The 115,343-nt window shown below is 42.8% G+C and carries 102 protein-coding genes, 1 tRNA gene and 2 pseudogenes (2 of these 105 cut by a window edge); 17 read left to right on the top strand and 88 right to left on the bottom strand.

Annotated elements, in window-relative coordinates; genetic code table 11:
* The 17 genes from C1G53_RS12060 to C1G53_RS11980 form a co-directional block, all read right to left on the bottom strand.
* A protein-coding gene (locus C1G53_RS12060; RefSeq protein WP_105118808.1) for a type I restriction endonuclease subunit R crosses the window boundary here: on the bottom strand, nucleotides 1–1,382 show its start. 1,924 nt of this gene lie to the left of the window's left edge; 1,382 of the gene's 3,306 nt are visible here — the first part of the coding sequence; the start codon lies at nucleotides 1,380–1,382; its stop codon lies off the left edge, out of view.
* A gap of 279 nt (nucleotides 1,383–1,661) precedes the next feature.
* Nucleotides 1,662–2,027: a glyoxalase gene (locus C1G53_RS12055; protein WP_105118807.1), complete on the bottom strand. Its 366-nt coding sequence runs from the start codon at nucleotides 2,025–2,027 to the stop codon at nucleotides 1,662–1,664.
* A 57-nt stretch (nucleotides 2,028–2,084) separates the two neighbouring features.
* The gene (locus C1G53_RS12050; RefSeq protein ID WP_161941429.1) at nucleotides 2,085–2,369 is read right to left on the bottom strand and encodes a LapA family protein; all 285 of its coding nucleotides are present in this window, start codon (nucleotides 2,367–2,369) and stop codon (nucleotides 2,085–2,087) included.
* A gap of 1,124 nt (nucleotides 2,370–3,493) precedes the next feature.
* Nucleotides 3,494–4,204: an ABC transporter ATP-binding protein gene (locus C1G53_RS12045; protein WP_002937288.1), complete on the bottom strand. Its 711-nt coding sequence runs from the start codon at nucleotides 4,202–4,204 to the stop codon at nucleotides 3,494–3,496.
* The gene (locus C1G53_RS12040; protein WP_105107888.1) at nucleotides 4,204–4,968 is read right to left on the bottom strand and encodes an ABC transporter ATP-binding protein; all 765 of its coding nucleotides are present in this window, start codon (nucleotides 4,966–4,968) and stop codon (nucleotides 4,204–4,206) included. Before C1G53_RS12040 ends, C1G53_RS12045 begins: the two co-directional genes overlap by 1 nt.
* On the bottom strand, nucleotides 4,968–5,915 hold the full coding sequence (locus C1G53_RS12035) for a branched-chain amino acid ABC transporter permease (RefSeq protein WP_105118805.1): 948 nt from the start codon (nucleotides 5,913–5,915) through the stop codon (nucleotides 4,968–4,970). Before C1G53_RS12035 ends, C1G53_RS12040 begins: the two co-directional genes overlap by 1 nt.
* 2 nt (nucleotides 5,916–5,917) lie before the next feature.
* Entirely contained in the window at nucleotides 5,918–6,805 is an 888-nt protein-coding gene (locus C1G53_RS12030) for a branched-chain amino acid ABC transporter permease (protein WP_105118804.1), read from the bottom strand.
* A 162-nt stretch (nucleotides 6,806–6,967) separates the two neighbouring features.
* Nucleotides 6,968–8,137, bottom strand: coding sequence for an ABC transporter substrate-binding protein (locus C1G53_RS12025; protein ID WP_105118803.1), 1,170 nt, complete (start codon nucleotides 8,135–8,137; stop codon nucleotides 6,968–6,970).
* A 151-nt stretch (nucleotides 8,138–8,288) separates the two neighbouring features.
* Nucleotides 8,289–8,555 (bottom strand): YlbG family protein, encoded by a 267-nt coding sequence (locus C1G53_RS12020; protein WP_105118802.1) that lies wholly within the window; start codon nucleotides 8,553–8,555, stop codon nucleotides 8,289–8,291.
* 109 nt (nucleotides 8,556–8,664) lie between these two features.
* On the bottom strand, nucleotides 8,665–9,255 hold the full coding sequence (locus C1G53_RS12015) for an ATP-dependent Clp protease proteolytic subunit (protein ID WP_105118801.1): 591 nt from the start codon (nucleotides 9,253–9,255) through the stop codon (nucleotides 8,665–8,667).
* Between the two features lie 126 nt (nucleotides 9,256–9,381).
* Nucleotides 9,382–10,011 (bottom strand): uracil phosphoribosyltransferase, encoded by a 630-nt coding sequence (gene upp, locus C1G53_RS12010; RefSeq protein WP_105107882.1) that lies wholly within the window; start codon nucleotides 10,009–10,011, stop codon nucleotides 9,382–9,384.
* Nucleotides 10,012–10,093: 82 nt separating this feature from the next.
* The gene (locus C1G53_RS12005; RefSeq protein WP_105118800.1) at nucleotides 10,094–11,710 is read right to left on the bottom strand and encodes a glycoside hydrolase family 13 protein; all 1,617 of its coding nucleotides are present in this window, start codon (nucleotides 11,708–11,710) and stop codon (nucleotides 10,094–10,096) included.
* Between the two features lie 71 nt (nucleotides 11,711–11,781).
* Complete coding sequence (gene gtfA / locus C1G53_RS12000; protein WP_105118799.1) at nucleotides 11,782–13,230, bottom strand: sucrose phosphorylase; 1,449 nt, start codon at nucleotides 13,228–13,230, stop codon at nucleotides 11,782–11,784.
* 69 nt (nucleotides 13,231–13,299) lie between these two features.
* The gene (locus tag C1G53_RS11995) at nucleotides 13,300–14,130 is read right to left on the bottom strand and encodes a carbohydrate ABC transporter permease (RefSeq protein WP_009910491.1); all 831 of its coding nucleotides are present in this window, start codon (nucleotides 14,128–14,130) and stop codon (nucleotides 13,300–13,302) included.
* Between the two features lie 10 nt (nucleotides 14,131–14,140).
* Nucleotides 14,141–15,013: a carbohydrate ABC transporter permease gene (locus tag C1G53_RS11990; RefSeq protein ID WP_161941432.1), complete on the bottom strand. Its 873-nt coding sequence runs from the start codon at nucleotides 15,011–15,013 to the stop codon at nucleotides 14,141–14,143.
* A 135-nt stretch (nucleotides 15,014–15,148) separates the two neighbouring features.
* Nucleotides 15,149–16,387: an extracellular solute-binding protein gene (locus C1G53_RS11985; RefSeq protein WP_105118797.1), complete on the bottom strand. Its 1,239-nt coding sequence runs from the start codon at nucleotides 16,385–16,387 to the stop codon at nucleotides 15,149–15,151.
* A gap of 12 nt (nucleotides 16,388–16,399) precedes the next feature.
* The gene (locus C1G53_RS11980) at nucleotides 16,400–18,568 is read right to left on the bottom strand and encodes an alpha-galactosidase (RefSeq protein WP_238139148.1); all 2,169 of its coding nucleotides are present in this window, start codon (nucleotides 18,566–18,568) and stop codon (nucleotides 16,400–16,402) included.
* A 117-nt stretch (nucleotides 18,569–18,685) separates the two neighbouring features.
* Between C1G53_RS11980 and C1G53_RS11975 the strand changes: the two genes are divergently transcribed.
* Nucleotides 18,686–19,534, top strand: a complete 849-nt coding sequence (locus tag C1G53_RS11975; RefSeq protein ID WP_105118795.1) for an AraC family transcriptional regulator — start codon at nucleotides 18,686–18,688, stop codon at nucleotides 19,532–19,534.
* Between the two features lie 58 nt (nucleotides 19,535–19,592).
* On the opposite strand, the gene C1G53_RS11970 is transcribed toward C1G53_RS11975, so the two are convergent.
* Nucleotides 19,593–20,753, bottom strand: coding sequence for a MalY/PatB family protein (locus C1G53_RS11970; protein WP_105118794.1), 1,161 nt, complete (start codon nucleotides 20,751–20,753; stop codon nucleotides 19,593–19,595).
* A gap of 3 nt (nucleotides 20,754–20,756) precedes the next feature.
* The gene (locus tag C1G53_RS11965; RefSeq protein ID WP_105118793.1) at nucleotides 20,757–21,848 is read right to left on the bottom strand and encodes a cystathionine gamma-synthase; all 1,092 of its coding nucleotides are present in this window, start codon (nucleotides 21,846–21,848) and stop codon (nucleotides 20,757–20,759) included.
* Between the two features lie 202 nt (nucleotides 21,849–22,050).
* On the opposite strand from C1G53_RS11965, the gene C1G53_RS11960 reads away from it, so the two are divergent.
* The 5 genes from C1G53_RS11960 (at nucleotide 22,051) to C1G53_RS11940 (ending at nucleotide 23,936) form a co-directional block, all read left to right on the top strand.
* The gene (locus tag C1G53_RS11960; protein ID WP_105118792.1) at nucleotides 22,051–22,317 is read left to right on the top strand and encodes a hypothetical protein; all 267 of its coding nucleotides are present in this window, start codon (nucleotides 22,051–22,053) and stop codon (nucleotides 22,315–22,317) included.
* Between the two features lie 12 nt (nucleotides 22,318–22,329).
* The gene (locus C1G53_RS11955) at nucleotides 22,330–22,584 is read left to right on the top strand and encodes a hypothetical protein (RefSeq protein ID WP_105118791.1); all 255 of its coding nucleotides are present in this window, start codon (nucleotides 22,330–22,332) and stop codon (nucleotides 22,582–22,584) included.
* A gap of 10 nt (nucleotides 22,585–22,594) precedes the next feature.
* Nucleotides 22,595–22,846, top strand: a complete 252-nt coding sequence (locus tag C1G53_RS11950; protein WP_105118790.1) for a hypothetical protein — start codon at nucleotides 22,595–22,597, stop codon at nucleotides 22,844–22,846.
* A 78-nt stretch (nucleotides 22,847–22,924) separates the two neighbouring features.
* A complete protein-coding gene (locus C1G53_RS11945) occupies nucleotides 22,925–23,674 on the top strand; it encodes a tRNA1(Val) (adenine(37)-N6)-methyltransferase (protein WP_105118789.1) in 750 nt (249 codons plus the stop codon).
* Entirely contained in the window at nucleotides 23,664–23,936 is a 273-nt protein-coding gene (locus C1G53_RS11940; RefSeq protein ID WP_105118788.1) for a GIY-YIG nuclease family protein, read from the top strand. The genes C1G53_RS11945 and C1G53_RS11940 overlap by 11 nt, the downstream gene beginning before the upstream one ends.
* A 14-nt stretch (nucleotides 23,937–23,950) precedes the next feature.
* Here the strand turns inward: C1G53_RS11940 and C1G53_RS11935 are convergent, their stop codons facing one another.
* From C1G53_RS11935 to yycF, 20 genes are all read right to left on the bottom strand, one after another.
* Nucleotides 23,951–24,562 carry an FMN-dependent NADH-azoreductase gene (locus C1G53_RS11935; protein WP_105118787.1) on the bottom strand — a complete coding sequence of 204 codons (612 nt, stop codon included), beginning with the start codon at nucleotides 24,560–24,562 and terminating at the stop codon, nucleotides 23,951–23,953.
* Nucleotides 24,563–24,684: 122 nt separating this feature from the next.
* Nucleotides 24,685–25,092, bottom strand: coding sequence for a GNAT family N-acetyltransferase (locus tag C1G53_RS11930; protein WP_105118786.1), 408 nt, complete (start codon nucleotides 25,090–25,092; stop codon nucleotides 24,685–24,687).
* Nucleotides 25,093–25,316: 224 nt separating this feature from the next.
* Complete coding sequence (locus C1G53_RS11925) at nucleotides 25,317–31,658, bottom strand: mucin-binding protein (protein ID WP_105118785.1); 6,342 nt, start codon at nucleotides 31,656–31,658, stop codon at nucleotides 25,317–25,319.
* A 339-nt stretch (nucleotides 31,659–31,997) separates the two neighbouring features.
* On the bottom strand, nucleotides 31,998–33,590 hold the full coding sequence (locus tag C1G53_RS11920) for a DEAD/DEAH box helicase (RefSeq protein ID WP_105118784.1): 1,593 nt from the start codon (nucleotides 33,588–33,590) through the stop codon (nucleotides 31,998–32,000).
* A gap of 901 nt (nucleotides 33,591–34,491) precedes the next feature.
* Nucleotides 34,492–35,196 carry a hypothetical protein gene (locus tag C1G53_RS11915; protein ID WP_105118783.1) on the bottom strand — a complete coding sequence of 235 codons (705 nt, stop codon included), beginning with the start codon at nucleotides 35,194–35,196 and terminating at the stop codon, nucleotides 34,492–34,494.
* A 13-nt stretch (nucleotides 35,197–35,209) separates the two neighbouring features.
* On the bottom strand, nucleotides 35,210–36,088 hold the full coding sequence (locus C1G53_RS11910) for an ATP-binding cassette domain-containing protein (RefSeq protein ID WP_105118782.1): 879 nt from the start codon (nucleotides 36,086–36,088) through the stop codon (nucleotides 35,210–35,212).
* Nucleotides 36,089–36,249: 161 nt separating this feature from the next.
* Nucleotides 36,250–36,828: a YitT family protein gene (locus C1G53_RS11905; protein WP_105114636.1), complete on the bottom strand. Its 579-nt coding sequence runs from the start codon at nucleotides 36,826–36,828 to the stop codon at nucleotides 36,250–36,252.
* Nucleotides 36,829–36,921: 93 nt separating this feature from the next.
* Entirely contained in the window at nucleotides 36,922–37,305 is a 384-nt protein-coding gene (locus tag C1G53_RS11900) for a PH domain-containing protein (RefSeq protein WP_105118781.1), read from the bottom strand.
* Between the two features lie 86 nt (nucleotides 37,306–37,391).
* Nucleotides 37,392–38,993: an ATP-binding cassette domain-containing protein gene (locus tag C1G53_RS11895; RefSeq protein ID WP_105118780.1), complete on the bottom strand. Its 1,602-nt coding sequence runs from the start codon at nucleotides 38,991–38,993 to the stop codon at nucleotides 37,392–37,394.
* A 566-nt stretch (nucleotides 38,994–39,559) separates the two neighbouring features.
* On the bottom strand, nucleotides 39,560–41,104 hold the full coding sequence (locus C1G53_RS11890; RefSeq protein WP_105107860.1) for a peptide chain release factor 3: 1,545 nt from the start codon (nucleotides 41,102–41,104) through the stop codon (nucleotides 39,560–39,562).
* A 144-nt stretch (nucleotides 41,105–41,248) separates the two neighbouring features.
* Nucleotides 41,249–41,935 (bottom strand): TIGR02206 family membrane protein, encoded by a 687-nt coding sequence (locus tag C1G53_RS11885; RefSeq protein ID WP_161941428.1) that lies wholly within the window; start codon nucleotides 41,933–41,935, stop codon nucleotides 41,249–41,251.
* Between the two features lie 250 nt (nucleotides 41,936–42,185).
* Nucleotides 42,186–43,547 carry a UDP-N-acetylmuramoyl-tripeptide--D-alanyl-D-alanine ligase gene (locus C1G53_RS11880; RefSeq protein ID WP_105118778.1) on the bottom strand — a complete coding sequence of 454 codons (1,362 nt, stop codon included), beginning with the start codon at nucleotides 43,545–43,547 and terminating at the stop codon, nucleotides 42,186–42,188.
* 292 nt (nucleotides 43,548–43,839) lie between these two features.
* Nucleotides 43,840–44,211 (bottom strand): OsmC family protein, encoded by a 372-nt coding sequence (locus C1G53_RS11875; protein WP_105118777.1) that lies wholly within the window; start codon nucleotides 44,209–44,211, stop codon nucleotides 43,840–43,842.
* Nucleotides 44,212–44,302: 91 nt separating this feature from the next.
* Nucleotides 44,303–45,349: a D-alanine--D-alanine ligase gene (locus C1G53_RS11870; RefSeq protein WP_105118776.1), complete on the bottom strand. Its 1,047-nt coding sequence runs from the start codon at nucleotides 45,347–45,349 to the stop codon at nucleotides 44,303–44,305.
* Nucleotides 45,350–45,429: 80 nt separating this feature from the next.
* Nucleotides 45,430–46,026, bottom strand: coding sequence for a recombination mediator RecR (gene recR / locus C1G53_RS11865; protein ID WP_105118775.1), 597 nt, complete (start codon nucleotides 46,024–46,026; stop codon nucleotides 45,430–45,432).
* Nucleotides 46,027–46,034: 8 nt separating this feature from the next.
* Nucleotides 46,035–48,080 carry a penicillin-binding protein PBP2B gene (gene pbp2b / locus C1G53_RS11860; protein ID WP_419579794.1) on the bottom strand — a complete coding sequence of 682 codons (2,046 nt, stop codon included), beginning with the start codon at nucleotides 48,078–48,080 and terminating at the stop codon, nucleotides 46,035–46,037.
* A gap of 113 nt (nucleotides 48,081–48,193) precedes the next feature.
* Entirely contained in the window at nucleotides 48,194–49,573 is a 1,380-nt protein-coding gene (gene vga(F) / locus C1G53_RS11855; protein WP_238139147.1) for an ABC-F type ribosomal protection protein Vga(F), read from the bottom strand.
* 252 nt (nucleotides 49,574–49,825) lie between these two features.
* Nucleotides 49,826–50,629: an MBL fold metallo-hydrolase gene (locus tag C1G53_RS11850; RefSeq protein ID WP_044753470.1), complete on the bottom strand. Its 804-nt coding sequence runs from the start codon at nucleotides 50,627–50,629 to the stop codon at nucleotides 49,826–49,828.
* A 6-nt stretch (nucleotides 50,630–50,635) separates the two neighbouring features.
* Nucleotides 50,636–51,985 (bottom strand): cell wall metabolism sensor histidine kinase VicK, encoded by a 1,350-nt coding sequence (gene vicK, locus C1G53_RS11845; RefSeq protein ID WP_105118773.1) that lies wholly within the window; start codon nucleotides 51,983–51,985, stop codon nucleotides 50,636–50,638.
* Entirely contained in the window at nucleotides 51,978–52,682 is a 705-nt protein-coding gene (gene yycF / locus C1G53_RS11840) for a response regulator YycF (RefSeq protein ID WP_105114647.1), read from the bottom strand. The genes vicK and yycF overlap by 8 nt, the downstream gene beginning before the upstream one ends.
* Nucleotides 52,683–52,872: 190 nt before the next feature.
* On the opposite strand from yycF, the gene C1G53_RS11835 reads away from it, so the two are divergent.
* Genes C1G53_RS11835 through C1G53_RS11820 form a run of 4 tightly spaced genes read left to right on the top strand, consistent with a single transcriptional unit; the run spans nucleotide 52,873 to nucleotide 55,875 of the window.
* Nucleotides 52,873–53,634 carry an amino acid ABC transporter ATP-binding protein gene (locus tag C1G53_RS11835; RefSeq protein ID WP_105114648.1) on the top strand — a complete coding sequence of 254 codons (762 nt, stop codon included), beginning with the start codon at nucleotides 52,873–52,875 and terminating at the stop codon, nucleotides 53,632–53,634.
* Nucleotides 53,635–53,644: 10 nt separating this feature from the next.
* Complete coding sequence (locus C1G53_RS11830) at nucleotides 53,645–54,490, top strand: transporter substrate-binding domain-containing protein (protein ID WP_105118772.1); 846 nt, start codon at nucleotides 53,645–53,647, stop codon at nucleotides 54,488–54,490.
* Between the two features lie 14 nt (nucleotides 54,491–54,504).
* On the top strand, nucleotides 54,505–55,203 hold the full coding sequence (locus C1G53_RS11825; protein ID WP_105118771.1) for an amino acid ABC transporter permease: 699 nt from the start codon (nucleotides 54,505–54,507) through the stop codon (nucleotides 55,201–55,203).
* 12 nt (nucleotides 55,204–55,215) lie between these two features.
* The gene (locus C1G53_RS11820) at nucleotides 55,216–55,875 is read left to right on the top strand and encodes an amino acid ABC transporter permease (protein WP_105118770.1); all 660 of its coding nucleotides are present in this window, start codon (nucleotides 55,216–55,218) and stop codon (nucleotides 55,873–55,875) included.
* Between the two features lie 106 nt (nucleotides 55,876–55,981).
* Here the strand turns inward: C1G53_RS11820 and C1G53_RS11815 are convergent, their stop codons facing one another.
* From C1G53_RS11815 to ccpA, 7 genes and pseudogenes are all read right to left on the bottom strand, one after another.
* Nucleotides 55,982–56,845 carry a hypothetical protein gene (locus C1G53_RS11815; protein ID WP_105118769.1) on the bottom strand — a complete coding sequence of 288 codons (864 nt, stop codon included), beginning with the start codon at nucleotides 56,843–56,845 and terminating at the stop codon, nucleotides 55,982–55,984.
* Nucleotides 56,846–56,911: 66 nt separating this feature from the next.
* Nucleotides 56,912–58,864, bottom strand: a complete 1,953-nt coding sequence (thrS, locus tag C1G53_RS11810) for a threonine--tRNA ligase (RefSeq protein WP_105118815.1) — start codon at nucleotides 58,862–58,864, stop codon at nucleotides 56,912–56,914.
* 154 nt (nucleotides 58,865–59,018) lie between these two features.
* Nucleotides 59,019–59,207 (bottom strand): annotated as a pseudogene (locus tag C1G53_RS11805) (MazG-like protein); the annotation flags it as partial.
* A gap of 453 nt (nucleotides 59,208–59,660) precedes the next feature.
* The gene (locus C1G53_RS11800) at nucleotides 59,661–60,008 is read right to left on the bottom strand and encodes a hypothetical protein (RefSeq protein ID WP_105118768.1); all 348 of its coding nucleotides are present in this window, start codon (nucleotides 60,006–60,008) and stop codon (nucleotides 59,661–59,663) included.
* Nucleotides 60,009–60,089: 81 nt separating this feature from the next.
* Nucleotides 60,090–61,403 (bottom strand): glycosyltransferase family 4 protein, encoded by a 1,314-nt coding sequence (locus C1G53_RS11795; RefSeq protein ID WP_105118767.1) that lies wholly within the window; start codon nucleotides 61,401–61,403, stop codon nucleotides 60,090–60,092.
* Nucleotides 61,404–62,402, bottom strand: a complete 999-nt coding sequence (locus tag C1G53_RS11790) for a glycosyltransferase family 4 protein (protein WP_105118766.1) — start codon at nucleotides 62,400–62,402, stop codon at nucleotides 61,404–61,406.
* A gap of 126 nt (nucleotides 62,403–62,528) precedes the next feature.
* Nucleotides 62,529–63,530 carry a catabolite control protein A gene (gene ccpA / locus C1G53_RS11785; RefSeq protein ID WP_161941431.1) on the bottom strand — a complete coding sequence of 334 codons (1,002 nt, stop codon included), beginning with the start codon at nucleotides 63,528–63,530 and terminating at the stop codon, nucleotides 62,529–62,531.
* Between the two features lie 209 nt (nucleotides 63,531–63,739).
* Between ccpA and C1G53_RS11780 the strand changes: the two genes are divergently transcribed.
* Nucleotides 63,740–64,825, top strand: coding sequence for a M24 family metallopeptidase (locus C1G53_RS11780; RefSeq protein WP_105118764.1), 1,086 nt, complete (start codon nucleotides 63,740–63,742; stop codon nucleotides 64,823–64,825).
* 435 nt (nucleotides 64,826–65,260) lie between these two features.
* Here C1G53_RS11780 and tgt read toward each other — a convergent pair whose 3' ends face one another.
* Nucleotides 65,261–66,403, bottom strand: coding sequence for a tRNA guanosine(34) transglycosylase Tgt (gene tgt / locus C1G53_RS11770; protein WP_105118762.1), 1,143 nt, complete (start codon nucleotides 66,401–66,403; stop codon nucleotides 65,261–65,263).
* Between the two features lie 166 nt (nucleotides 66,404–66,569).
* Between tgt and C1G53_RS11765 the strand changes: the two genes are divergently transcribed.
* Nucleotides 66,570–67,418 carry a DUF975 family protein gene (locus tag C1G53_RS11765; protein ID WP_105118761.1) on the top strand — a complete coding sequence of 283 codons (849 nt, stop codon included), beginning with the start codon at nucleotides 66,570–66,572 and terminating at the stop codon, nucleotides 67,416–67,418.
* Between the two features lie 474 nt (nucleotides 67,419–67,892).
* On the opposite strand, the gene C1G53_RS11760 is transcribed toward C1G53_RS11765, so the two are convergent.
* The 11 genes from C1G53_RS11760 to C1G53_RS11710 form a co-directional block, all read right to left on the bottom strand.
* Nucleotides 67,893–69,179: an FAD-binding oxidoreductase gene (locus C1G53_RS11760; RefSeq protein ID WP_105118760.1), complete on the bottom strand. Its 1,287-nt coding sequence runs from the start codon at nucleotides 69,177–69,179 to the stop codon at nucleotides 67,893–67,895.
* Nucleotides 69,172–69,930, bottom strand: a complete 759-nt coding sequence (locus C1G53_RS11755) for an FAD:protein FMN transferase (RefSeq protein WP_105118759.1) — start codon at nucleotides 69,928–69,930, stop codon at nucleotides 69,172–69,174. The genes C1G53_RS11760 and C1G53_RS11755 overlap by 8 nt, the downstream gene beginning before the upstream one ends.
* Nucleotides 69,927–70,412: an FMN-binding protein gene (locus C1G53_RS11750; RefSeq protein ID WP_105118758.1), complete on the bottom strand. Its 486-nt coding sequence runs from the start codon at nucleotides 70,410–70,412 to the stop codon at nucleotides 69,927–69,929. The genes C1G53_RS11755 and C1G53_RS11750 overlap by 4 nt, the downstream gene beginning before the upstream one ends.
* Nucleotides 70,413–70,586: 174 nt before the next feature.
* Nucleotides 70,587–71,399, bottom strand: a complete 813-nt coding sequence (locus C1G53_RS13025; protein ID WP_161941427.1) for a hypothetical protein — start codon at nucleotides 71,397–71,399, stop codon at nucleotides 70,587–70,589.
* Between the two features lie 21 nt (nucleotides 71,400–71,420).
* Nucleotides 71,421–71,855, bottom strand: coding sequence for a CoA-binding protein (locus tag C1G53_RS11740; RefSeq protein ID WP_105118756.1), 435 nt, complete (start codon nucleotides 71,853–71,855; stop codon nucleotides 71,421–71,423).
* 11 nt (nucleotides 71,856–71,866) lie between these two features.
* A complete protein-coding gene (locus tag C1G53_RS11735) occupies nucleotides 71,867–72,133 on the bottom strand; it encodes a hypothetical protein (RefSeq protein WP_105118755.1) in 267 nt (88 codons plus the stop codon).
* A 23-nt stretch (nucleotides 72,134–72,156) separates the two neighbouring features.
* The gene (locus C1G53_RS11730; RefSeq protein WP_105118754.1) at nucleotides 72,157–72,906 is read right to left on the bottom strand and encodes a glucose-6-phosphate isomerase; all 750 of its coding nucleotides are present in this window, start codon (nucleotides 72,904–72,906) and stop codon (nucleotides 72,157–72,159) included.
* An 11-nt stretch (nucleotides 72,907–72,917) separates the two neighbouring features.
* On the bottom strand, nucleotides 72,918–75,554 hold the full coding sequence (gene polA, locus C1G53_RS11725) for a DNA polymerase I (protein ID WP_105118753.1): 2,637 nt from the start codon (nucleotides 75,552–75,554) through the stop codon (nucleotides 72,918–72,920).
* A gap of 102 nt (nucleotides 75,555–75,656) precedes the next feature.
* Entirely contained in the window at nucleotides 75,657–79,022 is a 3,366-nt protein-coding gene (locus tag C1G53_RS11720) for an FtsX-like permease family protein (protein WP_105118752.1), read from the bottom strand.
* An 11-nt stretch (nucleotides 79,023–79,033) separates the two neighbouring features.
* The gene (locus C1G53_RS11715; protein WP_105118751.1) at nucleotides 79,034–79,735 is read right to left on the bottom strand and encodes an ABC transporter ATP-binding protein; all 702 of its coding nucleotides are present in this window, start codon (nucleotides 79,733–79,735) and stop codon (nucleotides 79,034–79,036) included.
* Nucleotides 79,736–79,825: 90 nt separating this feature from the next.
* Nucleotides 79,826–80,161, bottom strand: a complete 336-nt coding sequence (locus tag C1G53_RS11710) for a helicase BlpT (protein ID WP_105118750.1) — start codon at nucleotides 80,159–80,161, stop codon at nucleotides 79,826–79,828.
* Nucleotides 80,162–80,324: 163 nt separating this feature from the next.
* Between C1G53_RS11710 and C1G53_RS11705 the strand changes: the two genes are divergently transcribed.
* Genes C1G53_RS11705 through C1G53_RS11695 form a run of 3 tightly spaced genes read left to right on the top strand, consistent with a single transcriptional unit; the run spans nucleotide 80,325 to nucleotide 83,299 of the window.
* Nucleotides 80,325–81,542 (top strand): hypothetical protein, encoded by a 1,218-nt coding sequence (locus C1G53_RS11705; RefSeq protein WP_105118749.1) that lies wholly within the window; start codon nucleotides 80,325–80,327, stop codon nucleotides 81,540–81,542.
* A 2-nt stretch (nucleotides 81,543–81,544) separates the two neighbouring features.
* Nucleotides 81,545–82,405, top strand: a complete 861-nt coding sequence (locus tag C1G53_RS11700) for an ABC transporter ATP-binding protein (protein WP_105118748.1) — start codon at nucleotides 81,545–81,547, stop codon at nucleotides 82,403–82,405.
* A gap of 12 nt (nucleotides 82,406–82,417) precedes the next feature.
* Nucleotides 82,418–83,299, top strand: coding sequence for a hypothetical protein (locus tag C1G53_RS11695; RefSeq protein ID WP_105118747.1), 882 nt, complete (start codon nucleotides 82,418–82,420; stop codon nucleotides 83,297–83,299).
* A 67-nt stretch (nucleotides 83,300–83,366) separates the two neighbouring features.
* On the opposite strand, the gene tpx is transcribed toward C1G53_RS11695, so the two are convergent.
* The 3 genes from tpx to tehB form a co-directional block, all read right to left on the bottom strand.
* Complete coding sequence (gene tpx / locus C1G53_RS11690; RefSeq protein ID WP_044774237.1) at nucleotides 83,367–83,852, bottom strand: thiol peroxidase; 486 nt, start codon at nucleotides 83,850–83,852, stop codon at nucleotides 83,367–83,369.
* 74 nt (nucleotides 83,853–83,926) lie between these two features.
* Nucleotides 83,927–86,380: a heavy metal translocating P-type ATPase gene (locus C1G53_RS11685; RefSeq protein ID WP_105118746.1), complete on the bottom strand. Its 2,454-nt coding sequence runs from the start codon at nucleotides 86,378–86,380 to the stop codon at nucleotides 83,927–83,929.
* Nucleotides 86,381–86,474: 94 nt separating this feature from the next.
* The gene (gene tehB / locus C1G53_RS11680) at nucleotides 86,475–87,332 is read right to left on the bottom strand and encodes an SAM-dependent methyltransferase TehB (RefSeq protein WP_105118745.1); all 858 of its coding nucleotides are present in this window, start codon (nucleotides 87,330–87,332) and stop codon (nucleotides 86,475–86,477) included.
* A 152-nt stretch (nucleotides 87,333–87,484) separates the two neighbouring features.
* Between tehB and C1G53_RS11675 the strand changes: the two are divergent.
* A pseudogene (locus C1G53_RS11675) lies at nucleotides 87,485–88,528 on the top strand (zinc-binding dehydrogenase).
* 188 nt (nucleotides 88,529–88,716) lie between these two features.
* Here C1G53_RS11675 and C1G53_RS11670 read toward each other — a convergent pair.
* The 12 genes from C1G53_RS11670 to ybeY form a co-directional block, all read right to left on the bottom strand.
* On the bottom strand, nucleotides 88,717–89,691 hold the full coding sequence (locus C1G53_RS11670; protein WP_105118744.1) for a hypothetical protein: 975 nt from the start codon (nucleotides 89,689–89,691) through the stop codon (nucleotides 88,717–88,719).
* Between the two features lie 265 nt (nucleotides 89,692–89,956).
* Complete coding sequence (locus tag C1G53_RS11665; protein ID WP_105118743.1) at nucleotides 89,957–91,009, bottom strand: hypothetical protein; 1,053 nt, start codon at nucleotides 91,007–91,009, stop codon at nucleotides 89,957–89,959.
* A 520-nt stretch (nucleotides 91,010–91,529) separates the two neighbouring features.
* On the bottom strand, nucleotides 91,530–91,997 hold the full coding sequence (gene smpB / locus C1G53_RS11660) for an SsrA-binding protein SmpB (RefSeq protein WP_105118742.1): 468 nt from the start codon (nucleotides 91,995–91,997) through the stop codon (nucleotides 91,530–91,532).
* Nucleotides 91,998–91,999: 2 nt separating this feature from the next.
* Nucleotides 92,000–94,369 carry a ribonuclease R gene (gene rnr, locus C1G53_RS11655; RefSeq protein WP_105118741.1) on the bottom strand — a complete coding sequence of 790 codons (2,370 nt, stop codon included), beginning with the start codon at nucleotides 94,367–94,369 and terminating at the stop codon, nucleotides 92,000–92,002.
* 207 nt (nucleotides 94,370–94,576) lie between these two features.
* Nucleotides 94,577–94,810, bottom strand: coding sequence for a preprotein translocase subunit SecG (secG, locus tag C1G53_RS11650; RefSeq protein WP_029943597.1), 234 nt, complete (start codon nucleotides 94,808–94,810; stop codon nucleotides 94,577–94,579).
* A 45-nt stretch (nucleotides 94,811–94,855) separates the two neighbouring features.
* A complete protein-coding gene (rpmG, locus tag C1G53_RS11645) occupies nucleotides 94,856–95,005 on the bottom strand; it encodes a 50S ribosomal protein L33 (protein ID WP_012775228.1) in 150 nt (49 codons plus the stop codon).
* Nucleotides 95,002–96,210 carry a multidrug efflux MFS transporter gene (locus tag C1G53_RS11640; protein WP_105118740.1) on the bottom strand — a complete coding sequence of 403 codons (1,209 nt, stop codon included), beginning with the start codon at nucleotides 96,208–96,210 and terminating at the stop codon, nucleotides 95,002–95,004. Before C1G53_RS11640 ends, rpmG begins: the two co-directional genes overlap by 4 nt.
* 1 nt (nucleotide 96,211) lies before the next feature.
* Nucleotides 96,212–96,799: a dephospho-CoA kinase gene (gene coaE, locus C1G53_RS11635; protein WP_105118739.1), complete on the bottom strand. Its 588-nt coding sequence runs from the start codon at nucleotides 96,797–96,799 to the stop codon at nucleotides 96,212–96,214.
* On the bottom strand, nucleotides 96,792–97,619 hold the full coding sequence (gene mutM, locus C1G53_RS11630) for a DNA-formamidopyrimidine glycosylase (RefSeq protein ID WP_105118738.1): 828 nt from the start codon (nucleotides 97,617–97,619) through the stop codon (nucleotides 96,792–96,794). Before mutM ends, coaE begins: the two co-directional genes overlap by 8 nt.
* 287 nt (nucleotides 97,620–97,906) lie before the next feature.
* Nucleotides 97,907–98,806, bottom strand: a complete 900-nt coding sequence (era, locus tag C1G53_RS11625) for a GTPase Era (RefSeq protein WP_002935752.1) — start codon at nucleotides 98,804–98,806, stop codon at nucleotides 97,907–97,909.
* A gap of 16 nt (nucleotides 98,807–98,822) precedes the next feature.
* On the bottom strand, nucleotides 98,823–99,224 hold the full coding sequence (locus C1G53_RS11620; protein ID WP_105118737.1) for a diacylglycerol kinase family protein: 402 nt from the start codon (nucleotides 99,222–99,224) through the stop codon (nucleotides 98,823–98,825).
* A complete protein-coding gene (ybeY, locus tag C1G53_RS11615; protein ID WP_105118736.1) occupies nucleotides 99,205–99,702 on the bottom strand; it encodes an rRNA maturation RNase YbeY in 498 nt (165 codons plus the stop codon). Before ybeY ends, C1G53_RS11620 begins: the two co-directional genes overlap by 20 nt.
* A 99-nt stretch (nucleotides 99,703–99,801) precedes the next feature.
* Between ybeY and C1G53_RS11610 the strand changes: the two genes are divergently transcribed.
* Complete coding sequence (locus tag C1G53_RS11610) at nucleotides 99,802–100,614, top strand: MurR/RpiR family transcriptional regulator (RefSeq protein ID WP_105118735.1); 813 nt, start codon at nucleotides 99,802–99,804, stop codon at nucleotides 100,612–100,614.
* Between the two features lie 39 nt (nucleotides 100,615–100,653).
* Here C1G53_RS11610 and C1G53_RS11605 read toward each other — a convergent pair whose 3' ends face one another.
* From C1G53_RS11605 to C1G53_RS11535, 15 genes are all read right to left on the bottom strand, one after another.
* Complete coding sequence (locus C1G53_RS11605; protein ID WP_105118813.1) at nucleotides 100,654–101,622, bottom strand: alpha/beta fold hydrolase; 969 nt, start codon at nucleotides 101,620–101,622, stop codon at nucleotides 100,654–100,656.
* Between the two features lie 92 nt (nucleotides 101,623–101,714).
* Entirely contained in the window at nucleotides 101,715–102,605 is an 891-nt protein-coding gene (locus C1G53_RS11600; protein ID WP_105118734.1) for an ROK family protein, read from the bottom strand.
* Nucleotides 102,606–102,614: 9 nt separating this feature from the next.
* The gene (locus C1G53_RS11595) at nucleotides 102,615–103,535 is read right to left on the bottom strand and encodes a dihydrodipicolinate synthase family protein (RefSeq protein WP_099777131.1); all 921 of its coding nucleotides are present in this window, start codon (nucleotides 103,533–103,535) and stop codon (nucleotides 102,615–102,617) included.
* On the bottom strand, nucleotides 103,532–104,191 hold the full coding sequence (locus C1G53_RS11590) for a YesL family protein (protein WP_050584782.1): 660 nt from the start codon (nucleotides 104,189–104,191) through the stop codon (nucleotides 103,532–103,534). Before C1G53_RS11590 ends, C1G53_RS11595 begins: the two co-directional genes overlap by 4 nt.
* Nucleotides 104,192–104,223: 32 nt before the next feature.
* Complete coding sequence (locus C1G53_RS11585; RefSeq protein ID WP_024418985.1) at nucleotides 104,224–104,679, bottom strand: YhcH/YjgK/YiaL family protein; 456 nt, start codon at nucleotides 104,677–104,679, stop codon at nucleotides 104,224–104,226.
* A gap of 29 nt (nucleotides 104,680–104,708) precedes the next feature.
* Entirely contained in the window at nucleotides 104,709–105,539 is an 831-nt protein-coding gene (locus C1G53_RS11580; RefSeq protein ID WP_105118733.1) for a carbohydrate ABC transporter permease, read from the bottom strand.
* 13 nt (nucleotides 105,540–105,552) lie between these two features.
* A complete protein-coding gene (locus tag C1G53_RS11575) occupies nucleotides 105,553–106,440 on the bottom strand; it encodes a carbohydrate ABC transporter permease (RefSeq protein ID WP_024380549.1) in 888 nt (295 codons plus the stop codon).
* A gap of 155 nt (nucleotides 106,441–106,595) precedes the next feature.
* Nucleotides 106,596–107,909, bottom strand: a complete 1,314-nt coding sequence (locus C1G53_RS11570; protein WP_105118732.1) for an ABC transporter substrate-binding protein — start codon at nucleotides 107,907–107,909, stop codon at nucleotides 106,596–106,598.
* A 54-nt stretch (nucleotides 107,910–107,963) separates the two neighbouring features.
* Nucleotides 107,964–108,665: an N-acetylmannosamine-6-phosphate 2-epimerase gene (locus C1G53_RS11565; protein WP_105118731.1), complete on the bottom strand. Its 702-nt coding sequence runs from the start codon at nucleotides 108,663–108,665 to the stop codon at nucleotides 107,964–107,966.
* Nucleotides 108,666–108,890: 225 nt separating this feature from the next.
* The gene (locus C1G53_RS11560) at nucleotides 108,891–109,460 is read right to left on the bottom strand and encodes a carboxymuconolactone decarboxylase family protein (RefSeq protein ID WP_105118730.1); all 570 of its coding nucleotides are present in this window, start codon (nucleotides 109,458–109,460) and stop codon (nucleotides 108,891–108,893) included.
* 128 nt (nucleotides 109,461–109,588) lie between these two features.
* Nucleotides 109,589–110,287 carry an HAD family hydrolase gene (locus C1G53_RS11555; protein ID WP_105118729.1) on the bottom strand — a complete coding sequence of 233 codons (699 nt, stop codon included), beginning with the start codon at nucleotides 110,285–110,287 and terminating at the stop codon, nucleotides 109,589–109,591.
* Between the two features lie 76 nt (nucleotides 110,288–110,363).
* On the bottom strand, nucleotides 110,364–111,302 hold the full coding sequence (locus tag C1G53_RS11550; protein WP_105118728.1) for a TDT family transporter: 939 nt from the start codon (nucleotides 111,300–111,302) through the stop codon (nucleotides 110,364–110,366).
* 137 nt (nucleotides 111,303–111,439) lie between these two features.
* A complete protein-coding gene (locus tag C1G53_RS11545; RefSeq protein WP_105118727.1) occupies nucleotides 111,440–113,179 on the bottom strand; it encodes an ABC transporter ATP-binding protein in 1,740 nt (579 codons plus the stop codon).
* Entirely contained in the window at nucleotides 113,179–114,906 is a 1,728-nt protein-coding gene (locus C1G53_RS11540; protein WP_105118726.1) for an ABC transporter ATP-binding protein, read from the bottom strand. Before C1G53_RS11540 ends, C1G53_RS11545 begins: the two co-directional genes overlap by 1 nt.
* A 412-nt stretch (nucleotides 114,907–115,318) precedes the next feature.
* Nucleotides 115,319–115,343, bottom strand: a tRNA-Thr gene (locus tag C1G53_RS11535) (it continues 48 nt past the right edge of the window).

The raw sequence follows: 115,343 nt of genomic DNA, 5'->3' as shown, positions 1-115,343 counted from the left end.
TTTTCCGCGTAGGATAGAAAGGCAGCGGTGGTCTGCTGGTCAAGGTCTGTCCTATCTATGACAAAAATGGTCTTCTCAATAGATGGAATTTGCAGGAGATTGCGTGCCACCTTGTAGGAAGTCAGGGTCTTACCTGAACCAGTAGTGTGCCAAATATAGCCCGACTGACGAAGACGACTGGCTTCTCGGATGGCTTCTATGGCATGGATCTGATAGGGACGAAGCAGGATAAGGGCTTTTTTGTCGTCGTCAATCACCGAATATTGCATGACCAATTGGTGAGCCATGGGAATGGATAGAACCTCTCTGGCAAAGTCAAAAAGATGGGGCTGGGCTTGATTGTGCTTATCCACCCATTTGGTCAAGAAGCGGTCGTTGAGCTTGGATTCCTTGGCTGCTGCTATGTAGCGGGTTTCCGTGATATTTGACACCACAAACATCTGCAGGCTTGAAAAGATACCCTTAAACTGACCTTCTTGTTCATATTTGCGAATTTGACGGAAGGCATCCATATAGGGATGGGAACGGCTCTTGAGCTCAATCTGAATCATGGGAAGGCCGTTAATCAAGAGGGTCACATCACCCCGTCTTTGTCTGGCAGCATCACCACCTGTCACAACTTGGTTGACGACTTCATAGCTGGACTTACCCCCAGCAACATTGTGTCGCCAGATGACTTCCAATCGGATGGTGCCTAGACTGGCATCTTCTCGTTGGACTTGCACCTTTGCAATGCCATTCTCACCTGCCAGCCACTTGGCTGCTTCGTAGAAATTGACAAAGTTGAGTTGGTTCTTGATTTGGTGTTTTTCTTGGTCTGTCAGAGGATGGTCAGCTAAATAGCGGACGTTATTAGCCTCTAGCTTGGCGAAAAAGTTGGACCAAAGGAGCTCTTCACTATTGAGTTCAGGACGATAGACCCACTGACTCTCTCCGCTGGTCAGATGGCGGATGAGTTCATCTTCTATCTGTAGCTCATTGGCAGGCTTCTTGGTCTGATAAAGAGCCTGAGGGTCAACCAGCTCCCGTTGACCAGGTAGTAAACGTAGACTGACTTGAAAATCTTTCAAATCCTCTTCATTGACCTTTTGCAAGAGTTTGTGGAGATGCTTACGGAAACCGATTAACTGACCGTGGGCATCTGCCAATTTCTGCTCTGCTTGGGCATAGTGGTCAGGCTTACGCTTGATGTCCAGATAGCCTTTGACAATATCGGTCAGGCGGGCTTGTTCCACTTGGTAAACAGCCTCCAACTCCAAGGCATTGTCCTGTCTTTCTAGTTTTTCTAGCAAGCCTACTTGGTATTCCTCTATGGCTTTCATTTCTTCCAAGAGTTCTGGTGCATAGACTGGTATGTCTAGCATAAGGTGTTTCCAAGTCATCTAGACACCAGCCTTTCGACAACGCAAAAAGCCTGCCAAGACTGGCAGGTTTTGTTTACTATAGAATTGAACAAGTGTTTTAGATTGCTTTGATATATATATATATATGCAAATCTATTTAGAAGTTTCATATCTCTCTCCTAAAATACAAATAGGTATTACAAAAACTATTTTACCACACTATAGCCCCAAAATACATACTGTCTGATGCAATTCTGTTATTTTGTAACAAAAAATCAGCGATAGAAAACCGCTGATTGATACGCTATTTTGATGAACCTATCCCTTCACCGCAAAGTAATGACCACTTGGGCTGGCAAAATTAAAGTTAGGGAAGGGTTCTGCATTGACTGCGCTACACGTATCTGTCAAGCCAGAGATACGTTTTTGAAGCCCCTCAATATCATCTGTTTCAAACAAGATACTTGGCTTCATATCGATTACTTCTGGTGATACTTGACGAATAAATTCGTTAGCATAGACAGTAATAGTCGTAGTAGCTTCTGGATGTGGCTGCATATCAAAAGTTTCATAGCCCATCATCTCAGCTTCATTCACAATCACAAAACCAGCCGCAGTCCAAAAAGCCTTCTCAGCAGCAACATCATCCACATAAAACATCAATCCAAATTCTTTGGTAAACATCATTTCTCCTTATCATTTCAATGTGGTTTATACATAATTCCACATAATTAACTCAATCTAGTTTATCCTATCAGAATGTTCTTCCTTTTGCAAAACTGGGATTTCTGACAACTCTCTTTTCAAATTCTTAATCTCACTTTTCAATGACATATTCTTAGTCAATCCAAGTAAGTATTGAATGAACATACCAATCAAGAGCGAGCCAATTATCACCAAAATCAAGGGCATTCTAAATTGGCCGAACAAGTAATTGACAACAACTTCCTGACGATTAGCCAAAGAAAGAACGACTGTCAAAATAATGACAAGCAACAATCCAATAAGCGATAATCTCTGTTTCATTCTATCTCCATTTCTACTATGACAGTCTAGCATAAGAAGACTGACTTGGCAAGGAAGTCAACTTTCCACGTTGAAGAATTGGAATATAAAACCAAGCAGATTGTCTACCTCAACTTCCTATTTCCCTACTAAAACAGCCTATCCTAAAAATAAATAAAAATCCTCGAAAGACTTTTTCTTGTCCTATCTCCAACCTAAAATGAGGTGTCAACCTCGGAGAACAAACCAGCAACATACGTTACTGGTTTTCCTATTTCCCGATTAAAACAGCCTAATTTTGATTTAAAGAAAAACGCCTGCCGGCGTTTCTCATCTCCAACTTAAAACGTGGGGGAACCCATTTATAAAGAAAACCGCTTACCAGCGGTTCTCATTTCCGACCTAAAACAACCCGTCAGGGTTAAGGACAAACCAGCAACATACATTGCTGGTTTTCCTATTTCCAACCTAAACCTTCGCTATTTCATTTCTAGGCTCAGGCTGAAATAGTTCAGCGAACTATTTCACTCCACCGGACCTTGACATAAAGAAAAACGCCTACCGGCGTTTCTCATTTCCAACCTAAAAAGGTCCAAAAAATGAATAAAAGGAAAGACCATCTGCCGACGGTCCCTATTTCCAACCTAACCCTTCGCTATTTCCTTTCTAGGCTCAGGCTGAAATAGTTCACTCCACCGGACCTTGATTTAAAGAAAAACGCCTACCGACGTTTCCCATTTCCAACCTAAAAAGGTCCAAAAAATGAATAAAAGGAAAGACCGTCTGCCGACGGTCCCTATTTCCGACCTAAAACAACCCGTCAGGGTTACGGACAAACCAGCAACATGCATTGCTGTTTTTCCTATTTCCCGATTAAAACAGCCCAATTTTGATTTAAAGAAAAACGCCTGCCGGCGTTTCTCATCTCCAACTTAAAACGTGGGTAACCCATTTATAAAGAAAACCGCTTACCAGCGGTTCTCATTTCCAACCTAAAATGAGGCGTCAGCCTCGGGGGACAAACCAGCAACTTGCGTTACTGGTTTTCCTATTTCCAACCTAAAAAGGTCCCCCGGACCTTGATATAAAGAAAAACGCCTGCCGGCGTTTCTCATTTCCAACCTAAAAAGGTCCCCCGGACCTTTTTAGCCACCCAGATATGCTTTTTTAACTTCTTCTGAGGCGAGGAGTTCTTTTCCTGTTCCTGAGAGGACGACTTTTCCTGTTTCTAGTACATAGCCGCGGTCTGCGATAGCAAGTGCTTTGTTGGCGTTTTGTTCGATCAAGAGAACGGTTGTTCCTTGTTTTTGGATATCTTGGATGATATCAAAAATTTCTTGAATGAAGATTGGCGCCAAGCCCATTGACGGCTCATCAAGGAGCAAGAGCTTTGGTTGGCTCATCAATGCCCGTCCCATAGCAAGCATTTGTTGCTCACCACCTGAAAGGGTAGCGGCATCTTGGTTCTTCCGTTCTTCCAAACGTGGGAAACGTGCGAAGATTTTTTTCAAGTTAGCTTGGTTTTCTTCACGGTTGTTGCGAAGGAAGGCACCCATTTCCAAGTTTTCCATAACGGTTAAGCCTGCAAAGACATGACGACCTTCTGGTACTTGTGACAAACCGTCCGCAACGATTTTACGGGCAGGAACTTTTTGAATTTCATTTCCTAGGAAAGAAATCGTTCCAGCTGACGGACGGACAAGACCTGAAATGGTACGGAGGATAGAGGTTTTACCAGCACCATTGGCACCAATTAAGGTTACAACTTCTCCCTCGTTGACCTCGAAACTGACATCTTTTACAGCTTCGATAACGCCATAGTTGACAGAAAGATTTTTAACTTCTAACATTGCCATTATGCTTCACCTCCAAGGTAGGCTTCAATTACACGCTTGTTATTGCGAATTTCTTCAGGAGTACCGTGGGCAATCAAGCGACCGTATTCCAATACATAGATACGCTCAGTAACTTCCATGACCAAGCTCATATCGTGTTCAATCAAGATAATGGTGATACCAAATTCTTCCTTAATTTTACGGATGAGTTGGGTCAATTCTGCCGTTTCCTGCGGGTTCATACCAGCCGCTGGCTCATCCAAGAAAAGAATTTTCGGATCGGTCGCAAGGGCGCGAACGATTTCCAAACGACGTTGTTGACCGTAAGGAAGGTTCTTAGCCAGCGTATCCGCATCGCCATCCAAATCGAAAATTTTCAAGAGGTCAATCGCCTTGTTTTTCAACTCTTCTTCATTTTTGTAGAAGGCAGGCAAACGAAGGAAACTTGCCAAGACTTCTGCTTTACCATGATTACCAAGACCAATCAAGACATTTTCCAAAACTGTCATATTTTTGAACAAACGGATGTTTTGGAAGGTACGACCAAGACCAAGAGAGGCAATCTTAGAAGGAGCCTTACCATTCAAAATAGTACCAGCAAGGGAGATTGTTCCCTCGCTTGGCTCATAAACACCTGTCAAAAGGTTGAAAAGGGTTGTCTTACCAGCACCGTTAGGACCGATAAGACCGACCAATTCACCCTCATGAAGTTCCATGGTCACATCACCAACGGCAGTCAAACCACCGAAGTTTTTGGTTAAATTTTTTACTTCTAGCAATGCCATTACTTAACCTCCTTCTTCTTGAGTAGGGCTGCCACGCTAAATTCCTTAGTTCCCAACAAACCGCCTGGACGGAAGATCATCAAGAGGATAAGGGCCAATGAGTAGATAATCATGGCGATGTCTGAGTAGCTCTTGAGGAATACGTTCAAGATACCAAGTACAATCGCTGCCACAAAGGTACCTGTGATAGAACCCAAACCACCCAATACGATGATGATCAAAACGTTAACAGATGTCATGAAAGCGAAGTCTTTAGGAACGATGGTACCTACATAACCTGCATGAAGACCACCTGCAATAGCCGCTGTCATAGCACCGAATACAAAGGCAGATACCTTCACAAATGTTGGGTTAACACCAACTGATTCTGCTGCAATCTCATCTTCACGAACAGAAATAGTTGCACGTCCCATAGGACTACGCAAGAAGTTGACCGTTACAAGAGTTGTGATAATCACAAAAATATAAACCAAAGGCCAGCTAGTAAAGAGAGGAATAGACATGATACCAGCCGCACCGTTTGTGACACTACCACCATTGATAATCAAAATACGGATAATTTCAGCAACACCAAGGGTCGCAATGGCAAGGTAGTCACCTTTCAAACGAAGGGTTGGCAGACCAACCAAGAGGGCAACAGCGCCCGCAAGCAACATACCGACAAGCAAGGCGATAGCGAAGCCACCATAAGTTGGCATCATCTTACCAAGAATACCCACTGCGTAAGCACCAATGGCCATGAAACCAGCATGACCAAGAGAGAACTGACCTGAGAATCCAACAATGAGGTTTAGACCCACTGCCAAGATAATTTGAATTCCGATTTGTTGTACAATCTGAATATAGTAGAAGTTGAGAATACCAGCTGCAACTAAGCCTTGAATAAGACCAAAACCAGCCAATAAGATAGCCAACCAGATTGCATTCACTTTAAGATTTTGCTTCATGGTTACACCTTCTCTTTCACGTTCTTACCAAGGATACCGCTTGGACGCACCAAGAGGATGACAATCAATACTGTATACACAATTGCATCACGGAATGTATCCAAACCAATCACATAGGTAAATGTTTCAATAATACCGATAACGAAACCACCCAGAGCAGCACCAGGAATAATACCGATACCTCCAAGTACCGCTGCTACGAAGGCCTTCAAACCAGGAGTCATACCCATCAAAGGCTCGATTTGGTTGTAGTAAAGACCAAGGAGAACACCTGCAGCACCAGCAAGTGCTGAACCCAGCGCAAATGTAAAGCTAATAGTACGGTTTACGTTAATCCCCATCAATTGCGCCGCATCGCTATCCACAGAAACAGCACGCATGGCTTTACCCATCTTGGTACGTTTTACAATCAATTGCAGAGCAACCATCAAGGTCAAGGCTACTCCTAGGATAATCAACTGGATATTGGTCACTGAAACTGGACCAAGATTGAAGGTCACAGCCTCCATAGCTTGTGGAAAGGCTTTTACATCAGCTGAAAATAATTTAATCATTCCATATTCTAAGAAGAAGGAAACACCGATGGCTGTAATCAAGGCCGCAATACGAGTTGAGTTTCTCAATGGACGATAGGCCAAAAATTCAATGACCACACCAAGAGTAGCTGTTCCAACCATTGCCAAGACTAAGGCAACAAAGAAACGGAGGCTACCATCTGCAATAAAGGTTAAATTATTCAATAGGAAGTAACCCATAAAGGCTCCCATCATGTAGAGGTCCCCGTGGGCAAAGTTAATCAGTCTGATAATTCCGTACACCATGGTATAACCAAGGGCCAAGAGGGCATATACAGAACCAAGAATCAAACCATTGACAAGTTGTTGAAGCATAGGTTCACCAATCTTTCTAAATATTTTTCAAGCTCAATAAGCATTGTTACATTATACAAAATTTTCTGAAAATAGGCAAGTTTTATTATATTTTTTAATCTTTTAAAAATAGGCTAGTCAATTCAAGGGAAAAAGAGGGAAATTCCCTCTTTAACTTGCTTATTATTCTGCTGAAATTGTATCAACTGATGTCTGCTCTCCATCTGTCAAACCAACAATGTAAACTGATTTCACAACATTGTGCTCTGCATCAACTGACATAGTACCTGTTACACCTTCGAAATCTTTCAAAGCTGCAAGGTTGTCTTTAAGAGCTTTTGAATCTGCTGCACCTTCTGCTGCTTTTGCTGCCATATAAACTGCATCATAAGCAAGGGCTGCAAACATATTTGGCTCTTCGTTGTATTCTTTCTTATAAGCTTCGCTGAAAGCTTTCGCTTTATCACTAGCTGAAGTTACATAACCTGAAAGGTAGTAAACGTTTGTTGCTGCTGAAGCAGTTGCCAATTCAGTGAACTGTGGTGAGTCGAAACCATCTGAACCAAGGACTGGTTGGGTGATACTTAGACCACGTGCTTGTTTAACGATTGTACCAGTTTCATTGTAGTAACCTGGCATAACAATTGCATCAAACTCAGCATCTTTCAATTTAGTCAAAGCTGCTTGGAAATCTTTATCGCCTGAAGCAAATGTGATTTCAGAAACAATCTCACCTGCGTAAGCTTTCTTGAAGGCTTCTGCTACACCCTTACCATAGTCAGAAGAGTTGTCATAGTAAAGAACAACTTTCTTAGCTGACAAGTTTTCTGTCGCATACTTAGCCATTACTTGACCTTGGTATCCATCTGTAAAGGTTGCACGGAAGAAGTAGTCTTGTACTTCACCTTTGTCATTTACAACCAAGTTTGTTTGTGTACCAGAAGGTGTAATCATTGGAACACCTGCTGACGTCAAAGCGGGAATAGAAGCTGCTGCTGCACCAGATGTTGCAGGACCAATTACAATATTTGCTCCTTCACTTGCCAAACTAGTTGCAACTGTTGCCGCTTCTGCAGTTTCAGATTTGTTATCTTTAGTGATAACTTCAATCTGCTTACCACCGATACCACCAGCTGCATTGATTTCTTTGACAGCAAGGTTTGCACCTTTTTCTTCATTTTGACCATAAGATGATACGGCACCTGACAACTCCAAGTTATAACCAATCTTGAAAGTATCACCGATAGCAGCACCTTGTGCTGAGCTATTTGTTGATGAAACGGTACCACAGGCAGCAAGCAGGGCTGCTGAGGCAAAGGTAGCAAGAGCTACTGCAAATTTTCTTGTTTTCATGAAAACTCCTTAAATCTTTCTTAAATTTTGCGATGTATCTAATATACTGAATTATCAGAAAATTGTCAACAAAAAAAGAAAAATTTTTAAAAAAATATTTTTCCACAAAAAAGCGAGTAGACCCAACCTTGACTACTCACTCATTTCACCATTAAATAATTGGTTCCTCTTCCCGCCACAAGCTACCAACGAAATTTTGATCTAGCTCCTTAATATAGGAAGGAAGAACCCTCTTAACAAATTTTTCCTTTTTTAATTTTTGGATGATAAGCTCAGACTGATCCATATCCAAATAAATCAGAACATAACGCAATTTCTTTGAATGATAATGGATATCTCCGTACTGATTTAGCTTTCTAGCATCTCGATTGTAATGCAAATACACAGTTAGGCAGGTCCGTTCTCTCTTCTCAAACATGATTTCTCCTCTAAAACTTCTCTTGTTTTATTATACCTTTTTCAGAGGAAAATGAAAAGGTCAAACTTAGCGGAATGGAAAAAGGAGGCTCAAACGCCTCCTCATCCGCTTATTTTGTTTTTGTATTGTCCATAATTTGGTCAATAAATCCGTAAGCTAGTGTTTCTTCTGCTGTCATCCAGTAATCGCGCTCGGCATCCTTGTGAATTTGTTTCACAGTTTTACCAGAATTGTCTGCCAAGATTTTTTCCAATTTGTTACGGGTTTTGAGCAAGTGTTCTGCAGCGATGGCCATATCCGTTTGCTGGGTACCACCACCAGTTCCACCCATTGGTTGGTGAATCATGTATTCTGCATTTGGCAACATGAAACGTTTGCCTTTGGCACCACTTGAGGCAATGATCGTTCCCATGCTAGCTGCTGTCCCCATAACGATGGTTTGCACATCAGCCTTGATAAAGTTCATGGTATCAACAATAGCAAGACCTGCTGACACAGATCCACCAGGGGTATTTACATATAGGTAAATATCTTTGGTAGGGTCTTGGGCATCAAGGAAAAGCAACTGGGCAATGATAGAGTTTGCCATGTTGTCTTCAACTGGTCCTGTCAACATGATAATACGGTCTTTAAGCAAACGCGAATAAATATCATACGAACGCTCTCCACGACTGGTTTGTTCAATAACTACTGGAATCATACGAATCCTCCTTCATTTCAATAACAAGTATGAACCCATTATATAGAATTAGTCAACATTGGTCAAATAAAAACCACGTTTTCAATAGATGAAAAAAGAAACCAGACAAACTGGTTTCTAGTATCATTATTTTGTACCGAACAAACGGTCACCAGCATCGCCAAGACCTGGAACGATATAGCCTTTTTCATTGAGTTTTTCATCCAAGGCCGCAGTGTAGATGTCGATATCTGGGTGAGCTTCTTGAAGAGCTTTGACACCTTCTGGCGCTGAAACAAGGGCGACAAATTTGATATTTGAAGCGCCACGTTTTTTCAACGAATCCACTGCAAGGATAGCTGAACCACCTGTGGCAAGCATTGGATCAACTACCAAAATATGGCGTTGGTCAATGTCTTCTGGCAATTTCACAAGGTATTCAACTGGTTGAAGGGTTTCTTCATCACGGTACATACCGATATGCCCAACCTTTGCAGCTGGTACAAGGCTAAGCAAACCATCAACCATTCCAACACCTGCACGAAGGATTGGTACAATGGCCAATTTCTTACCAGCAATTTGCTTTTGAACCGTCTTAGTAATTGGTGTTTCAATTTCCACATCTTCAAGTGGCAAGTCACGCAAAACTTCGTAACCCATAAGCATGGCAATCTCATTTACCAACTCACGAAAATCCTTTGTTGAAGTCGATGTACGACGAAGGATTGACAACTTATGCTGAATGAGCGGGTGTGAAATGACTTGGAATTTCCCCATGATGATAAAACCTCTCTTTTTTGTTTTTTCTATTTTACCAAAAAAATCGGAAAATTGCTTGAAAGAAGAAAAGAAGTACCATTTATTTTTTGAAAACAATGGCTTCGTAAGGTCTCAATACAGACTTATCAAAAATTACTTTATTATCGTAATTATGCATAAACAAGGAATAGTCCTCAAGTGATAACTCGTACGCTTGCTCTTCACTTGTGAAATTGACTAAAATAATGAAATCATCCTGTTCATCATATTTACGATAAGCCATTACCAAGTCGTTCCCTGTCTCAATCACTTCATATTTTCCTTCAGACATACAAGGATATTCTTTCCGAAGAGCGATTAATTTTTGATAGGTATAGAAAAGCGATTGTTTGTCTGCAAGTGCTTTTTCAACGTTGATGTCTTTGACAGTATCTCCCAAAGCCAGCCAGGCTTGACCTGTACTGAAGCCTGCTCCTTCTGCTCCTGTCCATTGCATTGGACGGCGAGCGTTATCTCGACCTTTGGCATTTATAGAGGTAATCAACTCATTCTTGGTATAGCCATTTTCAATCCGTTCCGCATACATGCGACGTGTTTCGATATCGTCCGCTTGGCTAATATCTGTAATTGGCGTATTAATCATACCAATTTCCTCACCTTGGTAGATATAAGGTGTCCCTGACATAAAATGAAGATAAATAGCCAACATTTTTCCGCTTAACTCGCGAAATGTAGGTCTATCGTCACCGAAGCGAGAAATGGCACGAGGTAAATCGTGGTTATTCCAGAAAAGCGAGTTCCAGCCTTTACCAACCAGTTCAGTCTGCCATTTGGATAGAACCTTATGCAAACGTGCTGGATCAAGCGGTGCTAAATCCCACTTCTCTTTCCCTTCCTGCTGATCCAGTCCGACATGTTCAAATTGGAAAATCATCGAAAATTCTTTTCGGTCAGGATGAGAATACAACTGAGCATTTTCTGGATTTGCACTCCAGGTTTCCCCAACAGTCACTAAGTCGTAAGCACCAAAGGTTTTCTCATTTAATTCCTGAATAAGAGGATGGAGAGTCGGTCCATCGGCTGTAATTAATTTTTCCGGTTCTTTTCCAATCAAATCAATCACATCTAGCCTGAAACCGCCGACACCTTTTTCAATCCAAAAATTGATCATATCCCATATTTCTTGTTTTAGAGCAGGATTTTTCCAGTTCAAATCAGGTTGCTTAACAGAGAATTGGTGGAGATAGTATTTGTTCAGATGTGGAACGTATTCCCATGCAGAGCCTGAGAAGGTCGAGCGTAATTCATTCGGCTCATCAGCCCAAACATAATAATCATAATAGGGATTATCTGGTCCTTTGAGGGCTTCTTGAAACCAGAAATGTTCATCCGAGGTATGATTGAGCACCAAATCCATGATTATTTTGATATTGCGCTTATGGCCTTCTGCAATCAGCTCTTCCATATCTTCCATGGTCCCAAATTCTGGAGCAATTCCTTGGTAGTCACTGATGTCGTAACCATTGTCATCCATGGGGGACTGATAAACAGGACTGAGCCAAATAGCATCAATTCCAAGCTCGTGAAGATAATCTAATCGGCTGATAATCCCTCGAATATCCCCTACTCCATCTCCATTTGAATCTTGAAAACTACGAGGATAAATTTGGTAAATGACGGACTTCTTCCACCAATCTGTTTTTTGTATTTCTGACATTTGATTAATCCTTTCAGCACAATCTTATTGAAGCAAGAAAAAGGGGGATCCCCTCTTTCTATATAATCATATTATAACTCAATTGTGGTCATTTTGCCCTCTTCTATTTCAACAATTTCAAAGGATTTTTCTTTTAGGTTTGCTGTTAGGCGGGCAGATACCCCTGCATCTTGATTATGCCAGAAAATTTCCATACTTGTTTCATCCAACATCTTAACAGAGAACTCTCCGTCGAAAGCTGGACTTGTATTGCGGAATTTAAGGAGTTTGAACAAGGATTGTACCACAGGACGTTGCACTTCCTGCTCAATTTCATCCAAATCATAGTAATGGCGATTGATATTGCGACCTTCCTTACTTGATTCTAAAAGTTCAATATCATTTTCACCTGCTAGTAAACCAACATAGTAAATCTGTGGAATACCTGGTGCAAAACATTGGAGAACACGCGCTAATAGGTAAGCTTGATCGTTATTGCCGAGGGCAGAATAATAAGTACAGTTAATCTGATAAATATCCAAATTATTATAGGCTTCTGTACTATAAATTTTCTTCACATTGGCACCTTGTGCATACAAGGCTTCACGCGTTTCCTCTGTCTCCTCATCCGTCAGCAAATCCTTAACGTCCACAACACCAATTCCATCATGTGTATCAAGAGTTGTAAATTGCTTGCGTGGGCAAATCTCCATCCAGTGAACCAGACGATTGACATGACCTGAATACAAAGCGTGGAGAACCAGCATTGGCAAGGCAAAGTCATAAACATAATAATCCTGTTCCGCAATTTTTTGCTGAATGGTGTAGTGTTCATGAATTTCTGGTAAGATTTCTACATCTTTTGGAGCCAATAACTGACGTGGAAAATGGAGCATTTCCCAAATATCAGGCTCCACAAAGAAACAGTTGGTTCCGATTTTTTTATTAGCATAAGCAAAGGCGTCCAAACGAATAATCGAAGCACCATGATCTGCCAACTGTTCCAGATTTTCTTGGATGAAACAGCGTGTTGTCTCTGTAGTCACATCCAAGTCAATCTGCTGTTCATCAAAGGTACACCATACCTTCTCCTCGCTACCATCAGCAAATGTTGCAATTCGATATGGGGCACGAGGTTTACGCTTATAGATCAAATCAACATCTTCTTGCGTTGGCTCACCATTTGGCCAAAAGTTTTTATAGCGAATAAACAAATCCGCATAAGCTGATTCATCTTTCTTTTCAAGAAAATCAAGGAAATAAGGAGATTTTGCAGAAATATGATTGATCATAAAATCGAACATCAGATAATAGTCCTTGCTCAATGCTTCAATATCTGACCAATCTCCAAATGCAGGGTCCACCTTTGTATAATCCATTGGTGCAAACCCACGGTCACCTGATGATGGGAAGAATGGTAGAATGTGAATACCTCCCACAACATCCTTTAATGGTCCCTCAAGAACTTTTTTCAAATCCTTGAGATTCTTACCTAAACTATCAGAATAGGTAATCAACATAGCTTGGTTTTTAATTTTCATCGATATTCTCCTTTGTAAGCCTTTTCTTTTTCATTTTTTAGAAAAGGTTGAACAAGTCAACCTTTGTAATTATTTGACAGAACCACTTGTCATACCTGAAATAATATGTTTCTGGAAGACAAGGTATACCAATAAGATTGGGATAATTCCCACCACATAGGATGCAAATGATGGTCCATAATCGCTGAAATACATACCTTGGTAATTGTATTGAAAAAGTGGCAAGGTCCACATGCTTTGATCACGGTTCAATACTAGTAAAGGCAAGAGGAAATCGTTCCAGACCCAGAGGGCATTGATAATCAAAACGGTTGCATGCATAGGTTTCATGAGTGGGAAAATAATTTTCCAATACATAGTAAATTTATCACAGCCATCAATAGCTGCCGCTTCATCCATTTCCTCAGGTACAATGGTCTTAATATAGCCAACGTAGAGGAAGAGGGCCTGAGGAACTGCATAAGTCAAATATAGAATAATCAAACCGACAATATTGTTCAAACCAAGGCTTGACATTAATTTGGTCATTGGGAGCATAATCACTTGGAAAGGTACAAAAATCCCAATAATTAAGAAAAAGTAGATAAAATTAAACACTGTCTGGCGTTTCATTTGACGGGCTACGGCGAAAGCTGCCATTGGAATAACAAGTAGAATCAAGCCAACTGCTACAATCGTAATCAAGGCTGAATTGCCAAAATATTGTACAATCCCATCATTAAACAAACGTTCGTAGTTATTTAAGGTGAAATTTTCAGGAAGACCAAAGAAGTTGCTCGTGATTTCCTTAGTTGGTTTGAACGAACTTATTATCGTCACAAGTAGCGGAATAAACATGAAGAGAATACCGCTGAAGAGCACGAGATAGACCCACCAATTTTTCTGTTTTTGAGTATTCATGTTTATCCTCCTAGATTTCAAATTTCTTCGAAATTCTCATCTGAATCAATGAGATGACAATAATGAAGATGAAGAGTACTACAGCCAAAGCATTGGCATAAGAGAATTTATTGTCTACAAAGGCATAGTTGTAAACGAGTAAACCCAAGGATTCTGTTTTGCCATCTGGACCACCACTTGTCAGTGCAAAGATAAGGTCAAATGCTGTCAAACCTGACTTCATTGCCAAGATGAAAACCATACTGATAGATGGTAATAAGAATGGAAGTTCAATATTGAAAAATTGTTGAGAACGAGTAGCTCCATCGATTGCAGCTGCTTCTTTCACATCTTCTGGAATACTTTGTAAACCAGAAAGGAAAATGATAACTGGCATAGCCAACCCTTGCCAAAGTGCCACAAAAATCACTGCTGGAATAACAGTATGCTCCTGTACCAACAAGTTTTCCATCAACCAATCAATATGTAGTAATTCTCCAATTTGTGTGAAACCATAGTTGAACAATTGGACAAAAATCAAGCCTAAAGTAACGGTTGAAAGAACCGCAGGGAAGAAATACCAGGTTCTAAAGAAACCAACAGCTTTAATCTTACGATTGAGGAGACTAGCCAACCAAATCCCTATAACAATTTCTCCGATGACCAAACCAATGGTGAAGATAACGGTAAATGTCATAGACGTATAAAAATCAGGATTCTTCAAGATATCTAGATAGTTTTGAACGCCAATCAAGCTGAAATCTGATGTCAATCCATTCCAATCTGTTAAGCTATAATAGATACCCGTAAATAAGGGATAGAAGAAAAATATTAGCTGTAGACCGATTGGTATGGCAACAAATAGATAGGGCCAATATTTGGCAATAAAACCTTTTTGATTCATCATGGTACTCCTTTTTTCTAAAATATAGTTGCTTAGGGTCAGTTTGAATGGAGTAGTTAGGGGATTTTCAAACCAACCCTAAGCAACTATAAAGAAGAGCTAGGCTAATCTAGCCCTCCTTATAGTTTTCTTGTCTTATTTTTTCATCGGATCAAAGAAAGCATTTAGTTTCTTAACTAATTCTGTAGAATTTGGATTTTTCACAGCTTCAACTGTGATATTCCAAAACTCTTCTTCTGATTCCCACTCAGATTGCAACCAAACTACATGTTTGTCAGTGAAGGCATATTGCGTCACTCCAGCAGTTTCTTCAAACTTACCTTCTGTATCTACACCTTCAACTGAAGTTGGTGAACCATCTACATCATAGTATTTCTGGAGAACTTCTGGACGAGAGAGGTATTCTAGGAATTTTTTAGACTCTTCTGGGTGCTCTGTATCTGATGAAATAGATAGAGCAAGGTCAGCTGCACCAATGGTATAGTCGCCGCCTTCTTTATCACCAGGGAATGTAAACATACCATATTCAAATTCTGGTTCTTGTTGGTTTACAGCTGTAGCTGCCCAAGTACCTTGTGGAAGCATGAGAGCATCACCTGCTGCAAAGGCTGCCACCGCATCTGCATAGAGCGCGCCTGTTGCCCCTTTTTGTCCATTGTCTGTCAACAGTTGTAAGCGTTCTAGAACTGCTTTTGTAGTCGCATCATCTTGAATTGCGCCTTTGGCACTACGGATTAGAATATCTTCTGCGCCATCAAATCCACCTGCAACAGTTACCCATGCCAACTGATGGTAACCGTTCAAGGACCAAGCATCGTTCAATGAAAGAGCAAATGGTGCTGCACTGCCATCAGCCTTGATTTTGTCTACCAACGCTACAAATTCTGCATAGGTAGTTGGAACTTCAAGACCCAGTTCTTTGAATTTGTCTTTGTTATAGTAGATACCATAGGCATTAGCTGTCAAAGGAAGGGTGTAATTTTTTTCATTAACAAGATAAGGCGTTACAGCACCATCTTTTAGATGACTGAGACCTGCATCATCACCAATTTCTAGGAAACGACCATCCGCTGCATATGCTTTGAAGTCCGCATTTTGTGGATAAATGTTAATCACATCTGGCGCTTCATTGTTGGCCATACGGGTTTTCAAAACAGTTCCTGCATCTGGTACATTTGAAAATTTAACATCAATCGTAGGATTTTCTTTCTCAAATTCATCAATAATTTCCTGTAGAGTTGCTTGCATTTCTGGTTTTTGTGAGAAATATTCAATCTCAACCTTATCACTACCACTACTTGCGTTCCCACAAGCTACCAAGAAGCTTGCAAAGGCACAAACTGACGCACATTTTAAAAATGTTTTCATTTTCATTATAAAATCCTCCTAGATTTTGTTAAAAATATATTGTACACTAAAATAATCTTTTTGAACATGTGGCATTGTGAGACCAATGTTCATTAACTCATCCCCGTAGAATGTTTCCCCTAATTGAGGGCATTCATACAAGGCATCTGGGTCAAGTCCTTTTAATTGAACTTGTAAAAGCGGAGCTTCTGATTGAGCCAGTATCTTAACAAATGTAAATACTGCTTGACTTTTATCTTTGTTCACATAGTTTGTAGCCCATGTATTGCTTGTTTTTTTCAAGCGATAAAGCAAGCCTTCTTGAATTGTTGAACGGATAGACTTGTATGTTTGAACTTGCTGACGAATCTCCTCTAGTTCTTCCTGATCAAGCTTTGTCACATCCAACTCATATCCAAAAGCTCCTCCCATCATGGCCACATTCCCACGTGTGGCAAGCGGGGTAATTCGACCGACTTGGTGGTTTGGAACAGCCGACACGTGTGCTCCCATAGAAGAGGCAGGTAAAATCAAACTCGTTCCTTCTTGAATGGAAATTCGACCAATCGCATCTGTATTATCACTAGCCCAAGCCTGTGGCATATAGTAGAGCAACCCGAGATCATTTCGACCACCGCCACCAGCACAGGATTCAAATAAGATGTCTGGAAAACGCTTGGTTATAGTATCCAGCACTTGATAGAGGCCTAAGATATAGCGATGATGAAATTCAAATCGTTGATGATTTGCATAAACAGGTGACATACTTGTGATATTACGATTCATATCCCATTTTACATAATTAATTGGAGCTGATTCCAATATGCTTGAGACCGAATCAATAATATAATCACAAACTTCTGACTTAGTTAAATCCAAGACCAGTTGCTCACGACTGTAAATTGGTTGTCTTCCGTCAATTTGAATGGCCCAGTCTGGATGTTCCCTATACAGATCACTATCAATTGAAATCATTTCCGGTTCAAACCACAGACCAAATTCCATACCAAGTTGGTTGATTCTATCTGCTAGACCATTTAAGCCATTTGGCAATTTCTCCAAATTGACTTTCCAATCGCCTAATGAACTCTCATCATTGTTTCGTTTACCAAACCAGCCGTCATCCAGTACAAAAAGCTCAACTCCTACTTGGCTAGCCGTTTTAGCCAGTTCTACAATCTTATCTTCAGTAAAGTCAAAATAAGTTCCTTCCCAGTTGTTAATGAGAATTGGGCGTTCTTTATGACTAAACTTCGGAGTAACAATATGATTTTTTATGAACTCATGACTGTCTTGTGTCATACCAGTTAAGCCTTTATCAGTGAATGATAAGAGTACTTCAGGTGTTTGGAAACTAGAATGATTGCTTAACTCCCAACTAAATTGTTCATCATTTAACCCCATGCCCCAACGACATGTCTCTAGTGGTGTCACCTCTACAAATCCAGTGAAATTTCCACTATAAACTAATTGAGCAGCATAGACATGACCATTATCTTCGGTTGTTGTTGGATCCGCCAACGCTAAGAATGGTGTTTTTGAATGACTTGAGGCACCACGAATACTTCCAATAGAAAATTTTCCTTTGGTTAATGGTGTTTGTGTCCACTCTTTCTCGTAACCATAACGTCCAGCTAAGCTATGGACTGTAAAATCTTTATGTGGAAAATCGAGGGTAAAAGACAAAGCCTTTTCGATTTTTGTAGCATACTGACCAGTGTGAATGTTCGCAGAGCGACTGAGGTAATTCGCATTCTCAAATACACAGTATTGAAGGGTAACTGTAATGTCTGTAAGCTGATCGTAGAGATCAATCTCAAGACTCTCTACCTCATCCTCAGCCGCAAAACTTGATGGCAGACCTTCTAGTGTCGGTTTTCCTCTTTGAATGCGGTGTCCCTTGTACTTTAAATCCAAGGCCACACCAAATTCATTTCGCAAGTCAATGGCAGCTGTTCGAAAATCACCCAAGCCATTACTAGAATATTCCTGTTGTAAGGTATCCATCGAATAGGTTCTGTTGCCAGAAATCGGACTGGGTGAAAAAGAACGATCTAGATATGTGATTTTGTTTCCCGGACTAAAATGTTTAACCTTTTTTCCGAAATATCTATGAACCACATCCCCTGTTTCCAAGATTTGAATAATATATGAAAACTCTCTCGTTTGTAGGTGGAACAAGCGATTTTCTTCTAAATATTGAATCATGTTCACGCCTCCTATCTCTTTTACATGTTTTATTCTACAAAATGTAAGCGCTTAAATAAATGGTTTTTTGTTATTAGGATATGGTATAATGTTTCCTAACAGGAGACGGAAACGAACATGAACATTTTGAATATCTATAATGAATTTGACAGTCATAATTTTGACTTAAATGTTGACCATTATGGTGCCGAACAGTGCGACAAGAACTACTCCTTTGGACCGACCATTCGAAATAACTATGTCCTTCATTTTATTACGAATGGTAAAGGGAAGATTATAATCAATGGTGAAACAACTGAATTAGCAGCAGGGGATATTTTTGTACTTCCAAAAAATCAATCTATTTTTTATCAAGCAGATGGATTAGATCCATGGACTTATACTTGGGTGGGTTTCAGTGGTTCTAGAGCTGAGACGATCCTTTCTCAGACGCGACTACTAGAAAACTATTATTTACATTCACATCTTGAGTCAGATATATTAAAAAAAATGATTGACATCAATCAAACAGAAGTACAATCATTACCAATGATTACTGAGCTCATTCTCATCGGTCATTTGAATCAATTACTTGCAGCCCTAGTACAAGAGTTTCCAAACGAGTCATTGAAAGAATCCTCTACTCTCGCCAAGAATTACGTCCATCATGCTATTAAAATCATTCACACTCAGTACAACAACCCAATTAAAGTTTCTGAGATTGCTCAGCAACTTGCCTTAAGTCGTAGCTACCTATACAAAATATTCAAACAAGAAACTGGATATTCTATCAAAGATTACATTGTTCAAGTCAAGATGAACCACGCATGTCAACTACTTGCTAATCCCGAACTCAGTATTACGGAAATCGCGAATTCGGTTGGATATTTTGATCCACTTGCCTTCAGCAATGCATTTAAAAACCAATATCATATGAGTCCTAGTGATTATCGGAAATTCAATCTCACTCAGTATGCAAAACAATAGATTCCCTTATGAAAATAAAAGGATGTCTGATTTGAAATCAGAACATCCTTTTTTGATGCTAACCAAATACCCTTGCAATCCGTTCACAAGCTTCTTTTATAGTTTCAAATGGTGCTGCAGCGTTGAGTCGGGCATGATTGAGTCCTTCTTTTCCAAAGGTTTGGCCATCGTTTAGGACAACTTTTGCCTCTTCTCTTAATTTTCGATGGATTTCAACATGTTCCACATCGTAAGCTGAGAAATCTAACCAAACCAGATAAGTCCCCTGTGGTTTCAAGACCTTTATCTTGGTATGGTGGGTCAGATAGTCCGTCACAAAGTCGATGTTTTTCTCAAGAATTGTTTTCAATTCTGCTAACCAAGGTCGACCGTAGCGAAAGGCTGTTTCAGTCGTTATAAGACCAATCGCTGGAATTTCATGTTGGTTATTGACCAACTGTCTCCTCGTGAAAGCCTTTCTCAAGTCTGGATTTTCAATGATGGCAAAGCTATTTTTGGTACCAGCAATATTAAAAGTCTTGGTGGCAGAAGATAAAATGATAGAAAAATCTCTGAATTCTGCATCAACCGTATTAAAACTGTGATGCTTATTTCCGTAAAGAACAAGATCTTGATGGATCTCATCTGAAACCAGCAAGACCTTATGTTTACGGCAGAGTTGACCAACTCTTTCTACTTCTTCCTTGGTCCAAACCCGACCACCAGGGTTATGAGGATTACAGAAGATATAAAGTTTTACCTGATGTTCAATCAAATCCTGTTCAAGTTTCTCAAAATCAATTTGGAATTGGCCATTTTCCACGCGCAAGGAATTAGTCACCAACTGACGATTGTTTAATTTTACCGTGCGGGCAAAGGGTGGATAGACAGGTGTATTGATGAGAACAGCATCCCCCTCTTCAGTGAATGCCTGAATAGCGACCGAAAGCGCCGGTACCACTCCTTCAATTAAAACGATACTCTCTCTTCCAACCTCATAGCCGTGTTGGTCTTTTTCCCAGTCAATAATGGATTGAAAGAGGGAGTCGCTAGCATAGGGATAGCCAAAGATATGTTGGTCCGCATACTGGCGAATGGCAGAGCGGATTTCAGGCAAGGGCTCAAAATCCATATCAGCAACCCAAAGTTGTAAGAGTTCTGGATCCTGTTCACTCGCCTTCCACTTCTCTGAATGGTGACTCAATCGATCAGGTCTTGTTGTAAAATCATACTGGGTCATATATTATCCCTCCAAGGCTGTTTTCAAATCTGCAATCAAGTCTTCCGCATCCTCGATACCAATTGACAAACGAAGAAGATCATCTGTCAGTCCGTAAGAATGACGAGTTGCAGCTGGAATATCTGCGTGGGTCTGGGTAGCTGGGTAGGTAATCAAACTTTCCACTCCTCCCAAACTTTCTGCAAAGGTAAAGACTTGCAAGGTATTGAGAATATGTGGAATGCGGCTTTCATCTAGAACTTTCACAGATATCATGCCCCCTTTGCCTGTATAATAAACCTGCTTGACTGCTGGGCTATTCTCCAAATAGGCTACAATTTTCTGTGCATTGTGTGTAGCTCGTTCCATGCGCAGCGAGAGGGTTTTCAGACCACGCATGAGCAGGTAGGAATCTAGTGGCGAGAGGGTTGGCCCTGTTGTATTTTGGTCATAAAAGAGCTTGTCATAGAGGACCTGGTCATTGGTCATGAGCACGCCAGCTAGGACGTCATTATGCCCTGACAGGTACTTGGTCGCTGAGTGTAAGACAACATCGGCACCAAGCAAGAGAGGATTTTGATAAATAGGGCTATAAAAAGTGTTATCGACAATCACCTTGGCACCTTTGGCATGGGCGACAGCCGAAACCTTAGCAATGTCAAACTCAACCATGAGAGGATTGGTAGGTGTTTCCAGGAATACATAGTCTGTCTGGTCTGTGATAGCAGCCAACAAGTTCTCTTCTGTGTTAGCATAGGTGAAACTAAAGCGCCCCAACTGCTCCTGCTCGTTGAACCAGCGGAAAGAGCCACCGTAGAGGTCACGCGCCGCAACCACCTTACTGCCAATTGGAAAACCATTAAAAAGCAAGACCAAAGCAGCCATACCCGAGCTGGTCACTAGGGCATAGTCAGCCTTTTCAATGGCAGCTAGGGTTTTCTCCAAGCTAGCTCTAGTAGGATTTTTTGTTCGTGTGTAGTCGAAACCTGTTGATTGACCAAATTCTGGATGCTGGTAGGTGGTTGAAAGGTGGATAGGGGAAATCAAGGCCCCTGTTTTCTCATCATTGTTAATCCCTGTTCGGGCTAATAGGGTATCAATCTTATAGTCTGTCATATCCATTTCTCCAATCTAAGTCACTATCTAGTCTAGCATGAAATGAACGATTTGGTGTGAAAAACCTCAAAAAATGCTTATAGAAAAATAGGGTGCCTTGTTATAGTTTATCTTTATAACAATAACCATACTGGATTTACCGATAAATACTTTCGAACCTATAATTTATTTGATATAATAAAAGAAAAAGAGGTGAGTGAATATGAAATTCCAGTTTAACAAGCATTTCTATCGGTACAGTGCCTTTTATTCTATGATTTTTTGGACTTGTTTTTTTCTTTCAGACATTTTGCTAGATCCTTCCCAAACTCCTGCATGGTACAGCCTATTGGCCTGTCTGATTATTTTTATCAATGCCATTCGGGCCTTCTTCTTCAAGGAAGAAAAGGAGCTCACTCGTATGGGCTACATCTTCTATATCGGATTGATTGTGGTGATTATCTATCTGAAATTTATTTTGGGTAAGTAGAAGGAGTTTACTATGTCTAAGAAATTCAACAAAGAATTCTATCGGACTTGGGAATTTTATTTCTCTATCATTTGTATCCTACAAGTGATGGATGCTGCTCTACGTGGATCATTTTGGTTTATCCGTTTTCTCCAGCTTGCTCTCGGGCTCTATGCTGGCTATCTGGCCTTCTTTAAACCACGCAGTTGGATTAAAAAAACATGGCAGATTTTTCTAGTCATTGGCTTTATTGTCAGTTGGACAATCATTTACTTATTTATATTGTGAGGATTTTTCTATGTTTAAGGAATTTAATAAAGAATATTATCGGAGTTTGAATTTTTATCTCATGATACTGTTATTGCTGGGGAGTATCGGAGAATGGCTAAATAAGGGACCTAGCCTCTGGCTTACACTCTTGCTCTTTGCTACGGTCGGTACTGCCCGTAGTGCCTTTTGGTCTAAAGAATGGACCCTGAAAGCAAATTGGCAAATCTATCTCTGTATCGCCTTCTTGCTGGTCGGGGCTTGGATTGAATTTTTTAGTTAATGGTTGAGAGCGAGGTCTTCGCTCTTTTTTCTTCCAAAATGGACAGAGATTTTCTGATAAAGATGGTATAATAAAATCATGCAAAAAATTGAGTTATTAGACGGAGAGCGGATTGACCAGCTCTTCTCGACAGATGTTCAGATTATTCAAAATCGAGAGGTGTTTAGCTACTCGATTGACAGCGTCCTCCTCTCACGTTTTCCAAAAATGCCTGCTCAGAAGGGGCTGATTGTTGATCTTTGTAGTGGAAATGGGGCGGTGGGCCTCTTTGCCTCCACACGCACCAAGGCTCAGATTATTCAGGTCGAGTTGCAGGAACGGCTTGCTGACATGAACCGACGTTCCATCACCCTCAATGGTCTGGAGGAACGGGTTTCGGTTATCAATGATGACTTGGCAAACCTGCCCCAGTATGATTTGCGGTCCAAGGTGGATTTGATGCTCTGCAATCCTCCCTACTTCAAGGTGGATAAACAGTCAAACCTCAATGAAAGCGAGCATTATCTTCTGGCCAGACACGAAATCGCGACCAACCTAGACAGTATCTGCCAGGTGGCCCAACAGGTACTCAAATCCAATGGTCGCTTGGCCATGGTCCACAGGCCCGACCGATTTTTAGATATTTTGGACACACTAAGAACCTACAAGCTGGCTCCCAAACGTATCCAGTTTGTCTATCCCAAGGCCAGCAAGGAGGCCAATATGTTGCTGATTGAGGCTATCAAGGACGGCTCGGTGGACGGTCTGCACATCCTGCCACCTCTGGTTGTCCATGAGGAAAACGGCGACTATACTCCTGCTATTCATGAGATTTATTATGGAAAATAAGGCCTACTTTTACGTCTTAGAATGTGCCGACGGGAGTCTTTATACTGGTTATACGACTGATGTGGAGAAGCGGCTTGCTACCCATAATCGTGGGAAAGGGGCCAAGTACACCCGCGCACGCTTGCCTGTCAGCCTACTCTATCAAGAAGCCTTTGCTAGTAAGCAGGAAGCCATGTCCGCCGAGGCTCTCTTTAAGAAACGCAGCCGACAGAGCAAGTTAGATTATATCGCAGAGATGACTCAAAAACCTCGCTCCAGATAGAGCGAGGTTTTGGCTTAAAATGTTTCCAAAATCTCATCAATTTTGACCATAGCCTCTACAAAAATAGCCTGAGCCTGGCTTGGATCGGCCGATTGTCCTTCAATGAAGACCTGATTGATGTCTTCAAAGCCCAGAAATTCAAAGACAGATTTGATGTATTGGGCTGCTGGATCCTGACCAGCATAGAAACCACCATTAGACTGGATATGGAGAAGTTTTTTGTCCTTGACCAGACCGATGGAGCCTTCTGGTCCATACTTGAAAGTCAGTCCTGCAACGTTAATCGTGTTAATCCATGACACTAACTGGCTTGGAACATTGAGATTCCAGAGAGGATTGACCACAACAATCTTATCTGCCGCAAGAAATTGTTGGGTTAGGGCATTGTAGCAGTCCAAGCGTTCTGCTTGTTCATGGCTGATTTCGATACCTTTTTTGGCTGCTCCCATGGCCTCAAACAAGGGCTTGTCCAAGGCTGGAATCTGATCCTCAAAGACATCTACTATTTCAATCCTATCTTCCGGGTGCAAACTGGCGTACCGAGTTTGAAACTCTTCCAATGCCCGCAAGGCGTAGGACTTTTGTGCGTCGAGGGGGTGGGCCTTTACAATTAATACAGTTGCCATTGTTCATCTCCCTTGTTACTAATTATTGATAAATATATTCTACTCTTTTTGATTTGAAATTCAAATCATTTGCTCGAAGCAAAAGGCTGGTCTCCCAGCCTCTGCTTTTTTAGATTGTCTTATTATTTTAAATAGGTGTAGGCGATACAGTCTAGGCTATCAACAGCTGTAAAACCAAGCGCTTCATAGAAAGACCGTGTTTTCTCTGTATTGTCTGTCAAGAGATGAAGCTGATAAACTTCCGAAAAGTGGGTAATGGCCTGCTCCAAAAGATGACGACCAATTCCCTGACGCTGATAGGTGGGCAGGACCAAGATGTCCTGAATAAAAACGATTGAATAGCCATCACCAACTGCTCGCAAGAGCCCCACGAGACGATCACCGTCATAGGCCGCAAGAATAAACAGGCTATGTTCCAAGGCCTTCTGTAACATAGCAGGCCGGTCAGTATAATTTGTCCAACCAACTGAAGCATAGAGGTCAAGGACAGCTTGAAAATCAAGTTGAGGGTCTTGTTTATAAGTAATCATGATCTTCTCCTTTGTATTGTTTTTTAGAATACAAAGGCTTTATCCATTGTCAAAATGCCCATGGTCTTACCTCCATTATTAGCTACTGTTAGTATAGCAGAAAATTAGACATTATTAAAGGATTTTTATAGGAAATACAGACAATGCCGATAGGCATTCTAGCATCCTTACCTGCATAAAAAAACAAGAGAGGAAAATCCTCTCTTGTTCATGTTTACCAAAAACTAGTCTTCCTTCCTAGCTTTCACAACCATGCCGAGTGTAGCCATTAACAAGCTGATACCTACCATCAAGGCAATATCTGAACTGCTATCACCTGTATTTGGTAATGTTCGTTGACTTGTTTTATCTGCTGTCACTGTATTTTGAGCTGGTGAAGCTGGCGCAGTAGGGGAAACTGGAGCCATAGGCTTCACTGGAGCACTTGGGTGGGTTGGAAGAGCTGGTGGTGTTGGTTGAGTAGGTTCTGGAAGGATTGGTTCTTGTGGCTGAGGTACAGGCACATAGGTAATCGGAGTATCTGTTCCTGGATTTGACGGAACTGGCGGCAAGATATAGCCCTTGCTTGGATCACTTGGATCGACTGGAGTCAATGGTGTGACACCGTCTGGTCCGACTGGAATATGACCTGGAACATGTGGCAGAACTGGCAAGTCTGTACCTGGTTTACTTGGATCCGTTGGGTCGTTCGGATACGGAATTGGCGGTACTGGGTCTACTCCTGTCGGAACACTTGGAACCCATGAACCGAGTTTGCCATAGACATAGACAACAGTTGTACCACTAGCAGAAATTGTTCCTGTTTGGTTCGCTGGCACTTCTACTAGATAGTAACCCGAAATCACCTTGCCGCTGGTTGTGTATGGCTCACCAACCTTGCCTGTGATGGTTTCTGGCGGAAGAATCTCACGACCATTCTCATCCACGTACTTGACTGTGACAGTTGCTTCTTTCGGTGCTTCAGGCACATAGGTAATCGGAGTATCCGCTCCTGGATTTGACGGAACTGGCGGCAAGACATAGCCCTTGCTTGGATCACTTGGATCGACTGGGGTCAATGGACTTACGCCGTCTGGTCCGACTGGAATATGACCTGGAATATGTGGCAGAACTGGCAAATCAGTGCCCGGTGTACTTGGATCCGTTGGGTCGTTCGGATACGGAATTGGCGGTACTGGGTCTACTCCTGTCGGAACACTTGGAACCCATGAACCGAGTTTGCCATAGACATAGACAACGGTTGTACCACTAGCAGAAATTGTTCCTGTTTGGTTCGCTGGCACTTCTACTAAATAGTAACCTGAAATCACCTTGCCGCTGGTTGTGTATGGATCACCAATCTTACCTGTGATGGTTTCTGGTGGAAGAATCTCGAGACCATTCTCATCCACGTACTTGATTGTAACAGTTGCTTCTTTCGGAACATCCTTGACATAGGTAACGATAACTTCCTTATCAGCTGCTTCTGCTGGCACATCCACTTCAGCTGCTACACTTGCCTTGTCTGGTGTGTAACCTGCAATTGCTGGTGTGTCTACCTTGTCGAAGTCATCATCAGTTGAGGTCCAGTCGCCATAAGTCACTTCTTTAGTTACCAAGTTAACAGTCGCGGTACGTTTGTAGGTCAGTGTTTCAACAACATCTGGCTGAGCCTGACTTCCATCTTCGTATTGGTACTTGATGGTTCGTGTAACAGTTTGGTTGAGGTCACTTTCCTTCAAGCCATCTGGCCATTTTGGTCCGTCTGGCTTGCCTGGATCTACTGGTGTACCTGGATTCTTAGGATCTTCTGGGGTGACTGTTACTACTTTAGCTCTTACGACGACTTCAAATGGTTGGTCTGTAGTCTTATCTGTATCGAAGACTTGTCCACCTTCTTTGGTGAAGCCATCTGTCACCACTTCATAACCTTCGTTAATAAGCTCTGTGATACGGGCTGTGGTGGTGTAGTTGATTGGCTCGCCTGACTTACCTGTGACTTCATCGACATTACCAAGCGTTTTTCCTTTGTCATCTTTGTAGGTGATGGTGGCTTTTTGGGCGTCCTTCACATATCTAACGATAACTTCAGTGTCTGGATCAGTTGCCGGAACATCCTGAACAGCTTCGACACTTGCCTTGTCTGGTGTGTAACCTGCAATTGCTGGTGTGTCTACCTTGTCGAAGTCATCATCAGTTGAGGTCCAGTCGCCATAAGTCACTTCTTTAGTTACCAAGTTAACAGTCGCGGTACGTTTGTAGGTCAGTGTTTCAACAACATCTGGCTGAGCCTGACTTCCATCTTCGTATTGGTACTTGATGGTTCGTGTAACAGTTTGGTTGAGGTCACTTTCCTTCAAGCCATCTGGCCATTTTGGTCCGTCTGGCTTGCCTGGATCTACTGGTGTACCTGGATTCTTAGGATCTTCTGGGGTGACTGTTACTACTTTAGCTCTTACGACGACTTCAAATGGTTGGTCTGTAGTCTTATCTGTATCGAAGACTTGTCCACCTTCTTTGGTGAAGCCATCTGTCACCACTTCATAACCTTCGTTAATAAGCTCTGTGATACGGGCTGTGGTGGTGTAGTTGATTGGCTCGCCTGACTTACCGGTCACTTCATCCACAGCACCTAGCTGGTTACCGGTGTCATCTTGGTATGTGATGGTAGCTTTCTGGGCATCTTTCACATATCTAACGATAACTTCAGTGTCTGGAGCTGTAGCTGCTACATCCACTTCAGCTGCTACACTTGCCTTATCTGGTGTGTAGCCTGCAATTGCTGGTGTGTCTACCTGGTTGAAGTCGTCATCAGTTGAGATCCACTCGCCATGACTCACTTCTTTAGTCACTAGGTTGACGGTCGCTGTGCGTTTGTAGGTCAAGGTTTCTACGACATCATCCTTAGCCTGGCTTCCATCTTCGTATTGGTACTTGATGGTTCGTGTTACAGTCTCATTTAAGTCTGTAGCTTTGACTCCATCTGGCCATTTTGGTCCGCCTGGGTTGCCTGGATCTACTGGTGTATCTGGATTCTTCGGATCTTCTGGTGTGACTGTCACCACTTTAGCTCTCACAACAACGGTGAAGGTCTGGTCAGTGGTCTTATCTGTATCGAAGACTTGTCCACCGTCTCTAGTAAAGCCATCTGTCACCACTTCATAACCTTGGTTGGTGAGTTCTGTGATGCGGGCACTTGTGGTGTAGTCAATCGGCTCGCCTGACTTACCGGTCACTTCATCCACAGCACCTAGCTGGTTACCGGTGTCATCTTGGTATGTGATGGTAGCTTTCTGGGCATCTTTCACATATCTAACGATAACTTCAGTGTCTGGAGCTGTAGCTGCTACATCCACTTCAGCTGCTACACTTGCCTTATCTGGTGTGTAGCCTGCAATTGCTGGTGTGTCTACCTGGTCGAAGTCGTCATCAGTTGAAGTCCACGAAGTATAGGCAAGTACTCCCGTTACAACATTTACCTTAGCAGTACGAGTAAATCTCAGTGTTTCTTCAACTGTTGGTCTAGCCTCTGCTCCACCCTCATACTGATACTTAATAGTACGCTTAACGCTCTCGTTCAAATCAGTAGCACGTACACCTTCTGGATACTTCGGTCCAGTTGGATTATTTGGAACTATTGGAGTATTGGGTTCTTTTGGAGCGTCAGGTGTTACCGTCTTAATTCTTTCACGTAGGACAATTTTAAATACCTGGCTTGGATCTTGTCCATCAATGTCATTAACACTATCAAATGTCGCTGCAGCATTCGTGAAATTATCACTGACTATCTCATAGCCATCATTTAATTTGTCACGGAGGTAGTCGTTAGTTGCTGTCGTTGAAATAGCAGAACCTTTTCTATCTTGCTCAATGAAATTCCTATCAAAGACTTCTGGTCCTTCTTGATTATTCTCGACATTAACTGTTTTTGTATAAATTTCTATCTTAGCCTTAGCTGCCTTTTCATAAACATATGTCAGTTCCTTCAACGTATCACGTTCAATATTACCTGTTTCTTCAGACACTTTAACAATGTGACGCAATTCGGCTGTATTTTCAGTAACTGGTTTGATGGCAGATGCTGTTGAATCTATTTGTTTAAACAAATAGCGGGTACCATTTATTGTTTTCTCAGTATCACGGAGTGATGCTGTATTATATTGGGTACCCGTTGTACCGTGGTCAACTAAGGTTACACTTTGCAAAATAGGTTGACCTGTCTCATCGACATAATGTACGACAACCCCACCTTTTTCAGCATAGTAATAGGTCACATGCTGTTCATTAGAAACATTGTCATTAACCATACGGAGTGTAACACCACCAAATCCATATGCTTGCCCATCTTTACCTTTTAATCTGACAGCTTTGTGTTCTGGAATAAAGAAATTACCTTCTGAGAAAGATTCTCCATTCTTACTAAAGAGCATTGTTTCACCAGTAATAACATTGGTAAACGTATGAGGATCTGTTTTGAAACTTTCAAACTGATGTTTGGAAGTATAGCTATACCTACCTTCCAATGTATTCACTGCACCTGGAACAATTTCCTCAGATGTAAAGAATTTGATAAAGTTTTCTGAGGTCAAATCTGCTTCAGTAATATCTGTCTTTCTATCCAAGTTTAACCTATTTGGTCCATCTGGATTCAAGAGGTAAATATGCGCTTTATGGGTACCATCTTTTTGGGTTACTTCCAAAACACGTACTACATTGTGCGTCATTACTGCTTGGATGGTTTTAGCCCCTATTTTGTAATCTGCTGCTAAATCTCCCTTCAACACAGTCGGAACATCTTCAGCAATTAACTCATATTTATTAAAATCTAAAGCACCTGCAATCGTGTAGCTATCACCTGTCAATGCTCCTTTTTGAATAAAGGTAGCGAGTTTTTCTTCCGACCTCTTGTCTGTAGCTTTTATAACATAGTTTGTTTCCTGACTTGTACGAACAGGAACTAAAGCATTAAAAATATTTAATTCCGTACCAGCTGATTTTGGACTAACCTTGTCATATATGATTGTATTGGTATTTCCCCCGTTTGGATTATTTATTTTGAGATTTTTGCTGGTAGAATTACTTGAGTCTGGGGTAAATTGAAAACTGTATTTAAAATTATCTTTCTCATATTGAGTTAAAGTATTAAATTTACCTGTAGAACCCTGTCCAATCTCCACGGATTCTATTATTGTATTATTTTGACGTTTATCAACTAAATCAGCATATATTTTGTTAACATCTCCCACTTTAGCGATTGAAAACTGGATAAAATAGTCTTTATTATATCTTTTATTAAAAGTAGTTGCCTTGTTTGGATCCAATTCTGAACCTAAACTTAATACCATGAAGACCTCACGTCCTGCTGGTAAAGTTGTTTGGTAGGCTGTAGGAACAACTGTTGTTGTTTCGGTGACACTTGCTTCTTTAGCTGCCTTTTCAAAATTTGCACCAGCCGTTTCAGCCGTATCTGGCACAATCCACTCGGTCGTTACATAAGATACAGAATTGGCACTTCTTGTAGCATTTTCAATAGCCCTAAATCCACTCGTACCTTCGGTGTTGTCACTAGCTGCTACAGCATCCTCTATTAGCGGATTATCTTTCTCATCTTTTTTACGCGTCACAGCAAAGGATAGGATATTGGTTTCATTTTCCGTCACAACTTTTGTCATTACATTTGGCTGACCATCTGCCAAACGATAATTCGAGGCCAACTTATCAGCAGTAACGGTTACCTCAGTCTTGGCAATTTCGTCAGTAGTGGTTACAGAAACATAACCTACTTGACCAAGTTTCTTCTCTTCACCTGTTTCCACATCGGTCTGGATAACCTTATATGGAATATGTACAGTCCTTTCTGGAGCGGATACAAAATGGTCTTTTGCTACTTCCTCAGACTTCGGTGTCACTACATCCGTATTTTCAACAACTGGAATAGTTTTCCTATCATCGGCTGAAGCTGACTCTTTAGTTTTTTCCAATTCCGCATCTTCGATTTTTTCAAGGCGGACTGTAATAAGATTCTCTTGACCTTCAACAATAGTCACCAACTGTTCTTCATCCTGATCTACTGCCAGGCGATAACCCTCTGGTAGTTTAGATGGAAGGTTCAAATCATGGCTAGCCTGCTCATCGACTGTCGTTACCTCTATAGAAAAGGTTTCAGACAACAGAACTGTATCGGTTTGATCAACATATCTCACAGTATAAGAAAGCACAGCCTGTCTGGTTTTAGGTGTTTCATCCACAAATGGTTGGACTTCTGCCTCTTCTTTATCGCTTTGAGAAACCTCAGATGGTTGAACAGCAACTGATTCTTCAATCAAAGGTTCGGTAACAGTCAAAATTGTAGATTTTGCAGGCAAAACTTCTTCAGAAAGAGGCAAGCCATCTGCTCTTTCTTCACTAACAACAAGTTCTTGCCCCACGGGAGGAACAGGTACTTCCTCGGTAGCACTTACCTTGCTACCTGCACCTAAGACCAACGATACCCCTAAAAGTACACTAGCAGCACCAAAATGAAATTTTCTGATTGAGAAGCGCTGTCTGGCAGCATACCAATCAAATCCTTTCTTGCCTTTTTTCATAAAAAGGCCTCCTTTCTATATAGCAACATATACCTTTATAAACATACATATACTAACATATTGTACGTGTTTTTTCAAGCAAATATGCACTACTATAAGTAAGTCTAATAGACCATAAGTTGGGCTTATAGGTTATATATATATATATATATATGCTATGGTGGTATGATATTCCAGAGAAACCAACAATGATATCTCTTTTAAAAACCTGATAAAAAGGAAGAGAGAAACATATTATTATTAGCTTTTATTATTTTGCTTATTGTTATAGGTTGGTTTCTCAAAAATAAAAAAGGAGCACTTCCTTGGGAAATACTCCTTGTATAAATATAAGTTTTCTTATCTCTCGCCCTTATTGCGGATTACAAAGCCTGTTTTCTTTTCGCTTGAGGTACGTTGGTGTGGTTTTTTGTTGTCCTGACGGCGGTTGTCACGCTTGAACTTGTCATCACGACGGTTGCGGTCGTTACGATCACCACGGCGTCCTCCACGGTCTCGGTTACGGTCACCCTCACGACGGCTACCACGATCACGATCACGGTCACGATCGCGACCTCCACGTCCACCCTTGCCCTTGGCTTGACCAGGAGCAAACTTGAATGGCAGTGGTTTTTCACGCGCAATTTCTACTTCTGGTAAGCTATCTGGATCTTGTACAGTCAGGCTGAGTACGTAAAGAGCAAGCTCTTCAGGCGTAAATTCAGCCGCTAACTGAATAGCATCTTTCTTGAACTTATCGAAATTGCTACGGATGGTTTCATCCGCCATTTCACGCTCAATTTTTTTCAAAGCAACTTTCTTCTTGGCTTCAAATGCTTCCTGAGCCGTTGCAGGCTTGAGACCTTTCATACGTTTCTTGGTCAAATCTTCGATAATAGCCAAGTAGCCCATCTCATTTGGAGATACAAAGGTAATAGACTGACCGGATTGACCAGCACGACCTGTACGACCGATACGATGAACATAGCTTTCTGGATCCTGTGGAATATCGTAGTTGTAGACATGTGTCACACCTGAGATATCCAAACCACGCGCCGCTACGTCCGTCGCAACTAGGACATCAATTTGGTCATTTTTAAAATCACGAATGACACGAAGACGCTTGTTCTGGTCCAAATCTCCGTGGATACCTTCCGCACGGAAACCACGCAATTTCAAACCACGCGTCAATTCATCAACACGGCGTTTGGTACGACCGAAGACGATAGACAATTCTGGCTGGTCAACGTCCATAAGGCGTGTCATGGTGTCGAATTTCTCATTTTCTTTGACACGGATATAGTATTGGTCCACGTTGACATTGGTCAATTCCTTGGCCGCAATCTTAACGTGCTCAGGCTCTTTCATGAACTTGACACCGATACGCTTGATTGGCTCAGGCATGGTCGCAGAAAATAGAAGGGTCTGGCGACTTACTGGTACACGCTCGATGATGGCTTCAATATCATCCAAGAAGCCCATGTTAAGCATTTCATCCGCTTCATCAAGAATAAGGGTTTCAACACCGTCAAGCTTGAGAGCCTTGCGTTTGATCAAGTCCAGAAGCCGACCAGGTGTACCAACTACGATATGAGCACCAGAGCGAAGGGCCTTGATTTGTTTTTCAATGCTAGAACCACCATAAACCGAGCGAACTTTTACTCCTTTTTCACGGCCAAATTTGAAGAGTTCCTCTTGACTTTGCACCGCCAACTCACGCGTTGGGGCAATAATCAAGGCTTGAACAGCTTGATTGTCGATGTCAATCTTGTTGAGGGTTGGCAGACCAAAAGCTGCGGTTTTCCCTGTCCCCGTCTGGGCCTGACCAATCACATCTTTACCCTCAAGAGCAAGAGGAATAGTCTGCTCCTGAATTGGTGACGGCGTTTCAAAACCAGCCTTCTCAACGGCAAGCAAAATGTCTTCTGATAGATTTAATTCAGTAAATTTCAATTATGATACCAAGTGCGTTAAGAAAACAAGGTGAAAATAGGAGACTGACGCAGTGTGGGTACACACTAGGAAGTCTATCTTTTTCACGAAGTTTTTAGCACGGGTTCGAATGCTCTTCCCAAGCTAGTTTCCTAACGCATTTCCTTTCTTTTACAAGGCAGTGCGAAGCTACCTTATCTCACTTTTTTTGTAACAACTATTTCCACTGGCAGCGAACTACTACTCAATGAAAATCAAAATTAGCCTAGCTCCAACAGTCTAGGAATAGACTGTTGGAGGTGGGAAATCCTACGAACATTGTTCGTGTCACAACAGTCTAGGAATAGACTGTTGGAGGTGGGAAATCCCACGAACATTGTTCGTGTCACAACAGTCTAGGAATAGACTGTTGGAGGTGGGAAATCCTACGAACATTGTTCGTGTCACAACAGTCTAGGAATAGACTGTTGGAGGTGGGAAATCCTACGAACATTGTTCGTGTCACAACAGTCTAGGAATAGACTGTTGGAGGTGGGAAATCCTACGAACATTGTTCGTGTCACAACAGTCTAGGAATAGACTGTTGGAGGTGGGAAATCCTACGAACATTGTTCGTGTCACAACAGTCTAGGAATAGACTGTTGGAGGTGGGAAATCCCACGAACATTGTTCGTGTCAATTAGTCGAAGGTAGAACACTGTTACTTCCTTGTTTGCAGGTAACAGGCTGAAAAGCTCCACTGGAGCTTTTCACTCACCAAGACGAGTTGACAACGGATGGCTTTGATTTTCGCAGAGTAAACCAGTATCAGACTTGCAACCTACCTAGTATAACACATTCTCAGCATTAAGGTGAGGATTTACCTTGGAAATCAAAATAATACGTTTTCACAAAAAGCAACCTCTCTCGAGATTGCCTATTCTTACTTCAATTCCTTTTTTGAAAATAGCAGAGCACCGCAGATGAAGTAGCCCAAACTAAAGACCCGTGCCAAGATTGACGGCCAAGAGAGCAAGTTCTCCAAGTCAGCTGCCACAGATAATTGTGAAAACATCATAAAGTCCGCAAAAAAATCCGTTTTAAGAAGAATGCCTGTCGCCATCATGAACAACTGATCAAACAAGAAGGCAATTAAGATATATACCATATAAGCCTGGTAAATTTTTGGGAAAATGACAAACAAGATTGTACAAAAACTAGCAATCACAATATAAAAGGGCAACTGATAAACAAAACCTTCTAAAAGAACCCCGTAATCTGCTGCTCCATTCATCATTTGACGAGCAAAACCAGTCAGCATATAGGCAAATAAGACATAGAAGACACAAAGTCCCACACTAGACAACCACTTGTGAGTAAAAATCTTCAAACGGTTCTGGGTACGCACCAGACTATTATTGACTGTCCGAAACTGGAAATCCTCCCCAAAGAAAATCTTGGCTGGTGCCACAAAAAAGAGAGGCAACAAGTTTGTCCAGTTAGACAGAATATCCTCAGCCCCAACAGCAGTCAGTTCCTGACTACTGCTATAAGCCAAAATCAGACTGAGGACAATCAAGATTGCCAGACTAACCAAGGACAATCTTTCCTTACGAATACGATACCAATCTGCTTTCACCAAATTCATTTTCCACTTCCTCCTAGTTCAACAAACTCAAATAATATTCTTCCAAATGCTGACCCTGACGGTAAATCTCCAGAATTTCAATCCCTGATTGACCCACCAAATCAATAAGAGATTGAACATGTTCATCCGCATCCAAGACCAAACCAGCCTCTTCCAAACTAACTTCCAGCCCCTTTTCTTCCAAATAAGCCTTCACAGCTGCATTGTCTGCCGTATCCAGATAGAGCTTTCTCGCCACGACCGCTGCCAAATCAGACCTGGTCAGATCACGAATGACCTTGCCCTTGTGCATGATGACAAAACGATCTGCCAACAACTCCAACTCCGACAAGATATGACTAGAAATCAGGACCGTCATTCCGTACTCATCCCGCAAGCGCAAGATAATGTCCCGCACCTCCTTGATCCCAGACGGATCCAAACCATTGATGGGCTCATCCAAAATCAAAAACTCTGGAAAATCAATAATCGCCAAGGCAATGGACATTCGCTGCCGCATCCCAAGGGAAAAATTCTTGACCTTCTTCTTCCGATCCACATCCCCCAGACCCACCAAGTCCAGCACCTGCTGGATACGCTCCGTTGGATTTTCTAGGGATAATTGCAGAGCTGCATACATAAGATTGTCCCAAGCAGACATGTTTGGGTAAAGCGTAGGCGACTCAATAATAGCTCCCATCTTAACTGGTTTTGGAAAGACCAGCTGACCCGTCGTTGGAAAAATCAGCCCTGACAAGATTCGAATAAGAGTTGTTTTCCCCGCACCATTTTGTCCAACCAAACCACAAATCTCTCCACGCTGGATGGCAAAGGATACCTGATCTACCGCAGCCTGCTGACCATAATTTTTACTCATTCCCTCAATCCGCAACAAGACATTCTCTCTATTCATACAAGTATCCTTTTTGTATCTTTGTTTTGATGTGTTAATTGTATCACACAAGCAATACAGTGTCAAGTCAAAAAATTAAAAAAGTTTGGAAAGAAGCCAATTCAAAAAAAATAAAACCTATACTCACCGTCCAGTACCGACTGGTGAATACAGGTTCCATCCTATTTCCATTTGGTCAAACACAAGTCTAAGGATTTACTGATAAGAAAGACCATAACCAGGGTCCAAAACGTTTTGGTCCAACCAATTTTAAAAGCCAAGGGTGTCACCACCAAAATATCAAAAATCAAAATAACCCTTGTAATCTTCCAATTGAAATATTTGTTACATAATAAGGCAACTATGTCACTACCTGCTGTTGAGCCGTTTCCTTTAAGAACCAGGGCCATGGACAAACCAGTCGCTAGACCAGCTAAAATAGCAGAGGGAATAAGCGGAAGCCATTGGGCTTGTAGAAATCTTGTCACATACATGGTCACCGACATAGAACCCACTGCCAAAAAAGTATAGAAGACCCTTACTCTACTCAAAAAACGGTAGGCCAAAACAAGGAGAACGCCATTGAATATAAAACTTGTTACCCCTGCTTCCATGCCCAGAGTGTAGTAAAAAAGTAAGGCAAGCCCTGTGACCCCACCTTCTCCAAACTCATGGGGAATGACCAACATATTCAAAACTAGGGCATACAAGATCCCACCCATAACAATCAGTAAACAATCTTTTAAACCTATCTTTGACATAAAAACACCTACTGGATTTGTCTATATTTAGTATATCAAAAAAAGTAGAAAGCGGATACACTTTCTACTCATTCTACACCGAGATTGTTAGGATTATTTCCCCAAAACAGCGGATGCCAAGGCTTTTTGGATAGCAATAACACTCTTATCACTCTTGAACTGAAGAGTTTCTGCTGGTTCTGCCGCAGAAGAAATCCAAATCTTCAATTCAGCATCCAAGTCAAAATGACCGGAGGTTTCGACCGTAAATCGTGAAATCGAACGATAGGGAATAGACTTGTAGGAAACCTTCTTACCTGACATTCCTTGTTTGTCCACCAAAATCAAACGGTGTTCTGTGAAAACAATCAAATCGCGAACCAAACTAAAGGCCATCTCCACCTGTTCCGCATCCAGAAGGATGTCTGCCAACTCTTGCTCTACCTTATCATTATTCATCTGCGAGGCATTGCCCATCAAACCTGAAAACAAACCCATTTGTTTACTCCTTTTTTACTTTTCCTTATTTTACCGAAAAATTTGGAATAAAAAAAGCAAAAACCCCAGAAGAGTTTTTGCTGCTGTCAAACTGATAGATGAACCTGCTCATCAAAGAGGGCTAAAAAACTTTCCTCCTGAGAGTGTGTCACAACAATCACCAGTTTGTCCCTTATTTTCTCGAGACTATCTGCAATCAATTGTTCGCTTTGAGAATCTAAGCCTGTTGTAGGTTCATCAAATAAAAAGACCTCCGCATCACGGTAAAGGGCACGCGCCAAATCAAACCGTCTCTCTTCCCCACCTGATAATTGCTGAGAAGAGGTCAAGAGAGTAGCAAATCCATCTCCCTGCCGATAGAACCAGTCCTCTAAACCAACTTGCCGCAAGCAACCCATTGCTTTATTCTCATCTAAAGGCGCAAACAAGGTCAAATTATCCCCGATGCTAGCTGTAAATAGATTGGTTTTCTGCGGTAGGTAGTAAATTTTCCGAAAGAGGGCAAGCTGATCCAGTTCTGCCAGATTCCTCTGGTTGACCAGGACTCTTCCAGCCTCTGGTTTCTGAATCCCCAGCAAGAGGCGGAGCAAGGTCGTCTTCCCACTCCCGCTCTTGCCCAAGATAGCATATTTTTTATTGGCCTGAAAAAGATAAGAAAAATTCTCCACAATCAGATGGTCTTGATAGCGACAATCAATCCCTTCCAGAGCAAGGCTCGTAATGGATTCCTTCAAAACTGGCTTGGCAGCTTGACCTTCTTCCTTCCTATTTAAGAGACCTGTCAACTCCTCCACAACCGTCCGACTAGAAAGATAATCCGTCAGCAAGCCTGACATGGTTTGGATAGGACCTGCTACAGTTCCCATCAGGGTTGTCATAGCAATCAAATCCGAAATGTTCAGCAGACCTTGGAAGACAAATATCCCTCCAATAATCCAGGAACCTGAATAGACTACGCTGCTCAAACTGTAGGAAACCGCATAGGTCTGGGATTGTTTTTGGGCAAAACGGTTAGCACGCCTAGTGTATTCCTGACTAGATACCGCCAGCTTTTCTTGAAAAACTGGCGTGATGGTGCTGATGCGGATAAAAGAGAGAGCTTCTACAAACTCACTAAACAAGGCGAGATAGGCATTCTTCTCCTCCTGACTGTCCTTAGTCACACGAGCTAAAATCCCCTTATTAATCACCGGAGCCAAAAATGGAATAAAGCAGAGCGCCAACATGATCATAGCCATGGTTCCTTGAAGATAGAGAGCTCCAATCAAGGAAAAACTAAAGACTAATATGCTTGTCACCATGGATAGAAGCGGTGTTAGATAGGTAGTTTCTAAGATGTTCAGATGATGAACCAAGACATGGACCTTATCTGCCTGACTGTCTTTTGCTGCCTCTCCTAAGTCCTCACTCGCATAGACAGTCACTAATTGATTGCGCGTTTCTTCCATAATCTGATTGATTACCTTAAACTTGAGATAGCGCGGCAGGTAGTCAAAATAGCCGTCACATAAAAAGAATACCACTGCAATCACCGAACTAGTCATAAATGCCTTTTGGTCACCAGATAAGGCCGCTTCCGAAACTCGCGCATAAATAAAACCCGTTGCCGCTAAAATCAGAGCATAGACCACCGACACAGCAATATAAGCAACTATTGCCAACTTGCATTTTCTAAGGTAGTAAAACACAGTTCAGACCTCCAATCCATTTCCGTTTATACCACTATAGCATATTATAATAATACTTTTTTTGCAATGATAACAAAATTAAAATAAGCCAGGACTTACCTGACTTATTATAGGATTGATTGGATTGGCTGAGGAAGAGGCTGGGCAAAAAGTCCAACCTCGCTTCTCAGGGTTCGTGTCAACATCTCAGCGTAGTGGTTGATTGGCTTTAACAGTCTGGGAGACTGTTAAAGGTAGGAGATAAGATTTGCAAAGCAAATCTCAGCAATTCGTATTTCATACTCCAAATCTGACCATTACGACTGTTGCGAACAAAGTTCGCTCTAGTTCCAACCTCAAAAGGTTCACTGAACCTCGATGCAGTAGGCGTCAACACATTACTGGACACCCTTGCGAGGAAAAGACGACGAAATCGAGTTTGCAAGGCAAACTACCGATTTCTGCCTGATGGCGCAGTAGGCGTCAACAAATCACTCTTCGCATTGCTTGAGTTCTTTGGACGCCCTTGCGAGGGAAAGACGACGAAATCAAATCAACTTTGTTGATTACTGATTTCTGTCTTTCCGCTACATCTTCTCTTCCAACTCCACATCCGGATACTTGTCCGCGAACCAGCGGAGGGCGAAGTCGTTTTCAAAGAGGAAAACGGGTTGGTCAAAGCGGTCTTTAGCCAAGATGTTGCGGCTTGATGACATGCGTTCATCCAGGTCTTCTGGCTTGATCCAACGGACTGTCTTTTTACCCATTGGGGTCATGACTACCTCAGCATTGTACTCGCCTTCCATGCGGTGTTTGAAAACTTCAAACTGGAGCTGACCAACAGCCCCCAGCATATACTCGCCAGTCTGGTAGTTCTTGTAGAGCTGGATAGCTCCTTCTTGCACCAATTGCTCAATTCCCTTGTGGAAGGATTTTTGTTTCATGACGTTTTTAGCAGACACTTTCATGAAAATTTCCGGGGTAAAGGTTGGTAGCGGTTCGAATTCAAACTTGTTCTTGCCTACGGTCAGGGTATCTCCTACCTGATAAGTCCCTGTATCATAAACCCCGATAATGTCCCCCGCAACTGCATTTTCCACATTCTCACGGGACTCGGCCATGAACTGGGTCACGTTGGACAACTTAGCCCCCTTGCCTGTACGGGGCAGGTTGACCGCCATACCGCGTTCAAATTCACCCGAAACCACACGAACAAAGGCAATGCGGTCGCGGTGACGAGGGTCCATGTTGGCTTGGATTTTGAAAACAAAACCTGAAAAATCTTTGTTGAGCGGGTCAATGACATCCCCTGTCGTTGTCTTGTGACCATGTGGCTCTGGAGCAAATTCCAAGAAGGTGTCAAGGAAGGTCTGCACACCAAAGTTTGTCAGGGCTGAGCCGAAGAAAACAGGTGTCAAATCGCCGTCCAAAATCGCCTGCTCTGAAAATTCATTCCCAGCTTCCGCCAGAAGTTCAATATCATCTAGAACTTGTGCATAAAAGGGGTTAGAACCAAAGAGTTTGTCACCCTCGTCCAAACTTGCAAAACGCTCATCACTACGGTAGAGTTCCAAGCGTTTGTTATGGAGGTCATAAAGTCCCTCAAAAGATTTCCCCATACCGATGGGCCAGTTCATGGGGTAGCTGGCAATGCCCAAGACTTCTTCCAATTCCTGCAACAAATCAAGCGGCTCACGACCGTCACGGTCCAACTTGTTGATAAAGGTAAAAACAGGAATGTTGCGGTGCTTAACAACCTCAAAGAGTTTTTTGGTTTGGGCCTCGATACCTTTGGCAGAGTCCACTACCATGACAGCCGCATCCACCGCCATCAAGGTCCGATAGGTATCCTCAGAGAAGTCCTCGTGTCCTGGCGTATCCAAAATGTTAACACGCTTACCCGCATAGTCAAACTGCATGACAGATGAGGTAACAGAGATACCACGCTGTTTCTCGATATCCATCCAGTCAGACTTAGCGAAGTTACCAGTCTTTTTCCCCTTGACCGTCCCTGCCTCACGAATTTCACCCCCAAAGTAGAGCAACTGCTCGGTAATAGTGGTCTTACCCGCGTCCGGGTGAGAGATGATCGCAAAGGTGCGGCGTTTCTTGATTTCTTCTTGTAGTGACATGATCGTTATTCCTTTTTCTTTGGTCCATAGCAGAGCTGACTTCTTCTTTTACCTATCAAATCAAAAGAGTACAAAAAAAGAGAGCAACTACTGCAACTCTCTTATTATATCGGAAATAATGGAATTTTTCAAACACTTGGAAAATCAATCTTGGAGCAGATAGACTAATTTCTTTTTCCAATATAATTGGAACCCTGCCTGAACAGAACTAATTAAACATGATATCATTAGTGAAAGTAGGACAAAATTGAACCAAGTCTCTTGGCTATTGACTATGGGTAAGCGAGTCAAATAACCATAATTACCTTTTGTCAACCAATTAACAAAAAGCATGACCAGATGAAGCATGACTGTCAGTGACAAACGCTCCCGTCTTGAAAGACTGAATTGATATCCCTCTGTCAAAATATAAGACAAACTCAACACTGCTAAAGCATAATGACCAACCACAAAGGTAAAGAAGGTCAGATGTGGAAAAGGAAAGGGATCGAAGACCGGGTAAATAAAAGCCACCAAGGAACCAATGAGACCAAGATAGGAAAAGTAGAGTTTCAAATCTCCCTTCCTAGCAAACAGTAAAAATAATATGGCTAGTCGACAATGATAAAAGGGTAAACTTTCAGAAAGGGACCAATCGGACCAAATATACCAAGTATATAGACTAACCACTTGAAAAAGTAAAATTGTCCAAAACAAACGATTAAACCAAGTTTTAGTATAATATCGCGTGGTCAAGTAAAGCAAGATAAAAAGCGGTAGCAACAAGCCAAGGTGAGTAAATAACCCTAGATGCGGGCCATGCGAAACTTGATTAGTAAAAAAATCATTCATACTTTCTCCCCCTAAATCCTTTCTAACCATTCAAATCAAAGATAGTATATCAAATTGTATAAATGTTTACAAGTTGGATTAAAAAATTAGGATGTCAACTAGTAGGATAATAATGATAATAACCTGTAAATTCTAATTTCCATGTCTGGCCATCTTTCTATGTTATTAGAAAATACCTTAGGTTCTTGACGAAAAATAAAATATGACGGAATTTCCCCCTATAAAAGTAGGGGAAATTCAATCATACTCACTATTTTGCTAATTCTTCCACCACTTTAGCCAACTGCATTGAGTTAGAGCCCTTGAGCAAGATCTGATCATTGGTTCCTAATACTGACTGAACCTGTTTAACCAGTTCTTCAAATTGGTCCTGCTCTGCATTTTTCCTAAAGAAATAGACTTTTCCAATCGGAAATATCTGACTAGCCAGCTGGGCCAGACCTTCAATGTCCTGACCGTAAAAAATGACGGTGTCTAGCACATCAGGCGACAGGCTCAAAATCATCTGATTATGAAGATCAACCGACTGGCTGCCCAGTTCTTTCATATCTGCCAAAACCGCGATTTTCTTGCCGCCGTCGTTTGCGGGAATACTAGAAAAAGTTTCCAAAATCAATCGCATGGCCGTTGGGTTAGCGTTGTAGACATCACTAAGAATATCGGCTCCGTTAGCTGCCTTTTTCCACTCGGTGCGGTTGCGGGTCAAGTTAAGACTGGCTAGGGCTGAGGTGATGGCCTCATCAGACACACCCAAGGTCTTGCCCACATAGCTTGCTACCATGGCATTGGTGGCATTGTACTTGCCTGTTACAGGCAGGAAAATATCGCCGTCCATAAAATTGACGGTGAAAGTCAGGCTGTCCTTGCTCTCAACCAGACTGGTCACCTGCAAATCAGCCTGCTCACCGAAGCGAATGAGTTCTACATGGCTAGGCAAGAGCTTATCCGCAATTGGATCTGCCGGGATCAAGAGTTTACTACCTGGCTCCATTCCATCTGCAATCTGTAATTTTCCCTTGGCAATCTCTTCTCGTGAGCCGAAAAATTCCAGGTGGGCTTCTCCAAAAAGGGTAACAACTGATAGGCTTGGTTTAGCAATTTCAGACAAGAGGTGAATATCGCCCAAGTGGTCCTGCCCCATTTCCAAGACCAGTTTTTCTGTATCGTCAGGCATATGGAGGACGGTGTATGGCAGACCGATTTCGTTGTTGTAGTTGCCTTGGGTCTTGTAAGTCTTGTAAGTCGTCGCTAGAACATCGTGAATCATGTCCTTGGTGGTCGTTTTACCGTTTGAACCTGTCACGGCAATGACTTCTACCCCTGTTTTCTCTAGGTAGTAGGCCGCTAATTGTTGAAGCGCAGCCAAGCAGTCATCTACTAGAATGTGGGGAACATCAAGGCTGACTTCCGAAAGGGTTACTGCGCAGCCATTTTCAAAAGCAACAGGAATAAAGTCATGACCGTCACGCGCACCCTTGAGGGGAACAAAGAGGTCACCAGTTGTGACGAGTCGGCTATCGAACTCGACCTTGTTGAGTGCTGTATCAGGATAAAGACTACTATCATTTTTTGCGCCCAAGACCTGAGCGACTTCGTGTAGGGTTAATTTCATTATTTTCTCCAATATAGTCTTTTAGTTTACTTTTAGTACTAGGCAACGAGCCGCAGGCATAACTCAATGCTTTCTAATTTCTAGGCATTGACTTGAAACAGTCCCCCAGACTGTTTCAATCAGGCAAGGCGAGTTCAAACACTCCAGTGGAGTGTTTGAAGTTGGAAATAAGGAAACAAAGTTTCCTCATTCGTCGACGTAATAAAAGATAAACTAAATGACGATAAACTAAAAAAGAGCTTTCGCTCTCTCTATTATATCATTTTTTAGCTCATGTGAAAAAAAGTTCATCCTAGTCTAACAAATCAAACTCGACATGGTAGCTGATATCATCACGCAAGAGGGCTTTAACCCGACACTTTTGGTCAACATAGGCCAAGATTGCTGCCTGCTTTTCGGCTGAAACCTGCTCAGCCAAGGCAATTTTCAGATCAAATTTTCTGTCTTCCAACTGACAAGCTACTTGAACAGGCATAGTTTTATTGCCCTCTTGGCTGGCATAATAGCCCTGCACACACATGGTCACACAGGCAGCCAAGCCGATATTGACTAGACTAACAGGCGTTTCTCCCTTATCAGTCACACCAAAAGTACGAACGGGGTCCCCGTAGCCTTGAGAACGGGCCTGAAATAGACCTTCTCCTTTTACTGTCGTTTGATACATAAACACCTCCAGATACTTGTCCCCATTCTATTCCTATTTGCCCCTCTTTGCAAGAAAAAAGGTTGGAATTTTCCAACCTTTTACATACTTTTTAAATCAAATGACTTTCGCGTTTTTCAAACATTTCCTTAGCCAAGCTGACTAACTCTTCAATCAGGTCTGAGTAAGCAAATCCCATGTTGTCCCAAAGAAGTGGGTACATAGACCACTGGGTAAAACCTGGCATAGTATTGAGCTCGTTGAGGAAGATGTCACCCTCTTCTGTCAGGAAGAAATCACAGCGAGAAAGACCGCAACCACCGATAGCACGGAAGGCCTTGGCAGCATTGTCACGCATGATATCCATAATCGCCTCGTCAATCTTAGCTGGGATTTCCATAGTAATCTTGTTGTCGATGTATTTGGCATCGTAGTCATAAAAAGCAACGTCTTTGACTACTTCGCCAGGGAGTGTCGTTTTCACGTCAGCATTTCCCAAAAGACCAACCTCAATCTCACGCGCGTTAACCCCTTGCTCAACAAGAACACGGCTGTCATACTTGAAGGCCACATCAAGCGCCGCCTGCAAGCCTGCCAAGTCTTCTGCCTTGGAGATACCAACACTGGACCCCATGTTAGCTGGTTTAACAAAGACTGGATAGGTCAATTTGCTTTCAATCTCCGCAATCTTTTCAGCAATATTCTCACCCTCGATTACGGCTACGTATGGCACCTGGGCAATGCCAGCCGACTCCAACACACGCTTAGTCGTAATCTTATCCATAGCAACGCTAGAAGACAAGATATTGGTCCCAACGTAAGGCATACGAAGGACTTCCAAAAAGCCTTGGATAGAGCCATCTTCTCCCATAGGTCCATGGAGAACAGGGAAAACAACGGCATTTTCTTCGTAAATATCGCTTGGACGCACTTGCTGGTCTGCAAGGATAGTCGCATTGGTCATGAGTTTTTCATCAGCAGCTGGTGTTTGGCTAAATTCTTGTGTTTTGATGAAATCACCAGTCTGAGTGATGAAGTAAGTTTTTACAAAAAATTTATCATAATTGATGGCACGCATGACACTTTCTGCAGACAATACAGATACTTCACGTTCTGCTGAACGACCACCATAGAGTAAAATCAAGGTTTCTTTTGACATATACATTCCTCTTCTAATTAGATAATCTACACTTAGTATAGCATAATTTTGAGTTTGAAGCCTTCTCTGATGGATAAAAACTACAATTCTGTTCTATTTTGAATGGCTCTTAGCAGAGTCACTTCATCTGCATACTCAATATCGCTTCCGACAGCCAGACCACGTGCCAGGCGAGTAACCTTGATCCCCGCTGGCTTTAGGACACGTGAGATGTACATGGATGTCGCTTCACCATCTGCTGTTGCATTTGTCGCAACAATGACTTCTGTCACTTCGTTTTCCATCAGACGAGTTAGCAAGGTCTTTAAGTTAATATCGTCTGGTCCAATACCATTCATCGGGGAAATCAAGCCATGCAAGACATGGTAAAGACCGTGGTATTCTTGGATATTTTCCAAGGCTGTCACATCTCGACTGTCTTCTACAATTAAAATAGTCGACTGGTCACGACTGCTATCTTGACAAATACCGCAAGGGTCCTGGTCTGTCAGATTGCCACAAACCGAACAATAGGTCAAATCCCTCTTGGCAGCCAAGAGATTTTTTGCAAATTCATTGACCACATCATCTTCCATACCAATGGTATAGAAGGCCAGCCGCGTAGCTGTCTTAATACCGATTCCTGGTAATTTGGAGTAACTGTCAATCAACTTGGCAATGGGTGTAGGATATAGCATAATTCTCCTTAGTTCATTGGGTAAAGTGAATTGTATAAATTAATGATTTCTGTTGTAATTGCTTTTGTTGTAGAATTTTCGTTAGTCAAGTTTGGAAGTACGACTGCAACTGCGATTTGTGGATTATCACTAGGTGCATAGGCAACAACGTTGGTATTTACTGCAGTTACTACTTCACCTGAAGGAGTTGTAGTATAAGTTTCGGCAGTACCAGTCTTGGCACTGATGGTCACGGCCGCACCACGACCGATAGCACTACCTGTATTAAATCGTCCTCCACCATTTACAAGTTGATAAAATCCTTGACGAAGGAGAGCCATTTCATCAGCTGAAATATTGACTTGATTCATCTCTTTACCAGAAACTGTTTCAATCAAATCTCCCAATCCACCTTGGGGATTATTTCCATAGATACCTTCTACAAGATGAGGAGAAATCCTTTTTCCATTATTTGCTACTGTCGCTACATATTGAGCCATCTGCATCGGTGTATAGTTATCAAACTGTCCAAATGCATTCATAATAAAGTTTGCGGTGGAATATTCTTCTGGTAAGAAACCTGTTGATTCAAGTGGTAAGTCAATTCCTGTTGGAGCACCTAATCCATATTCCGCAAAAGTAGAACGAAGTTTTGTCATCGCATTTGTCAATGCATCTCCATCGTTCAAAAACATATTTGGCGAATAGGTTTGACCTAATAACCCCAAAGCAATTTTTACCATGTAAACGTTTGAAGAATATTCCAGAGCCTCTGTCGCATCAATATTAAAACTACCATAGGCCCACCAAGATGTAATTGGTGCTGAACCTGCAAAATAGATTGGTTCGTCTAACTGCACTTGATTGCCACTGATAACTCCATTTTCCCAGCCAGAGCTGATTGTCGCTCCTTTGACGATGGAACCTGGTGTGAAAACACTTGTGATGGTGCCAAGAGCATCTTCAGTAATCGTAGTCGTCCCTTTTTCATGGCTGTAGCCAGACATGGCCAAGACTGCACCTGTACTTGGCTCCAGCGCTACGGCATAAACACCTTCTGAATAAAGAGCACTTCCTGTAGACAGTTCGCTTTCAAAATATTTTTTCAAAATGGCATTGACACCATCTTGAAAGGCCAAATCAATGGTTAGTTTAATATTGTTTCCTTGCTGACCCTCTTGGATGGTCTTAATACTCTCCACATTACCATTTCGGTCCAGATTGATTTCCTTTTTCTCACGTTGTCCTTGTAGGACTTCTTCATACTGCTTTTCGAGGTAGGCAGTTCCCACTCGGTCATTTGGCGAATAGCCTTTAGACAAATAATACTCTGCATCTTCGGCTGGCAAACCTGCCTGTTCACTTGTTACCGTTCCAATAACCGAACTCAAGGAGGTCGGTAGGATATTCCGCTGCCAGTTATTGGTCGTAGAAATACCAGGCAGTTGAGATTCGTTGGCAACAATATGAGCCACCTGCTCTGCGGACAAGGAGTCTGTTACCAGGTTTACTGTTGCGAAGTAAGCAGCACCATTCATTTGCTTAAATAGTTCTATGGCCTGATTTTCCTGTTCCGAATAATTCAACACATCTTCAGACAAACTTTCAACAGCATTGGCATAGATAGTTGCTTCTTCCAGATAATTGCCATCCGAATCATAGAGTTTATCTTTTGGCAGCTTCTCTACAACCTGCTTATAGACCTCTGTATCTGCCAAATAATAATCTGCCTTGTCCCGTTCCGTTACCGAAACATCAGACACCTTGACCCATTGCAAGAGCTTATTTGCTACTTCCTTCATTTCCTGGGCTGACATCTTATTGGAACGGGTAAAGGAAACGACCTGTTGAATCTGATTTTCCACAAGCGGCTTACCTTGCGCATCATAAATCTGCCCACGAACCGATCCATTGCTGATAATCTTTTGGCTAGCAGTTGATAACTTATTGCTATAAAAATCATGATTGACAATCTGCATGTCTGCCAAACGCAAAATCAAGACCAAAAATAAGAAAATAACGATAGAAAATAAAATATTCAAGCGGATGGAAATAAAATTCCCATTATTCTCCACCAAATGTTCCTGTCTTTTTTTCAATTCACCGACCTCATTCTAGAAATATCCTTCTTATTATACCACAGGAAAAAAATATTTTTTAGACCTAGCTTCCTTTTGAGAAATTTTTTCTAGTCTATTAAGCTACCATCCTTTATCCACCACTTACTTGTTGCGACCTTATCCACAAAGTCTTGGTCATGAGAGATCACCAAGATACTTCCCTGGTATTCCTTCAAAAATCTTTCCAGGGCTTCAATAGCTGTCAGATCTAAAAAATTAGTCGGCTCATCTAAAATCAAGAGATTAGCATCAGTCAATAGTACTTTGGCCAAGGAAAGCCGAACACGTTCACCACCAGATAAATTTGCCACCTTCTGCTGGACCTTATCATAAGAAAGTCCCAACATGCCTAATAAATTGAGAACCGTTATCCTATCTTGAAGCGACGTCGAGCTAGCATTCACAAAGGCTGTCTCCTCTTCATTAAGACTGGTCAAATCCTGGGAGAAATAGGCAATTTTTAATTTTGGATTGTAATAGCCTTCTAATTCTTTTGAAATCAATTTCCGAACAAAACTGGTTTTCCCAGTACCATTTGACCCAACCAAAGCTAGTTTATCCCCAAAAGTCATGCCAAGTTGAGGAAAATCAAATAAATAGGTTTCCTCAATCCAGAGCTGACCAGCCTGCAAGCGAAAGAGACTGTGAAGTCCCGTATCCAAGGCACCTTTCGCTTCCATCTTTACCCACCTTTCCTTTCTAGGTTGTTCAACCTTGTCCAAACGCTCTATCCGTTCTTCCAAATGCTTGGCAGTCTTGGCCATAGACTTGGCTTGACTATCATAGGAACCCATCATAGCATTAACCTTCCACTCAGACGATGAAACACCTTTCTTTTTCTTCCCCATCTTCTGAGCCTTGGCTTGACGTTCATGTTGAGCTTTTTTCAGTTGGGCAACTTTTTTCTGATAGGCTTCATAGGCCTCCTGCTGTCCTTCTCGTCTAGCCCGGCGACTTTCTACAAATGCCTCGTAATTCCCAGGATAAACCTGAACCTTTCCTTCTTCTAAATGCCAGATATGACTGGCTATTTGATTGAGAAAATACCGATCATGACTGACAAGCAGTAAACTGCCACGAAAACGTTTGATTTGCTTGATCAGCTTTTCCTGGTGTTCTTGGTCCAGATTGGCTGTCGGTTCATCCATGATTAACAACTGTGGTCTTTGGGCAAAAGCCTCTTGAATAGACTTCCAAACCTGTTCCCCACCTGAAAGTGAGCTCCTATCCTGTAACTGGGGTACATAGGCCCAGTCTGCTTTTACCTCAATCTGACCAGCAAAATCCCTATCCAGTCCTAGTAAGATTTTCAAAAAAGTAGACTTGCCAACACCATTATTTCCAACCAAACCAACCTTTTGACCAGCTTGAAGGCTCAACTGCTGGATTGTAAACAAGCTACGCCCTGCAATCTCCTTCTCTAATTGAATACATTTTATCATTTCCATATAGACCTCTTTTCTTCGTAAAAGGACTTATATCTTTGAAAAGTGCATGCAAAAAAGCCATGCAAAACATGACCTTTCCCTATGGAAAAGTCACATGAATAGTAAGCCCTTATGAGCAGTATTATCCCTTGTATCGTCGGTTCATGTAACCTCACAACAAGTTTTAAGAACGACTAATAAGTAGCTTAATTATTCATGTAACTTCACCTCACGTATTTTATATATTTATTCTAAACAAGTTCAATGAATTTGTCAAATCTTGGTCAAGGGTGTCGCTGTATCTGGCGAGGTATCATAGACCTGGAAATCCACTCCAACTCCTAAATCAGCCTGCGCCAACTGATTAACCATGGTCATGTGAGCCAATTCCTTGATATTGTTTTCCTTTGATAAATGCCCTAGATAAATCTTTTTAGTCCGATTTCCTAGTGAGCGAATCATGGCATCAGCTCCATCCTCGTTACAAAGGTGCCCCTTATCTGACAAAATCCGTTGCTTGAGGTTCCAAGAATAAGAACCCGCACGCAAGATTTCAACATCATGATTAGACTCAATCAAATAGGCATCCGCATTCGCCACAATCCCAGCCATTCGATCACTGACATAGCCAGTATCCGTTAACATAACAAAGGACTTATCATCCTTCATAAAACGATAAAATTGAGGACAAGCCGCATCATGACTGACCCCAAACGACTCAATATCTAGGTCACCAAAGGTCTTCATAGCCCCCAATTCAAAGATATGTTTCTGAGCTTGGTCAATCTTCCCCAATTTGCTTTCCATTGCCTGCCAGGTCAACTCATTGGCATAAATATCCATACCATATTTACGCGCCAAAACACCGATACCATGGATATGGTCACTATGTTCATGCGTTACTAAGATAGCATCGATATCTTCTGGCTTGCGGTCAATTTCTGCCAAAAGGCTGGTAATCTTTTTTCCTGATAAGCCAGCATCTACCAAGATCTTCTTCTTATCCGTTTCCAAATAAAAGCAATTCCCACTCGATCCCGAAGCTAGAATACTGTAATTAAATCCTTTTCCGATCATATTCCCCTATTCTTCTCCATCTGAATCATCCCACTCATCCATTGTAATATCCTTACTGTATGGCAAGACGATGGTAAAGGTTGAACCATGTCCATATTCACTCTTGGCCCAAATGAAGCCCTTGTGTTGCTTGACGATTTCCTTGGCAATGGCCAAGCCTAGACCGGTACCACCCTGGGCACGCGAACGAGCCTTATCCACACGATAAAATCGGTCAAAGATCTTAGGTAGGTCAGCCTTTGGAATGCCTAACCCTTCATCAGAAATGGATACAATCAACTGACTATCCGTCGTTTTCATACTAAAGGTAATGGTCCCCCCATCAGGCGAATACTTAATGGCATTGTTTAAGATATTGTCTAGCACCTGGGTCATCTTATCCGTATCAATCTCCACCCAAATAGGGCTGATTTGATAGTCACGCACAATGGTATAAACCTTATCTGACTCAGCATTTTTCATCTGGTCAAAACGGTTAAGGATAAAGGTCACAAAGGCTGTAAAGTTGATTAGTTCGACATCTATTTGACCAACCTGGTTATCAATCCTTGATAGACTGAGCAAGTCCGTAATCATCCGCATCATGCGATTGGTTTCATCAAGGGAGACCTTGACAAAACTAGGTGCAACTGATTCCGTCAAGGCTCCCTCATCCAAGGCCTCTAGGTAGGATTTGACGGATGTCAAAGGTGTACGGAGTTCGTGACTGACATTAGATACAAATAGACGGCGTTCCCGTTCCTCCTTAGCCTGCTCGGTCATATCATGCAAGACAACAACAAGACCAGAAATCAAACCACTCTCACTCCGAATAGTCGCAAAATTGGCCCGAAGGGTTAGAAACTCCTGGTTCTCATTGGTATGGTCCAAGACAATTTCAGGTGTTTGTGCCAACAAATCACGCAGACTATATCGATCCTTAATATCCAAAACATCTAATATCTGCAAGGGCTCCTGTTTCTTACCGGCTAGCCCCAATTGCTTTTGTGCCATATCATTGATCATGATAATCCGACCAACTCGGTCCGTCGCAATTACTCCATCACTCATATAAGAAAGAATGGAACTCAGACGGGTTTTCTCTTGTTCTAAGCTATCATGAGTTAGACGAATGACTTCCGACAGATCATTGAGCGAGTTGGCCATGTCCGTAATTTCTGGACTGCCTCTCATATCCAAGACCTCCGTATAATCGCCATCCATCAAGGCTTTCACACGCTGATTGAGCTGTTTGATTTGCTTATTATCCCTATGGTTTTCAATCAACAAGACCGTCAATGCAATCAAAAAACCAATGAGAATAACAACAAACCAAAACTCTGCTGTTGTCATTAAATAACGTAATTGATTAATCATTTCCCTTGATAAAGTATCCTACACCACGACGGGTCAAAATATATTCCGGTCGGCTCGGTGTATCTTCAATTTTTTCACGCAAACGGCGAATAGTTACGTCCACCGTACGCACATCTCCAAAATAGTCATAGCCCCATACCGTTTCTAGCAAATGCTCCCGGGTCATGACTTGCCCCAAATGCTTAGCTAAATGATGCAACAATTCAAACTCACGGTGGGTTAATTCCAATTCTTTGCCATGCTTCTTAGCAACAAAGGCATCTGGCAAAATGACCAAGTCCCCGATGACCAATTCAGGACTGCCAGTATTCTCAACGGACATCTGTGTTTCTGACAATTCGCTTCTACGCAAGAGAGCCTTGACACGCGCCTGCAATTCACGATTAGAGAAAGGCTTGGTCACATAGTCATCTGCCCCAATCTCTAGTCCAATCACCTTGTCAAACTCACTATCCTTGGCAGACAGCATAATAATGGGAACATTGCTGGTCTTACGGATGGTCCGAGCAACTTCTAAACCATCCAACTCTGGCAGCATCAAATCCAAAATCACAATATCTGGAAATTCAGCTTCAAAAACTGCCAAAGCCTCTCGACCATCAAAAGCCGTCACGACTTCATAGCCCTCACGGGTCATATTAAATTTAATAATGTCTGAGATGGGTTTTTCATCATCTACAATCAAAATTTTTCTCATAATTTCTTACCTTAATTATCTTTATTTCTTCTATTATATCAAACTTACTTAAAAAATTCATAACCAGAGTTAACTAACATAGTTATGTTATATCTTATCACATATCCTATATTAAATTGTCTGAATTTACTTGACTTTTAATATAGGGAGTGATATCATGCTATTATCTTACATAAAAAAGGAGATTACTATGGCTTTAGTAGAATTTAAAGATGTAAACAAATACTATGGTGACTACCATGCTCTTCGCAATATCAACTTGGAATTCGAACCTGGACAGGTTGTTGTTCTCCTTGGACCATCCGGTTCTGGTAAATCAACTCTTATTCGTACCATCAATGGACTAGAAACTGTCGATCAAGGTAGCCTTGTTGTCAATGGACATACCGTATCCGGCTCATCTGTCAAAGAATTGGTAGCTCTTCGCAAGGAAGTCGGCATGGTTTTCCAACACTTCAATCTCTATCCACATAAAACTGTGTTAGAAAATGTTACCTTGGCACCGATTAAGGTTTTAGGCATTGATAAGGCTACTGCTGAAAAGACTGCCAAGAAATACCTTGAATTCGTAAACCTCTGGGACCGTAAAGATTCCTACCCTGCCATGCTATCGGGTGGTCAAAAGCAACGTGTTGCCATCGCCCGTGGTCTAGCTATGCACCCAGAATTGCTCCTATTTGACGAACCAACTTCTGCCCTTGACCCAGAAACAATCGGCGATGTTCTTGCAGTTATGCAAAAATTGGCTCGTGATGGAATGAATATGATTGTCGTAACCCACGAAATGGGCTTTGCTCGTGAAGTTGCTGACCGAATCATCTTCATGGCTGAGGGGGAAGTATTGGTTGATACAACCGATGTCAATGGCTTCTTTGACAATCCTACTGAACCTCGTGCTAAACAGTTCCTCAGCAAGATTATCAACCATGAATCAGACAAGGTCAAACTCTAGGAGGTTGCTTATGACAGATAAAAAAGTCAATCTATTTTTAGCCGTCAGGCTTGCTATCATCAGCATCTTAACGCTGTTCTTTATCCATATCAATCAAACCGTTGTCCAAACAGAAACACCTGCACCTATTACTAATAGCGACCAGGTTCAAGCCATCATTGATAGGGGCGTGCTCCGTGTCGGAGTGAAACAGGACGTCCCTAACTTTGGCTTTAAAAATCCGGATACTTATGAATTTGAAGGCATGGAAATCGACATCGCTCGTAAAATTGCTGATGAGTTGGGAGTGGATATTGAATTCACCCCTGTAACAGCCCAAACTCGTGGTCCCCTCCTTGATAATGGACAAGTAGATATGGTCATCGCAACCTTCACTATTACCGATGAGCGGAAGTTGCTTTACAACTTTACAAGCCCTTACTACACAGATGCTGTAGGTTTATTAGTCAACAAGGATAGCGGTATCGAAACCTTCACTGACTTAGACGGAAAGACTGTCGGGGTTGCTCAAGGTTCTATCACGCGTAAATTGATTACTGACTTAGCTGATAAATATGGTATCTCTGTCTCATTTGCTGAATTGGGTTCCTATCCAGAGCTTTCTGTATCGCTTCGTGCCCACCGTATTGATAGCTTCTCCGTAGACCAATCCATCCTATCAGGCTACATTGGTTCTAAGTCTAAATTACTGGACTTCAGCTTCTCTGCATCTGACTATGGTATCGCCACTAAACTGTCAAACAAAGATTTAAATGCCTACCTGAATACTCTCATTGAAACTTGGCATAATGATGGCAGTTTACAGGCTATCTATGATGCCAATGGCTTGAAGCCTGTAACAGAAACCGACGAATAGAAAGGGAAAATTTTATGACTATCTTGACTACAAGTCCCTATGCTTGGGAAAACTGGGTTAGTTATTTCAATGACTTCCCTCTCTTCTTCCAAGGCTTCCTCTTCACCCTAGCCATTACTATTGGGGCTTTTATCACAGCCATGTTACTAGGCATACTTTTTGGCAGCCTATCTTCTAGCAAGAACAAGCTCTTAAAGGTGCTAGCTCGTGTCTATGTGGAATACTTCCAAAACACTCCGCTCTTGGTTCAGTTCATGATTGTTTATTATGGCTTGCCCTTGATTTCCAACTACATCCTCATGCCGTCCATCTACTGGACAGCTGTTATCTGTGTGGGACTTTACCACGGTGCCTATATCGCAGAGGTCATCCGTGCAGGGATTGAGGCGGTGCCAACTGGTCAGACTGAAGCTGCACTTTCACAAGGCTTTACCCAGTCTGAAACCATGCGTATCATCATCTTGCCCCAGGCTATTCCAACAATCTTGCCACCTTTGACCAACCAAGTTGTAAACTTGATTAAAAACACGGCTACAGTTGCTATTATCTCAGGTGCTGACATTATGTTCATGACCAAGTCTTGGTCTGCTATGAACGCTAACTATATTCCAGCCTTTGCTGGCGCTGCCTTCCTCTACTTCTGTATGTGTTTCCCTGTTGCAAGCTGGGGCCGCCGTATCGAAGAGAAAAATAAGGCTACCTTTTCACACTAAGGAGGTTGAACAATGAATTATGTTTTAGAATTACTCAAGCCTTCAACCTTCCAACTCTTGTGGAGTGGTTTGAAGTTAACCCTTTATATCTCTAGTATTTCGGTGGTTCTATCAGTTCTCTTTGGCATGATTTTAGCTATCATGCGAAATGGGAAAAATCCACTCTTCAAGTGGATTGCGACTATCTATATTGAATTTGTGCGAAATGTACCAAACCTACTTTGGATTTTCACCGTTTTCTTGGTCTTCCAAATGAAGTCAACGCCTGCCGGTATTACTGCCTTTACTATTTTTACCACGGCAGCTATGGCCGAGATTATCCGTGGTGGTCTAAACGCCATCGGACCGGGCCAGACTGAAGCTGGTTTGTCACAGGGTTTTACCCCAGTACAAATCATGGTCTATATCATCATGCCTCAAGCCATTCGTAAGATGCTACCAGCTATCATCTCACAGATTGTAACGGTTATCAAGGATACCAGCTTCCTCTACTCCGTTATCGCTTTGCAAGAGCTTTTCGGTGCCAGCCAAATCCTAATGGGACGCCATTTTGAAGCAGAACAAGTCTTTGCACTCTATCTCATGGTAGCCTTGATTTACTTTAGCATCAACTTCGCCATCTCAAGCCTGTCACGTTATGTGGCCAAGTCTTGGGCGAGTTCGATTGAATAATACTCTTCGAAAATCAAACTCAGCCGTTGTTGACTTGATTTTGATTTTCATTGAGTACTACCAAAACTCCCAGCCAATCGGTTGGGAGTTTTGGTGTTTGCAATAACTACTTTAAGAATGAATGACGATGATCTTTTACCTTGATTGTTACGAAAAAACTTGTCGACTGCACTCCAGGTCTACGAAAACCAATTCTGTAGGTTCCGTCTTCCACATTAGAATAGTCAAATGTTTCGACTTTCTGTTTTAAATCAGCTAGTAATTTATCTTCCTCCACTAAGTCATTTTCTAAACCAAGGTCCTTCTTATTAAAAAATTCAACTTCAATTACCGCCATTTCTTCCTCCATGAGCCAGTCCAAATTTATATCATAAAAACCTGCAAAAGCCCGACCATTATGGCGATTTTCCTCTACCTTTTTATAAAACTTTATCAGTTTTTCATCCTGAGTTTCAAGCCTACCATCCACTTCAAACAAAGTGAAATCTTTTTCTTCCATCAATTTAAATATCTGCTGTGCCTGATTCAGTAAATATTTACCTCTCGGCTGATGCCACATAGCTTGGTCAACGATACCATCAAATTGATACAACATTCCGCTTGGACTATCATCAAAATAGACCGTCATATTTAGTAGTCCGTTTAATGCCTCCTGTCCTTCAATTCGGTTATTGACCAAAGTATCAGAGGATTGAAGTGTAATTGACTGACCATCTATAACCTCAGTATAATCATACTCTAGAACATCCCATGGGTTACCAATGGTTATAGGACGAAATTTTGTCAACTCCACCTTACCAGTGAAACCATATGACTCCATACCCTGTTCAAGCATCGTCTGATACGATATCAATTCCTCTCGAGTAGCCACTTTGGGACTAAAGAGTAGCAATAGACAAAGCAACAAAATGCCAAAGAAACCAATAATTCCTAATATAAGACCTACAATAAACTTCATTATCCTTTTCATTTAAGCACCTCTTTCCTTGACTATTATACCAAAAAAGAAGCCCTTACGGACTTCTCCTTATATTTATTATTCAGCTGTTTCAGCTGGTCGTGACTTACGGGCAATATCTGCTAGGATATGATCCACAAATTCTGTAACTGACTGAGTTTGTGTTGCCTTGCTTCCGTAGCGACGAACGTTGACAGCATTGTCCTCCATTTCCTTGTCACCGACGATGAGCTGGTATGGAATCTTGCTGGTCTGGCTCTGACGGATCTTGTATTGCATCTTCTCGTTCCGCTCATCCACGTGTACGCGAACGCCACGGTCTTGCAATTCTTTAGCAACCTTCCAAGCGTAGTCCAAATGAGCTTCCACAGAGATTGGAATCATAGTCACTTGGGTTGGAGCCAACCAAGTTGGGAAGGCACCCTTGTAGGTTTCAATCAAGATGGCAGTGAAGCGTTCCATAGTTGAGATGACACCACGGTGAATCATAACTGGGCGGTGCTCCTCACCGTCAGCACCGATATAGGTCAAGCCAAAGCGTTCTGGCAAGAGGAAGTCCAACTGAATGGTTGACAGGGTTTCTTCGTTACCAAGGGCCGTTTTCACTTGGATATCCAATTTCGGACCGTAGAAGGCAGCCTCACCCTCAGCTTCAAAGTAGTCCACGCCCATTTCATCCATGGCACCTTTCAACATGCGTTGGGCATTTTCCCACATCTCATCGTTGTCATAGTACTTCTCTTTGTCCTCTGGATCACGATAAGACAGGCGAAAACGGTAGTCGTTTAGGTTGAAATCTGCGTACACATCGATAATCAACTGGAGAGCTTTTTTGAACTCTTCTTGGATTTGTTCAGGTGTGACAAAGATATGACCGTCGTTGAGGGTCATCTCACGCACACGCTGCAAACCAGTCAATGCACCAGATTTCTCATAGCGGTGCATCATACCCAGCTCGGCGATACGCACTGGCAATTCACGGTATGAACGCACATGGTTTTTGTAAACTTGAATGTGGTGTGGACAGTTCATCGGACGAAGAACAAACTCTTCACCGTCCCCCATGTCCATGGTTGGGAACATATCTTCTGAGTAGTGCTCCCAGTGACCTGAAGTCTTGTAGAGCTCAACAGAAGCCAACGGTGGTGTGTAAACGTGCTGGTAACCTGAAGCCAACTCTTTGTCTGTGATGTAACGCTCCAAGGTACGACGGATGGTCGCTCCATTTGGCAACCAGAATGGCAAGCCTTGACCAACTTCTTGGCTGATCATGAAGAGATCCAATTCTTTACCAAGTTTACGGTGGTCGCGTTCTTTAGCTTCCTCACGCATTTGAAGGTAAGCCTTGAGGTCTTTCTTGTCAAACCAAGCTGTACCATAGACCCGTTGCATCATTGGATTTTCGCTCTTACCACGCCAGTAAGCACCAGCCACATTGAGCAATTCAAAAATCTGGATACGGCCTGTTGATGGAACGTGTGGACCACGGCAGAGGTCAACGTATTCACCCTGAGTATAGATGGTCAAACCACCCTCGTCATCCGAGTGTTCTTGAATGAGTTCCAGCTTATATGGATCATTTTTGAAAATCTCCAGAGCTTCTTCCTTAGTCACCTCACGGCGTTCAGAAGGGAAATTTTCCTTGACAATTTTAGCCATTTCTTCCTGAATACGTGGCAGGTCTTCATTTGAAATCTGACCAGCAGCATTGTCCGTATCATAGTAGAAACCGTCCTGAATGGCTGGACCAACGCCCAACTTGATGTCTGGGAAAAGGCGACGAGCCGCTTGGGCAAACAAGTGAGCTGCTGAATGACGCAAGATTGGCAAGGCATCTTCATGGTCAGGCGTTACGATTTCAAGCGTCCCATCCTCTTCAATGGCACGAGTGGTGTCAATCAATTTACCATTGAACTTACCAGCAAGCGCCTTTTTCGCCAAAGACTTGCTGATACTCTCCGCAATTTCAAAAGTTGTCATACCAGCTTGGTACTCACGAACAGCACCATCTGGGAAAGTAATGTTAATCATAATATAAGATATAAAGGGCGTTAAGCGGACACAGACAAAATAGGAAACAGAACGACGACGCAAGCGTCTAGTTCTCGTTTATCTTTTTGGCCCAGTCCGTAGCCCGTATTCAGTTCAACCAAATACGGAGACCCTAGTCCTTTCTATTTTTTATTTATTTTTTAATCCCCAATAACTCTTCTTTTTGAGCTAAAAAGGTTTCCATTTCTTTTTGAATGTCAATATCCAGGCGGTCGGCCAATTCAATCAACCACCAGATATTTTCAGCCAGTTTATGCTCCAAGCTATAGGGCGTTTCATCATAGTAGCGACCCTGCTTGGTCATAATCAGGCGGTTCATGTTGGGAGCGAGAAAGAACTCAACAAATAGAAAAGAGTTGGTCAACAAGTCTTTATTTTAAGTTGTTGAGCTGAAACAGTCTATCCCCAGACTGTTTCACTCCTCAATAGACTACTCTTTCTCATAGTGCTTGAGTTCCAGTTCTCTATAGGCTCTCCGCACATCTTGACACCGTCTTAATAAGTCATCAGGTAGCATCAGTCCTCCTCCAACAGAAAATACGACGCCCTCGCAAAAGGACGTCGTAACGTGGTTCCACCTTCATTCGCAGTCACACCGAAAAGCCTGACTACCTCAGATTGGCGATAAGGGAACCACCCTTTTATGTTTGCATAAAATCCTACCGAGTAGTGTCAATCCTATCCTCTATGTGCTTGCACCCACCGCACACTCTCTCAAAGATTTCCTAGAATTGATAAATCTCTAAGTGCTATTATACCACCTTTTTCCATTTTTTCAAAGACTTTTATTTTTTATGTGACATAGCAGAGCGCCTAACAAGCATCCTACCACTGCACATAGACTATAGATGACCTGATAGAGCCATATCCACTCTCCAAAACTAAAAATAGTAAGAGGAAAGAGGAGAAAGGCTAGGACAGGAACCCTTATGGAAAAACCATGACCACGACCATCAATCAGGCCTAAGATGAATAAGCCTAGTGGAGTATAAAAAAGAATATTGTTAACAATCAAGGCCTTAGCAAGATAAGTATCCAAAAAAGAAGCAAGACCATAGATACCAACATAAAAGAATAAAATAATCAAAGTATGAACCAAGCCTATTTTCATCTTTTTATTCATAAGAAACCTCTTTTTGACTAGCAAATGAGGAATGGAGCTACCCAGGTAATCTCTTTAGAATAAACTATCCCAAGCATCCAATCAGTCAAAGAAATTCCGAATGGATTTGACCTGCTCAACAGATTTTTTCAAAATCTTCACAGTCGTATCCGTTGACTTAACAACAATTTTTTGGGGTAAGTAAATGGTTTCCTTCAAAATTGCTTCTGCTACTGTATCCTGATTGGTGTGTTCCCTACGGAAATCATAGGAAATTTTCAAATCTAAATAATATTCGTAGACACGACGACCAAAATTTGTTGAAGAAATTTCATATAACTTCTTATTCAAAACATGCGCATTCATTGGCGGTGTTGCAACAACGGCTTCTACTACTGCATCAGCCAATTCCTGCTCACGAACAAAGAGGGTTCCAAACATCTTATCCGTTACCACATTCTTCAAATAGGGATTGACATGGGCTAAAATCGGAGTTCCTGAAGCCAGGCTTTCTAAGAAGGTCAAGCCCTGTGTTTCACTAGTCGAGGCGGAGATAAAGAAATCTGCAGCCTTGTAGTAAAGAGCAGTATCACTTGGCGCAATCATCCCTGTTAACTGAACATGTTCTTCCAAAGCCAGTTCAGCAATCAAGTCCTCCAAAGCAGCTGTATAGGGCCCACCACCAACAATGACCAATTTGACCTTGGGATTTTCCGAAAGAATTTTCGGCATGGCCTGAATAATGGCCTGAATATTTTTTTCATGGGAAATCCGTGACAGACTGAGCAACATGGTTTCATCGGTCTCAATTCCCAGTTGTGACCGCAATTCAGCCGTATCCTCTTCTGAAATCTCTGGTCGTTCAAACTTAGCCAAATCAATGCCAGTAGGAATGACCCGTTTGGAAATCGGAATATCGTAGCCGGTCAACAAATCTTCCACAATTTCGCTAGGACAGATAACCCCATCTAAATCACGCAAATAGGCCCGAACAAAATACTTAATCATGCCTGGACGAATAATCCGCCCCTTAGCAATATAATGCACATAATCTTCATACTGGGTATGGTAGGTATGGACAACTGGAATACCTAGTTCTCTAGCCACCATCTTACCCAAAATCCCCAAGGCGAACTCTGTATGGGTATGAATAATATCTAGCTTGTACCGGCTAGCAATCTTCAAGGCGTCTGTAAAGCCTGCATAGGCCACTCGCCTATCTTTAAAGGCAAAAAATGGAACACTGGGAATACGAATAATATCCCAATCTTCATAGCGATTAACATCCTCATCTGTTGTTGTAAAAATAAATACTGTATGACCTAGCTTCTCCAACTCTGTTTTTAAGGTACGAATAGAGGTCGCAACCCCTGAAACCTGTGGAAAATAGGTATCCGTAAACAGTCCAATCCTCATCTACATCTCCAATACTTGACGATAGGCCTCTACCAATTGATGACCAACTTGATCAATTGATCGACTAACGGCGACTTGATAGCCCGCTTCTCGTTTATCTACTTGCTTATCTAAAATCTTTTGAATAGAGGCAACGAAATCATCCACCGTTTGCCCCAACTCTGCACTGGTTTCATCAATCCAGCCTTCATAGACAGGAATATCTCGCAGTACGACATGCTGGCGGCTGGCAAGAGCTTCCAGAACTACAATCCCTTCCGTTTCTTCGTGAGAAGGAAAGAAAAAGGCATCCGCTCCGCTCATTGCACCCTGAAAAACTGCCCCCTTAAAATAACCAGGAAACTCAACATTAGCCGGATGGTCACCTTCTACAATCTTGCGAATATAGGACGGGATCATCCATTTATTGATAGAACCCAGCCAAATAAAGCGGACATGGGGCATCTTCTCTGCAACCTTGACAAAGTCCTCAATCCCTTTACGTCGGAAGTAAAGACCTGCGCAGACAACTACTGGCTGACCTTCCTCAATGCCAAAATGCTCCCTAAACACAGCTTCCTTATGGGGGTCTTTCTTATACTTATCCAAATCAATTCCATTTGATACTGCAACAATCGGAGTAGTCACTCCATAAGACTGGATGAGCTTTTTTGAATAGGTGGAGGGAGTAATAATAAAGTCAGCCTTCTGGTACATGCTAGCCAAGTATTTCCCAACCAAGGGAGCCAATAAATTGGATCCAATAAAGGAATTTTGGAAATCTTCCTTGGTCGAATGCCCATGTAAAATGACCTTTTTCCCATGACGCTTGGCTGCATGAAGCAAGAACCAGGAGCGAGGACCGTAGGTATTGATATGAACCACATCATAGTCCCCCAATAAATCGGTCGTATAGGGAATACCAGCCATATCCAAGGCCTCCATCTGATGATGAAGGGCCCGACCGATACCCGATTTTTCTAAAACTGTTTTTCCTTCAAGATACAATAAAACCTTCATACTCTATATTATATCCCTTTTTGACCATTTTTCCTATCCAAAACCAAGGATTTATAAAAAGACCATCAGCTTAGATGCCTTGGACTTGGCCTCAACATCAAGCATGATGGTCTTTTTTTGTAGCTATTACTTGGTAGACTTACGGATTTTAATACCGTGGTTAAGAATAACTTCGCGGTTATCCAAGTCTTCCTTGTGCATGATTTTGGTCAACATCCGCATAGCAATGGCACCAATATCATAGAGTGGCTGGTTGATAGAGGTTAGATTTGGACTGGTGAATTTTGTAACCAAAGAATCATCACTAGTCACAATTTCAAATTCCTCTGGTACCTTAATTCCCTTATCACTAATACCATTTAACAAACCTGCTGCAATCTCATCTTCAGCAACATAGGCAGCTGTTGCTCCTGCATTTAAGATCCGCTCTGCTAGGGCATAGCCTTCCTCATACTTGTACTTAGACTCAAAGACCAGACCTTCATTAAACTCAATGCCATTGTCCTTCAAGCCTTGCTTGTAGCCAGCTAGACGAACCTTACCATTGATGTCGTCCACAAGTGGACCTGATACAAAGGCTATTTTCTTGTTGTTTTTAGCAAGAAGATGGACAGCATCCGCACTCGCCGCTGCATAGTCAATGTTGACACTTGGCAACTGGTGTTCTAAATCCACTGTACCTGCTAAAACGATCGGTGTCCGAGAACGTGAAAACTCAGCACGAATCTTGTCTGTCAAATGATAGCCCATGAAAATGATACCATCCACCTGTTTAGAGAAGAGGGTATTGACTACGTTAATCTCCTTCTCATCATTTTCATCGCTATTGGCAAGGACAATATTGTACTTATACATATCCGCAATATCATCAATCCCTTTAGCCAAGGTCGCAAAATAAGCATTAGCAATATTTGGAATGACAACCCCCACTGTTGTCGTTTTCTTACTTGCTAATCCCCTAGCTACCGCATTTGGACGATAGTCCAAGCGGTCAATCACTTCCAATACTTTCTTACGAGTATTTTCCTTGACATTTTTATTCCCATTCACAACACGCGATACTGTTGCCATGGATACGCCTGCTTCACGGGCCACGTCATAAATCGTTACCGTATCATCAGTATTCATCATAGACGTTACTTCCTTTCTTTTTCTTTTCTATTTTATGAAAATTACGCTTTCATCCAATTCTAGTGTATCACTTTTTGAAACCACTTTCAAGAGAAAACGGGGATTTTTTTGATAATACTTGCAATTTTTTTCATTTTTTGAAACAATAGTCCATATAATAAACGAAAATTTCATTTCAATTTACTAACATCAGAGAGGTTCATCCTATGTCAAAACTCAATCATGTAACATCCTACCTTGAAACCAACAAATTGGACCTGGCTATCTTTTCAGATCCAGTCAGTATCTACTACCTGACTGGCTACCACAGTGATCCACACGAACGCCACATGATGCTCTTTGTCATGCCCGACCACGACCCCCTCCTCTTCCTTCCAGCCTTGGATGTGGAGCGTGCAGTAGCGACCGTTGACTTCCCTGTAGCTGGCTATATGGATTCTGAAAATCCTTGGAAGGTTATCAAGAGCAAGCTACCGCAGAAAACATTCTCTGCCATCGGTGCTGAGTTTGACAATTTGAACCTGACCCGTTACCACGGTTTGCAGTCCATTTTCAATCAAGCCTTTACGGACATTACTCCGCTTATCAATACCATGAAATTGATCAAGTCCCGTGATGAGATTGAAAAGATGTTGGTGGCTGGTGAGTTTGCGGACAAGGCCATGCAGGTTGGTTTTGACAATATCTCCCTCGATGTGACGGAAACAGACATCATTGCTCAGATTGAATTTGAGATGAAAAAACAAGGCATTTCCAAGATGAGTTTTGATACCATGGTCTTGACAGGTAATAATGCTGCAAACCCACACGGTATTCCATCGACAAATAAAATCGAAAACAACGCTCTGCTATTGTTCGACCTAGGTGTCGAAACCTTGGGCTATACCTCTGATATGACACGGACAGTAGCTGTCGGTCAACCTGACCAATTTAAAAAGGATATTTATAACCTAACTCTTGAAGCCCACATGGCTGCGGTCAATATGATCAAGCCTGGTGTGACGGCAGGTGAGATTGACTACGCTGCTCGTTCAGTCATTGAAAAAGCAGGTTATGGCGACTACTTCAACCACCGTCTTGGACATGGTTTGGGCATGAGTGTCCACGAGTTTCCATCCATCATGAAAGGTAATGACTTGGTTATCGAAGAAGGCATGTGCTTCTCTGTTGAGCCTGGTATCTATATTCCTGGAAAAGTCGGTGTCCGGATTGAAGACTGTGGTTATGTAACCAAGAATGGCTTTGAAGTCTTTACCAAGACGCCGAAAGAACTCCTATATTTTGAAGGATAAAAAACAAACCTCCTACGATTTTGTAGGAGGTTATTTACTTACCTATTTTTTAAGAAAACTTATTAACAGTCGAAAAGCATGGAGCATGAGAATAACAAGAATAGCAATAATATTGATGATAAGTGGTGTTATTACGAAAGCAAGCCCATAAATAGCTATACTAGTTGCATCTCCTATCTCAGCTCTATTACTCAAGTACATCATATATAAATAGCCAGATGCCAGAATGAAAAAAATGACATAAATACCTTTGGACCAACAGTGATATAAAAATATATAAATCAAGGCATTTCCAACTACCGCAGCAATAATAAGGAGTAAAATTAGCCAGTTTTCGACTAGATAAAGGAGCCAAAATGTGAAGGGGAGACTCATCGATACCAACAGAGTCCCTAATATCAGACCTGCTCTTTTAAGAATTACTTTCATACTTGATTAAAAATTTCGTCCATTCTTCCCATAGCCGTACCGTTCCATAAAGTCTTGACGGAACTCTAGCAGGTTATCATCCATGATGGCCTGACGGACATTTTTCATCAGGTTGATTAGGAAGAAGAGGTTGTGGTAGCTGGTCAAACGGATACCAAAGGTTTCATCTGCCTTGAGCAAGTGACGGAGATAGGCACGAGTGTAGTTTTTACATGTGTAGCAATCACAGTTTGGATCAAGCGGTGTAAAGTCTTCTGCAAACTGGGCATTTTTCACTACCAAGCGACCTTGGCTAGTCATGCAGGTGCCGTTACGGGCGATACGGGTTGGCAAAACACAGTCAAACATATCGACACCACGGATGACACCATCAATCAAACTGTCTGGCGCTCCAACTCCCATGAGGTAGCGTGGCTTGTTCTCAGGTAACAATGGCGTCGTGAAGTCCAATACCGCATTCATTTCGTCATGGGTTTCACCAACAGCCAGACCACCGATAGAGTAGCCTGGAAAATCCATGCTGACCAGGTCCTGAGCAGACTGACGACGGAGGTCTTCAAAGCCAGCCCCTTGCACGATTCCAAATAATCCCTGGTCATGCGGACGTCGGTGGGCCTTGAGCCCACGTTCTGCCCAACGGCTTGTTCTTTCGATGGATTTTTTTACATAATCATAAGGCTGGTAAAACTGTGGACACTCATCAAAGCTCATCATGATGTCTGAGCCAAGATTGTTTTGAATGGAAATGGCCTTTTCAGGTGACAGGAACATCTTGCTGCCGTTGAGGTGGTTCTTGAAGGTCACCCCTTCTTCTGAGATATTGCGGCTATCCGCCAAGGAATAAACCTGGAAACCACCTGAGTCGGTCAGGATAGGCTGGTCCCAGTTCATAAACTTATGCAAGCCACCTGCCTGAGCAATCAGCTCGTCACCTGGACGGAGCCAAAGGTGATAGGTGTTGGATAGGATAATGCCTGAGCCCATTTCCTTCAATTCTTCAGGCGACATGGTTTTAACGGTTGCCTGGGTCCCTACGGGCATAAACATTGGGGTTGGGAAGGTGCCGTGAGGGGTGATAATCTCCCCTAAACGAGCACCTGTGTGCTTTTCTTTCTTAATCAAGCGGTACTTGATTGGTAGATCTGTCATGCTTACCTCCAACTAGGAAAAACAGTCCTAGGAATTTAATCTTGCATGGCCAATTAGTCAATTTTACAAAAAACAACCAATTTCCACAGCATATTCCAGTCTATCAAAAAAATACTTTCTTGTCACTTAGAATTATGTTACAATGTTGAGTAAGGAGGTTATGTAGATGTTTACAATTTTTGAGATTAGGGAAAAAGCTCGCCAGACCATTCATCATACAGATGGTATCTATCAAGTAGCAGCTGTTCCCGTTATTCTATCTGTTATCGTTCAATTATTCTCTGCTTCTCGCAATAGTCTTGTTGGCCTGACACCCGAAGACATTGTTAGTCCGGGCTACCTTTTGTCTACCTCCTTGTTTCCTTTATTCTATGGTTTATTACTAGGCTTGCTTCAGCTATCTGTCCTTTGGACCTTATTTCAAGTCACAAAGAATATCAAACAGGTCACGTCATTTAAGGACTGCATCAGCATTTTTTCACATAAGGATTTTGGAAAGGTGTTCAAGACCTATATTTTGAAGAGTTTCCTTCTCTTCCTGTGGGGCTTGATCTTCTATCTTGGGCTTGGTTTAATTATTGGTAGCACCACCGTCACCGCTACAATCATTCTATCAACAGGTTCGACCGACCCAAATCTCCTTCCTCAAGATCTTCTAGCCTTACTGGGGATTTTACTTATTAGCGGTATGTTCCTGACCATCATTGGACTTGCTATCTATATTCCGCAAATTTATGCCTACTCTCAAGTTGAATTTATCCTATTCGAACAGTTGGAGCGGGAGGAATACACTGGAGCCTTTTCCATTATCAAGGCCAGTAGAAAATTGATGAAAGGATACAAGTTCAAGCGTTTTGTATTGGATTTGTCCTTTATCGGTTGGTTTGCGCTTATCGTCATCACCTTTGGCCTAGCCGGCCTATATGTCTGGCCCTACCACTATTTAGCCCAATCTTACTTCCACGAAGGAATTTTAGATGATCAGGCCCAAAAAATGAACTACGTTTATGAATAATCTAACGATAACACAACCTATTTTTTATAAAATATGCATTTCTTTTGGAGGGACACAAGTACGAAGTTCTCTAAAGAGATAGTTTATAAACAGGGATAGAAAAGAAGTTGACCACCATCAACTTCTTTTCTATTATTCAAAATATGCATAAAATAGGCTTTTCATGAATTTGTGTCGATAATTTTTTAAAAAAAAAGGTAAAAATATTGGAATTCTATATAGTTTTATGTTATGCTATCAACTGAGGAATGGTAAGTGTATATTCTTACATCTTTAGAATTGAAATAGGTTTCTTCCTTTCTATTTTTTACGCCATGTGTAGTAGCTTATTCCAATTCTAACATTCCTCTTTCATAGAATTTCCTAGGTCCAGCCTCTCAGGCAGGGCTTTTTTGTGTGCATTAAAAAAGTCAGTTCCCTTGAGAAACCGACTTTACAATATATAAGACTTTCTAATGAGAAGGCAAGATAAACTTACCAACCAAATTCCTCATAGAAAATTTGTGTTTTTGGAACCCCATTTTTTGCCAAGGTCTTGATCCAATAACGAGCCATGACTGGTGGGCCTGACACTAAGACTGTCAAGTCATCAAAGTCATGAGGCAATGCGGACAAAACTTCTGCTTCTTCAAAGGCACCGATTTTTCGGACTGCCTTGAAATTCTCTCTCTCGGCTTCCCAGGATTTGAATTTTTCTTCATAAATCAGGGCCGCTTCAGTAGTTGCACCATGAAAGACTGTTGTATCAATTGTTGGGAACTTATCAATTAGCGACAACAAAGGTGTAATACCAATACCACCTGAAATCATGATAATATTTTTGGGTTGCTGATCTTCTACTACCGTTTGGAACATACCGTAGCCACCGTCCACTCGAATACGAGCTGGAGCTGCAACAGTTTGTAAGGTACGGGTAAAGTCCCCATCTCCACGAATAGCCAGTGTAATCTGATCATGTGCATCAGGGGCATTTACAAGGGAGAAGGGATGGGGCTCAGCCAAGCCCTTAACACCTGGGAAGGAGATAAAGACGAAGTCACCCGCTCTCAATTTAGTAGCCTTGCCTTTAGGTAATTGAATTTGTAATTCGTGAATATTGTCAGCAATTTCACGATTTTCGACTAATTTAGCCGTGTAGCCTTTTGCATTTGGCTTGAATTTGGCCCAGAGATATGACAGGAATACAAAGCCAGAAGCTAAGTAGAAGACCGCCATAAAGCTAGTATTTGCCCGAATATAATCAATCAACTGAACATGGACAAAAATCAAAAAGGTCGCCAACAAGTTCAAGCGATGGAGCCATACAGATACTTCGTGCTTGAAAGTTGTTTCCAATTTACGTTTTAGAGTGGCAAGGAAACGAATTCTAGATGTTAACCAACCCGCCATGAAGACCATTGAATAAATGGCTAAGGACAGGAAGATGAGAAAGGCGATATTACCAGTCTGCTCAATCAAGCCATAAGATGGTAACAGGTTCTTATGCATGAAGGAGAAGTATATGGCCACCAGGCTAAGAATGCCGTGAATCATATAGGCTGCTGGCAGGCCAATCAACCGATCTAGCCACTTAGGTTTGGTTCCAATGTAAATCGCTAAGAGCATCCAGACATAAGCCACGATACCCAAGGCGATGCTGACCTTCATTTGACCAAAACCTGCCGGTAGACCAGTTACGAAGGTATAAATAAATGGAAAGGGTAGGATGAATAAAGCCACCATCCAGGCCAATCCTAAAGCATAGTTATTTTTCTTAATCACGCACTAATTCTCCTTTTTGAAAAAAATGTAGCTGTTGCGGCTTGATATACAAGCCACTAAGTTGGTGATGGGCAATAGCATCAAGCAATGTATTTTCTGGCATACTTAATCCAGCTGTGGCCCAGACATCTGCTCTTGTCAGACTGGTGTCCATAAAGGTTATTTGTTGGAGGTCATTCTTGGATTGGATATGCTGTCCTCGCTTGCTGTAGCCAGATGTGGCAATTGCTCCATTCTTGGCTGTAAATACGGCAAGGATTTCCTGTAGATTATCAGGATTTTCAATGCCAATCTTCCAGACGAAACTACTTGCTTCCTTGGTAGCGAACTGCATATCTCCTCCCCCATTTAAGCAAACTGCTTCAACATCGGGGTGTTGAAGGTAGGATAGGAGTTTATTTTGAAAGATTTTTTCAATCACCCAGCCCTTGACCAGACCAGTTGGATCATAGCTCCCTTTATAGTAGGGGTCAAAGGCACCGTCTGTTTCTTGATGAGCCATTTCTGCTAGGGAAAAGACTTCCTGAAATTCCTGGTCTAACAAAACTGACCTATCTCCGTCTTGAAAACGACATACCAAGGAACTTGGACGAAAGGCTGAAAATTTTTCTTCCAAGCGTTCTAGCTCAGCCAGTATTTCCAAACTTAGACTTTCCAACTCATCTTCCAATTGGCTTGCTTGGGCTGTTGCCAGACTAATGGTAAAGGGCAGGGTCATCGCCTCAACTGTCCTGTTGATGATTTTTTTCATGAGGCTTGGTGAAGGGCATCTTGCAAGGAACCTGTAAAACCTTTATAGGCTTCAGTTGCTCCTGAAATCTGGTTGACTTGAGCTGATTGATTGGAAATAGCTTCTGCAATATAGGTCGGTAGGGCACCGTCATTGATTTCTTGCGATTCAGGGTTATCATTTGGATACTGCAAGATAGTTACGTCGCTGATATTTCCGCCTGAAACAGTTAATTGCACCTGGTAGTCACCGCGGTTGGTTGATGTTACTGCACCTGTATAGGTACCATCTGTCAAGCCTGTGGATTGGCTAGAGCTTGCTTCACTTGTCCCTGCTGCTTGACTGCTTGAGCTGACTTGACTAGAGCTACTTGCAAGCTGACTAGAGCTGCTGGTAGTGGTTTCTGTTGCTGTATCCGTCTGGAAAAAGAGCAAGAAAGCGTTATAGGCTGCTGCGGCCAAGGCTAGAAGGGCGATAAGAGCTGCTGTTAATTTTTTCTTCATGATTTCCTCAATTCTATGTAAGAATACTATTTTCAATAAATTTTCAAATAGTGATTTCCAATTATAGCATGCTAAAAGTTGGAAAGGCAAGAAAAAAATCCCCAATTATAGCTATTTTAAAAATGTTTTAAGAAAGCTTTAAGAAAAGGCCCAGAAAATTCTGGAGCCTATTTCTTATTGCAATAATTGCCAATCCAAAACATCTTGAATAGCCGTATTCCTATCTGGCAGGACTTCTGGTCCATCAGAAGTAACTTGACCTGTTTGAGCATCTAAGCGAAAAGTGCCAACAGTATAGGCCTGACTTCCATCAGTAGCCAAGCGATAGATGGTTCCATGACTTTCTGGTCGATAGCCGTCTAAAAAGAAGCTGCTGATTAGACCATTATCAAAAACATCTACATATACTCGAACATTTTCGGAAGAAACCAAGCGAGTTGGGTAGGTTTCATTTCCCCAGATAGAAAAGACAAACATCTGCTCTCCACCAGTCGCAAGTAAGAGTTCTAACTGACCATTTCCATCAATATCGTGTAAGGCATAATAAAATGCAACAGAGGGGTCGATATTTTTTAGGTAGCCCTCTTCCACCGTCGGATCATCAAAGGTTCCGCCACTTCTCAACACTCTTATCCACTTGCTATAGGTATTTAAGATTGCTTGATAATTGGGGTGAAGAGTGGATTGGCTAGGAGGAGCTGCTTGACTACTTTCCTCAGATTGACTGGTTTGGGTTTGACTAGAGCTTTCAGTAACTAAGCTGCTACTAGGACTGGTGCTTGTCGCTGAACTTGTCGTTGAACTTGTGGTTGATGAGCTGGTCGAGTTCGTTGAAGTGCTGGTTGAGGAACTGATTTTAGTAGAACTGCTAGTAGTTGAAGAGGTAGTATCTACAAACCTAGTCTGGCTAGAACAGGCTAGTAAGCTGACCAACATGAAGGTAGATAATCCCAAACATCTTATATATTTCATAGTCAATTTCATCACAGAACCTCCAACTTTCTTCTCTTACACTTCCTGCATCTCTAAATATTCAATCTTGATACACTTGTTCATGACAATGTCATTGCGACCTGCTTGACGAAGAACGTCTTCTGCTTCTTGGCTTTCTAAACCGAGTTGAGCCCAGAAGATTTTCGCATCTGTTTGAACAAATTCACGCGCCACATCTGCCAGAAACTCACTCCGACGAAAAACATTGACAATATCTACAGGTTGGTCGATTTCCAAGAGGTTAGCATAGACCTGCTCTCCTAGGATGGTCTCGCCTACTGCCCTTGGATTGACAGGAATAATCTTGTAGCCTGCTTCTTGCATAAGCTTGGATACCCGATAGGCTGCAGTTTCTTCCCTGCCAGATAAACCAACTACCGCAATGGTTTTAGATTGTTTCAAGTAGTCAAAAATAACAGCTTGACTAGGATTTTGAAATGAATAGGTCATAGCTTTCTCCTTTAGGATACATCAAATCGAAAGATAAATAGAAATAAAACAAGTGCAAGGATTGCCACCAAGCGAATGGTCTTCCCTTCCTTTTCTGTCAGCCGTGTCCGATTGGGTAGTTTTGGAAATACAAACATCAAGACAGCATAGGAGGCACAGCCAAGATTGACCAGGTAATTAATTTTAGTAACCCAGGCTAATACCATACCTAATAGACAAAAGGAAAATCCAACCCAAAATTGCTGACCATAGGTTCTAGTCTTCAACCAGTCTACCATCTGCTACCTCATTCTAACTAACTTTACTTCTTAGAAATATTGTACAGAACGTCCTTGAGCTCGCCAATTGTTTTCTTAAGGTTGGTACGGTCCTTGTCCATACCTGGATCTAAGGAGTAATAGATGGAACCAACGACAACTGAATCATCATAGGCACCTGTTGATTCCATACGGTAGAAGGTAATGCGAGCCATTTTTTGATCCTTCATAATTTGACGACCGACCTGCCATTCTTGGTTGTTTATGGTGACAATTGTCTTTTCAATAAAAGAATGGTTGGTTTCAGCCATACGAGCCTCCAGCTCTTCTGGTGTCATATTACGGCCTTCTTCAAGAGGTGATGTATTAAATGCATTGATATTATACAGCTGAACCATAAAGTTACTAGAATTGGTCTTTACATCATAGACGGCTGCAATCGTTTCATCTTCCGTGTTCTCAGCGTTAATTGTCCAAGTTGCCGGCACATCATAGTAACGGAAATATTCCTTAATATTGCCAGCCTCATCCTTTTCTGCAACACCATTGTTTGCAGCATGGATCTTATGACCTTTTTGGGCTGGATCTGATGGTGGGTTAGCATTCACAACTACGACAGGAGCGTTAGCAAGAACATTCATGGTTTCGTTGCTTGTATCTTGTTTTTCTTTTAAAATAGGTAATTGTGTTGAAAAATCAGCTCCTGACGGATTTGTTCCCGTATTTTCTTTTTTTTCTCCACAACCTGCAAGGAACAAGCTAAACAATCCAATACAAACTAGAGTTTTCTTCATGTCATTCCTTTCTATTTGGCTTCGTACCAAGTCTGGCCATCATTTTCATCGGCAATCAATGGGACTGACAAGGCGATGGCTGACTCCATGGTTTCTTTTACGAGGGCTTTAACTGTTTCCAATTCTGCTCTTGGTACTTCAAGCACAATCTCATCGTGTACCTGAAGGAGCATGCGCGTTGACAGGCCGGCTTCTTCAATTTCCTTGTCCAAGTTGATCATGGCTACCTTGAGAATATCGGCAGCAGAGCCTTGGATTGGGGAGTTGATGGCAGTCCGTTCCGCAAAATTACGGACATTGAAATTACGTGAGTTAATCTCTGGCAATTCACGACGGCGCTTGTAGATGGTTTCTACAAAGCCCTTATCTCTGGCTTCACGGACAATGGTTTCCATGTAGTTCTTGATACCTGGGAAACGTTCAAAATAGGTATCAATATAGTCCTTGGCTTCCTTACGAGTAATGCCCAAGTTGTTGGACAAGCCAAAGTCTGAGATACCGTAAACCACTCCAAAGTTGACTGCCTTGGCATTGCGGCGGTCATTAGCTGTCACATCTTCTGCTTTTTCAATACCGAAGACCCGCATGGCTGTCGAGGTATGAATGTCCACACCTTTTTGGAAGGCTTCAATTAAATGCTCGTCCTTTGAGATATGTGCCAAGACCCGCAGTTCAATCTGCGAATAATCCGATGCCAAGAGTACACTGTTCTCAAGCGACGGCACAAAAGCCTTACGAATCAAGCGACCTTGTTCCAATCGGACTGGGATGTTTTGCAGATTAGGATCTGTTGAGGACAGACGACCGGTCTGTGTCAAGTCCTGCACATATCGGGTATGGATCTTGCCGTCTTCCAAAATCGCATCCTGCAAACCGATAACGTAGGTCGATTGGAGCTTGGTAATCTGGCGATAGTCCAAAATCTTAGAAACCACTGGGGCAATTGGTGCCAGACGTTCCAAGACATCCACTGCTGTTGAGTAGCCTGTCTTGGTTTTCTTGGTATATTCCAAAGGCAAGCCCATGTCTTCAAATAGGATGATGCCAAGTTGTTTTGGCGAGTTGATATTGAATTCCTGACCAGCCAGCTCGTAAATTTCCTTGGTCAGTTGTTCAATCAAAACTTCATTTTCAGCCTGCATGGTTTGTAAAGTTTCTTTTTGAACCTTAATCCCTGTGATTTCCATCTTAGCTAGGACATTTGCCAGAGGCAATTCCATATCAAAGAGCAGGGAAATTTGCTGATTTTCTTCCAGTTTTTCCAACATGACCGCTTCTGTTTCAATAAGGACTTGAAGCTTCTTGGCAAGGTGGGGGAAGAATTCTGCTCGCTCTGGAAGTGCCAATTTTGCTCCCTTGCCATAGACCACCTCATCTGGAACCACACGGGTCTGACCATAGAGGTTGGCAATGGTTGTGATGGCGTTGTCCTCGACTGTTGACAGGAGATACTTTGCCAAACGGCTGTCAAAACTCGCTAATAGCAAGTCAATGCCCTGACGAGCTAGGAGGACTTTTCCACGTTTAAAATCATAGGTTTTAACAGGTTGATTTTCTAAGAAGTCACGCAAGATTGGGCTGTCGAGGAGTTCTGGTCCCCCAACATAAATCTGCTCTTTGTCACCCCAAGCTAGTCCCACCAGATCTTCACGGTGGTAGTTCTCACCCAAGATTTCAAAATAGAAAAATTGATCTGCGTGCAGCATGCCCTCAGTCAATTCGGTGACCGTTTGGAACTCTACTGCAGGAAGTTCTGCCTCAGCGCTGGTTCCCAACTGAGCTCGCAACTGCTTGAAGCCCATATCATCGTAGAATTGTCCTAGTTCTTCGACTTTTGGTCCCTCGTAGATAAGGTCATCCAGTCCGATTTCAATAGGTGCATTAGTGTCGATGGTCGCAAGAGTGCGCGATAGGAAGGCCTGTTCCTTATCAGCAATCAGGTTTTCCTTCATCTTGGAAGCCTTCATGCTATCGATGTTTTCATAAATGCCGTCTAGGGAGCCATGTTCTATCAGGAGTTTGAGGCCTGTTTTTTCACCGATTTTGGTTACGCCAGGGATGTTATCGGACTTATCACCCATGAGTGCCTTGAGGTCAATAAACTGAGCGGGGGTGATACCCATTTTTTCCATGAGGTAGGCTGGGGTAAATTCTTCGAATTCGGCTACGCCTTTCTTAGAAATCTCAACGACGGTGTTTTCGTCTGTCAGCTGGATCAAGTCCTTATCACCGCTGACAATGGTCACATCGAAGGGAATGTCTGTCCGCTCTGCCATTTTGTCCAAGGTACCGATAATATCGTCTGCCTCGTACTGAGCTAGCTCATAGTGCTTAACCCCCATGGCATCCAACATCTGACGAATGAAGGGGAACTGCTCTCGGAACTCGTCTGGAGTCTTGGCCCGACCTGCCTTGTAATCGGCGTACATCTCAGTACGGAAGGTGGTCTTGCCAGCGTCAAAGGCCACGAGAATGTGGGTCGGTTCAATCCGCTTCATCATGTGGTCCAACATCAGATTAAAGCCGTAAATGGCATTGGTATGCAGACCATTGGCATTTTTGAAACGGTCGATTTGATTATAAAGTGCAAAGAAAGCACGGAAGGCTACGGAAGAGCCATCAATGAGTAATAACTTATTTTTTTTCATAGGTCTATTATAGCATGGATGCGGAAGATTTGTGGGTGGTGGAGGGCTGGAATAGCAAAGAAAATCCTAGTCAGTGACTAGGATTTTTCCTTGCAATATACCTTACTCAACTGATTTTAGAGCTTCTAGCATATCCACCTTTCTCAGATGATGGTTGACGTAGATACCAAGGACTGCCAGAATGCCGATAATAGCCACCACTGGAATGATATAAACTTCCAGTCCGACAGCGGGATTAAATCGAATGCTATCAGACCCAATCATTTCAAGGAGCAACCTGTGCAGATTGGTACCGCCTATTAGTCCAACCACAATTCCGATTATAGACAGGACAATGGTTTCCCGATAGATATACATGGTCACCTCCCGATTATGGAAGCCTAAAACTTTAATAGTGGATAATTCTCGAATCCGCTCGGACATGTTGATGATGGTGAGATTATAGAGAATAACCAGTCCAAGCAAGATTGACAGAAGGACCAGAATGGTCATTATGGTTTGTAGAGATCCTGCAATAGTGGTCAGCATAGCCATAAGTGAGGTATTTTGCACCAGACTTTTGACTGCTGGCATGGCTAGTAGCTGGCTAGCAAGCTTCTGGACATGGCTGGTCTTATCATTTTTCAGTTGCACCAGATAGGCATTGGCTGTCTTTTGCTTGCCAGTCACTTGCTCATAATAGCCTCTGGTCATATAGATGAAGTGCCCGGCGTACATATCAGCAATAGCTGCGACTCTGACCTGCACTTCCTTGTCTTCCAGAGTAAGTCCTATTTTATCCCCGACACTAACACCGTAGATTTGGGCTAGTTTTTCCGTGAGGACAATGCCCCTGCCACTCAGCTGGATAGCTTTACCAGAAGAATTTTCAAGACTGACTAGATTTCCCAAATCCTGACGGTCTGAAATATACAGTCCAATGGAAATATTTTTTCTCTGGCCACTAGTTTCCACTGTTTGACTGAGCTGTTCAAAAGCCACTGGCAAGGATTGACCAACCTGGTCCGACTGGAGAAAGGCTGTTAATTTGTCTAAGTCCTCCTCATCTGCTCTGCTATTTTCTACTACCAACAGATCATAATGAATGAGTTCCCCAAACTGCCGTTGGACAACCCCTGAGATGGAGGAGCGAATACCTAGACCGCCAAAGAGGAGAGCGACTGTCCCTGCTACACCGAAGATGGTCATGAGCATGCGGAGCTTGTAACGGAAGATATTGCGGGCAGTCACCTTGTGGGTGAAGCTCAGGCGGGACCAGATGGCTGTCCACTTTTCCAGCCAAATGCTAGAACCTGCTGCTGGAGGTTTGGGAAGGAGTAATTGAGCCGGTTTCTCGGTCAATTCTCTCTGGGCCACCAGATAGGCGGGCAAAACGGAGGAAATCAATGATAGGAGCACGGCTAAACCAGTCCAGAAGGGATAAAAGTGTAGCTTGGCAGGTCCAATCACCGTCGTCTGCGTAATAATACTTGAAATCAAAGGTGATAGGACAAGATTTCCCGCTAGAATACCGACAAGAGTACCAACTAGGCCAGCTGCTAGTCCATACAAAATGAATTTGGCCATGATTTGCCTATTGGTATAGCCAAGGGCCTTGAAAATGCCTGACTGGGTCCGCTCTTCATCGACAAAACGAGCCATGGTGGTAAAGGTGACCAGAGCAGCGACTAGATAGAGAACAACCGGGAAGACATTGCCTACTGCTGCGATGGACTTGGTCGCATTGCTATAGGTCGTGTAGCCATCGCCTCCTGGCAAACTGGACCTGGTGTAAATCTGATAAGGTGATTTTTCCAGCTTGCTCAGGTCGGACTTGGCCTGGACAATCTCTGTTTTGGCTTGGCTGATTTCTTGATTGGCTTCTGCCTGTTTTTCAGACAATTGAGATTGGGCCTGGGCTAATTCCTTGTCTGCCGCTTCCAAGCGCAACTCTTCTTGACGAAGTTTCAAGTCAGAAGATTCCAATTGACTGACACCCCATTCATAATCTGAAACGCCATTTTGATAGGCTGCCAGACCTTGTTCATACTGGGATAGACCTGATTGGTAGTGGGCCAAACCAGTCTGGTATTCCTGATTCCAGGTTTGATAATCAGCTAGACTAGCTTCATATTCTATAACCTTGGATTGGTAGTAGTCATAGTTATTGATATAGGATTGGTGAGCTTGGTCATAGTTAGCTTCAAGCTGATCTAAACGAGCTTTTTCTGCGTCCAATGCTTCCTGTCTAGCTAATAAGTCAGGATAGTCAGATAATGTCTGTCCAGCCTGAACCTGACTGGCAATCAGCTGATTTAAACTTTGTTGGTTTTGGTACCAGTTGGCACGACCAGTTGAAATTTGTGAAGCTGTTTGACTAAGTCGCACATTCTGTGCATTCAGTTCAAGTTTTGCTGCATCTAAGCGCTGAACTGCTTGGTCCAGTTCTTCCTGGATTCCTTCAAGAAAGGAAGTAGTTTGGTCCAGTTTGGCTTTCTGGCTATCCAATTCTTTCTTGCTTTCTTCTAATTGAAACTTGGTTTGTAGCAATTGGGCCAGTACTGTCCGCAATTCCATTTCCGATTGAACTAGTTTGGCCCTGCCACGCGCAAACTCACTGCGACCACTTGCGACCTGCTCCTGACCAGTCGCCAAGTCTGTTGCCGCTTGGTCAAGCTGGGATTGAGCCTGGGCAATGTCTTCTTCCCCCTTAGCAATCTCTGTTTGCCCTTCTGCTTGAATGCTGGCCAAGCGTTGTTCATCGTTGTTTGCTAATAGCTTATCTAGGTCTTCTTGATGTTGGTCCAATTTCTCTTGATAGGCCTGACTGTAGTAAGGTAAATTTGCCAAATCATCATAGACAATTCTAGCTATGGTAAAGACATCAGACTGAAAAACCTCCTCCGCAACAACTCCATAACCAGCCAACTGCCCATCACCACTTGTGGCCAGTCCCATGGTTTCATTGTCCCAGATTTCTGACGAAGCCACAAAACCAACAACTGTAAAGGTAGTTTGGGTCAAAACAGTCCCATCCTTATCTGGCTCAGTCACCTGAAAGGCGTCACCCAATTTGTAACTTGCTTGTAGGGAGGGAGATAGAGCTATCTGGCCCTTCTTGCTCGGGAGTTTACCTTCTACTAATTTATAGGTTGAAATAGATTTTGGCTCTGAAAATAGTCGAACGGCCGTTTGATTTTTCTTGTCTACTACATCATTAAAATGGCCAGCCTCTACTGTCGCACCTTTTATTGCTTCCAATTCGTCCAGGTCAGCCTGGCTGATACCCAAACCTGAAATGACAGCCAAATCCATTGTCCTATGGTCAGAGATATAGGTTTGGGCAGTTTTTTCCATATTGGGAGCTGTTACTTTCAGACCTGTCAGAGCCAGGGCTCCCAGCATCATCAGGCTAAAGATGGACAAAAAACGCCCCTTGGAAGAAAGCAGAGATTGCCTCATATCCTTCCAGTAGATTTTCTTTTTCATCATATCACCCACTAATATTCTAGACTAGCAATATCCTGCGGTTCTGCATTCAGTTCAACAGAATGCACACGGGCATCCCGCATCCGAATGACCCTATCTGCAATAGGTGCCAGAGAGCTATTGTGGGTCACGATAATCACCGTTGCCCCTTGTGTGCGGGACATATCTTGCAGGATTTGCAAGACCTGCTTACCTGTTTGGTAGTCCAGAGCGCCAGTTGGTTCATCGCAAAGCAAAATTTTAGGCTTTTTAGCAACGGCACGGGCAATGGCCACACGTTGTTGTTCACCGCCTGAAAGCTGAGCAGGGAAATTATTGATACGGTGACCGAGTCCGACCTCTTCCAAGACCTCCTCAGCATCCAAGGCATCCTTGACGATTTCCGCAGCCAGTTCCACATTTTCCTTGGCGGTCAGATTGGCAACCAAGTTATAAAATTGAAAGACAAAACCTACATCATCTCTACGATAGTTGGTCAATTCATGGCTGGACAGCTTGGCAATATCCACACCGTCAATCCAAACCTCCCCCTCGTCATTGCTATCCATGCCACCTAAGATATTGAGCAGAGTGGATTTTCCAGCACCAGATGAACCCAGAATGATGACCAGCTCCCCCTGCTCAATCTCAAAGGACACACCGTTATTTGCCACAATGGTCGCATCCCCCATTTGGTAGTATTTTGACGAATTCTTTACTTGGATATAGGACATGGCACACCTCGCTTCTTCTCTTCCTAATGACTATATTCTTATTCTTTATTATAGCACAAAAGAGGGATTCTCACCCTCTCTGATCATCTATTATACTTGGGCAATAGCAGAGCCACCATAGAGTTTCAATTCTTCTCTGATAGTTTGGTAGTAGTAGCGATCAAAGGCCTGCCAAGCCTGCCTGCTAGTCTCACTCAATCGCAGGTCGCCTAGTCCAACCAAAAAACTGGTCGAACGGTAGAATTTCTCAATCGCAATCAGTTCTGTATTGGTGACCGACTTGGCCTCCGACAATAGGCGTGTCGTCTCAGTCAAATTATGTTGGAACCGTTGCTCATCAACTGTCCCCCGCTTATCTGCTTGAAAGGCCCGATTCAAGTCTTGAATGAGGGCCAAAACGTCTTGAATAATCTCTGTCTTTTCCATACAAGACCCTCCTTGTTTATGATGGATTTAGTATATCAAATTAGACAAAAATATTCCAGTCCTTTGTATAATCCCTTGATTTATGTTTATATTGATATTATAATGATAGAAAATGACACATTTATACATCTATCCGTTCGCCATTTATCCCCTGGAGGTATCTATGTTTCAAATTGAAGGAAAGCTATTTTTCCGTATCAAGAAAAACTTGGTCGCTATCTTGGTCATGCTGATGACGATTCTAGCTAGTTCCCTTCTAGCAGGCTACCACAATCGCCAAGCCAAATTAAAGGTCATCCAACACCATGAACAGTCTATCCAAAATTTTGAAAATATCATTCAAGATTTAGAAACACAGTATCAGAATCAAACTCTCAGCGAAGAAGATTATCAGGCTGAAAAAACATTCTTTACAGACTATATTGCCAACTACCAGAAGGAGATTGAGGCGGTCAAAAAGGAGAACTGGACCTATTTTTATGAGAAAAATATCCAGCACTATCAGAAGGATGGACAGTATATCAGCCATGTCTATCAAAGCTATGAATTTGCCCCACAAACCATCGAAAATACCTTCTTGATGTCCAAGTATCTGCTAGAAAAGGAGATACCCTCAGCTTTTCCAACTGAGCTTTACCTAACAGCCTTTGAACATCCCAAAACACCAACAGACAGGGAAATTGTCAAGAGCCTGGGCCAGCAGGCCTTAAAGGGAACCAGCCATGAAATCTGGCAGGGGCAAAAACAGCTGGGGCTTGTCATCACCCTTCCTCTCTTTCTCCTAGCTTTCATCAACTTTTTCATCAAAGACCAGCAGGGAACTATCCGACAAATCCGCCTTTTACAGACCCTAGGGCTGACTAGAATCCGAATTACAACCAATAAATACCTGGCTTTCCTGACACTATATACTGCCCTCTTTCTCACCCTCTATCTGAGCCATTTGCTCATCGCTTTTTTACTAAACGGCAATAGTAGTTGGATCTATCCCGTCACCACCTATAGCAGTAAGGGACTGGCTTACAGTTTTATCACCACAACCATAAAACCTATTTACCAAGTCATCTTGCTGGCCTGTGGCATGCACTATCTCTACCTTCTATTTTTGCTGGGAGTGGCACAGACCTTGGCTAGAGTCTTAAAAAATGGACTGGCTGGACTGGTTGTCACACTAGGACTTGTCATCTCTGCCAATTTCTTTCCCCATATCTTCAATCCATTTAGCCTATGGAATGCGGGCAATCTGGCGGACGGAAGTGCTATCATCTACCAGCAATTAACAGGATACAGCATTCCAAAAGTCTTTACGGTTCTTCTCATCAGTAACCTGCTCATCTATATCCTGCAATTCTATCTCCTGACAAGAAAAAGTGAGGTCTAACCATGCGATTATCCATTCACAATTTGTGCAAATCCTACGGGAAAAATAAGATACTAGACCAGCTAAACCTAGAACTGGCGGAGCCTGGAATCTGGGCCTTGATTGGACCAAATGGAGCTGGAAAGACAACTCTCCTAGACTGCATTGCCAACCTGCAATCCTTTGATTCGGGAGAGATTTCAATAAATGGCAAAAAGCACGATAATCCAAATGTCTACCAAACCTTTGCCTACCTGCAGGACAACCGTGTCCTCTACCCTGAATTGACGGGGCTAGAACACTTACGATTGGTCCAGACTATCCAAGGTTTACCCAAAGAGCGGATTGAGGAAGTCATCCAAGAAATCGGCATCCGTGATTACGTGAAGATCCCTGTCAAAAATTATTCCCTAGGAATGAAGCAACATCTCCTGCTGGCAATCGGTATTATGAACAAGCCCCAGGTCATGCTCTTGGATGAACCCTTGAACGGCTTGGACCCGACCAGCTACATCCAGACCAGAAAATTGCTCCAGAAACTAGCCAAAAATGGTTCAACCATTATCGTGTCTTCCCACCAATTAAACGAGGTGGACCAACTAACCGACCAACTGCTCTTTCTTAAACAGGGAAAAATCATTGAGTGGAAACTGGAACAGGTTGGGCGACAATATGCCATTCAGACTAGTGACAATCAGACAGTGTATCAGAAACTTGGGCAAATGAAGGGACTGACTTTGGCCAATGATAGCATTCAGCTAGACACCAGTGTTCACAGTCTGCATTTCTACCTAGACCAAGTCATGGCGTGTCAGGTGGAAATTCTAGATATTAGCATTCAGGAGCACCAGTCCGAAGAAATCTATAAAGAACTATTTGAATAGGGAGGCTTGACCATGAATCTATTGTCCCTTTTCATTCTACGACTGAAACGCAATGCTATTTTTCTAGCCCTCATGACTGCTGTGGCTCTTATCCCGCTTGCTCTGTCCTATCGGAATGTTCTAGAGGCCGAAAACTTGCGCTTTGAGGACCGAACCCGTATCATACAAGTCAAAAAAGAAGCTGAAACCTTCTTGTATGCTGACGATAAGGAAGCCCAAGCCTTAGACCAGGAAAGCATGGATTATTATAAAAAACTCTTGGAACTGACGACCACCTACTTAGAAAAGGAACATATCCAAGGAAAAAGTCAGGAGGTCTTGGAAACGGAGTTAGAACTCTACCAGACCTTGCAAAACTGGGAGGCAAAGGGGCATAATATCAACCATTTTACGAACAGCGAACTGGCAGAACGTATCACAGTCTATAAAAACGTTCTAGAGCAAGCTCTTACTTTTCACTACTCTACTGCTCCCAAGGACTTTTATATGACCTTCTTGCAACTTCTTCCTACCAGTATCTATATCATCCCCCTTGTCATCTGCTCTTTGATAGTCTGGCTCCTCATGACCGACCTTTCCAAACATCGTGGCCTCCTCTTTATCAACGGACTATCCCCTGGTCAATATGCCACTAGCCTGACCTTACTTGCTCTTCTCCTCCAAGTTGCTATCTATGCTCTCATCCTGTTCATGCTACTTCTATTGGCACATCAGTTCCAATTTACCTTCCAAGAAGACTATCCTCTACTAGTCGGCACAAATACTCTATCTACCATATCTATCAGGGAACAATTACAGAAACTCCTGCTGGTAATGGCTGGAATGACAGGTTTCTATCTGACCTTTATCCGATTAGCAACGGCTAAAGTCCTACAAACATACAAGCGAAAATAAGCCATCGCGAAAATGGTGGCTTTTTGAATGCAAAAAACGATGCCTGTTCAGACATCGTTACATTCTTTTATTTAACAGCCTCCAAAGCCGCATCATAGTCTGGATGTTCGTTAACATTGTCCAGATATTCTACATAGGTGATTTCATTGTCGGCATTGAGGACAAAGACTGCACGCGCCAGCAAGTTCCACTCTCGCATGAGCACACCGTAGGATTTACCAAAGGCATGGTCATAGTAATCAGACAGGGTCACTGCATCTTCCAAACCTGCGGCGCCACACCAGCGTTTTTGAGCAAAAGGCAGGTCTGCCGAAATAGTAATGACAACCGTATTGTCACGGTCAGCCAGCTCCTGATTGAAGCGACGGGTCTGGGTATCACAAATCCCTGTATCAATAGAAGGCACAACACTGATAACCTTGGTCTGCTTGCCAAAGTCTTTCAGACTTTTCAAACTCAGGTCATTGGCCATGAGGACAAAGTCAGGAGCCGTATCTCCCACTCGTAACTGCGGACCTACCAAGGTCACCGGTTTTCCAATAAAGGTTGTCATATCTATCTCCCTTGCACTTAATATATCTATTGTAAGCGTTTATGTAAAAAAATACCAGTTTTTTGACTGGTATTTTAGTTTATGTTCACTCTTTTCAATCGCAGAGCGTTCAAGACGACTGACACTGAGCTGAGAGCCATGGCTGCACCTGCAAACATAGGATTGAGCAGAGGCCCACCGAATACATGTAACAACCCCATGGCGATTGGAATACCAATCACGTTATAGGCAAAGGCCCAGAAGAGATTTTGTTTAATAGTTCGCATGGTTGCCTGGCTGAGTTTGATGGCCTTAACCACATCCAAAATGTCACTATGCATGAGGACAATGTCGGCAGACTCAATAGCAATATCAGTCCCTGAACCAATGGCTAGACCCACATGGGCTTGAGCTAGAGCTGGGGCATCGTTGATGCCGTCACCTACCATAGCAACAGTCTTACCCTCTTCTTGTAAGAGCTTGACTTGGTTGGCCTTGTCATCTGGCAGAACCTGACTGACCACCTGTGTAATGCCGACTTCCCTAGCAATAGCTTGGGCAGTGTTTTCATTGTCACCAGTCAGCATGACAACATCTAAGCCCATAGCTTGCAAAGCCTGGATAGCTTGGCGACTGGTTTCTTTCACTTTATCAGCAATGGCAATGACTGCCAGCAAGCCTTCTTGGTTGGCTAGGAAAACAGGCGTCTTAGCTTGTCGGGCAAATGTTTCCGCAACTGCACGTCCTTTGGAAACATCAATTCCCTGCTCCCTCATCAACTGTTCATTTCCCAAATAGATGGTCTGCTCTGCTATTGTCACCGAAAGACCACGACCTGAAAGTGCCTGAAAATTGGTGGCAGGCAACAAATCAATCTTTTCTGTCTGAGCAGCTTGCAGGAGGGCCTGAGCCAATGGATGCTCAGAAAATTGCTCGCTACTTGCGGCCAGCTGGAGGACTTGCTCACGATTTTTTGCTGACAAGAGATGAATATCTGTCACCTGCGGCTTGCCCTCTGTAATGGTCCCTGTCTTGTCAAAGACAATAGTGTTCACACCTTGCAAGGTTTCAATAGCTTGACCAGACTTGAACAAAAGACCATTTTCTGCACCTTTTCCAGTCCCGACCATGATGGCCGTCGGAGTTGCTAGACCCAGTGCACAGGGACAGGCGATGACCAAGACCGAGATGGTAATGGACAGAGAGAAAATCCAGGAATGTTGCCCCAAGAGCAACCAAGCCAGTCCTGAGAGGACCGCAAGTCCCATGACAATGGGCACAAAGACGGCAGATACTTGGTCAGCCAATTTGGCTATGGGAGCCTTAGAGCCCTGTGCCTCTTCTACCAAGCGAATAATCTGAGCCAGAGTCGTGTCACGACCGACCTTGGTAGCTTGCATGGTAATAGCCCCTTGCTGGTTTAAGGTTCCACCAAAGATGCTATCACCTTCCATCTTCTGAACTGGCAGGCTCTCACCCGTCAACATGGACTCATCAACAGTCGAATTGCCCTGAACCACAACCCCATCCACCGCAATTTTTTCACCAGGGCGGACAATAAGGAAGTCCCCCACAACCACATCTTCCATAGGCACTTGGATTTCTTGTCCATCTCGTATCACTTGGGCAGTCTTGGGAGCCAAATTCATCAGCTTCTTAATGGCCTCAGAAGTCTGACCTTTAGACCTAGCTTCAAAATATTTCCCCAGAGTAATCAGGGTTAGAATAACAGCAGCTGATTCAAAATAGAGTTCAGGATGGTGACCGTGCATGGCTACTTCTTTCCCCATCAGAAGAAAAGCAACCATCAAAAGCCCCTGAACCAAGGCAGCACCTGTTCCAACGGCGATTAGTGAGTCCATATTCGGATGACCTTGCAAAAGGGTTTTAAAGCCTTTTTGGAAAAAACTGCGTCCGATATAAAGGATAGGGATGAGCAAGAGGATTTGACTGACCGCAAAAACGAGCGGTTGATGGAGCAAAGCTGGCAAAGGCAGACCACCAAAAGGCAACATGGGTCCCATGGCAATATAAAGCAAGGGAAGGGTGAAAACAGCTGACCAGACAAAGCGGTCCCATAGATTTTCTTCCCTGCTTGGTCCCTTATCCACCATCTCTTCCACTTCATCTGGTCGAATAAGCTGATAACCTGCTTGCTCAACTGCTTTTTCAAGACTAGCTGGATTTTGCCTATCACGGCTATAACGGATGGTCGCCTTTTCTGTTGCCAGATTGACAGAGACTTCTTCTACGCCCTCTAGTTTGCCCAGAGCTTTTTCAACCGTCATGGCACAGGAAGCACAGGTCATGCCTTCAATAGCATAGGTTTCTGTGATAAGGTTGCGAACCAAACCATAGCCAGCCTTTTCAACTGCTTGACCAATGTCGCTCAGGCTCAAGACATTTTCATCAAAACTGACACTCAATTTTTCAGTTGCCAAATTGACACTAGCTTTTTCTACTCCTGTCAACTTCCCGACAGCTTTTTCTACTGTCATGGCACAGGAAGCACAGGTCATGCCTGATACACTAATACTTTCTTTTTGCATGATAACACTCCTTTTGACTACATCTGTAATCATATTATACAAAACTCGACTACATTTGTAAACGAATTTGTTTTGAAAAAAGAGAGGTTACCCTCTATTTTTTCCTGGCCAACATAGTCGCAAACCGCATTTTGAGGAAATTGCCATTCTCATCACGCTTATGAAGTTGACCAAAGTCTTCGTTGTACTTGACCAAGTTCCAGTCACGATAGTATTCCTTCAACTCCCCTGCTCCAAAGGTAAAGGAGAAATTCATAGGACAAGGGGCATCTTCCGTATCCATGGCTGCTACAATCAAGTTGTAACCACCCGGTCTTGTTCGTTCCTGCATATTTTGGATAATGGCGGGTATACGGTCACGCTCCAAAAACATGAAGACCACTGTTGAGATAATCCAGTCGTAGTCCTGCTCCAGACTGGCTGAATTGATGTCATAGGTCCCAGCCTGCAAGTCCAAGTCCTCCACTTCCTTGACCTGCAAGAGCGTCTGAATGCTCGGCACATGCTTATCAACCGCCGTCACCTCAAACCCCTGCTGAGCCAAGTAGAGACTGTTCCTACCATGACCACAGCCCAGGTCCAAGACCTTACATGGCTCGATGATCTTCAATGCCTCCAAGACTTCCGAATGCGTCCGCGTGTAGTCGTACTTTTTAGCAAAATAATCCTCTGGCTGACAGAAAAATTCCAAGAAAAACTCCGTATCCTCTGTCAACAAGGTCACCCGATGCCAAGCCTGTGGCTCGACAAAAGGAACATCATCTGTCGGACCATAGACATATTCTCCCAAAATCTCATTGTCATCAGAAATGGGCTCAAATTTGAGCTGACCTTTCAAGACTTTTATTTTAGCCCAAGTACCGACCTTGGTATTATGCTTAGTCAAAAAATGCTGGGGAACCGTCTCCTGATTCCAAATGGGCATGCGTTTGTAAGGAACTAAAACAGTCATCATCTCTCCTCATCTTTCTACTCTCCTTAGTCTATCATAAAGAAATCTACCCTTCAATCCATTTTTTACTTGAATTGGAACGAACTCCAAGGTGTATAATATTCCATATCATTTAGAAAGACTATTTACTGCGAAGTAAATATGGGATAAATATAAAAACAGCTATTTATGAAAAAGCCGGCAAGATGACCCTTGCTGAAGTCGAAAAACCAAGCCTACAAGCTAAGGACAATGTCATCATCAAGGTCGTTAGGGCCTGTGTCTGTGGGTCGGACCTTTGGGGCTAGGGAGAAGACATTCACCATGACCACGGTGACACCAACTCTGGTCATGAAGCCATCGGAATTGTAGAGGCAGTCGGCGAGGATATTACAACCCTTGTTCCTGGTGACTTTGTGATCGTTCCATTTACACATGATTGCGGACACTGTGATGCCTATCGTGCTGGCTTTGACGGTACTTGTGACAACCATCCAGGCTACACCAACTGGGGCAACAACTACCAGTCTCAATACATTCGTTTCCACTACGGCAACTGGGCCTTGGTCAAAATTCCTGGTCAGCCAAGTGACTACTCAGGAAGCATGATCAAATCTCTCTTGACTCTGGCAGATGTTATGCCAACTGGCTACCACGCAGCCCGCGTAGCGGATGTCAAACCAGGTGACAAGGTTGTTGTCATCGGTGATGGTGCAGTGGGTCAATGCGCAGTCATTGCCGCAAAAATGCGTGGTGCCTCTCAGATTATCATGATGAGCCGACACGCAGATCGTCAACAAATGGCTTTGGAATCAGGGGCAACTGCTGTTGTTGCCGAACGTGGTGAGGAAGGCATTGCTAAGGTCCGTGAAATCCTCGGTGGTGGAGCGGATGCTGCCCTCGAATGTGTTGGTACAGAAGCTTCTATAGACCAAGCCCTCGGTGTTCTTCACAATGGTGGTCGTATCGGTTTTGTCGGTGTGCCACACTACAACAACCACGCCCTTGGCTCAACCTTTGCTCAAAATATCATTATCGGTGGTGGCTCTGCTTCTGTCACAACCTATGATAAGGAAATTTTGCTCGATGCTGTTCTCAAAGGTAACATCAACCCAGGTCGAGTTTTCACCCAAACTTACAGCCTGGACAATATCGACCAAGCCTACAAAAACATGGCCAACCGTAAAACCATCAAGGCAATGGTGACGGTGGATTAAGATAAATAATAAGCCCCAGATAGTCTCGAAACTGTCTTGGGCTTATTTTATGAGCTCTATGAAATTCAAGGCTCAACTATTCATACATAATTCTACTAAGGAAGTCTGCGCTATCTGCGATCATCCCAGACATATCTTCATAGCTGGCTTTGATGCTCAAAATCTGGTTAGGGTTGATACTCTTTTGACTAGTCATTGTTGTACTCCTCTGGCTTCTTGGCATAGGTCGCGATATCCTCGAACTTGGTAATCCGATGGTCTTCACCATCAATAGTCGCTAGCCCATCTAGGTACGCTAGATCATAAAAATTCAAACCTCTGTTCATAAATAACTGATGCATTGCTATGATCCCTTCTTGATTGATGATAGTATTGTCCACAACATCAAAGATGGGATAGACTTCTGCATCTTCTTGGTCAAGAAGAAGTGTCGCTTGAGGATCCGCATCCTTTAGATTGATAGAGCCATCATAGAAATCCGACTTCCCACTCCTTCTCCAAGAGAGTGAAAATTGCGATAGTCCATCAAAATAGGTATCCAAGTAGAGGTACTCATAATTAGTTAACTTGGGAGTAATATATGGTGCTTCTCCCTCAATCAGTCCTGTATCTATATTGAGTATAAGAGATTTTTTCATATCCCCTTTTCCTATTCCAATATATGTGTAGTTGGAATCTCCTATCTGAAATAGATCTCCTCCTCCTCCAGACATATGAAAACGATAGCCGTCATCTTTCAGATAGTCCAGGAGTACCTGCACAAGGTCAATCCGTTTCTTCTCTAGGTTTGAAGTTCTCAGATCGTAAACGTCCAAAAATCGATACTCATCCACTTCCATCTCCTTGATAGTTGGCCCAGGGAAACGGTCTCGTTCCTTATAGACCGTTCGAATCAAGTAATTCTTATTTGCGGCTGTTAGAGGGGAATCGCGCCTCTCCTCTAGATTAATCTCCACTTGGTTAGCCACCTTCCAGTCGATGATAATGCCATTCCCATCAGCCACAAAGCGATAATCTTCCACCTCATATATGGGGGTGATACTATAAACCTTACTTTCATCGTCTTCTTCACTCTTTACGGCATTTACTTGACTACAGCCCGAAAAGAGAAAACAAATTGAAATCAAACCGATTAACTGTTGATTAAACCATCTTTGACTCATTAATAATTACACCTCATTTCCAAACTTATTAATCTATAATTTAACTATATAGTCCAAAAAGACTTTTCTTTTTTCCTTCATTCGTTTAACCCCATTGTTATATAAACACCTTTTTTATAAAAAAATTCAGACAGTTTATATTTGTAAGTATAGTTTTTCATTATTAGAAGCATAAATGTCTATGTTCTCAGAATTCGTCCCATATACTGTCTCAAAGATAACTTCAACATATAAAAGCAGTTCTGCATAATCTTCTTTTGAATTCTCATTCCAAAACCTCCGCAATTTGTTTATAATAACGAAAGAATTCTTCACGACTATTGACCTCGTGTGCCCGACCATCGATGGAGTACTCAGCCTCAATCGTAATAGCATCAAAAATATTTTTTCCCTGAGGATAAAAAAGTTCTAGAGCATCTACCTGCTGTTTCGTAGAATTAAACCCAGGTAAAAGATAAAGGACATAATCATCTAAGTATCTATTTTCTTCGATAAACATTTTGTAAGCATCTGGATAAAGATGACGGAATGACCATGAATTAGTATCTGAAATGTTTCCATTCTTATAAAGATAAGCAACCATTTCTGATGAAAGAGCAAGATTCTTATATGAGGCTTTTTCTAAAAAATCATTACTTATTATAGCAAGCTCTCTCCCCCCTTGAAACCAGATTGTTTTCTGAAACCGTTCTGCTTGTGTAATTTCTTCCAAGGTTCCGGTAACTTTATTTTCAGGATAAGTATATTTAATAACATTCTTGACGGATAAGTCAGCCAAATCTATAAATAGTGCAACATTATCTATCTCCTCTAGCTTTGTTTTATCCCATGTAATAATCTTTACATATTCTGTATTGTCTGAAAGATAAAGACTATAGTATGAACTCGGGACTAAATTATCATCGAACTCTCTAACTAAATCAAACACATCTAGTACTCTCTTTGACATTTCCTTTTCCATATCATAGATTACAAGATTAAAGTATTCACCTCTTTCGTATGTATTACGAGCACTTAATGTATAGTTGTAATCAAGCTCATAGTTAAGACTAATCTCTTCGCGAACGACATAGCGCTTTCCAACACTGACTGGGTCAACAGGAGTTTCCTTAAGTTCATCTAAATTTAGAAATTCCTTCGACTCTTTCCAATCGAGAACCAGGCCTCTACCATCCAAAATAAATGCATAATCTTCTAACTCTGCCTTGGGAATATATGTCCGAATGAATGGCCTGTTGTACCAAAATGCACCTATTATTGTAGACACTAAAAGAACACTACAAACTACTCCTATTATATATTTATTCCTAAAATTCACTTCTATTCCTCCTACTAACTGCTAAAATTTATCTAAATAGGTTTCAAACTCATCATCTTATTTCTTAGGATTTCCTTCATCTTTATCTATTAAGACGACAAGTTCTTCATAACTTTTTCTAGCTCCAATTTAGACTAAATCTAGACTACTACTTAGGTACACATAAAGAATATTTCCATCCTCCCATTATACCAAATACTCCAGACAGATTAATCCCTTTGGAGAAATCAATGTAGAATAGAGGTTAGAGAGTTTTGAAAAAGTCCCCAGCGTTACCCCCACGTTAACTTTCTTTGAATAAACCATTCTAAAAAGTCTTCTCTGGGATGACTTCTTTTTCAACATAATCATTTTTAATATTTAGAAAGAATCCTTTCAAGAGTCCACTTCCCTTCTGTTTATCTAGAAGTCCTCAATTTAAGTTCTATTAGCTTTTTAATACGATACCATATCAAACCTAAAATGTCAAAGTGCTCTGTATTTTCTGAGAAATATCAAAAAGACCAGGATTCCTCCCAGTCTACCGACTATTGATAGCCTTCATGGTCCGTTTAATATCGCGGTCTTGCTCACGGCGTTTGATGGACTCTCGCTTGTCATAATCGTGCTTCCCTTTGGCAAGCCCTATCAAGATCTTGGCAAAGCCGTCCTTGATATAGACCTTGAGCGGCACCAGGGTCATCCCTGTTCCCTTGACCTCATTGCCCAAGGACTCGATCTGCTTCTTCCGCAGGAGGAGCTTGCGGGTCCGCGTTGGCTCCTGGTTCCAGATATTGCCCTCATCGTAGGGAGCAATATGGACATTGACCAACCAAGCCTCGCCCTGCTTGATCTGGGCAAAGCCGTCCTTAAGGTTGATCCGCCCCGCACGAATAGACTTAATCTCCGTCCCCGTCAGGACCATCCCCGCCTCCACTGTATCAACAATGGTATAGTCGTGGCGGGCTTTTTTATTCTGTGCAATCACATTGCCCTCACCCTTGGCCATGCCTATCTCCTTTTCTTCTTGTTCTTTTTAGCCACTTCTTTGTAAAATGGTTTCTTTTTCTTGTCTTTTTTGCCACTTTTTGACTTGTGGTCTTTTCCAGACTTGTGACGTCCGCTGTCGCGACCAGCAGCTTCTTGTTTGTGGTGCTTGCCCCGTCCTCGCCCTGACCGATCATCACGGTCACGATTGGAGTGACTAGCCGTTCTCCGCTTGGCTTTCAAGGCCTTTTCGACAATATCCAGCTCGGACGGCACGTGGGCAAAATCGATTTCCCCTGTCATCTTGTCCGCCCGCGTTAACTTGATACGAATTGGCTGACCGACACGGAAGACTCGACCAGATTTCTCACCCTGCAAGGTCAGAGTTCGCTCGTGGAACTGGTAGTATTCGTTGAGGTTGGTGATATGAATAAGACCTTCAACCGTGTTTGGTAACTCGACAAAAAGCCCAAACTTGACTACGCTAGACACCACGCCGTCAAACTCTTGCCCAACAAATTCTTGCATGAACTCTGCCTTCTTCATGGCTTCGACTTCCCGCTCTGCCTCAATGGCACGGCGTTCTAAACTGGACGAAGACTTGGCAAGCTCAGGAATGACCTGCTCAAAATGCTCTGCTTTTTCCGCAGGATTGTGACCATATTCCCGCAACATACGGTGAACCAGCAGGTCGGGATAGCGACGGATAGGACTGGTGAAGTGGGTGTAGAACTCGGCACCCAGTCCGTAGTGGCCGTGGTTGTGCTCCGAGTAGCGTGCCTGCTGCATGGAACGGAGCAGCATCATGTTGAGGACATCCGCATAGGGCTGGTCCTTGACCCGCTCCATGAGGTCCTGTAGGGCGTCCTGGCTGATAGAGCTGGCCGTTCCATAGACGGTCAGACCAAAGCTGGTCGCATAGTCGATGAACTTCTGCAGCTTGTCTGACTTAGGCTCCTCGTGAATCCGATAGATGAAAGGCAGATCCAACTTAGCAAAATGCTCGGCAACGCACTCATTGGCAGCCAGCATGAAGGACTCAATCATCCGCTCGGCAATGCCTCGCTGGCGCAGTTGAATATCGACTGGCAGACCATCCTTGTTGACGATGATTTTAGCTTCAGCTGTATCAAAGTTGAGGGCACCACGCTTGTAGCGCATGATTTCCAGGGTTTCATGGAGTTTGACCATGAGCTCAACACTTGGCACGATTGCCTTGTATTTGTCCAGCTTTTCCTTGTTACCTGCAATCATGTCATTGACATCGGAATAGGTCATGCGGAAGGTGGTTTTGATGACCGTCTGGCCAATCCAGTGCTTGACTACCTTGCCCTTGCGGTCTATTTCCATAATAGCCGACTGGGTCAGGCGATCCACGTTTGGATTGAGGGAACAAATGCCGTTTGACAGACGTTCTGGCAGCATTGGTACCACACGGTCGGTCACATAGACAGAGGTCCCACGCTTGACAGCTTCCTGATCCAAGGCTGAGCCTTCCGTCACATAGTAGCTGACATCAGCGATATGGACACCCAGCTCCAGATTACCGTTCTTGAGTTGCTTGATATGAACCGCATCGTCCAAGTCCTTGGCATCCGCACCGTCTATGGTAAAGATGATTTCATCCCGCAGGTCCAAGCGTCCTTCAAAGTCCTTCTCAGACGGACTTTCTGGTACCCGATTGGCCTCTGCCAAGACTTCATCTGGAAACTCCGACACGATATCCATAGACTCCAAGACTTCCAAGACATCGATGCCCACATCGTCCTTGTGGCCCACCACGTCCCGAATGGTCGCAACAAAGTGATCCCGTTTCTTGTTTGGATAGGCTTCAATATCGACTTTTAGGATTTCCGTTCCGGTCAATACCAAAGGTGACTTCTTGATGTAAATCTTCTGAGCGATTTTCTGGTTTTTAGACTTGATGTAGCCTGCATACTCTGGCTTATCTTCGTCAAAAACAATCAAGCCCACCGCTGTTTTCAGGCTGTGTTCTAAAATATCAATGACTTCCGCTTCCGCAGCTGTTCCTTTGAGCCTGTCCGCCACTTTCTTAATGGCCACTTCCACTCGGTCGCCCTCGATAGCGAAGTTGACATCGTCACGGCTGACAAAGAGGTCATCTTCCTCTTCATCAATGGTCACAAAGCCAAAGCCTGACTTGTGGGCACGGAAAATACCCTGTAAGGTTACCTTGTTTTTGGACACTTTTGGAGCTGGCAGAGCAATCCGACCCGCATTGTCAAAGACAAGCTGACGGCTACCTTCCATGCTGGAAACCAGCTTGACCAAGTCTGTAAAACTCTTAGCAGAGCTAGCTCCAAACAGATCAGCCAGCTGGTCCATGGTCACAGGACCAACTTCTTTAATATAGTTTATAATATCGTTTTTCATTTTAATGTTTACCAAGTGCTGGGCTCAAGCCTAGCACAATTTCTCTTAATGTTGCTTAGTTTTTCTTTTATTGGTTAGACAAGAGAAGAAACTGCATGTCTGCATTTCCATATTTCCAACTTTCAACCCTTCCTAGCATCCTATCCTTGAACAATTCTGACCTACTCCTAAAAAAATAGACCAAGAACAAGTCCCAGTCTGATTTATCTATTTACTTGAAATGATAACAAGTGCTAGCGCATCCAACATCCATAGGAAAATCAGAATAGCCGTAATACGTTGCATCACAGCCTCAAAACCACGCGCCTTAGTACGCTCAAACAAGGCTCCGCTCGTTGAATCAAAGACGTTGCTCGACTGGTTCTTGGCTGGTTGGATAAAAATCACCGCAATCAAAATAACAGATAAAATCAAAAGAATGGTTAATAATAGTTGATACATATGATTTCACTTTCTACAATAACTTAGGATATTATACCACAATACCTATTTGGTTTCAAGGTGAAGGGTTACTTTTCTTTCTTTTGGACAGTATTTTAGAACCTCAATCTTATCTGGATGGGTCTTGGCGTTTTTACTGGTCAGATAGTTCTTACTCCCACATTCTGAACACTGCAAATTGATTTTAACTCTCACGAAACATCCCTTACTTTCAAGTAATTTCTAAAATTGGTCAAGGACCAAAGTAAATTGAACAAGACCAGGCCACTGGATAAGTAAAACACCCAGTCATAACCCAGTTGAGCTGCTACCGCTGAACCCATCATTGGACCAACGACAGAACCTAAGTTGTTAAAAATCTGGTTATAGGAAAAAATCCTGGAAATCCCTTCTTTTGGCGTCAGCTTGGTCAAGAGCGAATTGACTGAAGGCAAGAGGGCTCCTGTTCCAAAGCCATATAGGAAACGTAAAAGCCCCAACTGAAAAGGATTTTGAGCAAAGACACAGAGTACGTTGATCAGCAGGCTATAGGTCAAAGCCATCAACAAGAGCCTATGATTTCCAAATCTATCCCCTAATTTCCCCAGATAGCCAGAAGTCACCAAAGAAGCCATTCCAGGTAGGGAGATGATAAAACCAGCCACAAAGAGCAGGTTGTCCGTCTGACCCAGATGTCGTACATAAAGAGTCAAAATCGGCACCACAGCCTGAGCAGCCGCGATGATAATCATAGAAGTCACAAAGAGTCCCACTAGCATCTGCCTATCCTTGACCTGCTCAAAAACTTGTCGGATAGACAGGGCTTCCTCCTTCTTGACAGGAACAAAATCCTCACGAATGTAGAAAACAGTCAGCACAACCACCAAGGCATAGAGCAAGCCGACTAAAAGAAATACCGTATGCACACCAACCATCTCCGCCAGGATACCGCCCAGCGTCGGTCCAATCAAGTTGCCCGCTACTGCACCCGTTGACAGGGTTCCCAGTGCATAACCTGTTTTGTCCTTGGGCACCTGACTAGCAATCAAGGCTGTAGCATTGGGAATGTAGCCAGTAAAAATACCATTCAAGACACGCAGGACAATCAGCCAAAAAACATTGGGCACAAAGGCCATGCCTCCCATGGTAAAAATCATGGCAAAGGCCGCTCGGACCATCATGGGCTTGCGACCGTAGCGATCTGCCAGACTACCCCAGATAGGAGCCATAACCGCCGCCGCAAAGGCATTGGCCGAAACCGCCAGCCCCGCGTAATATTCCACCTGACCAGCAGCCACTCCCAACTCCTCCACGAAGACCGAGATAAAGGGCATGACCAGTGTAAAACTAGCTCCAGCTAAAAAATTCCCTAGCCAGGCCACTTTCATATTTCGCTGCCAGTAACTACTACCTTCTTCCATCCTATAACTCCTCCAAAAGCCGAGCAACCTGCACCAAAGTCGCCTCCACTGCTCCCCTATTATCAATCACCACTTGGGCTTTGCCCCGTTTTTCCTCTAAAGAAAGCTGAGCTGCCAGCCGATTTTCCGCATCTTGAGCTGAATAACCGTTGCGCTTCATCAGCCGTTCCAACTGCTGCGCTCGATCGACATAAACCAGCCAGACTTCATCCACTTCCCCGCTATAATCCGCCTCGTAGAGCAGGGGAATATCCATGAAAACAACTTGCTCCGTCTGTTTGAGAGCATCCCTTCTAGTCAATAATTCTTGTCTAATAATCTGGTCCTGCAAGACAGACAAACGAGCCCGCAATTTGCTATCCGCAAAAACAGCCTGACCCAGCTTTACCCTATCTAGACTACCATCAGCTGACAGGATTGCTTCCCCAAACTCAGCCAGTAAGACCTGATAGAGTTTACCGCCCTTGGCCTGCAATTCATGGACAACCGCATCCGCATCAATGACTGGATAACCTTGTTCTCTCAGAAAAGCTGTAACGGTTGATTTTCCAGAGGCGATGCCCCCTGTTAGACCGATAACTTTAGACATCTTTCACCTGACACTGAGGACAGAAATGTGTTCCCCGTCCGCCCAACTGGATTTTGACAATCTCTGTCTGGCAACGGGGACAGGCCTGCCCTGTCTTTCCGTAAACTTGTAAATAATCCTGCATGGTCCCATCCATGCCCAAGGCATTTTTATAGGTCCGAATGGTTGAACCACCTTTTTCAATTCCTAGTTGCAGGACTTCAATGGTGGCTTGACGGAGGTCTGCCACCTGCTCTGCCGATAGCTGATTACTTCCTTGAGCAGGATGAACTTGGGCCTTGAATAAAACCTCATCGACATAAATATTTCCCAAACCAGCCACCAAAGACTGGTCCAAAAGATGCGACTTAATGGGCTTTCTCGACTTAGCTAACTTGAGTGCAAATTCTTCTAAGTCAAAATCTTCCTCCGTCAGCTCAGGACCAATTTTTCGACTGATAAAATAGGCATCCACATCTGACTTGCCCAGCAGTTCCATTGTGCCAAACTTGCGGACATCCTGATAAACCAAGGTTGAATCGTCCGTAAAGGTGAAAAAGACATGAAAGTGCTTGTTGGCAGGAACCTGGTCAGGAAAGAAATTGTACTTACCTTCCATGCGTAAGTGGGAAACGAGGACATGGTCCGTCAGGTAAATCAAGAGATACTTACCCCGACGAGCCACATCTAAAATCTCCTGACCAAGCAAGTCCTGACAGAAGGCATCCACACCAGTCTTAATCATAGGAGCGTAGGTCACCTCCACCTTGGAAATAACCTTTCCCTTGACCAACCGATTCAAACCACGACGAACCGTCTCAACCTCAGGCAATTCGGGCATACTAAGATACTAAGCCGTTAAGCGACACAAAGAAAAATAGGAACCTGACCGACGGTGCATCGGCACCTAGGTCACGGTTGTGATTTTCACAGAGGCCTAGGCGAGGTCAATTCCAACACCTATTCGGCATTCCTTTCTTGTTTACTAAAAAGATTTCTCCATAACGCAGTAAAAGCCTTTCGGCTTTTCTGCTAACTATTTATAAGTGATTGACTTAGACAGCCTATCCCCAGACTTCCTCGCTCTCCAATTTCTTGGCTCGGGTTAAAAACGTCCCCCGGACGTTTTTAATACTCTTTCTCATTATACCCAAAATCGGCGAGGTCGAGTTTTTTGTCACGCCAGTTTTTCTTGACCTTGACCCAGGTTTCTAGGAAGACCTTATCTCCTAGCATAAGTTCGATATCACGGCGAGCCATGGAACCAATTTTCTTGAGCATGGCTCCTTGCTTGCCGATGATAATGCCTTTCTGACTATCACGCTCTACCATAATGGTCGCACGGATGTGGACCTTGTCGGTAAATTCATCGCGTTTCATGGACTCGATGACAACGGCCACAGAGTGCGGGATTTCCTCACGGGTCAGGTGCAAAACCTTCTCCCGAATCATCTCAGATACCAAGAAACGTTCTGGGTGGTCAGTGATTTGGTCCGCAGGGAAATACTGGAAGCCTTCATCTAAGTTTTCCTTGAGAATTTCCATGAGGCGATTGACATTGTTCCCTTGAGTAGCAGAAATTGGGACAATTTCCTTGAAGTCCATCTGTTGACGGAAATCATCAATCTGCTCAAGTAACTGGTCTGGGTGAACCTTATCAATCTTGTTAACAACGAGGATAACTGGAACCTTGGCCTGCTTGAGCCGCTCCATAATCATGTCGTCACCCTTGCCTCGTTTTTCATCGGCTGGCACCATAAAGAGGACCGTGTCCACTTCACGCAGGGTGCTGTAGGCAGATTCCACCATAAAATCTCCTAAAGCCGTCTTGGGTTTGTGAATTCCTGGTGTGTCAATGAAGACAATCTGCTCTTCCTCTGTCGTATAAATGCCCATAATCTTATTACGGGTTGTTTGAGCCTTATCGCTCATGATGGCAATTTTTTGCCCCATTACATAGTTGAGAAAGGTTGATTTCCCAACGTTTGGACGACCTAAAATCGCCACAAAACCTGACTTAAATGTCATGTATTCTCCTTAACTTCTAAAAAATAAAGTCCCAAATTTTCGGCACAAAGATAATAAGACCTGTCAACAAGGCAAAGCCTGACACAAACAAGACTGCCCCTGCTGCCATATCTTTTGCATTCTTAGCTAATAGGTGGAAATGATAGTCAGAAGCCAAATCCACTACACTCTCGATAGCTGAGTTCATGATTTCAAAAGCAATGACCAAACTGATACTAAGCAAGAGGAAAAGCCATTCTGTAACAGATACCTGAAAAATCAATCCCGCAAGCACAACTAGGACAGCTGAAGCTAGATGCTTCTTCATGTTGCGCTCTTCCTTGAAAGCCGTCAAAAGACCTGACATAGCAAAGTCCAAACTGGCCATCAACTCCCTATTTTTCCAACGATTTTTTGAATTATTCTCTTGTAAGTCCATAAGCTGTCAAAATTTCTTCTTGTAAACCAAACATTTCTGCCTCATCTTCTGGTCTATAATGATCATAACCATTGATATGCAGAAAACCGTGTACAGCTAAAAAGCCCATTTCGCGCTCGTAGCTGTGTCCGTAATCTTCAGCTTGCTCACGCGCCTTATCGATAGAAATATACAACTCACCAATATAGGCATCGAAGTCTTCCATCATCTCAGCCAATTCAGGATTGTCCTGCAAGTCTTCCTCATCGAAGAAAATCTCGTTTTCTGGCTTATACTCTAGGCTAACGACATCTGTAGGACGGTCAATCCCACGGTACTCCAAGTTCACTTCATGGACACGCTTATTGTCCACAAAGGTCACAGCCATTTCCTTATTTTGCTTGCCAATTTTTTCGGCAGCAAACTGGAGCAAATCCGTAATCTGCTCCTGAATCTGAGCAGAAACCTGCCCTGTTTCATCAATCATTTCAATATACATAACACTACGTTCCCTTTACAGTTCCATTATAACACAAAACCTATCAATGAGGAGTTTTTAGTGGTATAATATCCTCAGAAGCTATCAAAGGAATGGAAAATGTTACAAACACCGAAACATATTACAGCAATTATCGAAGCTCATTTAGACCAAATGACAAGGCTTGAAAAGCAAATAGCCAGCTACTTTACCCAGTTGGACCCTGCCAGTGCTGATCTCAGCCTTGAAAACACCACCCAAACCCTGCATATTTCCCCATCTGCTCTGACCAGGTTTGCTAAAAAATGTGGATTTTCTGGCTACAGGGAATTTGTTTTCGCATTTCAAAATAACCAGCAGTATTTGGATAAGCATTTTGAGAAATTGCAGCGCAGTCTGACGAAAAAAGTCTTGATCGACTACGAAGAAATCTTGACTGCCACCAACAATTTAGTGGATGAAGAAAAATTGGAAGAAATTGCCAAGCTCATTGACAGTAGTAAACGTGTCTACTTCTATGGTATAGGTAGTTCTGGCTTAGTGGCCATGGAAATCAAATCCCGTTTTATGCGACTGGGGGTCGTTTGTGATGCCATTACAGATAAAAACAACCTCATTTGGACAACCAATATCCTAGATCAGACCTGCTTGGTCATTGGACTCTCCTTGTCCGGTCAGACAGAAGAAGTCATCGAACACTTACACTTGGCTGCTCAGAAAGGGAGCACAACTGCCCTTCTAACCACCAAGACACCTTCTCAGTCCCCCTTTGACCAAGTCATTCCAGTCGCCTCTGTCCGCCATCTCAACTATGGCAACCGTATTTCCCCTCAAATTCCCCTCCTCATCATGCTTGATGTTATCTACGCCTATTTTTTATCCATCGACAAGGACAGAAAAGAAAGTATTTTCAAACAAACCATCAAGGAATAAGCACAAAAGGCACTACTGTATTTCAAGTAGTGCCTTTAATTAGTTAGCCGAAAAACGTGTCCCGATTAAATAATCATAGACATAGTCATTAACCTTTACATGCATGGCATCGTGGGCATATTCTGGTAAGATTTTCATTTCTTTTTCAACTTCCAGTCGATTGTAGATAGCAAATTGGGTTGATGGAGGACAAACTCCATCTTCTAAGCCCGTCACCATAGCTACTGGGCATGAAATCAAGTGAGCCAGATTTTTTACATCAATATAGGATAGGGTTCGAAGAACTTCCTCTTCCCTTTCATGAAACGGATCTGAAAATTTGAAATATCGAAACAATTCGTCGTAGGCTTCACTATTATTGCCAAGTTCCAAGACCCGTTTAAAGTCAGATAAGAAAGGATAGATGGCTACCGTTTTACTGATGTGGGGACTGAGAGCAGCAGCCACCAAGGCCAAGGCCCCTCCCTGTGAGGCACCGTAAGACACCAGGCGCTTCTGGTCAACAAAGTCCAAGCTGGCAATAATCTCAATCAGCTGATAGACATCCAGATAGACATCCTTATAAAACAAGTGGTCTGGTCCTTGAAGCATCCCTCGAATAACCTGCCCCTTAACAGTGAGACCATCAAATTGCCCCAAGTCTTGAGAACGACCAGCCTGCCCACGGACGTCCATAGCTACTACCCCATAACCAGCTGCTAAAAATTTCAAGTTCTCAGACCAGTCGGGTCCTTGACCCTGGTAACCATGGAAATAAAAGAGAACGGGAACAGCTTGCTCACTCTTTGGAAAGAGGCACTTGGCAAAAACCTTGGAACCATTTGTACCCGTAAAGGTCAGTTCGTAGCAAGCTACATGAGGCAAGCCACATTCTTTTTCAAGTAATACATGGTCTGCTAGACCTGTCAACTGATTTTTTTCATTTTGCCAGAAAGCATCGAAATCTGCAGGTATTTCCTGCCGACCACGATAGGTCAGCATATCCTGCAAGGTCATATTATCAATCATCATTCAACCTCTCTACAACTAGAAAAAAGACGGAAAGCTTCCAAATCTAAAGGAGAAGAGAAAGGGAAGGAAGCTCTCCATCTTATCGTATATTATAGTAGCCCCTGCTTCTGTTGGAAGTGATAGAAGGCTCCCAGCATACCAGCAGCATTCTCATGCTCAGCAAAGGCCAGCTTGGTCTTGTCTGCTAGACTTGAAACCAGGTTTGCCTTAAGAGCTGCTTGGATTTTCTCATAAAGATACTCTTTTTGCGCCATAATACCACCGCCAAGAATGACCACTTCTGGATTGGCTACATAGCAGATATTGGCAATACCTTGACCAAGATAGTTGACCATACGGTCAATGGCAGCAATACAGTGAGCATCTCCTGCCTTGGCTTCCTGGAAAATCTTATAGCCATCCCAGTCTGCTGGATCCTGATCATGTAAACGAGCCACTTCTTGGACAAGAGCCGTCGTTGAAGCCAGATCTTGGAAAGCCCCATCTGAAAGGTGGAGATAGCCGACCTCACAGGCTGAATTACTAAAGCCATGGAAGATTTGACCGTCCACTAGCAAGCAACCTCCAATGCCCGTGCCAATGGTCAAACAAATGGAGATCTGACTGCCCTGACCAGCACCTGAAATACCTTCTGCTAGGCCCGCACAGTTGACATCATTTTCAATCTCGCAAGGAAGACCGAAAGCTGTTTCTATTTCAGACTTAAACTGGGTACCAGCATAGTTTGGAATTTGTGGCCCTGAATAGAAAATCTCTCCCTTGTCAGGGTCAACCATCCCAGCTGATGAAATAGCTACACCTGAAAGGGCATCTTGGGCATGAAAGTCTTCCACAAGTTTTTTGACTGTCGCTAGGATATGGGGGCCGCCCTTGTGGGCTTCTGTGTCTATCTTATAACTTTCCAGGATCTGACCTGCTTCATCCAGACGACCGTATTTAATCTGAGTTCCGCCAATATCAATGGCAAGATAGGTTTTCATAGACACCTCCTAGGCACCAAATCTTTCCTTAGCATCGCGAATGACCTGAGCTGCTTCTTGGGCAATGATCAAGTCTGCTTCCGTCAAGGCTGTCAGAGGTTCACGAACAGAACCAATATCCAAGCCATCATTGATACGGATGACTTCCTTGATGACAGCGTACATATGACCATGACCAGATACCAGTTTACCGATAATAGTATTGATAGTCGCCTGCAATTGACGGGCGGTTTCCAAGTCCTTGTCCGCAATCAATTGGTTCAAACGCAGGAAGAGTTCTGGCATAGCACCATAGGTACCCCCAATTCCACCCTTAGCGCCCATGAGTCGACCACCTAAGAATTGCTCATCTGGACCATTGAATACTACATAGTCTTCACCGCCTAGACTGACAAAGGTATCAATATCCTGAACTGGCATAGAGGAATTTTTCACCCCGACCACGCGTGGATTTTTCAGCATTTCCTTATACAGACTTGGTGTCAAGGATACACCTGCCAGTTGCGGAATGTTGTAGATAATGAAATCAGTGTTTGGTGCAGCTGCACTAATACCGTTCCAGTAAGCAGCGATACTGTACTCTGGCAAACGGAAGTAAATCGGTGGGATGGCCGCAATAGCATCAACACCCAATTCTTCCGAATGACGCGCCAGTTCCACACTGTCCTTCAAATTGTTACAAGCCACATGGTTGATGATGGTCAATTTACCCTTGGCAACTTCCATGACCGCTTCAAGAATTTGCTTGCGGTCTGCCACACTTTGGTAAATACATTCACCAGATGAACCATTGACATAAAGCCCTTGAACACCCTTGTCAATGAAATACTGAACCAGGGCTTTTACACGTTCTGAACTAATCTCACCAGCCTCGTCATAACAGGCATAGAAGGCTGGGATAATTCCATGATATTTCGATAAATCTTTCATTCTAATTCCTTTTTAACTGTTTTTATTCTTGAACCAAACTCTCTAATAAATAGAAAGGATAGGCCAGCGTAGGCAAAAAATAGCAGACAAACCAGACCGATTAAAAATGTCAGGTCTGAATAAAAGAGGATAGTAGCTACAAGTAGAAAGACCAGACCAACCATAGCGGTCAAAGACAACATATTCCCCAGACATAAAATTCCTTTTAGGAATAAGTCTTTCAACTGTAAATCAAATCGACTGGCTAACGGGTAGATATAGACCCAAAGTAGCTGACTAAAGAGCAGGATGGCAATACAGCTTGCACGAAAACTGTCAAATACCAGACCAGCCTGTCCCCAAATCAGATATAGATCCAAGAGGCAAAATGTCGTTAACCCAATTTCTACCAGCGACAAGACCAAGCCCTGTTTCCACTGGCGACCAAAATGACCCCAGTAGGTCGACCAGACCTTGATTTTCCCTTCTTCATTCATGTCCCATAAGCTCGCTTGGAGAGCTAGTTTGGCAATTCCCAAGGTAAAAAGAGGAAGACTTGCCAAAACAGTTAAGCCATTTAAGAGCATGAGATCAAAGAGTTTTTCTACCAGTTGCCATGCTGGATGATTAACATCAAACAAGGACTGAACCAGTGTTCTACCACCCTTTCCTTTCATTTACACCTTCCCCTTTCTATTTTAGTTGAGAACTAATCGTCTAGTAAGACTTTAATGACAAACTTGCGGACAGTCTTTTGTCCACCTGCCCACTGGTTTGGCTGATGAACCTCACCAGGTAGAAAAATGGCAAAGTAATTCCCATCAAGTAGACAATCCACCCATTTTTCACTCGGAACAAAACCGATATCACTTGCTGGATCAAAACCAGTATCTTCTCCAACCAGACGACAACCGTAAGAAATTTGTTCCTGTCCGCTGATAACAAAATGGATATCTGCGTAGGAACGATGGTATTCAAATTCCTCCTTGAACTCTTCAGAGAGAGTATTTTCCTGAAGGAAATAATAGACAGCCTGACCAGCGATTTCATACCTGCCTAGATCCTGCTCGCGAAAATCACCCTTTTCCAAAACAGCCAAGGCAAGATCCAAATTGGGATGTAGTCCCTTATATTGTGAACAATTGTCAATATGATCATAAATCATGTATCATTCTCCCCAAACTATCCGAATTCTTAACCTTTAACCGCTCCCATGGTGATACCTTGAGTAAAGGATTTTTGGAAGACAAGGAAGACAGTAACGATTGGCACTGCAGCCATAGCAGCTCCCGCCATGATAACACCATAGTTGGTTGCCATTTCAGCCTGCATGGTTGCAACACCTAGCGAAATAGTCAAATTCTGACGAGAAGTCAACATAACCAACTGCATGAAGTAGTCATTCCAAGAGTTGATGAAGGTAAAGATAGCCAAGGCTGCAAAACCTGGTTTGACAATTGGAAAGGCAACATTCCAGAAGGTTGATACTTCTCCACAACCATCAATCTTAGCAGATTCCAACAATTCTGTCGGAATATTCTCTGAAAATTGCTTCATCAAGAAAACCCCGAATGGCCAGCCAACTAAGGGTAGAATAACTGCCGATAGCGTATCATGAATTCCCATAAAGTTGATAATCCGTACCAGAGGCACAAGCACAACCTGCTTAGGAAGAGCCATGGCAGCGATGAAGATTGAGAACAAAATCCGCTGTCCGTAGAACCGTTTCTTAGCCAAGACATAACCAGCTAGAGAAGAGGTCATACAAACCAAAATCATGGTCGCCAAGGAGATAAAGACTGAGTTCCATAGCCACTGTAAGGCTGGGTTTTGAACCGTCAACTTGGTAAAGTTTTCTAGCGTTGGCTGGGTTGGCCACCACTGAGGCGGAATCACAATGGTATGAGGTTGTGACTTAAAGGCACCTGTCATAATCCAATAGAAAGGGAAGATGAAAAGGATGGTCAACAAGAGCAAGATAATGGTTGAAATAACACCAAAGGGTGTAATGGTTTTCTTTTTCATAGTTTCCTCCTTTCTAGTATTCCACATCGTTACCCAAAATCTTGAATTGGGCAAAGGAAATCAGTGCAATCATGACTGCCAGGAAAACACCCATGGTGTTTGCATATCCATACTCAGACAACTTGAAGGCTTTTTCGTACAAGTAGTACATGAGGGTGGAGGTTGAATAGTTAGGTCCACCTGAGGTCAAGAGCTGAATAAGGGCAAAACACTGGAAGGAGTTAATGGTCGTAATAACTGCGATGTAAAGAGTGGTTGGTAAGAGGCTTGGCCATTTGATTTGCCAGAAAACCTGATGTTCGTTGGCACCATCCACACGCGCAGCTTCTACCAAGGAATTATCAATATTTCCAAGAGCTGCAATGTAAAGAATAATCGGCTGACCAACTGAAGTTGTTAAGAGGATAATGATGATGGCTAACAAGGCCCACTGTTTATCCCCTAACCAACTGATATTTTGTTCAATTAGGCCGCCAGATTTCAAAACAAAGTTCAAGATACCTGACAGGGGATCGTAAATCCATTTCCAAACAACCGTTACAGCAACGGAACCCGTTACAACAGGCAGGAAGAAGACTGCACGGTAGAAAGAACGAGCGATGACATTCTTTTCATAGGTTTGCGAAGCGACAAAGACTGAAAAGAAGACAACTACTGGCACTGAACCAACCACGATAATCAACGTGTTAATCAGAGATTTGATAAAGATCGGATCATTAAACATCCGTACATAATTATCCAGTCCAACAAAGGTGAAATCTGTCATGGTATAGTTAAAGAAACTGGTGACAAATCCCATGATCATTGGAGCGAGTACAAAAATGGTGAAGAAAATGAGAATAGGAGCCAAGAAGGTATAGGATACAATGGTTTCCCGCATTCTAATCTTATTTATCTGCACTTAGAACACCTCAATTCTATTCGTAATCATTCTTTATGAAAATCAAAATACCTACTGAAAAAATAATTCTTGATTTTCACAAAGCATGAAAGGAATGGCTCCTTTTCCATATCTATTGAATAGCTAACAGAGAAAAGGAGCCTCATTCAATTCATTTATTTAATGGTTGCGTTTGCTTGCTCAGTGAATTCTTTCAAAGCAGCCTCTGCTTCTTTTTCGCCATTTGATACAGCTTGAAGCATTGGGAACCAAAGAGTTCTCATTTCAGCAAATCCATCAATTGTGTTGTAGTATGGTGAGTAGTAACCAGTCCACTTGTCAATAGTAGCCATGCGTTCGTCATCATAGAGAGCACCAAATGATGTACGAACTGGGAAGGCACCTGTACGAACAACGTTCTTAGGACCCCATTCTTTGTCATCTGCGATGAACTGGATGAATTTCTTAGACGCTGCTACACGAGCTTCGTCGCCATTGTTGAAGACTGCAAAGCCGTTTACAAGGTATTCAAGAGCTGCTTTACCATCTTCAGATGGGAATGGTACTTCAAGAACTTCTACTTTAGATGCTTCTAGCAATTGTCCTTGGATACCATTTTGAGCAGGACCCCAAAGGATAGTGTAAGAAGTTTGGCCGTTTGCAAAGTTTTGGATGTCATCGCCACCTGCGTATTGAGAGCCGTTCATCATGTAGCCGTCTTTAATCCAGCCAGCTGCCTTATCCAAAGCCTTGATCATTTGCTCTGAATCAGTTGTATACTTAGTTACACCTTCGTCTGTGATGCTACCACTGTAAAGGTTTGCCAAGAAGGCACGAGTACCTTGGTCACCACCTTGACCGTTAGAGAAGAGGGAACCAGGGTTGTAACCCTTGTCTTTCAAAGCTTTGATAACTTTTTCAAAGTCGTCAGTTGTCCAGCCATCTTTTACAAGGTCAAGAACACCAGCATCTTTCAACATCGCTTTGTTGAAGGCCATATAGAATGGAGCAGAGCTGAGTGGGTACATGTAGGCAGTATCACCAGCCTTAGATGCTTGAATGATGTTATCGTTGTTCACATCTTTGACAAATTCATCTGTGAAGAGATCATTCAATTCAGCCAATTTACCATTTTTTCCGTAGGTGATGATACGGCCTGGTGCATCGAAGAGAACGTCTGGAGCAGTACCTGCTTCAATAGCAGTCGTGATTTTTTCTGGACCAGATGTAAAGTCAATGGTTTCCAGTTTTACAGTAATGTCTGGGTTAGCTTCCTCAAAAGCAGCAATAATTTTTTGCTCATAGGTACCAACACCGTCTTCTGTATTCTCTTGTGTGAATACTGGGAAGGCCCACCAAGTGATTTCTGTCTTACCAGAAGCACTTGATTCAGCTGTTTTTTCAGCAGTTGTATTACTGCTACCACCACTACATGCTGCGAGTGACAAAACTGCCACACCAGCTAACAATGAATGTATGATTTTTTTCATCATTCTTCTCCTTTATTTTTTTGCTTCCCCATCTGGGGTTATTAGACTATGTAACTATTTTTTCAGAGCCTGGATAAACCGCTCTGCTATTTCCTTAGGACGGGTAATGGCTCCGCCAACGACAATACCAGCTACGCCTAGATTGTGAATGGTTCTAGCTTGATCTGGATAGTGGATTTTTCCTTCTGCGATGACATCAATCCCAGCACGACAAAGTCGGTCAACCAACTCAATATCTGGTCCATCTTCTTGTCGGCTATAGGATGTATAGCCTGATAGGGTCGTTCCCACAAAATCAATTCCAGCCTCGTAGGCTGTCACACCTTCTTCATAGGTGGAAATATCTGCCATGAAGAGTTGACTTGGGTATTTTTCCTTGATTTGTTTGATGAAATCAACGATGTCCAGACCATCATACCGCTCCCGTTTGGTACAATCCAGAGCAATGACTGCAATGTCTAGTTCAGCTAGCTCGTCCACCTCTCTCATCGTTGCCGTAATGAAAGGCTCCTGAGGAGGGTAATCTCTCTTGATAATTCCGATAATAGGTAAATCGGTTACTTCCTTGATTTCTTTAATATCTCGAACACTGTTTGCTCGAATACCTACAGCACCCGCTTCCTGGGCTGCCTTGACCAATAGAGGAATAACTCCGCCTTCTTCACTATATAAAGGCTCACCTGGTAAAGCTTGACAGGAAATAATAATGCCATCTTTAATTTGTTCTTTTAAGGCTTCTTTGCTGATGGTAGCCATTCATTTCTCCTTTCTATTACCGGATCCGAGTTAGCGCTTACATTATTATTATACAATATATTGACATCTTTTCAACAAACTTTTACATTTAAATTTTAATTTCTGTCTGAAGAAAGAAAAGGGGATTTTTTGAAACTACTTTCTATTTTCTAACTTTTTTATAAAAATAGTTTCACTTGCTAAAATTGAAAAACCAGCCGACTAGTTCGACTGGTTTTTCAAATTCTATTCTTCATCTTTCAAAGCATAGGGCTGCAGTTCAGGATTGATTGGGGTGTTAATCAGGTTATTTGCATAGTTACAGAGGGTCGCAAGGCTGACACCTAGCACAACATCCAAGGCATTCTCAGCTGTATAGCCTGCTTGGAAGAGTTCTTCTAGTAACTGGTCGCCGACCTTACCTTTTTCATGAATAACTGCCAAAGTAAAACGAGCCAATGTATCCAATTTCGCATCTGCCTCAATAGGTGTCCCCTGACGAAGAGCCTGCAAAATCTCATCTGGCATCTTGATTTGTTTGATCGAAATGGCGGTGTGACCTGCCACACAGAATCCACATCCATTTGCTACAGCCGCTGTGATTTGCACGACTTCACGCTCAGTCGGTGTCAGACTGTTGCGGCGATTGATTCCTCCTACTGTCTGATAGGTTTCCAAGGCTGTCGGGGAGTTGGCCAACAGACCAATCAGGTTGGGGATGTAGCCACCATTGTTTTTCTTGACCGTTTCCAGATTTTCTTTCAAATCAGGTCTAACAGTGTCCAAGGTATGAATTGGGAAAAATGTTTGTGTCATAGGGGTACTCCATTTCATGCTTTTTTTACATCAAGTCATCAATCCTGACTTCCATGATATAGCACTATCCTATCATAAAAATAGCCTGTCTGCTAATATATTTTACCTATCACACCCATAAATAAAGGCTAATCCGTAGGGAGAAGCGCCGCTGTCAAGTCCTCCCACTTATCTACAATCTTGTCTGGACTGACACTGGTTTCAGGGACCGAACGCAACCGATGATTAAACCAAATAGCCTGCCAACCACAAGCCTTGGCCCCTATAACATCATTCTCAAAGGAATCGCCTACATAACAAATCTCATCAGAGGAAAGTCCCAAACGTTGCTCCATGACCTTAAAAATCTGCGGATTTGGTTTAGCTACCCCAAGCTGACCGGAAATAAGAATTAGATCTTGATCAAACCAATCCAAAAGACCCAAAGTACGTATCTTCCGCAATTGGTGGCGATGAGGACCATTGGTTATGATCCCAAGCGCAAGTCCCCTTTCTTTACAATGGGAAAAAACCGCTGGAAACATAGGACTAAGCTCCAACTGTCCTTGAAAATAATCATAATCAATCTGAATGGTCAAAGCTAAGGCATCCGATACCTGAAATCCAAAATCAGCTAGAGCTGCTTTCATCCGATAGATATGGCTGTCCTTTAAACTCATCTTGCCAGTCGCTGCTGCTTCAAATACCTGATCCGCATAATGACGAAAGGCTAGATAAAGGGGACCGACTAGTTCATCATCCACCTGCAAATGCCTATCCAAAGCCTTTTTGAAGGGCTGGATTTGGTCGTATAAGGTATCATCTAAATCAAAAATCACTGCTTTCATGCTTTGATTATAACAAAAAACCTAGCCCCTTGACTAGATTTTCTGCTTTGAATAATTTCCAGATCCCTTCACAGACCTACACACTCTCTCCAGCTGAGGACCAAACACTGACTAACTCTCTTGACAGGTGATTGACATACAGAAAAGCTACTCCCGCAATCACAAGCGTCGCCAGGATGATCTCCACTTGCAAGACAAATGACAGGAGGGATTGAAGTCCCACCAACTTCCCTAGGGTCAGTTTTAGGGAAATAGCAGAGCTGACAAACGGAAAAGTAAAGGCTGCAAAGAGAGGACTAAAACCATTTTTGGTCAATCGTCTGAGCGAGAGAACCACTGTTAGATAGAAGGATTGGGACAGGACTAACAAAAACACAAGCAAGCGCAAATCTACCTGCTCTGCCAATTGAAGATAGGCAGTTAAAAGCAGGGCAGTCGGAGCTGCAAAAATAGCTAGCAGGGGAAATTGAGCCTGAACCAATTTGACGCGTAGCAAACGATGCACAACAACTGGCAATAAGATAGCAAAGGAAATTCCCGCAAAAATCAGAGAAAAGCATCCCAGTCTAAAGGCTTGATAGACTGGAGCAGTCACCCCAACCATGGCAAAGCCTACATAGACGATAAACCAGCTTGGAAAAACCAATTCCAACTTCCTTTGACTGATAAAACGTATAGAGAAATAAACGATATAGATTCCATACAGGGCGACCAGAGTTAGCCAAATTCCTTTACCAATTCCCAAAGGTAGAGGAGGAAGGCTGGCTACCAGCAATAACAAGCCCATAAAAAGCGTAGCAAAACAAGAAGCAACAATGGGCTGACCTAGCTCAGTCCTAGTTTTTGACCAGACAGAAAAAATTCTGGAAAACAGCAGACCATAGCCCAGTAGGGCAAGAGCTTGCAAACTAGGCTTGATAAGGGGATGAACTGGAGCTAATAGATTGGCCAAAGCTACCAGAGCCAGTAGCAGACCTGAAAGGGCTAGGGGGACTTGGACTAAACTTCTTTTCATATTGGACCTCCGTGATAGATATGATGACTGATTGTAACAAGTTTAAACGAGTTACCCCTATCCTATCAGAAAAAGAAGATCCTTACTAATATATATTATTTATCCATCCTATAAAAAATGACTATACTCCCCTTCTCCTACACCCTAGCCTGTATCTCATGCATCTGCGCATAAACACCGCCCAAGGCAAGCAGCTCCTCATGTTTGCCACGTTCAATAATACGACCTTGGTCCAAGACCAAAATCTGGTCTGCATTTTGAATAGTGGACAGACGATGGGCGATGATAAAGGTGGTCCGCCCTTCCTTGACCACTTCCATAGCGTGCTGGATAATTTCTTCTGTTTCCGTATCGATATGAGAAGTCGCCTCATCCAAAATCAAGATTTTGGGATTGGAGTAAAGGGTGCGGGCAAAAGCAATTAGCTGGCGTTCCCCACTAGAGAAGGTTGACCCCTTTTCAAATACTGGTTCATCGATACCTTGTTCCAAGCGAGCAAGCATTGGACCTGCTCCAACTTTTTCCAGGGCCTCTATGACTGCCTGTCTATCCATCTTCTCCTTATCCATAGCCACGTTGCTAGCGATGGTTCCAGTGAAGAGATAGGGATCCTGAAGGACAATCCCCATGTGACTGCGCAGGCTCTCACGGGAATAATCACGGATATTTTTCCCATCAATCAAAACCTGCCCCTCCTGAGGATCATAGAAACGGTAGAGGAGGTTCATAATGGAGGACTTGCCTGAGCCTGTGTGACCCACCAGTGCAATGGTTTCTCCCTTTTCTGCCTGAATGGAGATGTCCTTGAGAATAGGCTTGCCAACTTCGTAGGCAAAGGTCACTTGGTCAAAGACCACCTGACCGTCTGTCACCATCAATTCAGCACTACTATCGGGCTCCGTTTCTTCTTCCAGCAAGCCCATCAACCTCTTACCTGTTTCAATCGACCGAAGGAGATTTGGAAACTGCTTGACCAAGGCACCAAGGGACACAAAAATCCCTTCAATATAATCAATATACACAAATAATTTACCCGGTGACAAGCTCGATTGACCTTGTAGGAATTGATAGCCAATAATGGTTAAAATCCCTGTCACAACCAGAAATTTCAGAAACTCCGTCAAGGTCCATGTCGAGCAGGATTGGGCCCAGATAATCTGGTTATCTGCAAGGCGCATCTTATCTGCTGTCGCTTCAAACTCAGCTAGCACTCTCTCTTCCTGACCATAGAGCTGGATCAAACTAGCACCATTCATGGTTTCATTGACCTGAGTATTGACCTCACTTCGAGCATCGTAAAAATCCTTCATAGGCTTATCGGTCAACTTTTTATAGATAAATTGAATACCGATAAAGACTGGAATTAGTAGCAAGAGAGCAAAACCTAGACTAGGATTGATGTAGAAAACAATCCCGTAGGTAAGAAGCAAGCGAATAAAACTATTAAAGACATTAACAAGAGTACCGTAAAACTGATTGCGCAAGGTTTCAGTATCGTTAACAATACGAGTGGCAATCTTACCGGCAGGTTTATCATCAAAATAGGAAATGGGCAGGTGCTGCATAACATCATAGGCCTGGTTGCGCAAATACTCTGCGATCCTATTGGCCGAGTGCATCAAGATCCGCATGGAAAGGTAATAGCCAAGTGCACCCAAGAAAATCATGGCCACATATTGACTTGCCATCTGCAAGAAAAGGGCTTCTTGGAAGGGTCTGCCTTCACTCAAGGCCCTTAAAGGTCCATCAATGGCTTTTTGAATAATGAGAGGGGCAAATCGCAAAAGACTAGAAGCTGCTAAGTAACAGATAACAGCAAACGTAAAGAGCCACTTAACGCGACCAATTTGCTTCAATAAAAATCCTAAAACCTTCATTATTCTCCTCCTTCCTGACTTTGTTGGCGCTGGTATTGTTCATAGTACCAGCCTTCTTGGGCTAGCAGGTCTGCCGGTCGTCCTTCTTCTACAATGCGACCTTCATCCAAGACCAGTACCCAGTCCGCATGGTTGACAGCAGACAGGCGGTGGGTCACAATGACATTGGTCTTGCCTGCACGTTCTTTCTGGATATTTTGGATAATCTGGCCTTCTGTTCGAGCATCAACTGCTGACAGGGAATCATCTAAAATGAGCAAGTCTGGCTCTCGTAAAAAGGCACGCGCAATAGAAATCCGTTGTTTCTGACCGCCAGAAATAGACACACCCCGCTCGCCAATCATGGTGTCCAGTCCATGACTCATCCGCTCCAAGTCCTGGCTAAAGGCTGCGGTTGCGATAGCCGCTTCAATTTCTTCCAAACTACTGTCACGCTTACCAAAGGCAATATTTTCCCCAACAGATTTTGAAAAGAGAATGTGTTCTTGGGGAACATAGCCAATTTTTTGCTCCAGGCTTGAGCGTTTGAAGTCAAGGACAGACTGATGATTAACAAGAAACTCACCCTGCCCAACTGGATACTGACGTAACAATTGTCTAACCAGACTGGTCTTGCCGGAACCCGTTTTCCCAACAATCCCGACTGTCTGACCGGCTTTCAAGGTCCAGTTAATCTCCTGCAAACTCGGACGGTCCGACTGAGGATAGCTAAAGCTGTAGTTCTTGAAAGAAATACTATCTAGCTCGGCTATTTCTACCGAGCCATCCACTTCCAAGTCATCTCCTGTTTCAATCAGCTCCTGCAGTTTTTCAAATGAAGTCTTACCTGTCTGATAAACTAGTATGAAATCCGCCAGGGTCCAGAAAGGCTCTAGGAGGGAACTGACATAGAGTTGCAGGGCGATGACCTGCCCCAGACTAAGCTGACCAGACTTGACTGCCCCTGCTCCAAGCACCAAGACAAAGATAGTCGACAAACCCAGACCGACCGTAGCCAAGGGGTTATAAAGAGATTGCAGGGTAGTAATCCGGTCCCCACCATCCGCCAATTCCTTGGTTCGAGCCTGAAACTGCCCCTTTTGAGTTGCCTTTTTGCTATAGGCACGGGTTACACGAATACCCTCGACAACTTCCAAGACCTCATTATTGAGCTGTGCAACTGCCTCACGGTTGGCATCAATAGCCAAATCCTGCTTGCGACCAATGAAAAAGAAAGCAACTGCCATAAAAATCATCGGTAAGATAGCCAGGAAGGAAATCTTCCAGTCAATCAAAAGCATGGTAGGAATGATAAATGCCAACATACCACCGGAATAGACCACAATCATGAGCCCATAGCCGACCATCTCCATCAGCCCATCGACATCCGTAGAAAATCGGGTCATGACATCCCCAGACCGAAATTTTTCATAAAAAGGTGTCCGCATTGTCACCATCTTTTTAAAGGCTCGTTGTTGCATATCAAATTTGAAATTAACCGAAGCCTGAAAAAGCTTAAGATGCCAGATAAAACCCATCCCATAATTGAGAAAGGTCACCAAAAGCAAGAGGCCCATCTCTTGGACTAAAATCCGCTCAGTCAAGCCATTCTTGGTCAGCGTATCCACCATCCTCTGAATAATCTGCGTTGGTATCAAGAGGGTTATATCGTAAATAATCAAGGTCACAACAACCAGCAAGTAGAGCCACTTGTGTTGTTTGACGTAATCAAATATCAATTTAAACATATTTCTCCTTTAAGTTAAAACTATTCCTTTCTAAGCACAAAAAAGCCTAGGTGTCTATCACTCCACCTAGGCATGGCTCAGTCCACAAAAATAGACCAACTCTCGAATAGCCCTGAAAAGCCCACCTGACCATGATAAGACATGCCTGACTTTCCCACTATTCCAGAGTAGGCCCACGAAAACTTCAAAAGTCTTTCAATGAGCCCTGTTTTCCTGCTTAGAAAGGAGTGTATGATAAAAAATAGCTTGCTGAAGGACAAGTTGTGTGTTCATTTGTTTTACTCCTTTCTTTTTTCTAAGCCCTATTCTAACATAATAAACTGACAAGTCAAGATTTTTTTGATATCAGAGGAGAATTTGGGGCAGACATAACAAAAACCCTTGTGTTTCAAGGGTTTTTCAGCTTATTTTATGCTAGTTGCCGGGATTGAACCGGC

It is taken from the genome of Streptococcus suis, from assembly GCF_002960445.1.
GTDB lineage: Bacteria > Bacillota > Bacilli > Lactobacillales > Streptococcaceae > Streptococcus > Streptococcus hyiners.
The sequence above is the reverse complement of the archived record's forward strand: the minus strand, read 5'-3'. Positions and strand labels throughout refer to the sequence as shown.

What these genes read in the sequence shown, in the direction of transcription:
- C1G53_RS12055 (WP_105118807.1), bottom strand. Translation starts at nt 2,027, where the DNA reads ATGTTTACCAAAGAATTTGGATTGATGTTTTATGTGGATGATGTTGCT.
- C1G53_RS12050 (WP_161941429.1), bottom strand. Translation starts at nt 2,369, where the DNA reads ATGAAACAGAGATTATCGCTTATTGGATTGTTGCTTGTCATTATTTTG.
- C1G53_RS12045 (WP_002937288.1), bottom strand. Translation starts at nt 4,204, where the DNA reads ATGGCAATGTTAGAAGTTAAAAATCTTTCTGTCAACTATGGCGTTATC.
- C1G53_RS12040 (WP_105107888.1), bottom strand. Translation starts at nt 4,968, where the DNA reads ATGGCATTGCTAGAAGTAAAAAATTTAACCAAAAACTTCGGTGGTTTG.
- C1G53_RS12035 (WP_105118805.1), bottom strand. Translation starts at nt 5,915, where the DNA reads ATGAAGCAAAATCTTAAAGTGAATGCAATCTGGTTGGCTATCTTATTG.
- C1G53_RS12030 (WP_105118804.1), bottom strand. Translation starts at nt 6,805, where the DNA reads ATGCTTCAACAACTTGTCAATGGTTTGATTCTTGGTTCTGTATATGCC.
- C1G53_RS12025 (WP_105118803.1), bottom strand. Translation starts at nt 8,137, where the DNA reads ATGAAAACAAGAAAATTTGCAGTAGCTCTTGCTACCTTTGCCTCAGCA.
- C1G53_RS12020 (WP_105118802.1), bottom strand. Translation starts at nt 8,555, where the DNA reads ATGTTTGAGAAGAGAGAACGGACCTGCCTAACTGTGTATTTGCATTAC.
- C1G53_RS12015 (WP_105118801.1), bottom strand. Translation starts at nt 9,255, where the DNA reads ATGATTCCAGTAGTTATTGAACAAACCAGTCGTGGAGAGCGTTCGTAT.
- upp (WP_105107882.1), bottom strand. Translation starts at nt 10,011, where the DNA reads ATGGGGAAATTCCAAGTCATTTCACACCCGCTCATTCAGCATAAGTTG.
- C1G53_RS12005 (WP_105118800.1), bottom strand. Translation starts at nt 11,710, where the DNA reads ATGTCAGAAATACAAAAAACAGATTGGTGGAAGAAGTCCGTCATTTAC.
- gtfA (WP_105118799.1), bottom strand. Translation starts at nt 13,230, where the DNA reads ATGAAAATTAAAAACCAAGCTATGTTGATTACCTATTCTGATAGTTTA.
- C1G53_RS11995 (WP_009910491.1), bottom strand. Translation starts at nt 14,130, where the DNA reads ATGAATACTCAAAAACAGAAAAATTGGTGGGTCTATCTCGTGCTCTTC.
- C1G53_RS11990 (WP_161941432.1), bottom strand. Translation starts at nt 15,013, where the DNA reads ATGAATCAAAAAGGTTTTATTGCCAAATATTGGCCCTATCTATTTGTT.
- C1G53_RS11985 (WP_105118797.1), bottom strand. Translation starts at nt 16,387, where the DNA reads ATGAAAATGAAAACATTTTTAAAATGTGCGTCAGTTTGTGCCTTTGCA.
- C1G53_RS11980 (WP_238139148.1), bottom strand. Translation starts at nt 18,568, where the DNA reads ATGATTCAATATTTAGAAGAAAATCGCTTGTTCCACCTACAAACGAGA.
- C1G53_RS11975 (WP_105118795.1), top strand. Translation starts at nt 18,686, where the DNA reads ATGAACATTTTGAATATCTATAATGAATTTGACAGTCATAATTTTGAC.
- C1G53_RS11970 (WP_105118794.1), bottom strand. Translation starts at nt 20,753, where the DNA reads ATGACCCAGTATGATTTTACAACAAGACCTGATCGATTGAGTCACCAT.
- C1G53_RS11965 (WP_105118793.1), bottom strand. Translation starts at nt 21,848, where the DNA reads ATGACAGACTATAAGATTGATACCCTATTAGCCCGAACAGGGATTAAC.
- C1G53_RS11960 (WP_105118792.1), top strand. Translation starts at nt 22,051, where the DNA reads ATGAAATTCCAGTTTAACAAGCATTTCTATCGGTACAGTGCCTTTTAT.
- C1G53_RS11955 (WP_105118791.1), top strand. Translation starts at nt 22,330, where the DNA reads ATGTCTAAGAAATTCAACAAAGAATTCTATCGGACTTGGGAATTTTAT.
- C1G53_RS11950 (WP_105118790.1), top strand. Translation starts at nt 22,595, where the DNA reads ATGTTTAAGGAATTTAATAAAGAATATTATCGGAGTTTGAATTTTTAT.
- C1G53_RS11945 (WP_105118789.1), top strand. Translation starts at nt 22,925, where the DNA reads ATGCAAAAAATTGAGTTATTAGACGGAGAGCGGATTGACCAGCTCTTC.
- C1G53_RS11940 (WP_105118788.1), top strand. Translation starts at nt 23,664, where the DNA reads ATGGAAAATAAGGCCTACTTTTACGTCTTAGAATGTGCCGACGGGAGT.
- C1G53_RS11935 (WP_105118787.1), bottom strand. Translation starts at nt 24,562, where the DNA reads ATGGCAACTGTATTAATTGTAAAGGCCCACCCCCTCGACGCACAAAAG.
- C1G53_RS11930 (WP_105118786.1), bottom strand. Translation starts at nt 25,092, where the DNA reads ATGATTACTTATAAACAAGACCCTCAACTTGATTTTCAAGCTGTCCTT.
- C1G53_RS11925 (WP_105118785.1), bottom strand. Translation starts at nt 31,658, where the DNA reads ATGAAAAAAGGCAAGAAAGGATTTGATTGGTATGCTGCCAGACAGCGC.
- C1G53_RS11915 (WP_105118783.1), bottom strand. Translation starts at nt 35,196, where the DNA reads ATGAATTTGGTGAAAGCAGATTGGTATCGTATTCGTAAGGAAAGATTG.
- C1G53_RS11910 (WP_105118782.1), bottom strand. Translation starts at nt 36,088, where the DNA reads ATGAATAGAGAGAATGTCTTGTTGCGGATTGAGGGAATGAGTAAAAAT.
- C1G53_RS11905 (WP_105114636.1), bottom strand. Translation starts at nt 36,828, where the DNA reads ATGTCAAAGATAGGTTTAAAAGATTGTTTACTGATTGTTATGGGTGGG.
- C1G53_RS11900 (WP_105118781.1), bottom strand. Translation starts at nt 37,305, where the DNA reads ATGGGTTTGTTTTCAGGTTTGATGGGCAATGCCTCGCAGATGAATAAT.
- C1G53_RS11890 (WP_105107860.1), bottom strand. Translation starts at nt 41,104, where the DNA reads ATGTCACTACAAGAAGAAATCAAGAAACGCCGCACCTTTGCGATCATC.
- C1G53_RS11885 (WP_161941428.1), bottom strand. Translation starts at nt 41,935, where the DNA reads ATGAATGATTTTTTTACTAATCAAGTTTCGCATGGCCCGCATCTAGGG.
- C1G53_RS11880 (WP_105118778.1), bottom strand. Translation starts at nt 43,547, where the DNA reads ATGAAATTAACCCTACACGAAGTCGCTCAGGTCTTGGGCGCAAAAAAT.
- C1G53_RS11875 (WP_105118777.1), bottom strand. Translation starts at nt 44,211, where the DNA reads ATGTATCAAACGACAGTAAAAGGAGAAGGTCTATTTCAGGCCCGTTCT.
- C1G53_RS11870 (WP_105118776.1), bottom strand. Translation starts at nt 45,349, where the DNA reads ATGTCAAAAGAAACCTTGATTTTACTCTATGGTGGTCGTTCAGCAGAA.
- recR (WP_105118775.1), bottom strand. Translation starts at nt 46,026, where the DNA reads ATGCTATATCCTACACCCATTGCCAAGTTGATTGACAGTTACTCCAAA.
- C1G53_RS11850 (WP_044753470.1), bottom strand. Translation starts at nt 50,629, where the DNA reads ATGATCGGAAAAGGATTTAATTACAGTATTCTAGCTTCGGGATCGAGT.
- vicK (WP_105118773.1), bottom strand. Translation starts at nt 51,985, where the DNA reads ATGATTAATCAATTACGTTATTTAATGACAACAGCAGAGTTTTGGTTT.
- yycF (WP_105114647.1), bottom strand. Translation starts at nt 52,682, where the DNA reads ATGAGAAAAATTTTGATTGTAGATGATGAAAAACCCATCTCAGACATT.
- C1G53_RS11835 (WP_105114648.1), top strand. Translation starts at nt 52,873, where the DNA reads ATGGCTTTAGTAGAATTTAAAGATGTAAACAAATACTATGGTGACTAC.
- C1G53_RS11830 (WP_105118772.1), top strand. Translation starts at nt 53,645, where the DNA reads ATGACAGATAAAAAAGTCAATCTATTTTTAGCCGTCAGGCTTGCTATC.
- C1G53_RS11825 (WP_105118771.1), top strand. Translation starts at nt 54,505, where the DNA reads ATGACTATCTTGACTACAAGTCCCTATGCTTGGGAAAACTGGGTTAGT.
- C1G53_RS11820 (WP_105118770.1), top strand. Translation starts at nt 55,216, where the DNA reads ATGAATTATGTTTTAGAATTACTCAAGCCTTCAACCTTCCAACTCTTG.
- C1G53_RS11815 (WP_105118769.1), bottom strand. Translation starts at nt 56,845, where the DNA reads ATGAAAAGGATAATGAAGTTTATTGTAGGTCTTATATTAGGAATTATT.
- thrS (WP_105118815.1), bottom strand. Translation starts at nt 58,864, where the DNA reads ATGATTAACATTACTTTCCCAGATGGTGCTGTTCGTGAGTACCAAGCT.
- C1G53_RS11800 (WP_105118768.1), bottom strand. Translation starts at nt 60,008, where the DNA reads ATGAATAAAAAGATGAAAATAGGCTTGGTTCATACTTTGATTATTTTA.
- C1G53_RS11795 (WP_105118767.1), bottom strand. Translation starts at nt 61,403, where the DNA reads ATGAGGATTGGACTGTTTACGGATACCTATTTTCCACAGGTTTCAGGG.
- C1G53_RS11790 (WP_105118766.1), bottom strand. Translation starts at nt 62,402, where the DNA reads ATGAAGGTTTTATTGTATCTTGAAGGAAAAACAGTTTTAGAAAAATCG.
- ccpA (WP_161941431.1), bottom strand. Translation starts at nt 63,530, where the DNA reads ATGAATACTGATGATACGGTAACGATTTATGACGTGGCCCGTGAAGCA.
- C1G53_RS11780 (WP_105118764.1), top strand. Translation starts at nt 63,740, where the DNA reads ATGTCAAAACTCAATCATGTAACATCCTACCTTGAAACCAACAAATTG.
- tgt (WP_105118762.1), bottom strand. Translation starts at nt 66,403, where the DNA reads ATGACAGATCTACCAATCAAGTACCGCTTGATTAAGAAAGAAAAGCAC.
- C1G53_RS11765 (WP_105118761.1), top strand. Translation starts at nt 66,570, where the DNA reads ATGTTTACAATTTTTGAGATTAGGGAAAAAGCTCGCCAGACCATTCAT.
- C1G53_RS11755 (WP_105118759.1), bottom strand. Translation starts at nt 69,930, where the DNA reads ATGAAAAAAATCATCAACAGGACAGTTGAGGCGATGACCCTGCCCTTT.
- C1G53_RS11750 (WP_105118758.1), bottom strand. Translation starts at nt 70,412, where the DNA reads ATGAAGAAAAAATTAACAGCAGCTCTTATCGCCCTTCTAGCCTTGGCC.
- C1G53_RS11740 (WP_105118756.1), bottom strand. Translation starts at nt 71,855, where the DNA reads ATGACCTATTCATTTCAAAATCCTAGTCAAGCTGTTATTTTTGACTAC.
- C1G53_RS11735 (WP_105118755.1), bottom strand. Translation starts at nt 72,133, where the DNA reads ATGGTAGACTGGTTGAAGACTAGAACCTATGGTCAGCAATTTTGGGTT.
- C1G53_RS11730 (WP_105118754.1), bottom strand. Translation starts at nt 72,906, where the DNA reads ATGAAGAAAACTCTAGTTTGTATTGGATTGTTTAGCTTGTTCCTTGCA.
- polA (WP_105118753.1), bottom strand. Translation starts at nt 75,554, where the DNA reads ATGAAAAAAAATAAGTTATTACTCATTGATGGCTCTTCCGTAGCCTTC.
- C1G53_RS11720 (WP_105118752.1), bottom strand. Translation starts at nt 79,022, where the DNA reads ATGAAAAAGAAAATCTACTGGAAGGATATGAGGCAATCTCTGCTTTCT.
- C1G53_RS11715 (WP_105118751.1), bottom strand. Translation starts at nt 79,735, where the DNA reads ATGTCCTATATCCAAGTAAAGAATTCGTCAAAATACTACCAAATGGGG.
- C1G53_RS11710 (WP_105118750.1), bottom strand. Translation starts at nt 80,161, where the DNA reads ATGGAAAAGACAGAGATTATTCAAGACGTTTTGGCCCTCATTCAAGAC.
- C1G53_RS11705 (WP_105118749.1), top strand. Translation starts at nt 80,325, where the DNA reads ATGTTTCAAATTGAAGGAAAGCTATTTTTCCGTATCAAGAAAAACTTG.
- C1G53_RS11700 (WP_105118748.1), top strand. Translation starts at nt 81,545, where the DNA reads ATGCGATTATCCATTCACAATTTGTGCAAATCCTACGGGAAAAATAAG.
- C1G53_RS11695 (WP_105118747.1), top strand. Translation starts at nt 82,418, where the DNA reads ATGAATCTATTGTCCCTTTTCATTCTACGACTGAAACGCAATGCTATT.
- tpx (WP_044774237.1), bottom strand. Translation starts at nt 83,852, where the DNA reads ATGACAACCTTTATTGGAAAACCGGTGACCTTGGTAGGTCCGCAGTTA.
- C1G53_RS11685 (WP_105118746.1), bottom strand. Translation starts at nt 86,380, where the DNA reads ATGCAAAAAGAAAGTATTAGTGTATCAGGCATGACCTGTGCTTCCTGT.
- tehB (WP_105118745.1), bottom strand. Translation starts at nt 87,332, where the DNA reads ATGACTGTTTTAGTTCCTTACAAACGCATGCCCATTTGGAATCAGGAG.
- C1G53_RS11670 (WP_105118744.1), bottom strand. Translation starts at nt 89,691, where the DNA reads ATGAGTCAAAGATGGTTTAATCAACAGTTAATCGGTTTGATTTCAATT.
- smpB (WP_105118742.1), bottom strand. Translation starts at nt 91,997, where the DNA reads ATGGCCAAGGGTGAGGGCAATGTGATTGCACAGAATAAAAAAGCCCGC.
- rnr (WP_105118741.1), bottom strand. Translation starts at nt 94,369, where the DNA reads ATGAAAAACGATATTATAAACTATATTAAAGAAGTTGGTCCTGTGACC.
- secG (WP_029943597.1), bottom strand. Translation starts at nt 94,810, where the DNA reads ATGTATCAACTATTATTAACCATTCTTTTGATTTTATCTGTTATTTTG.
- C1G53_RS11640 (WP_105118740.1), bottom strand. Translation starts at nt 96,210, where the DNA reads ATGGAAGAAGGTAGTAGTTACTGGCAGCGAAATATGAAAGTGGCCTGG.
- coaE (WP_105118739.1), bottom strand. Translation starts at nt 96,799, where the DNA reads ATGTCTAAAGTTATCGGTCTAACAGGGGGCATCGCCTCTGGAAAATCA.
- mutM (WP_105118738.1), bottom strand. Translation starts at nt 97,619, where the DNA reads ATGCCCGAATTGCCTGAGGTTGAGACGGTTCGTCGTGGTTTGAATCGG.
- era (WP_002935752.1), bottom strand. Translation starts at nt 98,806, where the DNA reads ATGACATTTAAGTCAGGTTTTGTGGCGATTTTAGGTCGTCCAAACGTT.
- C1G53_RS11620 (WP_105118737.1), bottom strand. Translation starts at nt 99,224, where the DNA reads ATGGACTTACAAGAGAATAATTCAAAAAATCGTTGGAAAAATAGGGAG.
- ybeY (WP_105118736.1), bottom strand. Translation starts at nt 99,702, where the DNA reads ATGTATATTGAAATGATTGATGAAACAGGGCAGGTTTCTGCTCAGATT.
- C1G53_RS11610 (WP_105118735.1), top strand. Translation starts at nt 99,802, where the DNA reads ATGTTACAAACACCGAAACATATTACAGCAATTATCGAAGCTCATTTA.
- C1G53_RS11605 (WP_105118813.1), bottom strand. Translation starts at nt 101,622, where the DNA reads ATGATTGATAATATGACCTTGCAGGATATGCTGACCTATCGTGGTCGG.
- C1G53_RS11600 (WP_105118734.1), bottom strand. Translation starts at nt 102,605, where the DNA reads ATGAAAACCTATCTTGCCATTGATATTGGCGGAACTCAGATTAAATAC.
- C1G53_RS11595 (WP_099777131.1), bottom strand. Translation starts at nt 103,535, where the DNA reads ATGAAAGATTTATCGAAATATCATGGAATTATCCCAGCCTTCTATGCC.
- C1G53_RS11590 (WP_050584782.1), bottom strand. Translation starts at nt 104,191, where the DNA reads ATGAAAGGAAAGGGTGGTAGAACACTGGTTCAGTCCTTGTTTGATGTT.
- C1G53_RS11585 (WP_024418985.1), bottom strand. Translation starts at nt 104,679, where the DNA reads ATGATTTATGATCATATTGACAATTGTTCACAATATAAGGGACTACAT.
- C1G53_RS11580 (WP_105118733.1), bottom strand. Translation starts at nt 105,539, where the DNA reads ATGAAAAAGAAAACCATTACACCCTTTGGTGTTATTTCAACCATTATC.
- C1G53_RS11570 (WP_105118732.1), bottom strand. Translation starts at nt 107,909, where the DNA reads ATGAAAAAAATCATACATTCATTGTTAGCTGGTGTGGCAGTTTTGTCA.
- C1G53_RS11565 (WP_105118731.1), bottom strand. Translation starts at nt 108,665, where the DNA reads ATGGCTACCATCAGCAAAGAAGCCTTAAAAGAACAAATTAAAGATGGC.
- C1G53_RS11560 (WP_105118730.1), bottom strand. Translation starts at nt 109,460, where the DNA reads ATGACACAAACATTTTTCCCAATTCATACCTTGGACACTGTTAGACCT.
- C1G53_RS11555 (WP_105118729.1), bottom strand. Translation starts at nt 110,287, where the DNA reads ATGAAAGCAGTGATTTTTGATTTAGATGATACCTTATACGACCAAATC.
- C1G53_RS11550 (WP_105118728.1), bottom strand. Translation starts at nt 111,302, where the DNA reads ATGAAAAGAAGTTTAGTCCAAGTCCCCCTAGCCCTTTCAGGTCTGCTA.
- C1G53_RS11545 (WP_105118727.1), bottom strand. Translation starts at nt 113,179, where the DNA reads ATGAAGGTTTTAGGATTTTTATTGAAGCAAATTGGTCGCGTTAAGTGG.
- C1G53_RS11540 (WP_105118726.1), bottom strand. Translation starts at nt 114,906, where the DNA reads ATGTTTAAATTGATATTTGATTACGTCAAACAACACAAGTGGCTCTAC.